This is a genomic window from Spirosoma rhododendri, assembly GCF_012849055.1.
In the GTDB taxonomy this organism is placed as follows: Bacteria; Bacteroidota; Bacteroidia; order Cytophagales; family Spirosomataceae; genus Spirosoma; species Spirosoma rhododendri.
Genome location: NZ_CP051677.1, coordinates 3,497,058 through 3,612,400, shown reverse-complemented (window position 1 = coordinate 3,612,400; position 115,343 = coordinate 3,497,058). Strand labels below are relative to the sequence as shown.

General features: G+C 55.7%; 116 protein-coding genes, 1 other RNA gene and 1 pseudogene (2 of these 118 cut by a window edge). 30 read left to right on the top strand and 88 right to left on the bottom strand.

Features of this window, described 5'->3' with window-relative positions; genetic code table 11:
• Positions 1–173, bottom strand: the 5' end (the start) of a protein-coding gene (locus tag HH216_RS14980) for a KilA-N domain-containing protein (protein ID WP_169551537.1). Its footprint begins 436 nt before the window's first position; only the first 173 of its 609 coding nucleotides appear in the window; its start codon is at positions 171–173; its stop codon lies beyond the left edge, outside the window.
• A gap of 105 nt (positions 174–278) precedes the next feature.
• Between HH216_RS14980 and HH216_RS14975 the strand changes: the two genes are divergently transcribed.
• The 3 genes from HH216_RS14975 (at position 279) to HH216_RS14965 (ending at position 3,141) form a co-directional block, all read left to right on the top strand.
• The gene (locus HH216_RS14975) at positions 279–437 is read left to right on the top strand and encodes a hypothetical protein (protein ID WP_169551536.1); all 159 of its coding nucleotides are present in this window, start codon (positions 279–281) and stop codon (positions 435–437) included.
• 195 nt (positions 438–632) lie between these two features.
• Positions 633–2,726, top strand: a complete 2,094-nt coding sequence (locus HH216_RS14970; protein WP_169551535.1) for a PAS domain-containing sensor histidine kinase — start codon at positions 633–635, stop codon at positions 2,724–2,726.
• Positions 2,727–2,802: 76 nt separating this feature from the next.
• Positions 2,803–3,141, top strand: a complete 339-nt coding sequence (locus HH216_RS14965) for a hypothetical protein (protein WP_169551534.1) — start codon at positions 2,803–2,805, stop codon at positions 3,139–3,141.
• A gap of 50 nt (positions 3,142–3,191) precedes the next feature.
• Here HH216_RS14965 and HH216_RS14960 read toward each other — a convergent pair whose 3' ends face one another.
• The 26 genes from HH216_RS14960 to HH216_RS14835 form a co-directional block, all read right to left on the bottom strand.
• Positions 3,192–3,863, bottom strand: a complete 672-nt coding sequence (locus HH216_RS14960; protein WP_169551533.1) for an acylphosphatase — start codon at positions 3,861–3,863, stop codon at positions 3,192–3,194.
• An 84-nt stretch (positions 3,864–3,947) separates the two neighbouring features.
• Positions 3,948–7,403, bottom strand: a complete 3,456-nt coding sequence (locus tag HH216_RS14955) for a phage tail tape measure protein (protein WP_169551532.1) — start codon at positions 7,401–7,403, stop codon at positions 3,948–3,950.
• 67 nt (positions 7,404–7,470) lie between these two features.
• Positions 7,471–7,956: a hypothetical protein gene (locus HH216_RS14950; RefSeq protein ID WP_169551531.1), complete on the bottom strand. Its 486-nt coding sequence runs from the start codon at positions 7,954–7,956 to the stop codon at positions 7,471–7,473.
• A complete protein-coding gene (locus tag HH216_RS14945) occupies positions 7,953–10,022 on the bottom strand; it encodes a hypothetical protein (RefSeq protein WP_169551530.1) in 2,070 nt (689 codons plus the stop codon). The genes HH216_RS14950 and HH216_RS14945 overlap by 4 nt, the downstream gene beginning before the upstream one ends.
• Entirely contained in the window at positions 10,019–10,513 is a 495-nt protein-coding gene (locus tag HH216_RS14940) for a hypothetical protein (RefSeq protein ID WP_169551529.1), read from the bottom strand. The genes HH216_RS14945 and HH216_RS14940 overlap by 4 nt, the downstream gene beginning before the upstream one ends.
• 78 nt (positions 10,514–10,591) lie before the next feature.
• Entirely contained in the window at positions 10,592–11,782 is a 1,191-nt protein-coding gene (locus tag HH216_RS14935; RefSeq protein WP_169551528.1) for an SGNH/GDSL hydrolase family protein, read from the bottom strand.
• Positions 11,783–11,795: 13 nt separating this feature from the next.
• A complete protein-coding gene (locus HH216_RS14930) occupies positions 11,796–14,108 on the bottom strand; it encodes a right-handed parallel beta-helix repeat-containing protein (protein WP_169551527.1) in 2,313 nt (770 codons plus the stop codon).
• 5 nt (positions 14,109–14,113) lie between these two features.
• Complete coding sequence (locus HH216_RS14925; protein WP_169551526.1) at positions 14,114–14,704, bottom strand: hypothetical protein; 591 nt, start codon at positions 14,702–14,704, stop codon at positions 14,114–14,116.
• A gap of 30 nt (positions 14,705–14,734) precedes the next feature.
• Entirely contained in the window at positions 14,735–15,361 is a 627-nt protein-coding gene (locus HH216_RS14920; RefSeq protein WP_169551525.1) for a hypothetical protein, read from the bottom strand.
• Positions 15,362–15,440: 79 nt separating this feature from the next.
• On the bottom strand, positions 15,441–15,893 hold the full coding sequence (locus HH216_RS14915; protein WP_169551524.1) for a hypothetical protein: 453 nt from the start codon (positions 15,891–15,893) through the stop codon (positions 15,441–15,443).
• Positions 15,890–16,654 (bottom strand): hypothetical protein, encoded by a 765-nt coding sequence (locus HH216_RS14910; protein ID WP_169551523.1) that lies wholly within the window; start codon positions 16,652–16,654, stop codon positions 15,890–15,892. The genes HH216_RS14915 and HH216_RS14910 overlap by 4 nt, the downstream gene beginning before the upstream one ends.
• Before the next feature lie 35 nt (positions 16,655–16,689).
• Positions 16,690–16,995: a hypothetical protein gene (locus tag HH216_RS14905; RefSeq protein ID WP_169551522.1), complete on the bottom strand. Its 306-nt coding sequence runs from the start codon at positions 16,993–16,995 to the stop codon at positions 16,690–16,692.
• Positions 16,996–17,000: 5 nt separating this feature from the next.
• Positions 17,001–18,452, bottom strand: a complete 1,452-nt coding sequence (locus HH216_RS14900) for a hypothetical protein (RefSeq protein WP_169551521.1) — start codon at positions 18,450–18,452, stop codon at positions 17,001–17,003.
• Positions 18,453–18,454: 2 nt separating this feature from the next.
• Positions 18,455–19,657 (bottom strand): hypothetical protein, encoded by a 1,203-nt coding sequence (locus tag HH216_RS14895; protein WP_169548916.1) that lies wholly within the window; start codon positions 19,655–19,657, stop codon positions 18,455–18,457.
• Positions 19,654–21,744 carry a hypothetical protein gene (locus tag HH216_RS14890; RefSeq protein ID WP_169551520.1) on the bottom strand — a complete coding sequence of 697 codons (2,091 nt, stop codon included), beginning with the start codon at positions 21,742–21,744 and terminating at the stop codon, positions 19,654–19,656. The genes HH216_RS14895 and HH216_RS14890 overlap by 4 nt, the downstream gene beginning before the upstream one ends.
• 2 nt (positions 21,745–21,746) lie before the next feature.
• A complete protein-coding gene (locus HH216_RS14885) occupies positions 21,747–22,055 on the bottom strand; it encodes a hypothetical protein (protein ID WP_169551519.1) in 309 nt (102 codons plus the stop codon).
• A 2-nt stretch (positions 22,056–22,057) separates the two neighbouring features.
• On the bottom strand, positions 22,058–23,968 hold the full coding sequence (locus HH216_RS14880) for a hypothetical protein (protein ID WP_169551518.1): 1,911 nt from the start codon (positions 23,966–23,968) through the stop codon (positions 22,058–22,060).
• Between the two features lie 193 nt (positions 23,969–24,161).
• Positions 24,162–24,737, bottom strand: a complete 576-nt coding sequence (locus HH216_RS14875; protein WP_169551517.1) for a hypothetical protein — start codon at positions 24,735–24,737, stop codon at positions 24,162–24,164.
• Positions 24,734–25,609, bottom strand: a complete 876-nt coding sequence (locus HH216_RS14870; RefSeq protein ID WP_169551516.1) for a hypothetical protein — start codon at positions 25,607–25,609, stop codon at positions 24,734–24,736. The genes HH216_RS14875 and HH216_RS14870 overlap by 4 nt, the downstream gene beginning before the upstream one ends.
• Entirely contained in the window at positions 25,609–26,211 is a 603-nt protein-coding gene (locus HH216_RS14865; protein WP_169551515.1) for an N-acetylmuramidase family protein, read from the bottom strand. The genes HH216_RS14870 and HH216_RS14865 overlap by 1 nt, the downstream gene beginning before the upstream one ends.
• Entirely contained in the window at positions 26,211–26,570 is a 360-nt protein-coding gene (locus tag HH216_RS14860) for a hypothetical protein (RefSeq protein ID WP_169551514.1), read from the bottom strand. Before HH216_RS14860 ends, HH216_RS14865 begins: the two co-directional genes overlap by 1 nt.
• Before the next feature lie 12 nt (positions 26,571–26,582).
• On the bottom strand, positions 26,583–27,161 hold the full coding sequence (locus HH216_RS14855) for a hypothetical protein (RefSeq protein ID WP_169551513.1): 579 nt from the start codon (positions 27,159–27,161) through the stop codon (positions 26,583–26,585).
• A complete protein-coding gene (locus HH216_RS14850; RefSeq protein WP_169551512.1) occupies positions 27,133–27,414 on the bottom strand; it encodes a hypothetical protein in 282 nt (93 codons plus the stop codon). The genes HH216_RS14855 and HH216_RS14850 overlap by 29 nt, the downstream gene beginning before the upstream one ends.
• 68 nt (positions 27,415–27,482) lie before the next feature.
• Complete coding sequence (locus HH216_RS14845) at positions 27,483–28,454, bottom strand: DUF6712 family protein (protein ID WP_169551511.1); 972 nt, start codon at positions 28,452–28,454, stop codon at positions 27,483–27,485.
• Positions 28,451–29,911, bottom strand: coding sequence for a hypothetical protein (locus HH216_RS14840; protein WP_169551510.1), 1,461 nt, complete (start codon positions 29,909–29,911; stop codon positions 28,451–28,453). The genes HH216_RS14845 and HH216_RS14840 overlap by 4 nt, the downstream gene beginning before the upstream one ends.
• Complete coding sequence (locus HH216_RS14835; protein WP_169551509.1) at positions 29,908–30,183, bottom strand: hypothetical protein; 276 nt, start codon at positions 30,181–30,183, stop codon at positions 29,908–29,910. Before HH216_RS14835 ends, HH216_RS14840 begins: the two co-directional genes overlap by 4 nt.
• A gap of 130 nt (positions 30,184–30,313) precedes the next feature.
• On the opposite strand from HH216_RS14835, the gene HH216_RS14830 reads away from it, so the two are divergent.
• Positions 30,314–30,529: a hypothetical protein gene (locus HH216_RS14830; protein ID WP_169551508.1), complete on the top strand. Its 216-nt coding sequence runs from the start codon at positions 30,314–30,316 to the stop codon at positions 30,527–30,529.
• Positions 30,530–31,297: 768 nt separating this feature from the next.
• Here HH216_RS14830 and HH216_RS14825 read toward each other — a convergent pair.
• The 32 genes from HH216_RS14825 to HH216_RS14670 all read right to left on the bottom strand — a co-directional run bounded on the left by HH216_RS14825 (position 31,298) and on the right by HH216_RS14670 (position 53,287).
• A complete protein-coding gene (locus tag HH216_RS14825; protein ID WP_169551507.1) occupies positions 31,298–31,852 on the bottom strand; it encodes a hypothetical protein in 555 nt (184 codons plus the stop codon).
• Between the two features lie 2 nt (positions 31,853–31,854).
• Positions 31,855–32,082: a JAB domain-containing protein gene (locus HH216_RS26890; RefSeq protein WP_169551506.1), complete on the bottom strand. Its 228-nt coding sequence runs from the start codon at positions 32,080–32,082 to the stop codon at positions 31,855–31,857.
• Complete coding sequence (locus HH216_RS14815; protein WP_169551505.1) at positions 32,055–32,327, bottom strand: MPN domain-containing protein; 273 nt, start codon at positions 32,325–32,327, stop codon at positions 32,055–32,057. The genes HH216_RS26890 and HH216_RS14815 overlap by 28 nt, the downstream gene beginning before the upstream one ends.
• The gene (locus HH216_RS14810) at positions 32,324–32,557 is read right to left on the bottom strand and encodes a hypothetical protein (RefSeq protein ID WP_169551504.1); all 234 of its coding nucleotides are present in this window, start codon (positions 32,555–32,557) and stop codon (positions 32,324–32,326) included. Before HH216_RS14810 ends, HH216_RS14815 begins: the two co-directional genes overlap by 4 nt.
• Positions 32,554–33,144: a hypothetical protein gene (locus HH216_RS14805; RefSeq protein ID WP_169551503.1), complete on the bottom strand. Its 591-nt coding sequence runs from the start codon at positions 33,142–33,144 to the stop codon at positions 32,554–32,556. The genes HH216_RS14810 and HH216_RS14805 overlap by 4 nt, the downstream gene beginning before the upstream one ends.
• Positions 33,145–33,262: 118 nt before the next feature.
• Complete coding sequence (locus HH216_RS14800) at positions 33,263–34,171, bottom strand: ArdC family protein (protein ID WP_169551502.1); 909 nt, start codon at positions 34,169–34,171, stop codon at positions 33,263–33,265.
• 636 nt (positions 34,172–34,807) lie between these two features.
• Positions 34,808–36,541, bottom strand: coding sequence for a hypothetical protein (locus HH216_RS14795; protein WP_169551501.1), 1,734 nt, complete (start codon positions 36,539–36,541; stop codon positions 34,808–34,810).
• Positions 36,525–37,151, bottom strand: a complete 627-nt coding sequence (locus HH216_RS14790; RefSeq protein WP_169551500.1) for a hypothetical protein — start codon at positions 37,149–37,151, stop codon at positions 36,525–36,527. The genes HH216_RS14795 and HH216_RS14790 overlap by 17 nt, the downstream gene beginning before the upstream one ends.
• Positions 37,152–37,160: 9 nt before the next feature.
• A complete protein-coding gene (locus tag HH216_RS14785; RefSeq protein ID WP_169551499.1) occupies positions 37,161–37,436 on the bottom strand; it encodes a hypothetical protein in 276 nt (91 codons plus the stop codon).
• Positions 37,433–37,915, bottom strand: a complete 483-nt coding sequence (locus HH216_RS14780; protein ID WP_169551498.1) for a phospholipase D-like domain-containing protein — start codon at positions 37,913–37,915, stop codon at positions 37,433–37,435. The genes HH216_RS14785 and HH216_RS14780 overlap by 4 nt, the downstream gene beginning before the upstream one ends.
• 109 nt (positions 37,916–38,024) lie before the next feature.
• The gene (locus HH216_RS14775; protein ID WP_169551497.1) at positions 38,025–38,687 is read right to left on the bottom strand and encodes a hypothetical protein; all 663 of its coding nucleotides are present in this window, start codon (positions 38,685–38,687) and stop codon (positions 38,025–38,027) included.
• A gap of 66 nt (positions 38,688–38,753) precedes the next feature.
• Positions 38,754–38,957, bottom strand: a complete 204-nt coding sequence (locus HH216_RS14770; RefSeq protein WP_169551496.1) for a hypothetical protein — start codon at positions 38,955–38,957, stop codon at positions 38,754–38,756.
• Positions 38,958–38,969: 12 nt separating this feature from the next.
• Positions 38,970–39,431, bottom strand: coding sequence for a hypothetical protein (locus HH216_RS14765; protein WP_169551495.1), 462 nt, complete (start codon positions 39,429–39,431; stop codon positions 38,970–38,972).
• 139 nt (positions 39,432–39,570) lie between these two features.
• Positions 39,571–39,897: a hypothetical protein gene (locus HH216_RS14760; RefSeq protein ID WP_169551494.1), complete on the bottom strand. Its 327-nt coding sequence runs from the start codon at positions 39,895–39,897 to the stop codon at positions 39,571–39,573.
• Between the two features lie 87 nt (positions 39,898–39,984).
• Positions 39,985–41,061, bottom strand: coding sequence for a hypothetical protein (locus HH216_RS14755; RefSeq protein ID WP_169551493.1), 1,077 nt, complete (start codon positions 41,059–41,061; stop codon positions 39,985–39,987).
• Positions 41,062–41,136: 75 nt separating this feature from the next.
• Entirely contained in the window at positions 41,137–42,642 is a 1,506-nt protein-coding gene (locus HH216_RS14750) for a S49 family peptidase (RefSeq protein ID WP_169551492.1), read from the bottom strand.
• A gap of 132 nt (positions 42,643–42,774) precedes the next feature.
• Entirely contained in the window at positions 42,775–43,224 is a 450-nt protein-coding gene (locus HH216_RS14745; RefSeq protein ID WP_169551491.1) for a hypothetical protein, read from the bottom strand.
• A 59-nt stretch (positions 43,225–43,283) separates the two neighbouring features.
• Entirely contained in the window at positions 43,284–43,877 is a 594-nt protein-coding gene (locus HH216_RS14740) for a hypothetical protein (protein ID WP_169551490.1), read from the bottom strand.
• Between the two features lie 768 nt (positions 43,878–44,645).
• Complete coding sequence (locus HH216_RS14735; RefSeq protein WP_169551489.1) at positions 44,646–44,981, bottom strand: hypothetical protein; 336 nt, start codon at positions 44,979–44,981, stop codon at positions 44,646–44,648.
• A 10-nt stretch (positions 44,982–44,991) separates the two neighbouring features.
• Complete coding sequence (locus tag HH216_RS14730; protein ID WP_169551488.1) at positions 44,992–45,312, bottom strand: hypothetical protein; 321 nt, start codon at positions 45,310–45,312, stop codon at positions 44,992–44,994.
• A 13-nt stretch (positions 45,313–45,325) separates the two neighbouring features.
• Complete coding sequence (locus HH216_RS14725; RefSeq protein ID WP_169551487.1) at positions 45,326–45,958, bottom strand: hypothetical protein; 633 nt, start codon at positions 45,956–45,958, stop codon at positions 45,326–45,328.
• A gap of 175 nt (positions 45,959–46,133) precedes the next feature.
• Entirely contained in the window at positions 46,134–46,427 is a 294-nt protein-coding gene (locus HH216_RS14720) for a hypothetical protein (protein ID WP_169551486.1), read from the bottom strand.
• 14 nt (positions 46,428–46,441) lie between these two features.
• On the bottom strand, positions 46,442–49,834 hold the full coding sequence (locus tag HH216_RS14715) for a DNA primase (RefSeq protein ID WP_169551485.1): 3,393 nt from the start codon (positions 49,832–49,834) through the stop codon (positions 46,442–46,444).
• Positions 49,785–50,126 carry a CHC2 zinc finger domain-containing protein gene (locus HH216_RS14710; RefSeq protein ID WP_169551484.1) on the bottom strand — a complete coding sequence of 114 codons (342 nt, stop codon included), beginning with the start codon at positions 50,124–50,126 and terminating at the stop codon, positions 49,785–49,787. The genes HH216_RS14715 and HH216_RS14710 overlap by 50 nt, the downstream gene beginning before the upstream one ends.
• Positions 50,107–50,535: a hypothetical protein gene (locus HH216_RS14705; protein ID WP_169551483.1), complete on the bottom strand. Its 429-nt coding sequence runs from the start codon at positions 50,533–50,535 to the stop codon at positions 50,107–50,109. The genes HH216_RS14710 and HH216_RS14705 overlap by 20 nt, the downstream gene beginning before the upstream one ends.
• A complete protein-coding gene (locus HH216_RS14700; protein WP_169551482.1) occupies positions 50,525–50,965 on the bottom strand; it encodes a hypothetical protein in 441 nt (146 codons plus the stop codon). The genes HH216_RS14705 and HH216_RS14700 overlap by 11 nt, the downstream gene beginning before the upstream one ends.
• A gap of 32 nt (positions 50,966–50,997) precedes the next feature.
• Positions 50,998–51,501 (bottom strand): DUF6011 domain-containing protein, encoded by a 504-nt coding sequence (locus tag HH216_RS14695; protein ID WP_169551481.1) that lies wholly within the window; start codon positions 51,499–51,501, stop codon positions 50,998–51,000.
• Positions 51,498–51,788, bottom strand: coding sequence for a hypothetical protein (locus HH216_RS14690; RefSeq protein WP_169551480.1), 291 nt, complete (start codon positions 51,786–51,788; stop codon positions 51,498–51,500). Before HH216_RS14690 ends, HH216_RS14695 begins: the two co-directional genes overlap by 4 nt.
• 27 nt (positions 51,789–51,815) lie before the next feature.
• Positions 51,816–52,040, bottom strand: coding sequence for a hypothetical protein (locus HH216_RS14685; RefSeq protein ID WP_169551479.1), 225 nt, complete (start codon positions 52,038–52,040; stop codon positions 51,816–51,818).
• 103 nt (positions 52,041–52,143) lie between these two features.
• Positions 52,144–52,389, bottom strand: a complete 246-nt coding sequence (locus HH216_RS14680) for a hypothetical protein (protein WP_169551478.1) — start codon at positions 52,387–52,389, stop codon at positions 52,144–52,146.
• Positions 52,390–52,485: 96 nt separating this feature from the next.
• A complete protein-coding gene (locus tag HH216_RS14675) occupies positions 52,486–52,956 on the bottom strand; it encodes a hypothetical protein (RefSeq protein ID WP_169551477.1) in 471 nt (156 codons plus the stop codon).
• 37 nt (positions 52,957–52,993) lie between these two features.
• Entirely contained in the window at positions 52,994–53,287 is a 294-nt protein-coding gene (locus tag HH216_RS14670; RefSeq protein ID WP_169551476.1) for a hypothetical protein, read from the bottom strand.
• Between the two features lie 113 nt (positions 53,288–53,400).
• Between HH216_RS14670 and HH216_RS14665 the strand changes: the two genes are divergently transcribed.
• Positions 53,401–53,736, top strand: coding sequence for a helix-turn-helix domain-containing protein (locus tag HH216_RS14665; protein WP_169551475.1), 336 nt, complete (start codon positions 53,401–53,403; stop codon positions 53,734–53,736).
• A gap of 321 nt (positions 53,737–54,057) precedes the next feature.
• Positions 54,058–57,201 (top strand): COR domain-containing protein, encoded by a 3,144-nt coding sequence (locus HH216_RS14660; protein WP_169551474.1) that lies wholly within the window; start codon positions 54,058–54,060, stop codon positions 57,199–57,201.
• 146 nt (positions 57,202–57,347) lie between these two features.
• On the opposite strand, the gene HH216_RS14655 is transcribed toward HH216_RS14660, so the two are convergent.
• On the bottom strand, positions 57,348–57,701 hold the full coding sequence (locus HH216_RS14655) for an ATP-grasp domain-containing protein (RefSeq protein WP_169551473.1): 354 nt from the start codon (positions 57,699–57,701) through the stop codon (positions 57,348–57,350).
• Positions 57,702–57,857: 156 nt separating this feature from the next.
• On the opposite strand from HH216_RS14655, the gene HH216_RS14650 reads away from it, so the two are divergent.
• Together HH216_RS14650 and HH216_RS14645 are read left to right on the top strand one after the other, a co-directional pair.
• A complete protein-coding gene (locus HH216_RS14650) occupies positions 57,858–60,659 on the top strand; it encodes a TonB-dependent receptor (protein ID WP_169551472.1) in 2,802 nt (933 codons plus the stop codon).
• 547 nt (positions 60,660–61,206) lie between these two features.
• Complete coding sequence (locus HH216_RS14645; protein WP_169551471.1) at positions 61,207–61,974, top strand: hypothetical protein; 768 nt, start codon at positions 61,207–61,209, stop codon at positions 61,972–61,974.
• Between the two features lie 473 nt (positions 61,975–62,447).
• Here HH216_RS14645 and HH216_RS14640 read toward each other — a convergent pair whose 3' ends face one another.
• Entirely contained in the window at positions 62,448–63,395 is a 948-nt protein-coding gene (locus tag HH216_RS14640; protein WP_169551470.1) for a tetratricopeptide repeat protein, read from the bottom strand.
• Between the two features lie 115 nt (positions 63,396–63,510).
• On the opposite strand from HH216_RS14640, the gene HH216_RS14635 reads away from it, so the two are divergent.
• Complete coding sequence (locus HH216_RS14635) at positions 63,511–63,759, top strand: hypothetical protein (RefSeq protein ID WP_169551469.1); 249 nt, start codon at positions 63,511–63,513, stop codon at positions 63,757–63,759.
• An 843-nt stretch (positions 63,760–64,602) separates the two neighbouring features.
• Positions 64,603–67,716: a choice-of-anchor Q domain-containing protein gene (locus HH216_RS14630; RefSeq protein WP_169551468.1), complete on the top strand. Its 3,114-nt coding sequence runs from the start codon at positions 64,603–64,605 to the stop codon at positions 67,714–67,716.
• 263 nt (positions 67,717–67,979) lie between these two features.
• Here the strand turns inward: HH216_RS14630 and HH216_RS25575 are convergent, their stop codons facing one another.
• A complete protein-coding gene (locus HH216_RS25575; protein WP_217371866.1) occupies positions 67,980–68,405 on the bottom strand; it encodes a zinc-binding dehydrogenase in 426 nt (141 codons plus the stop codon).
• Positions 68,402–69,043, bottom strand: a complete 642-nt coding sequence (locus HH216_RS25570) for a zinc-dependent alcohol dehydrogenase (RefSeq protein WP_217371865.1) — start codon at positions 69,041–69,043, stop codon at positions 68,402–68,404. Before HH216_RS25570 ends, HH216_RS25575 begins: the two co-directional genes overlap by 4 nt.
• A gap of 306 nt (positions 69,044–69,349) precedes the next feature.
• Here HH216_RS25570 and HH216_RS14620 point away from each other — a divergent pair, with 306 nt between their 5' ends.
• From HH216_RS14620 to HH216_RS14610, 3 genes are read left to right on the top strand one after another with little or no spacing between them, the layout of a single operon-like run.
• Positions 69,350–70,207: a DUF421 domain-containing protein gene (locus HH216_RS14620; protein ID WP_169551467.1), complete on the top strand. Its 858-nt coding sequence runs from the start codon at positions 69,350–69,352 to the stop codon at positions 70,205–70,207.
• Entirely contained in the window at positions 70,171–70,503 is a 333-nt protein-coding gene (locus tag HH216_RS14615; RefSeq protein WP_169551466.1) for a DUF421 domain-containing protein, read from the top strand. Before HH216_RS14620 ends, HH216_RS14615 begins: the two co-directional genes overlap by 37 nt.
• The gene (locus HH216_RS14610) at positions 70,504–70,737 is read left to right on the top strand and encodes a hypothetical protein (RefSeq protein ID WP_169551465.1); all 234 of its coding nucleotides are present in this window, start codon (positions 70,504–70,506) and stop codon (positions 70,735–70,737) included.
• Between the two features lie 27 nt (positions 70,738–70,764).
• Here the strand turns inward: HH216_RS14610 and treZ are convergent, their stop codons facing one another.
• Entirely contained in the window at positions 70,765–72,615 is a 1,851-nt protein-coding gene (gene treZ / locus HH216_RS14605; protein WP_169551464.1) for a malto-oligosyltrehalose trehalohydrolase, read from the bottom strand.
• A gap of 405 nt (positions 72,616–73,020) precedes the next feature.
• Here treZ and HH216_RS14600 point away from each other — a divergent pair, with 405 nt between their 5' ends.
• From HH216_RS14600 to HH216_RS14590, 3 genes are all read left to right on the top strand, one after another.
• The gene (locus HH216_RS14600; protein ID WP_169551463.1) at positions 73,021–76,710 is read left to right on the top strand and encodes a PAS domain S-box protein; all 3,690 of its coding nucleotides are present in this window, start codon (positions 73,021–73,023) and stop codon (positions 76,708–76,710) included.
• A gap of 14 nt (positions 76,711–76,724) precedes the next feature.
• Entirely contained in the window at positions 76,725–77,138 is a 414-nt protein-coding gene (locus HH216_RS14595; protein ID WP_169551462.1) for a response regulator, read from the top strand.
• 263 nt (positions 77,139–77,401) lie between these two features.
• Complete coding sequence (locus HH216_RS14590; RefSeq protein ID WP_169551461.1) at positions 77,402–77,845, top strand: response regulator; 444 nt, start codon at positions 77,402–77,404, stop codon at positions 77,843–77,845.
• 55 nt (positions 77,846–77,900) lie between these two features.
• Here HH216_RS14590 and HH216_RS14585 read toward each other — a convergent pair whose 3' ends face one another.
• The 7 genes from HH216_RS14585 to HH216_RS14555 form a co-directional block, all read right to left on the bottom strand.
• Positions 77,901–78,338, bottom strand: coding sequence for a response regulator (locus tag HH216_RS14585; protein WP_169551460.1), 438 nt, complete (start codon positions 78,336–78,338; stop codon positions 77,901–77,903).
• 101 nt (positions 78,339–78,439) lie between these two features.
• On the bottom strand, positions 78,440–79,930 hold the full coding sequence (locus HH216_RS14580) for a glycosyltransferase family protein (protein WP_169551459.1): 1,491 nt from the start codon (positions 79,928–79,930) through the stop codon (positions 78,440–78,442).
• A 145-nt stretch (positions 79,931–80,075) separates the two neighbouring features.
• A complete protein-coding gene (locus HH216_RS14575; protein WP_169551458.1) occupies positions 80,076–81,110 on the bottom strand; it encodes an aldo/keto reductase in 1,035 nt (344 codons plus the stop codon).
• 109 nt (positions 81,111–81,219) lie between these two features.
• Positions 81,220–83,142, bottom strand: a complete 1,923-nt coding sequence (locus HH216_RS14570) for a hypothetical protein (RefSeq protein WP_169551457.1) — start codon at positions 83,140–83,142, stop codon at positions 81,220–81,222.
• Between the two features lie 120 nt (positions 83,143–83,262).
• Positions 83,263–84,243 (bottom strand): alpha/beta hydrolase family protein, encoded by a 981-nt coding sequence (locus HH216_RS14565; protein WP_169551456.1) that lies wholly within the window; start codon positions 84,241–84,243, stop codon positions 83,263–83,265.
• A 67-nt stretch (positions 84,244–84,310) separates the two neighbouring features.
• Complete coding sequence (locus HH216_RS14560; RefSeq protein WP_169551455.1) at positions 84,311–84,976, bottom strand: SdpI family protein; 666 nt, start codon at positions 84,974–84,976, stop codon at positions 84,311–84,313.
• A 12-nt stretch (positions 84,977–84,988) separates the two neighbouring features.
• Positions 84,989–85,291 carry an autorepressor SdpR family transcription factor gene (locus tag HH216_RS14555; RefSeq protein WP_169551454.1) on the bottom strand — a complete coding sequence of 101 codons (303 nt, stop codon included), beginning with the start codon at positions 85,289–85,291 and terminating at the stop codon, positions 84,989–84,991.
• 466 nt (positions 85,292–85,757) lie between these two features.
• Here HH216_RS14555 and HH216_RS14550 point away from each other — a divergent pair, with 466 nt between their 5' ends.
• Positions 85,758–87,026: a ligand-binding sensor domain-containing protein gene (locus tag HH216_RS14550; RefSeq protein WP_169551453.1), complete on the top strand. Its 1,269-nt coding sequence runs from the start codon at positions 85,758–85,760 to the stop codon at positions 87,024–87,026.
• 134 nt (positions 87,027–87,160) lie between these two features.
• Positions 87,161–89,197, top strand: a complete 2,037-nt coding sequence (locus HH216_RS26010; RefSeq protein ID WP_254448438.1) for a sensor histidine kinase — start codon at positions 87,161–87,163, stop codon at positions 89,195–89,197.
• Between the two features lie 393 nt (positions 89,198–89,590).
• Here HH216_RS26010 and HH216_RS14540 read toward each other — a convergent pair whose 3' ends face one another.
• Entirely contained in the window at positions 89,591–90,298 is a 708-nt protein-coding gene (locus HH216_RS14540; RefSeq protein WP_169551452.1) for an adenosylcobinamide-GDP ribazoletransferase, read from the bottom strand.
• 226 nt (positions 90,299–90,524) lie between these two features.
• Between HH216_RS14540 and HH216_RS14535 the strand changes: the two genes are divergently transcribed.
• Positions 90,525–90,992: an FKBP-type peptidyl-prolyl cis-trans isomerase gene (locus tag HH216_RS14535; RefSeq protein WP_169551451.1), complete on the top strand. Its 468-nt coding sequence runs from the start codon at positions 90,525–90,527 to the stop codon at positions 90,990–90,992.
• Between the two features lie 69 nt (positions 90,993–91,061).
• Here HH216_RS14535 and HH216_RS26445 read toward each other — a convergent pair whose 3' ends face one another.
• Entirely contained in the window at positions 91,062–91,187 is a 126-nt protein-coding gene (locus tag HH216_RS26445) for a hypothetical protein (RefSeq protein WP_256366327.1), read from the bottom strand.
• A gap of 88 nt (positions 91,188–91,275) precedes the next feature.
• On the opposite strand from HH216_RS26445, the gene HH216_RS14530 reads away from it, so the two are divergent.
• From HH216_RS14530 to HH216_RS14520, 3 genes are all read left to right on the top strand, one after another.
• Positions 91,276–92,229: an L-threonylcarbamoyladenylate synthase gene (locus tag HH216_RS14530; RefSeq protein ID WP_169551450.1), complete on the top strand. Its 954-nt coding sequence runs from the start codon at positions 91,276–91,278 to the stop codon at positions 92,227–92,229.
• A 57-nt stretch (positions 92,230–92,286) separates the two neighbouring features.
• Positions 92,287–92,466, top strand: coding sequence for a hypothetical protein (locus HH216_RS14525; RefSeq protein ID WP_169551449.1), 180 nt, complete (start codon positions 92,287–92,289; stop codon positions 92,464–92,466).
• 129 nt (positions 92,467–92,595) lie between these two features.
• A complete protein-coding gene (locus tag HH216_RS14520) occupies positions 92,596–94,356 on the top strand; it encodes a sensor histidine kinase (RefSeq protein ID WP_169551448.1) in 1,761 nt (586 codons plus the stop codon).
• Between the two features lie 19 nt (positions 94,357–94,375).
• Here the strand turns inward: HH216_RS14520 and HH216_RS14515 are convergent, their stop codons facing one another.
• Positions 94,376–95,296, bottom strand: a complete 921-nt coding sequence (locus HH216_RS14515; protein ID WP_169551447.1) for a 1-aminocyclopropane-1-carboxylate deaminase/D-cysteine desulfhydrase — start codon at positions 95,294–95,296, stop codon at positions 94,376–94,378.
• Positions 95,297–95,317: 21 nt separating this feature from the next.
• Here HH216_RS14515 and HH216_RS14510 point away from each other — a divergent pair, with 21 nt between their 5' ends.
• The 5 genes from HH216_RS14510 to HH216_RS14490 all read left to right on the top strand — a co-directional run bounded on the left by HH216_RS14510 (position 95,318) and on the right by HH216_RS14490 (position 100,355).
• Entirely contained in the window at positions 95,318–96,364 is a 1,047-nt protein-coding gene (locus tag HH216_RS14510; RefSeq protein WP_408641796.1) for an RluA family pseudouridine synthase, read from the top strand.
• 180 nt (positions 96,365–96,544) lie between these two features.
• Positions 96,545–96,997 carry a GNAT family N-acetyltransferase gene (locus HH216_RS14505; RefSeq protein ID WP_169551446.1) on the top strand — a complete coding sequence of 151 codons (453 nt, stop codon included), beginning with the start codon at positions 96,545–96,547 and terminating at the stop codon, positions 96,995–96,997.
• 136 nt (positions 96,998–97,133) lie between these two features.
• Positions 97,134–97,547, top strand: a complete 414-nt coding sequence (gene parS, locus HH216_RS14500) for a type II RES/Xre toxin-antitoxin system antitoxin (RefSeq protein WP_169551445.1) — start codon at positions 97,134–97,136, stop codon at positions 97,545–97,547.
• Positions 97,547–98,032: an RES family NAD+ phosphorylase gene (locus HH216_RS14495; RefSeq protein ID WP_169551444.1), complete on the top strand. Its 486-nt coding sequence runs from the start codon at positions 97,547–97,549 to the stop codon at positions 98,030–98,032. Before parS ends, HH216_RS14495 begins: the two co-directional genes overlap by 1 nt.
• 58 nt (positions 98,033–98,090) lie before the next feature.
• Complete coding sequence (locus HH216_RS14490) at positions 98,091–100,355, top strand: transglycosylase domain-containing protein (protein ID WP_169551443.1); 2,265 nt, start codon at positions 98,091–98,093, stop codon at positions 100,353–100,355.
• A 44-nt stretch (positions 100,356–100,399) separates the two neighbouring features.
• On the opposite strand, the gene HH216_RS14485 is transcribed toward HH216_RS14490, so the two are convergent.
• The 12 genes and pseudogenes from HH216_RS14485 to rnpB form a co-directional block, all read right to left on the bottom strand.
• The gene (locus tag HH216_RS14485) at positions 100,400–102,295 is read right to left on the bottom strand and encodes a sensor histidine kinase (RefSeq protein WP_169551442.1); all 1,896 of its coding nucleotides are present in this window, start codon (positions 102,293–102,295) and stop codon (positions 100,400–100,402) included.
• 185 nt (positions 102,296–102,480) lie between these two features.
• Positions 102,481–103,157, bottom strand: a pseudogene (gene trmD / locus HH216_RS14480) (tRNA (guanosine(37)-N1)-methyltransferase TrmD).
• Complete coding sequence (gene rimM, locus HH216_RS14475) at positions 103,147–103,743, bottom strand: ribosome maturation factor RimM (protein WP_169551441.1); 597 nt, start codon at positions 103,741–103,743, stop codon at positions 103,147–103,149. The pseudogene trmD and the gene rimM overlap by 11 nt, the downstream one beginning before the upstream one ends.
• Before the next feature lie 72 nt (positions 103,744–103,815).
• Entirely contained in the window at positions 103,816–104,385 is a 570-nt protein-coding gene (locus HH216_RS14470) for a 30S ribosomal protein S16 (protein ID WP_169551440.1), read from the bottom strand.
• A 148-nt stretch (positions 104,386–104,533) separates the two neighbouring features.
• Entirely contained in the window at positions 104,534–104,845 is a 312-nt protein-coding gene (locus HH216_RS14465) for a DUF3817 domain-containing protein (protein ID WP_169551439.1), read from the bottom strand.
• Positions 104,846–104,849: 4 nt separating this feature from the next.
• Positions 104,850–105,311, bottom strand: a complete 462-nt coding sequence (locus HH216_RS14460) for a hypothetical protein (protein WP_169551438.1) — start codon at positions 105,309–105,311, stop codon at positions 104,850–104,852.
• 111 nt (positions 105,312–105,422) lie between these two features.
• A complete protein-coding gene (locus HH216_RS14455) occupies positions 105,423–106,334 on the bottom strand; it encodes a helix-turn-helix domain-containing protein (protein ID WP_169551437.1) in 912 nt (303 codons plus the stop codon).
• Positions 106,335–106,454: 120 nt separating this feature from the next.
• Positions 106,455–107,087, bottom strand: a complete 633-nt coding sequence (locus tag HH216_RS14450; RefSeq protein ID WP_169551436.1) for an NAD(P)H-dependent oxidoreductase — start codon at positions 107,085–107,087, stop codon at positions 106,455–106,457.
• Between the two features lie 42 nt (positions 107,088–107,129).
• Positions 107,130–107,837, bottom strand: a complete 708-nt coding sequence (locus HH216_RS14445; RefSeq protein WP_169553397.1) for a DsbA family oxidoreductase — start codon at positions 107,835–107,837, stop codon at positions 107,130–107,132.
• Between the two features lie 78 nt (positions 107,838–107,915).
• Positions 107,916–108,521, bottom strand: coding sequence for a TetR/AcrR family transcriptional regulator (locus HH216_RS14440; protein ID WP_169551435.1), 606 nt, complete (start codon positions 108,519–108,521; stop codon positions 107,916–107,918).
• Positions 108,522–108,643: 122 nt separating this feature from the next.
• The gene (locus tag HH216_RS14435; RefSeq protein WP_169551434.1) at positions 108,644–109,369 is read right to left on the bottom strand and encodes a hypothetical protein; all 726 of its coding nucleotides are present in this window, start codon (positions 109,367–109,369) and stop codon (positions 108,644–108,646) included.
• Positions 109,370–109,475: 106 nt separating this feature from the next.
• Positions 109,476–109,986: RNase P RNA component class A (rnpB, locus tag HH216_RS14430), an RNA gene on the bottom strand.
• A 177-nt stretch (positions 109,987–110,163) separates the two neighbouring features.
• On the opposite strand from rnpB, the gene HH216_RS14425 reads away from it, so the two are divergent.
• Positions 110,164–111,204 carry a DUF2278 family protein gene (locus tag HH216_RS14425; RefSeq protein WP_169551433.1) on the top strand — a complete coding sequence of 347 codons (1,041 nt, stop codon included), beginning with the start codon at positions 110,164–110,166 and terminating at the stop codon, positions 111,202–111,204.
• A 199-nt stretch (positions 111,205–111,403) separates the two neighbouring features.
• Here the strand turns inward: HH216_RS14425 and HH216_RS14420 are convergent, their stop codons facing one another.
• Together HH216_RS14420 and HH216_RS14415 are read right to left on the bottom strand one after the other, a co-directional pair.
• Complete coding sequence (locus HH216_RS14420) at positions 111,404–112,834, bottom strand: DUF4403 family protein (protein WP_254448437.1); 1,431 nt, start codon at positions 112,832–112,834, stop codon at positions 111,404–111,406.
• Positions 112,806–113,828, bottom strand: a complete 1,023-nt coding sequence (locus tag HH216_RS14415; protein WP_169551432.1) for a Smr/MutS family protein — start codon at positions 113,826–113,828, stop codon at positions 112,806–112,808. The genes HH216_RS14420 and HH216_RS14415 overlap by 29 nt, the downstream gene beginning before the upstream one ends.
• A 221-nt stretch (positions 113,829–114,049) precedes the next feature.
• On the opposite strand from HH216_RS14415, the gene HH216_RS14410 reads away from it, so the two are divergent.
• Positions 114,050–114,472 carry an EamA family transporter gene (locus tag HH216_RS14410; protein ID WP_169551431.1) on the top strand — a complete coding sequence of 141 codons (423 nt, stop codon included), beginning with the start codon at positions 114,050–114,052 and terminating at the stop codon, positions 114,470–114,472.
• Positions 114,473–114,669: 197 nt separating this feature from the next.
• Positions 114,670–115,343, top strand: partial view of an AAA family ATPase gene (locus tag HH216_RS14405; protein WP_332871402.1) — the start only. 1,429 nt of this gene lie beyond the right edge of the window; the window shows 674 of its 2,103 coding nt (coding positions 1–674); it begins with the start codon at positions 114,670–114,672; the stop codon falls past the right edge of the window.

Below are 115,343 nucleotides of genomic sequence, written 5' to 3'. Positions count from 1 at the left end.
TAATTCAGACACTCGTTGATGAATGCTTTAGTCTGATCCAAGCGAAAAAAATCGGCCGTTAGCTTGCCGAAAATTTTTGCCACCTCGGTTGCATTAACCATCAGTTTTGGATCACTAGTGTCGAACTCGACCTCCTGTCCTTCGTAAGAGAACTTGATTATTTGACTATTCATAACTATAGATTGTTGTAATTGTCACAAATCACAACAATCTATAGTTAGCAACAAAATGTTTTATTAACTATTTTTTACTACAACTCATAGTAATAGATTAGCGCCATGAAAAAGCTGACAATTGCAATCACGGATAAGGCTCACGATAAACTGCTGGAATTACAGCTTATCAGAAAGAAGAACAAGGCAGAGAGGACCAGTCTAGCCGATATTGCAGGAGATGAGTTGAGTCGAATACTTGAAGCAACGATAGATAAGAAATAAGAAAGCCTGGTCTAATGGCCGGGCCTTGTGTACCGGCAACACCCTTGACGAAGCTTATCTACTGCTGTGACTTCATTCGCGTCACTCCTAAACAACCAGCCGTGTCTCTACTGCATACTATATACGCGCGGCTGGCAGGTACCCTTTCATCGAATTTGTTCACCTACGTAGTGCCAACTATGCACTCCGATACCTATGACCGACCACCAATCGTCGTTTGATTCCTCCCGCAACTTACACCAGCAGTTAGACATTGATTTTGTCCTTCAAGCAGCCGGACTCGGCGTCTGGGATTTTGATCCAGTCTCAGGTCTGGTCAATTGGGACAAGCGGAGCCAGGCCCTGTACGGAATTGCTGAAACCAATTTCATTCCCTACGAGCAGGCGATTCAGTATATTCATCCCGATGATATGCAGCGCGTTAACGCAGCTGTAGAGCAGTCACTAGATCCTCAGTCAGATGGGATCTATGACCAGACCTATCGCACCATTGGGGTAGATGATGGAGTGGTGCGGTGGGTACGTTTTCAAGGAAGAGCTTATTTCACAGCGGCTGGTGATTTACAGCGCCTTGCGGGTGTGGCTCAGGAAGTGACTCAGCAGGTGGTAGCTCACCGGAAACTGGAGGAGAGCGAAGCCAAGTTGCGGAGCCTGATTGCGGCAGCCCCCGCTGGTATCGGCCTTTTCGTGGGGCGCGATCTGGTGATCGAATACCCCAACCAGACCTTTATTGATATTGTCGGTAAGGGCCCCGGCGTGGAAGGCTTACCCCTGCGGGAAGCCATGCCCGAACTGCTTAGCGAGGGACAGCCCTTCCTGACCATTCTGGACGAGGTGTTCACTACGGGTGTGCCGTTTATATCTCCGGCATCGCTGGTCAAGATTGTGCAGAACGGGGTACTCAACGACAATTATTACAACATTTCCTACACGCCCATTCGGGACGTCACCGGTCAGGTGTACGCCATCCTCGATATTGCCATTGACGTCACCGAGCAGGTTCTGGCCCAGCAGGCCCTGGCGGAGAAAGAAGCGGTCTTAAACAGCGCCGTCGAACTGGCCGAACTAGGCACGTTTAGCGTGGACGTAACCACCCAGGTCATCACCACCTCCCCCCGCGTAGCCAGCTGGTTTGGCTTCGAAAGCCTGGCCGCTGACGCAGAAGCGTTTATCAACGGGGTGGGCCAGGCTGACCGCGGGCTGGTACGCGATAGTCTGGCAAACGCCCTGCGGCCGGGCTTAGACGGGCGCTACGACGTGGTCCATTCAATCGTTCACGCCCGGACTGGACAGCAAGTCATCATTCACGCCCTGGGCCGGGTTTATACCGATGTTGCCGGGAATCCGGTCAGGCTGGAAGGCACCGCTCAGGACATAACCATCCAGCGGGAGCAGCAACTGTTTTTAGAGCAGCAGGTGCAGGAGCGTACCGATGAGCTGGCTGCGGCAAACGAAGAGTTGATTGCCTCAAACGAGGAGTTAGCCGCCATCAATGAAGAACTGGGTGCCTCCAATGAAGAATATGTTTCGATCAACGAAGAACTGGAAGAGTCGAATAGCCTGCTGGTCCGCTCCAACGACAACCTGCAAACCTTCGCCTACGTGGCCAGCCACGACTTGCAGGAACCCCTGCGCAAGATTCAGCAGTTTGGCGATCTGCTCAAAACACGCCTGGGCGACTCGATTGGTGCCGAAGAGTTAGGTTATCTGGAGCGGATGCGGGTGGCGGCTGGCCGGATGTCGACGCTGATTCGGGACCTTTTGAGCTTCTCACGCATTTCCACTCAGCGCAATAGCGATGACACAGTATCCCTCCGGGTACTAATCAACAACGTGCTGGACGTACTGGACATGGCGATTACCAATACGGGTGCCCAGGTGCAAATCGACGAGCTTCCGACGGTACCGGGTGATACCTCCCAGCTGGGCCAATTGTTTCAAAACCTGATTAGTAACGCCCTCAAGTTCCGTCGGCCCGGGGTCGAGCCCCGTATTCAGATCCGCAGTCAGCGAATAAACGCCGTGGAGTTACCACCATCCGTCAGGCCCATCCGGCGAACGGCCTACTACGAACGCATTGAGGTAGTCGATAACGGCATTGGCTTCGAGGAGAAGTACCTGGACCGCATCTTTCAGGTCTTTCAGCGGCTGCACGGCAAGAGCCAGTATGAGGGGACGGGCGTGGGCCTGGCCATCTGCGAGAAAGTGATAACCAATCACGGGGGCGCCATTACGGCCAGTAGTCAGCCGGGGCAAGGAGCCACCTTCAGCGTGTACCTACCTGTTTGACGGCTACGCACACCACCGACGGTCGACGCGTTAAAAAGTACTAAAAAACTTTTTTATCAAATCCGGTAAGCGATGGATGATGCTGACACACTACCATTTTCAACTCTACGACAGTTTCACAGGCACGGCCGCCGACTTGCGGGTACACCAGCTGCACATACAGCCCCGGCTACGCTCGCTGGGTATTAGCCTTGATTCAACCGTAAGCTTTCATGTTGAGATCGATGGGACAATTTTCACCGAAGAGGAGATCGACAGCAAAGACACCAAACTCAACCAGTACCAGTTTCACGTTACCTACACGGGTACGGAAGAATATCCATTGAATGTGATACGGATTCATGAAGCAGTTGACGCGCTGGGCAGGCAGTTCGGCATGCGCTGGAAACAGTACCACGTTTGGACTGCCGAGTGACAAACATCGATAAACGCAAGCAGGCCGGTCAATGCGACCGGCCTGCTCCTTTATTTTTTTTTCTTGCTCATTCTCCGAAGCAATCCTCGGTCATCACGCGGTGTTTCCTGCGGCTCGTAGCTTTTAGCCCGCACTTTCTTACTGAGCAACATTGGTACACCTTTCTGAAAGGCTTGTGCATAATCGGGACCGGGCACCCAATCGAGTGGGCCGGGATCAGACTCGTTGACGACGACTGGTTCTACACGCACAATCTCGATTTCCCCGCGTTCCAGCTCCCGCATGGCTGCCCCGTTTACTTTACCGACCACCCGCAACGACCCTGCTGAAGTATGATATTTACGGACTAACGGCAGATAGATAATCGTACCGCCGGAACCGCCCCGCTTAGGACCGACAAATTTGACAGCAATCGTACCGTTTTCGGGTACATCGTACTTACGGTCAATGGTTGCTTGGGCAAACGTCATAGCCGTGTCCCCTTCACTAATACCGATACCAATCAGCGTATTGATAGCGAGCGGACGAATGGCAGGAGCGTAATAAGGGCGTCCCGCATTGGCGATACTGGCTAATAGTATTGACTGGTCGGACTCGCCAACCGACATAGTACGTGACTTTTGCCCTGTAAAGGGATCTTGCCAATCAACAACGCGGGGCTGATAGAGGGTACAGCTAGTTATAGATAAAGCAATCGTTACTAGTGTGAAAAATTGTTTCATAAACAGTTTTTGGTTGAATCCGAAAAATACGGTTCGATGCGTAAAGAGAGCCGCCCGATTTAGTAAACGGACGGCTCTCTTTGTTTACAACGTGTTCGCCTTCCGTACTTCTTGAATATTCTCGTCAAACTGCTCGGTTAGCCGGTAGTTCTGCTCGATGGGTCGGTTGGCATACTGCTCCATCATAGCCCGGTTAGCCTGCAATTCCCGGATGATCATCAGGCCCATCTCGGCCGTCATTCCCCCGCCCGCGTTACCTGCGCTTGTACTCCCCCCGCTGGCTCCCGAGAGCATGGCCGAAAAACTGGTATAGTTACCCGACTTCTGCACGCCGTCCAGCATCCGAGCGAAGTTGCCGATTACCGGATCAGACAGCGCCTTGTTATTGATGACGAACTCAGTACCGGCTTCGCCAGCAATGAAGCTACGCCGGCCCAGATTGAACAGTGTCGGATCACGCACAAAGCCCGACGGACTACCGTACATCGTCTGCATATCGGTGTAGCCCCCGTCTTTTTTGGCGGCAATCTCCTGAATACCCTGGGCGGCTACGGCGGCAATACCGATCCCCATGCGAATCCGGGATGCGGTGGCGGCTGCCGTCTTCAGACTCAGCCCCCCGTCCGGCATCAGTGACCAGGTCGGGTTGGCATAGATCTGGGCCACTTCGCGCTGGTTGTCGACGATCAGCTGCGCGATCGCGTAGGCTTTCTGGGCAACGATGGCGGCTTTGTAGGCCAGCGTACCTTTTCCCAGAAACGTTTTCAGCACATCCAGCCCCTGGGTCATGGCGGCCCGTTTAGCGTCCTGCAAAGCCCATTCGGCCTGCTTCATCTGCTCGGCGTAGCCGTGCTCGGTGTCGGCCCGCAGCTTGACCTGCTCGTTCCAGTTCTCGGTCAGCTGACGCTGGGTGTCGGCCGAGTGCTGGGCGAACGTTTCCTCGAGTAGCAGCTTCTGGGTCAGGTACTGCTGATCGGCCTGCAACTTCTGCATGTGCACCTCGGCGTCACCGATGGCGCTGGGCGACATCGCCTGTGTACGCTCGATACCGCTGATAGCGTCGCTGTGGCGCTGGTCGGCAACGTCCATCGTGTTACCGAAGGCTTCGCGGTTCGATTTGTCGAGTTTCTTCTGCATCTCGGCCGCTTCCTTTTCCTGCCGGGCTTTGTCGATCGCAGCCATTTCGACCCGCGACAAGCGTTCGATCTCCTGAATCTTCGCCTGGTTACCCTTCGCTAACTCATACATCTTCGTGTACTTGGCAGCGAAGGCCATGACCGATTTTTCGTAATCGGTTTCTTCCGATTTCAGGGCATCGCGCCGGGCATCCGACAGCATCCGCTCCAGATCGTCAGCATCCTGTTTTGCGTCCGATACGGCCTTGTCTTTCTTCTGTTTTTTCTCCGTATCATCTTCGATTGTGCGCAGGCCAGTGGCACCGGCTGGTTTGTTGTACGATCCCATCTTGAGAAAGATGTCGTCGACCTTTTTGATGTCACCCTGCAACTGCTCGATACCACCGGCAAACTGCTGACGAACTGCCTTCATGTTGTCGGCCGCCTGCTTGACCAGTGCATTACCGATCATCGCGCCATTGCCCCCGTTCTTGATTGTAGCCCACAGATATTGCCACAGTGTCGGCTCGGCCGAAAGCATCTCCATGTGCCGTTCGCGGGCCTTCAGCTGCGTCAGCTGACTTTCCAGTTCCAGCCGCTTCATGGCCAGATTCTTAACCATTTCGGCCCGCTCTTCCTGACTGAGTTTCGGATACTCCGCCAGCAGTTCGTTGTACTTCGCTACGACCTTGTTGGTCTGTTCGTGGAACTTAGCCAGGTCGCGGGTCAGGTTGATTTTTTCCCGCTCGATGCGCAGGGCGGCTTCGGTATTATCCGACAACGTTTTGATTGCGTAGGCTGCGGCTGCCAGACCTGCAATGACAACCCCAAGTGGGTTGGCCAGCATAACGGCGTTGAATGCAGCCCAGGCCGTGCGGGCCAACGTAACAGCGGCCGTCTGAAGCGTGATCTGACCGGTCAGTAAACCCGTCACCGTAGCGTAAGCGGTACTAGCCGACGATTGCAATACCAGCCAACGGAAGCCTAATTCGTAGGCCACTTTCCGGTAGCCCTGGTGCAAGGTGTCGAGGGCCGTGGCGGCAACGGCGGCCAGTGTTGCCCCGTTGTAAGCTACGGCCGCTGTCGCCAATGCATACAGGGCTACGCTGTTTTCGCCAAACCAGCGTTTCGCCGTCGATAGTGACTTCGTGAATTCGAGGGTATTGTGAACAGCTTCTGCCAGAAAGTTTTGCAACCCCTCACTGGTAAACAGGCCATTAAACCACTCGGTCAGGTTCTTCAGCTCCTTCGCCAGATCGTAGTTTTTCTTCTCAAATTCTTTCGCCAGACTGGTATTCTCGGCGAAAGCCGACGCCATGATCTCCTGCTTCTTGGTTACGAAATCCGTCTGGTTGGCCAGCAACGACATCACCTTGATCGACTCGTCAGACTCCAGCTTCAGTTCCTTCATGCGCTGCACGACCTGCGTCTGCGAAAGTCCCTGAAACGACAGGGCCAACGCCTTCAGGAATTGATCCGGATTCGTATTGATGAGGGCTTCGACTTCTTCCTTCGTTTTTCCCAGATGCTGAGCAAACAGATCTGATTTGGTCGCGCCGGTCATCAGGATTTTACCGAGTCCGCTGGCGGCAATCTCGGCCGTCATTCCCAGTTCCTGAAGGGCGGCACCGTAACCGGCCGTTTGTGCCAGGCTCGGTGCCAGATTGCCCAGCTGACCCATGCGCTGCACGAACTCCGCGACCACTGGGGCGGTCGCTGATCCGGCGGCTCCCAGTTCGTTCAACCCCGAACCAATGCGGCTGAGGGCTTCGCCGGTATCCATCGCCTGCGTTTCCTTATACAGCTTGGCAATACCGCCTAACTCCTTGGCTACCTGCTCGACACCACCCGAAAATTCATCGCCTAACGCGACCACGGCCATATCGGCGTTTTTCACGAACGAAACCAGCTGATCGTTGGCAACCCCTAACTGACCGGCCGCCACGGCGATGTCGCGCAGATCCTGGTTGGTCGTGCGGGTGTCGATGTCCTTCAACTCCTTATTGAGTCGCTTCACCCCTTCACTGCTCAGACCAGTTGCCTTTTCGATGTCGGCGAAGGAATCCTTCAGCTTCATCGTCCGGTCGATTGTCTGCGGAATCAGATTGACCAGCGATTGCAGCATGAACGTGATCACGTTGCCACCGACGACACCAGTGGCCACGGTCGCCATTTCTTTCTTGAAGCGGCCCCAGGCAGTGCTGGTGTCATTGATGCGGGCGGTCATCTCCCGCTGGGCCGCAATCATTTTATTGATTTCCCGGACTTTGGCAGCGTATAAAGCGGGGTCGTCCGCTTCATGCATTTTGTTCAGCTCCGAGCGCATCTTGGTGATGCTCAGGCTCACTTCTTTCAGGCTGGTTTTTGCCTGTTGGCCATTAATGACGAGGTCAATAATGGCGCGTTCATTCTGGGTTCTAGCCACCGTACTGCTTGGTTTAAGCGTTGCGGTGAGGCCCTGTAACTAGTGCTGTGGTGGTGCGTGCCGTCGATTACACGCTGATGCTGACACTACCGGTCAGCGCATTTTCAATAGTGGTGATTGGGATGCTCACGTAGTGATCCACGAGCAGTTCGCGCAATCGGTGGGTTTCGTAGCCCTTTCGCTTGGCATACCAGCGGGCGGGCCTGCGGTTGCGAGGTTCGCCGTTCTTCCTGACCTTCTGGTACTGGCTCGTCGCGTAGTCGGTCCCTTTTCCTACGCCCATGTCAACAAACCGACCGTACAGCAGGAAACTTAGAAAGGCAGAATTGACGTCGTTTCCGCTCATATTCATGCCTGTGCTCCAATCTGATTTAAGTCTGTAACTACGGCGCAGGGGGCGCTTCCGACTCGACCGTTTACGATTGTAAACGAACTTCTCCAGATCCTCTCCGAATCGTTCACGTGCAAACTGTAGCCATTTACTGACGACAGTTTTGAGGTTAATCTTCTGGTTGATGTCCAGATACCGGTAGGCAGTGGCTAACTCACTCATAGTATACCGTACCCCTCCCCCGGATCAAGCTGAACCACTAGTTGAAACTCCTCCCACACGTTCTCACCCGTCAGAAACAGGTAGGTTTTTAGCGCCGGCTCGATCACCATCTGCGAGCCGACGATGTCGTAGGTCGTAACGGTTTCCAGGTAGTTGACCGTGCGGACCTGCCCGGCCTCCAGCTGCGTGATGTTTTTCTTGACTGGCCAACTCTTCAGGAAGCGCAGTTTGACCGGTAGCTTGCCGACAATGGCCGCCCTGGTCTTATTCCGATCGGCCCACACCTTGACGGTCAATTTGGTCTGATCGTAGAAATTGGCGTTGATCACGGATGAGGTTGGCCCGGCTAGCTGCTTCTGGGTTTCGTTGACCAGCTCCAGATAAACGAATGCCTCGTCGACGTCGGCCGCCTGATCGATACCCGAAGGAATCGTCTGGCATTCCAGCCGCGCCGTGAGTTTCCCCTCCGGGCCGGGGGCTTCCGCCTGTAGCTTCGTGATCAGATACGCCCGCCGGATTCTATCGTTCAGACTCAAACTGTAACTGCGGTGCAGCTGCATGGTCGACAGGACTGGTGCCGGTAGCAGCATCTTCTGGGTAATCCGCTGCGTCTGATCCCGGAAATAGTAATACTGCCGGAGACCCTTAAGCCAGATGCCATTCCGGCCAGCCAGCTCACAGACTTCCGTCGACGCGAAGGGATAGTAGGCCCCGGTGCTGTCCTGCTGCATTCCTTCGTAGCTCAGCAGGCGCAGGCCCACGTTATTACGACGCTTCCCGGTTTGATCGAGGTACCGATCCGATGCGCTGTAGGCCGGGTCGAGCAGGTTGCCCGCCTGCCGGACGGTGGGTACCTGCCACTTTCCGTTGCTGACCGTCGAATCGGTATAGATCGACTGGCAGGTGCCCACTTTCATACTGATCGGCTGTCCCCCCTTGCCTATAATGATTGGGTCGGGCTGAATGGTCTGGCCCCTGGCATCTTTGTATAGCTCGTCGGCGGGGTCGAAGTACTCCGTTACGGCAAAACCACGGCCGTCCGGCTCGGCCGTATCGTACGAACCAGCCTGGTAGGAAGTCAGGTTGCCGGCTGGCCCCTGGGCCACGGCGCCGACGAACTGGGCAATGGTGCAGATCCGCGTATTGGCATTGAAGGTGAAGCACAAACCAAATCGCTGTTTGATGGCCTTCAGAAATTCCGACACGTCCATCTCGGGCAGGCACTGGCCGGGAATAAAGCGTCGTCCGCCGAAGGCTTCATCGAGCGTTTTGTTTTCGATGATCGGAAGCGCCGTCAGGTTCAGAATGCACAATCGTTGAATGGCTTCCTGGGCGAGCCAATCCGATTCGATCCGGTAGCCAGCGAGTAGCATCAGCTGCTCCAGTACCCACCAAAGATATAGCTGAGGACAAATCGGGTACCCACGTACTACCCCGTCGCCGAACTGGTAGTCGGCCACGAAATTACCTACCCCATTACTGCCGGTCTTGGTGAACCAGTTAACATACGGCTGGGGATCAGGAATGGCTCCTGGTACCTTCATTCGCCAGTCGTCCTCGAAGAATGTTTCGTTACGAATGGGGAACACCGCGAACGCGCACGTGCCGGGCGGTGCCGCAGCAACCTGAGTCAGCCGCTCGTTGAGCGGTAGCACGGTGGCGATACCGTTTACTGCCCCAACGACACCATCACCAATGCGGATCGGCGTGGCCAGGGCTTCCTGCAAACTCAGCTTACGAAGTTTATCATATACTTCGGCGCTGTCGATCTTCAGATAGGCGTTCAATTTCCCATTTTGGAGTTTGTAGGCCAGCTGGCACCGACGGTACAGGATACCACCAAACGACACCGTTACCGGCATGATCAGGCGCGGGGATGCCGAATCGGGCCGGTAGCCGTGGGCAACGAACCGCTGATTATTCTCCGTCAGAGGCGCGTCGATGGGGTAAGAAAATTCGCCGGGCAACTCGTCGTCGACGAGCCAGGCGGCAACCTGTTCAGTGACCAGGTTCTGGTTTGAAAAAAGCTCCAGCCTAAGCCCCTGATCGTTGGTGATACCGATCATAGGATGTATAGAATCAGGTGAACGGTCAAAACTCCGATCGCAAAAGCCAACGCGGGTTTCCAGTACTGCTTCAGAAAGGCGCGAATCAGCACCTGTGAGGGGTCTGGTGGTGGAATAATGGGCATACCAGCGGCCCGCTCTACGTGGCCGGGGTCAATGAGATTGAGCAACCAGGCTAAGCCGGTACCGAATCGGGTAAGCGTCCCCAGGTGCTTGTTCATACCAAGCACTAGGCTGATTGTCTCCACACTATTTCCGAACAGGTAATTACCCGTATCGCGGGTCATTGTCAGTTCCAGCAGATCACTGCAAACGACGTTACCCATCCGGTCGATACTGAGCGCAAGGCTTCGGGCGGCCTGCGCGATGTATGCAGAAAAGGAAACCCGTTTCCAGCGAATCAGTGAGCGGATCAGCGTGGTCAGAATGCCAGCAGGAAAAAATAGGAGCGCCAGCACAAGGGCGATAAACAACAAGAGAAAGGATTCCATCAGTCGTCAGAAATAAAAACCGCCCGAAGCTGGTCGATCCAGTTCGGGCGGTTCGTGACGGGCGTGATGACGGGCGTTTTAACGGGCCGAAAAAATGGTATTGCCGCCGGTCACGTTGTAGCCATCGAGCCAGGTCTTCAGTAAGCCCCAAGCAGTCAGTTCGGCCGCGTCGACCGGATGAACACCATCGGCCAGATAGTTACTGGCCGTCGTCGCCGTCCAGGCGGTCGTCAGGGAGTTGACATAGAAAACCTGCGAGTTATACTTGGCGTGGCCTTCGAGCGCCGATTTAATCGCACTGCGCTTATTACTCGCGGTGGTTTCGGCGGTACTGTTGAGTTTGGGCAGGATACCACACACGACAACCCGCACTTTGTTGGTCGGCGTGGTGTAGGTCGTAAGGGCTTTGTTGACCAGGTACAAAATATTGTCGCTGGTACTCATCGCGTCCGGATCGTTGGTGCCGAGCGGAATAAATACCACCGCCGGGGGGTCAGCCAGCGTTCGGCCCGCGTACCAGAAATTGCGGTGATCGAGCGTGGTCGAGCCGGACACACTGCGGTTTCTGAGCCGGTAGTTATAGCCCTTGTCGGTAAAATAATCCCGCAACAGGTAGGCGAAATTATTCGACCAGGTGGTAGGGCCCACCGCATTCCAGATGCTATCGCCCCAGATGTCGACACACTTACTGGCTCCAATGTTCATGTCCCAGATCAGGTTACCGTACCAGCCCGTTTCGTAGCCAATGGTCAGCGACTGGGTCGATCCGATGGTTGGTAAGGTTGCGGTATTACTAACCGGGATGGCGGCTTCGGTCAGCACGGCGGCCGTCGGCGACTGGGTGGGGAGCAGGTACTGACTAACCGGGCGGGTCAGTCGTTCGTTGGCGTTGGCGCTGAAAAACGGCTGCGTATTGGTGTAGGTCGCAAACGTCGATGAGTTACCGAACGGGGTGTAGTAGTACCCTTTGATTTTGGTGTCGAACCGGTAATCCATCGTGTGCAGCACCACGATGCCGGCCGGCGCGAAGTAGCTGGGCAGGTTGCCGGAGGTAAACGTATAGCTGACCTCACTGGTCGACGTGGCCGACACCGTACCGGTGACGACGATTTTCCCCCGGCTACCGAGGTAATATTCCTGCCCTTCCGATTGGGCCAGGTCTTTAATCGATGTGTACACCCGACCTGGCCGGGCCTGATCGACGGGGAACTGAGCAAATGCGCTGAGGGTGGCCAGACTCAGCAGGGCTATAATTAGTGCTTTTTTCATGGACGTTATGCGGTTAATTGTCTTCGATGGCGGCAAACCGAACGCGTTTGCCCGATGGTAGCAGCGTGTACACACTCAGTGCGCCGGGATTATTTTTCTCGTCGGCAAGGACGTAGACGGTAGTCGACACGGTGACCGTGCCCAGGTTAATCATATCCTGGTAAGTTGCGACTTGTATCTGGTCATTCCCCAGGGTGTTAGGTCGTTTCTCCGCGTAGGTGTTAAGCGTATTGGTTGCCGACTGGAACCCCGCCCCGGTGTCGTTGCTTGTTCCGCTGGCCTGTTCAATGTGAACGTTATACGAATTCGTCGGCCGCGTGAGCGTGTTCAGACGCACGTAACTGTCGTTTGATCCGGCGTCAAAGAATATAACTGACGACGTGTAAATGCCGTTACCGTGATAGTACGTCGTCGCTGTATTATCGACGATCTTGTTTCGGCTCGAACGGGCAAAATACAAGGCGTTCCAGTCGTTGTAAACGTCGATAGTATTGTTCGCGAAAACGTTTTCATTCCCAATAAACTCGTTACGCTGCTGACTTTTGAAGATGTTTCGCGTGTATATCGAATTGCTGACGTAGTACGCTAGGATCGCCCGTTGTTTTACGTTTATCCGGTTCCGGTTTACGATTATATTCTGATTTGCGCCTGCCGGTATTGCGTTTTCAGCTTTATAGCCGTTAGAAATGCTAATGCCTACTGACGAGTTGTCAATATCGATGACCGTGTTATCCTCGACGAGAATATTCGCCCCCAAAACGATTTCGATAGAATACCGTTCGGCGTCAATAACTGTATTCCCTTTGATCCGGCTTTTACGGATCAAACCCGACAACGAAATACCGAAACCGTCGTCGCTACCCGTACCCGGTTTGTAAATTTTGTTATCCTCAATTACAAATTCTTCGCAGTATTGAATCGGCCCCGGCCCGTCTGCTGAGTGATTAAGTAATTCGATCGCCATGCGCGAAATACCCGTACCGCTGCCAACCGAACCGCCGAATGTATTCCGGCGAATGTAGAAACGTTTGTGCGACGTAATGAACTGGTCCTGCGCCCCGCCTGACGCATTCGACGCAATCGAATTATTGTTCGTGCCTGCGTTCAGAAAGGTATTGTCTTCAATAAAAATCCCGTCTTCCGGCCCTTGTTCGTTGATTCGGATTTGCGCACCGTTGGTTCCGGTTGTATTTGTGTTCACAAAGGCGATACCGCGAAAGCCGACGTTTTTGTTATTGCCATTTACCAAAATCTGATCGGGCGAATTCGATCGACTGAGCCCGCCCTTACCGTAGCAGTCCAAATACAGTTCAGTCTTGTTATTTATGACAATCGTTTGCGTCTGCGTTATGACGCCGGTCCAACTGACGACGGTCGGAACGGTAGCCGCTGCGATCGCATTCAATAGGGCCGTTTCACTCGCTGCGATCGTAACAGATATCGGCGCGGCCGTACCCGCTGCTGTCGTCTGCGTCGAGCCGTCAGCGAATCGGACGCCCCCGCCTGCGCCCAACGACAAAATACCCGCCTGCGACAGCGACGCCCGTAACGCGCTCGCTGCGTCGTAAAACTCGAACAGGTTCTGACCGCTCGACAAGCCATTGACTCGCAGCGCTGGTCCAGCGCCCCCGGCCTGATTCTGTACGATAATGCCGTGGTAAGCCTTTACCGTCATGCCCGCGCCTGATGTTACATCGAGTCCCCCGGTGGGGTCGCCCATACGAAGCCGGACGGTTTGACCGGAAGACAAGCCATCGAAGCCGAACCAGCGGCCGTCTACGGTAGGTAGTTTCAGGTTACCATCAACCCAAACGTCTGAGCCGATGTCGAACCCGGCGCGGGCCGTGTTGGTGTTCCGGTTGACAGAAATACCTTCGTTGTGCAGAAACAGCGACCGGCTACTGTTACCGTTGCTGAAGAAATACAGGTTGCCGTCCGGCTTCACGTCGAGATTCCCGCCCGCGCCAATGCCCGCAGCTGAAAGCCGTGGATTACCGCCGAACTCGACCCCACCACCCGGAAGCGGCAGGATGCTGTTTCTAGCGGTTTCAGCGGCAGTAGCTCCCTGGAGAAAGATTTTACCGGCCGTTAGCGTGCCACTCACGACATTACTACTGGTCGTCAGTAGCGGCTGCTTACGTACCAAGTTGGCCGTATTGGAGTCAATCAACACTTTCAGGTAGCGGCCGGCTCCTGGCCCAAGCAGAAAGCCGTCACGCGTTTCGTTCAGGCTATCCGTCGACCGGGCCACACCCCACTGCGCCTTCGTCGCTAATTGCCCATAGCTACTCACGCTCACTACGAGCGTGAGTAGCAGTGTCAGCATCCGGATCAATTCGACTCGTCGATAAAGGTGACTTTATACAGAGTCGTCGTCGAGCCGTCGCTGGAGACCGATTTCCAGTACAGCGTATTGATCGAGTTACTGCCATCCCTCTTCTTGTAGCGTTCATCGCTTCGCACCGTGATCAGGTAGGCTTTCCCGTTGGGCACTGTGTAGCTGGAAAGGGCAGAATAGCTGGCCACCGCGTCACTGTAAACCGATGTGGCCTGATTGGCCTTCAGATCGAACGCCTGCTGCTGAGCCGTTGAAACTGGCTTGTTAGCGTCGGAGGTATTACTGACGTTACCCAGGCCGACATCAGTGGCAGAAATATTGATGTTGCCCGCCGTTGGCGTTTTGTTATTGACCGTCTGCACGGCCGACCCCTGGGCAGCAACAACTTCGTCTTTGAAAGCGAAGCCCCGGAAGTTGCCCGTAGATCCTTTTTGACCCATACGCGTGTCATCGGCTCCCAACTGGAGTCGATTGGCCTGGGTCGTAGCGGCCGTGTCTCGCTTGGCTACCTGCGTCTGCGCCTGGACGGAAAGAGAAACGGTTGCCAGCAGTAGGCCGGCGAGTAAACCACGAAATGGTTTCATTGAGATGGATGGTTAATTGTTACGGATTGATTATTGGGTAAGCTTCTGAATGATGATAGTCGTGAGCTGGCCATTGACGGTTTCGCCGGGCGGGGCAATGAGTCGAATCCGGTTCTCGTCGATGATCTCGATCCGGATTAGCGGATCTAGTTGCCCGGTATCGTCGCGGAAGAACTGGGCACTGACCAAGCGGCTGCTTGAGCCGTGGCGGATTTCCTGTCCGCTGACGGCGTTGCTGAGCCGCCAAAACTTTACCGTACCCTCGCCGACACCACTGGGGGCGTCGATGGAAGCCGTCGTTGGCGAACGGACCTGGGTAACGATCAGCCGGCCGCTGGCCCGGATCTGGCCACCGACACGAATTTCGATCCACCCACCAGATGCCGGCAGATTGAGCGTGTTTTGCAGCCGAACGACCAGGCTGGTTCCCGGCCGGGCGGAGCGAATCAGGATGGGCTGCTGATCAGCTGGCAGCATACGCCCGAACCGATCCCAGTAGGCCGTTGCGCTCACACTCCTGGAGGAGTCTGCCAGCAACAGGAGCAGGGTTTTTTCGCTGATCTGGCCCCGGAACACGGTCATGTCGAAGGGCTGAATGGTTTGCGCTGAGCAGCTGAGCGAGAGCAGCAGGCCCGCCCACAAAATGAGGTGCTTCATAGAGTTAGAGATAAAAAACCGCCCGAAGCTGGTAGGTCCAGATCGGGCGGTTCGTGACGGGCGTGATGACGCGTGAGCACTAGATTTCCTTGCGGGCGTCGGACTTACGGATTTCCATGCCTAGTACGGCATACATCAGTTCGGCCAGCGTAGTCTGATCGTTGATCGTTAGCCCCAGCGCCTTGAGGTCACCCAGGTCAATGGCCTGAAAATAATCGCGCTGGGCAACGGCCATCGCGGTCGACTCGTCGACGATCTGACCGGTCGCCGGCAGTACAAACGAGCCGCCCGTCTGACGATTGGTAATGCGATCGACAAACTGTTCGGCGGCAACCTGTTTCTGGTAGGGCGACAGGCTCACGTCTTCCGCAATGGCGGCTAGCTTCGGCCCACCATCCGGGGTCAGGTAACTGATCCGGGCGCGGATGGTCATGTTCAGGTCGGACTGGATAATAAAGGCTTCCAGTGAAGCCTGGCGCGGCAGTCCCGTGATTGGGTCGTCGCTGATAGGAATAACAAGCTGATTTTTCATACGATAACCTGGTAGTAGAAGGACAATGTTGAATTGGCGGGCAGTATCGACCCATCGCTCGCCGTAAGTATCAGGGCGCTCGATGACTCGGCATAGAGAACCAGCTTTCCGAGATGGTTTCCAGACGATGTACTACAGCCCGAAATCATGACGGCCGTGGGTGTGCGTGCTACTTTGTTGGCAAAGCTGATGCGGGCCATTTGCGTCGCGCCCGGATTGCTGCCCGTGGTAATGATGAACATACCGGCCTGATCAGTGGCTCCGCTACCCATGCTGACTGTCCCCCCTGTGCCGAGTCCGGTACCGAGTAGGCTGGCGGTGGGCGTCCCGCCGATAGCCACCAAACCAAACGTTTTGATGCGACCAGCCACGTGCAATAACTCTTCCGGATTGTCGGTACCGATAGCGACGCCATTCCGACGCACGGCCATCAGCAGTTTGTCTTTAGTGGCCGTCAGCTGCTGCCAGAAGCTGAAGCCATCCCCAGCCAAGTTGATGTTGATCATCCCAAAGTCCGAGGCACCAATAATCTTGTTGCCCAGAAAGCGCATCAGACCCAGACCGGGCTGATTGTCCGAAAAAAGGGCGCTCCCGTCGCCATTAGGCGCGTTGAAGAACGTGGGGGAGTAGCTCTTGATGTAGTCGACGATCCAGTTCAGCACCTTTCGCAAGGCGGCTGCTTTGATGCGGGTCGAGCCGGCCGCGTTGCGATCGGGGAGTTCGGAAGTAATTAAGTTACGGGTATCCTGTTCGGTAGCCACGGTGTTGACTCGTTAAAGAATGATGGAATAAAGGTTCAGGACTGGTCAGGTAGCTCGTCGACGTCGAAGTAGGTCTTCTCGAAGTACTCACGTTCCGACTCGGTTCGGCGGTAGCTACCGTCCGACCAGCGATACCACATGCAGTAATTGCCTTCGGCGATGGGCGTGCCGTCTTCGGTCGTTTCAGGATTGTCGGCCGTGACCTGCTCGGCATACCAGTAGCGGTCGGCCAGCAAGCGGGTGTTCTCTTCGTATAGCGCGTTAGGCCACGTTTCAGGGTTTCCAGGATCTTCGACCCGCTTGATTTTTTCGTGTTCGCGTTTGAGCGCAAATAGTGGCATGGCGATTAGGTTAGCGTGATTTCGTATTGCTTATAGACCTCACCCGGATAGGTGATCGTGGCCACGTTATTCGAGCCGCCCAGGTCGATCTCGATCGTACCGCCCCGGCCTGCGCCGTAGATGGTAACCACGCGCTTCCCACCAGCTGTATTGACGCCATCGGTCGCCATGTTTACGTCGGGCTCCTTGTTGTAGCAGCTGCTCGGGTAATAGGTGTGATCGAGTGTTTTCCAGGTCGATGTGCCGGCAGGACGCCACTTCACAGGGCCGGGCCAAGCGTTAACGAAATCGGTACTCAGACACCGCATTTTCGCAGCGAGTGCACCTAAATCGTTAGGGCCATAATAGACGTTGGGGAATGCGTAGTCGACGCCACTCTGCGGAGGAGCGGGTTTGAATCGACCATTGTCGATGAGCGTTCGCCCGTTTGTCGAACCTGACAGGCTATATCGACCGGTGTTGTCAGGACGGGCGATCTTGTTGCGGTCAATCCCAAACACGTAGGGGTTATCCCACCCAAGTACGTGCCGGATCGTCTGCATGGCCATAGCGGCCGTGGCAAACTGCAACTGCGGGTTCTGAATGTTAAAGTCGGCTGTATTTGCTACCAGACCATTCCCTAAATCGATCTGGTATTGTTCAGTGAACGGGTCGATCCCGGCAGCACAGCGCCACCAGCCGAAGCCGCCCTGGTCGCGTGGGTCGAGGTTAACGCCCTTCAGGAACTGCCCCATCATGAGCAGCCCTAGCCGGGATTTCCAGTACTGGTCCCAGCCGTTGTTGAGAACCATGTACAAATTCACCTGCGGCAGGGCACCGGTTAGGTGCATATCCATCGACACGTATTTTGCAAACCCCCATTCGTAGCTAGTGAGGAACTGCTTTAGCTTGTTGAAGTCGCTACACGCATCACTCACGGCCGCCAGGTTCGACTTGGTAGGCCAGAACGTGGTAGGACCTGCGTACGACGCGCCGAGGTTGATGAACTGGGCGTATTTTTCCTTTAGCTTAGAGAGCCCTTCCAGCACCCACTTACACTGCTGAGGAGCGTAGTCGGTTTGGAAACGCCAGTCACTGCCAGACTCCTGAGCCTCGCCACTAACGATACCAAATGGCCCTTTATTGGCCCACAGGAACTCGGCAACTGCGTAACATTCGTCCTTTGTAAACTGGTTAAACGGCTTGCCCGGATTGATGTCTTGGATGTTGGCATCCTTCATAAACATCGTACGCATGTACGCCATCCCGGCCGGCGTGATGACGCCCCCATTCAGCATATAGTGAATGTTCTTGTCGATGTAGCCGTGGAAGTCGCAGGCGTTGGTCGGTGCCTGCGAATAGGTTTCCCCGTTGCGGAAATTGAGGTTCATCGAGCCATCTGTCACCAGGGGCACCTCTTCGTATTCTTTTCCGGGCTGACGGGGCAGGGTTCGGTCTTTAATTAGTGGTACTCCCATGTCTAGCTGGTGTAAATAAATTGGACGCAGTGCGCCGTCTGATCATTGATTTTGCTGTCGTCAGCGGGCGACGACATCTGCATACACGAGATGGCGTACAGGTAGCCAGCTGGTACCCGCAGTGCCCGTAGCTGAGCCAGGGTGATCCAAGAGCCTTCGCCAATACCCCGGTAGAATTTCTCGGTGATACCTGTTGCGCTATCGTCGAATTTGAGCCACCATGAACCGTCAGCTTCCTGATAAGCGGTTACTACGATCTGCATCAAATCCGGCCGGCGCGAGGGGCTGATGTGGTCAATCTTGCCCTTGATAGTCGGGCTGGGCACCCCACCCGAGCCACCACCCGAGCCACCACCCGAGCCACCACCCGAGCCACCACCCGTCGACGATCCGGCTTTCAGTACCTGAAACGGCCCGGTATCGGTCGTGCTGAAGCTGAACTGTTCCTGACCGCCTGCATCGTCGCGAACCGTTAGTCCAAACCGGGCATTGGGTACATTGGTAAACAGGGAGCCATAGGCAAGCGTACCGGTAAACAGCCCGTCACGGCCGTAAGGACCGTCGGCAGTCGTCATCACTTTGGTCTGGCTGTAGGTGGAGGTGCCATCCACGCAGGCCAGCGTCAGGGTGAGCGTTCCCGACCCACTGACGTAAAATGACAGCGACCCTCCGCTGTTGCGGGCGACGTAGAGCGCCGTCAGTTTGGACGAGGCCGTTTTCAGGGCCTGCGCCGGCGTCGAGTCGTTCAGCGTCAGCACGTAGCCGTCAATGCCGCCAGCGTCGTCTTTGGCCAGCAGCTGGTACTGGGCGTCGGCCGTATTACCAAACAGCGAACCGTACACCAGCGAGCCGGTAAACAGCCCGTCGCGGCTGTAGGGGCCGTCAGCCGTAGTCATCACCTTGGTCTGGTTGTAGCCTCCGCCCCCCAGCGCCGTCAGCACCAGCGTTATAGTGCCGGACCCACTGGCGTAAAACGACAGCGCACCGTCGGGGTTGCGGGCCACGTAGAGCGCGGTGATCTTGCTGGCCGATCGGACGCACAGCGAGCGGTACTGTCCAGCTGGTAAGGTATTCACCTTAGCCAGTTGAGCCGGGGTGGGCTTTTCGGGAAACAGGCCCGCTTTATCTCCACAAGTGTTGGTGTCATCGACACCGAAATAGCCGATCGTTTTGGCGGCCTGATTTTGAATGACTGCCTGGATCATGGGGCGGGATAGAGTTGGGTGAGGCCAACCGCGACGTCGTAGTTGGGCGTGATGAACGTGTATTCCTTGTAGCCGGTCTCGCTCCGGTTACCGCGCACCCGGTAGCGAATAGCTTCGCCGGGGTTATCGATACCACTACCCCGGCCTACGTAGCTGTAGCCGGCCTGCTTAGCCGCCTGGAGCAGCGATACCCAGCGGGGCACCACGTCGGCTTGGTTCAGGTAGTTGTCGATCGTCGACATCGAGGAGTTATCGTCCAGCGTCTGGTTGCCGTTGCTGAAGCCGGTTGTCGGCACCGTTGAGGTATCGGCCATACCGTTCGCTGGCTGGGTGCCGTTTTTGGCGAACACCAGCAGATCCCCCGAGTACTGGTCATTTACCCCGGTGTAGCCGTAGGCAATGGCACTCAGCGAGCTGTTAGGGGGCTGGGGGGCACCGGTAGGCGTGCTGTAATCAGAGCGTTTAACAGCGGCAATCTTGCCGGCCACCACCTGAATGGCCAGTTTCTGGCCGTTGCTGGAGTCGCCGTTGAGCACATAATAGATTCGGTCGGACACGCGGGCGCAAGAGTCAACACCTGGTGACCAGTACAGGTACACGTCGGTACCCACATTGTAGTTGGCCATTTCGGCGGCAAAGGTTGAGCCGTCGAGCTTCAGTGGGCTGCTATCATCGAAATGCTTGCCGAGCGTATTGTTGGCATCGTCGAGCGTATCGAAGGTGCGGGCATTGCCGCCCCCGGCTGGCACGGCATTCCACACCAGAAGTGGCTTGTAATCCTGACCCGATGGGCGGTGACAGCTCGTGTCGACCAGTTCGATCGTCATTTCGGCCGAACCGCCTTCGGGAAATTCAGCGACCAGTGTTTTGCGAACTGTCTTGTCGATACTGCTCAGGTTGAGAATGACTTCCGCCGAATTGGCGGTGGGCGTCAGCACCAGCGAGGGCACATCGTTTTCTTTGAGCCGGAAATTGCTGACGGCGGTACGTCGGCGCTCGGCCTTATCGGGATAACTGAGCCGCTCGGTCACCCAGAACAGCTTATCTCCTCCCTGCTCAGGGATGGAGAATGGCCCATCGATGCGGTACTGAATCACACGTACCGGCGCGGGCGTCGGTTCACTGGGCGCCGTACCGCAGGGGCCACTGATGGTCGACCCGGCGTATTCAGCCTCGACAGCGTTATCGCGGCCAAAGACGCGGGTCTTATGCGAAGAGCCATCCCGCAGGCTGGCCGGCTTTATCCACTCAAAGCCGTACAGGCTGTTTACGTCGCCTGAAAAGGTCTTGGCTACGTCATCGCGCAGTTTGCTGGCCGTGACGGTGGCGACCAGCTTATCATTCACAAAAATGTCGACCGACTGGGCCACTTTCGGATTGGATGTGTCAATGATCCAGCCCGCTACCTTATCGCAGTTGTTGACCTCTACACGCAGTACCAGTGTCGGCTTACTGGGCACAGTGGGCGTCGGGGTGGGCGTTGGGGTGGGCGTGGGCGTGGGCGTCGTAGTCCCGGATGGGGGCACGATTGGCTCCAGCAGGTCAGCTACCAGGTAGCTGGCGACTTCAATGGCGGGCTGCGAGCCGCAACCCGCGCTACTCAACCGGCTGCACAACGCCAATATTGTCGCGGGTTTAGCCTGGCTGATGAGTAGCATCAGCAGATCATCGAGACCCAGTACTTCGAGCCGTTCCAGCGAGATGGTACCGCCGTCATTATCGGCCAGCAGGGCGGGATTGATGACAGCCACGGCCAGCGCCTGACTCGCGCGCCAGAATTTAGGCTGGGTGTAACCGCCCGTGCAGATATACCGGCTGATTATGTTATTGGTACCAGCCAGCAGATTCAGGGTGGTGGGCTGCCGATCGCCGTCGTCGCGCACGCCATCGGGCAGCTCATCGAGCAGATCATTGAAAGCGCCCGGTACCGTGCGCAGCAGGTAGTTGGCAAGTTCCTCGCTCACCAGCTGGTGCGTTACCTTATGGCAGGGCATGGGCCAGTAGCGGACCTGGTTTGTGGTCAGATCGGGTACCGCCAGCCAATTGTCGGGGCTGTATACGTAGGGGTCAGGCAGCGTTGCAGGCATGGCTAATCAAAGTCGTCGGAGAAATCATAGGAGAATTCGGGCAGGCCGGGTTTGAGCAACGTGCCCCGGCCATAGCGCTGATTGTTGGGCACCCCCCGCTGCCCTTCGTTGCTGAGGTCACCAAAAACGATGGTACCTACTGCTAGCCGGCCCAGTACCAGATTACGGACCTGCACCGGGTAGCTCTGGCCAGGCTTGAAAGCCGAGCCATCGACTCTAGTCGTAAAAAGGGGCTGCTTTTGCCAGGTCTGGCCGTCGAGACTGTATTCCCAGTCCGGGCCGATCGGCTGTTGAATGCGAATGCCGGGCATGGTCAGGGTTCGATTTGGTCAGTCCAGGATTTTAAGGCTACCCGGAGCGGGACCAGGTCCAGAATCTGTTGCTGGGTTTCTTTCTGGGTCAGCACGTCGGACAGGCCGTAGCCGTCCCGGTTATTGGGCCGGTTGGCGATGTCCTTAATGAAGTCGATCGCCTGGTCGAAGGGCCGAAACAGCAGCCGGCCGGTCGGCTCGTCGAGCAGATTACGAGCCGCCAGCTGGTCGACCTTGGCACTGGCCACGGAAAACGACAGAACCTTGTCGACCGTCAGGGTACGCACCACGTCGGGCACGGTCTTGTCGACGCTGGGTACTACCGTGACAGGCTGAATCGAAATGGTACCGCCACTGGCCGCTGAGAAGTTCTGCGGGGGGTAGGCATCCCCCTGAGCCGCTTCTTCTTCCACGCTGACGGTGTAGAAATCGTCGCGGTAGAGGTATTGGTACTGAAAAGCATGAGCAAACAGGGTATCGCCATCTTTACCCTGTTTGATCGATTTACTGATTACGCCGATCGGCAGCGCCTGAGCGTAGCGAAGGTGAAACTTCAGGGGCGAGCGGTAGAAGTCGGTCCAGCCGCGCAGTTCAGCCGCCCGGCGAAAACCGGTGGTCACTTCGGTCTGCTGCTGCACCTGCAAGTCATACTGCACGAACTGCCCGCCCGACACGTCGTAACCGGCCGGCAGATACCGGTCGGCACTCTCCGAGAACAGGCTCAGCTCACGCGAACCCTTGCCATAGGTGGCCAGTGTTTCGAGCGCACCCAGCGAATTGATGTAGGCGAAGTAGCGCGTATACGGCTCATGCTGCACATTCAGCGTAAACCGGTAGATGGGCGAAATATCCGTTGGTGCGACCAGCTGCACCAGGTATTCCACCAGCGTTTTGCCGGCCGGCACTTTGTCCAACAACTTCAGCTGCGTGACTCCCACGGCGAAGCACCACTTGCCCCCGATCGGGAAAATCACCGGATCGTAGGGCGTGACGGCCGTCAGTTCCGTCTTATCACTGAAGATGAGCGTAACCGACAGCGAAACGGCAGCAGCCGCTACGCCGGTCGAATTAACAAAGGTTAAATACTGGGGCTCGTCGACACGCACGTACCGATGGGCCGAGCCGAGCCGAAGCGCCCGGTACTGAAGAATACCACCGCTGTTGGTCTGAGTGACCGGCAACAGATCGAAGCCTGCGCCGGCGCGGTGGACGTAGTCAGCCCCGCCCCGGTAGATCCGGCGTGTCGTGTCGGTTGCGAGCGCCCCAACCTGACGGGGGTTTCCGTACGCTTCGGCGTATTTGATGAGGTAGTTACGGGCCGATTTGGCGCAATAGGTCGTCGTGGGAAAATTCCAGACGGGCAGATCGTCCTCCAGCCGGGCGTGCAGCAGATCACCCACGTCCCAGATCCCCTGTCCTTTATCGTCGATGTCGATAAACGTCGGGAAGATCAGCTCGTAGGGGGCATTCTCGCCGATTCCCTGCATGTGCAGTTCGGCGTACACGCTGTATTGGCTTCGTACTACGGGGTCGGCCCCTTTGGTAGCCACCGTCAGCTGATAGGGCAGCGTTGAGCCGCCGACCAGGGCAAACGAACCTCCGAACGGGGTGATGTTGTAGGCAGCCCCGGCTTTCTTCGCAGTGAATTGAATGGTACGAAGCGGGCCGATGTCGACGCCCCGCGTAACCACGAAGTCCTGCTGAAAGGGAAAATTCCTGGAAAACCAGTCGGCCAGCGCGTTGACGTAGTCGACGCTGTTGCCCCCAGCGGCAAACTCGTTGGGGGCAGCGGGTGCCGTTTTGGCGACGACGGCGCGGGTGATTCCATTCCAGCGAAAATTCAGGATGGTACCGTCGGCGATAGCCCCGGTGATAGCCAGCGTACAGACCGCCTTTTGTCCACTGCTGGCCACACGCCCGGCCCCTGAAAAACGAACGTAGTACGTCCGCCCTGAGAGAGTGCGTGTGGATCGGGACTGGAAACAATAGAAACGGCCATAGCGCGAAATTCTGCGCGCGCTATGGCTCAGGCCGTGACAGGCGTGATGACAGCCCATGTACAGCGTATCGACACGTACCGGTAACGTGTCGATTCTGGATGGCCATTTAATCCTGACTAAGCACCGGAGCCGGTTGTGGTGCCGGCACTGGCTCAGGTTCAGGAGCTGGCTTCGGCCTCAGATCGTCCCACTCATTATTGACAACCGCGACATTCTGGGCTACAGTCCACTCGAAGGGATAGCCCCAACCGGCGTAATTCTGCATGTCGGCCATTGGTTCGCCCTGGTACTGTGTCGACACGGTGACAGCCCTACCCTGCCGGCATAGTACGCTACCCGGTGTCCGGGAATCGTTGAACATCCGGTTCAGAAATTGACGGGCAATCTGCCGGGCTTCTTCTCTGGCCCGGCGAACATCCTTGGTATCTCCCGTATTGCACTTAACCAGTACGTTCAGGCCGCCTGAAATTCGCAGGCGCGGATTGTCCTGGGTGCGGTCGATATCGTCGTAGTACTGGTCGATCAGCAGTGCCGGTACCCGTAGATTCCGCATGGCGTTTGTCAGTTCGCTCATGTTGTTATCGTGAATCACGTAGAAACGCGGCCGGTCTGGCGTGTGGCCGATGGCCAAATTTTTTGTGGCCAGATCAGTGAAGTAGTCGATGTAGTCCTGCTCGGTCATCTGTTTTTCATGTTGTCGTATTGCTCCTGCATTTCCTCGCCCTGCTGGATCTGCGCGTTCAGCACCTTCAACGCCAGATACAGGTTCAGTTTCTCGATTTCCTGCACGCGGGTCGCGTCGAGCTTCACCATGTTGATGGCCACGTCGAGCCAACTATTCTGTTTCTGGGTCGTCGAGGTATCGGCCTCGTCGGGCGCTTTGAAAACGAGGGGGAAGAACGATTTCAGTCGTACGAGCGTGCAGCCGTAGGCGAAAACAATACGCTCCAGCAGGGCGGGATCAAGCTGGGCGAAGGCCTCGGCGCGGGCCTCGACCTGGTGCCGATCGAGCGGCTGTCGCGGGTCGGCACCATCGGTACCGGCAGGCCGATAGAGGATAGCGGCAAGTTTCGCCCAATCGCGTTTCTGGAATGCGACGTCGGCAAACATGAACTCGGCAAACGTGCAGTTAGCCAGGGCCGCAGCCGGGCCATGATAAACCGTGCGGTTGACCAGTCGACGTAGCCAGATCCGGGTCGTTCCGAAGTAAAAGTCGAACCGACGAAACCGTTGGGGGAACGTACCGGTATCATCTTCCTGACCAATCCAGGTCAGTGTGTCGAGCATGGCCTGCCCCATTCGCCGGGTCAGCTCCCGATCGTCAGGCTCCATCCCCTTCCGGCGCAGGTAGTTGTCGTCGAACAACCAGCGCTGGGTACGGAATGACATACCGTACAGTTGCTTCAGCACAGCAAACAGGCATTCCGGCTTTTCCAGCACCATCGACCGGACGCGCATCATCGATACCGATTGCGGGTCGGTCAGTTCAGCCCAACAGGAAGGGCCGGTATACAGTCGCATCCGGCCCTTTTTCCAGAGATTGAAGGTATTCATCAGATGAGTTTGTAGCGGTTCGGCGTCAGCGGATTAGGCAGGTAGTAGCCGTAGGCGTTGAGCATTTTGATATCGTAGCGATTGGCCCGGTAGTTGGCTCCATTGTATCGGTAGGCGAAATCGGCAAAGCGCAGATCCTGCAACTCGTCGGCAAGTCCCTGTCCACGAATGAACAGTACGAATGCATCGAGCTGAACTGATTCGCTCTGGTTGAATGCCTGCACCATTTCGTAGGCCGACTTGTAACCCAGCAGCGCATAATGAAACCCCATGATCTGAAACATGCCGTAGCTGGCACACTCAAACGCCACGTCGCCCGCCAGCTGACGCGCCAGCTCCAGCCTGCGCAGATCGGACAGCGTCCCTTTGTTGTAAGGGCAATCTTCCATGTACCGGTGCGACAACGTCGGGTGCGATTTATCAAACCGTCCGTCTGTTTTCTGCCGAAAAATGTGGCCTTCAAAGCGAGTGACCAGAATCTTACCTTTTAGAAAACCTCCGCCGTCGGATTCGACTTCGGCCACCGCCCGGATAGCGGCTATCGAGCAGCCCAACGACTGGGCTGCTCGACCGAAGTCAGCGGGTTGAAGAACGGGTTTCATCAGGCTTGCGCTTTAGGTTCGGAAACTGTACGACTACGGCCGGGGAGCGACCGAACTTTGGTGCCGGTTTTGATCTCGTCCAGTTCGCGCATGACCTGCGCCTGGTTGTCGTCGATCGTTTCCGATAGTTTGCCGATCGCAGTAGCCAGCGTCACGTGACTGGTGGCCACGTTATTGTTGCTGACAATCATCTTCTCCTGCATCTCCAGCAGCTTATCGTTGGTGTGGGCCTGCGCGGCCGTCAGGGCCTCGTCTTTCTTCTGGACGTATTTCCAGACAACAGCCAGGCAGATAAACAGCACGGCCGCAATGGGTGAGAGCTTGAGTAGCTCGGGGATAATGGATGCGTAGTTTTCCATATGGTAGGTTAGTTAAAGCAGTAGTGCAGCCAGCGCGCCGGCCCCGAAAAAGGCCGCAGACCATCGCCACTTTCGTTTCTTTAGCGTACTGACGTATTCGCTGAGGGCATCGGCAATTTTATCGGGCTGATCGACTCGCAGCTTATTGCGTACCGAGCGGGGCAACAATGCCAGTACACCGTCGATCGCACCTTCAGCTACCCGCAGGGAGTTTTGAGCCGAAGCCAGTTCACTTTGAATCAGATTCATGCGGGCAGTCAGGCCCATTGCCGTGCCGGCATCGTATTTGCCCAGCCGGAATTGATCGTCGAGGGCTTTACGGGTCGCGGCCACTTCGGCCTGTAGCGAGTCGATCCGATGCTGAGCACTGACCCGCAGCCGATCGGCGGCTCTCAGTTTCGCTTTCACCGCACCATAGGTCGCCGTATCTATTGCAACCCCGACAGGATACGGGAATGGTTGCTGTTTGACCATTGCGACGGGTTGGCCCGATGCATCAAAGCCAGCGAGCAAAAAGCTTATCAGCACAGCTGCCCCAAGCAGCAATAGTTTCCAGCCTGCTTTAGCGCAGGTCGACTCGTATCGAGTCATACGTTTTGGTATCACGGTCGTAGTTGGTTACGGTTGAATTAGATGCTTTGGTCGCCCGCTCGGCAGCTGATCGGCTGGCGTCGGCTTGATTTTGCAGGCGAATTCGGGCCGTGTCGACGGTCGGTACCGATGTAGCTGCGGGCGCGGTAGGTTTGGTTTTGGGCTTGCACGACGCCAGCAGATACAAACTTGTCCAGGCGACAAACACAGATAGGCCGTAGGCTATCCAGCGGCATTTCGTAGGACGAGACACCAGTCTATAGCTGGTCAGAATTGCGCTAAGGATACCAATGATGTGACAGCTTATTGTCAAGATCATGATTACAGAAAGGAAATTGCGCCGGTCGAATAGGGGCCGTAGCTGGTGGATGAATCGTCGTCAGGAGTGGGTAGTGTCTCCAGTGGCGAAATCGCAGCCTCGAAGCTGTTCCAGGCGATGTCGATCTGCCGTTGCAGGTTGTTGATAACGAAGTTCAGCTGGGCCTGAGAGGGCGGCTGGTAGTAATCCGCGTTCCCGTACTGGGAACCGTAGTTGACTTTTACATTGATGCCTTCCAGTTCGATGCTCAGCGTCGGCAGGGCGTCGAGCACGGCCTGATAAGCAATCCCCCGGCGCATCAGTCGATTCAGCTTGGCACGCATTGAATCCGACACCGATCCAGCAGACAGCTTATCGATCCGGGCCTGCGCATCTGCGCCTTGGTCTTCTTCGACGTTACGGATGCTGAATCGTAGCGCCCAGAACGTCAGCCACCGATCCTGAATGGGATAGTAGCGGCTGAACTCCGCCGGCGTTTTGAAAATGGCGTTCTGCTGCTCCTCGTAGTAGGGGGCATTTTTCCAGTCCGGAAACAGATCGGGCTGGCTGGCCAGCAGGCTCAGCAACCGATCGAGCGACTCCCAGCCCGCATCGAGCAGGGTGCGTTTGAGGTTGTTGGTCTGATACTCAAACGCAGCTTTGCGACCCTGCGCTGCCGTCACCGTAATACCATCGTTGTCGATCTGCATTTCGGCAAACGGCAGGTAGGCCGCAAAGCCGATACGACCGACTGCCCCCCTGGCCAGAAATAAGGCACTCTCCAGCTGTCGGCTCTCGGAAGCGGTCAGATCCGGGTGATCGTTGGTGCTGGCGTAGTCGCGCAGCTGCTCCAGCACGTCGAGGCCGATAAAGCGGCCCAGCACCGTCATTTCGGTGTCATCCAGTACGGGCATTAGTCCGTCCGTATCAAAATTGACATTGACCGGGACGTACTGCCGCAGCTGGTCGGTTTCTCCGGTGAATAACTGGCTCATGCGTCAGGTTTGGATTTATCGCCACCGGCCGGCAACGACTTAGGTTCGTCTTTCTTCTGGTCGCCCTTTTTGGCACTGGGGTTCTGATCGGGATAGATAAACTTCAACTGGGGAAGGGCCAATTTCCAGCCATTGAAATCGGCCATGAAGTCAATCGGTTCGATGAGCATATCCCGGAACGGGGACAGCATTTGCAGGGCAATCAGATACGCCTGGAGCTTGTCGGAACCACCACTACGCGCACCCATCTTGTCGCCACCGGCGAAGCCAACCAGCGTGGGATCGACGTTCAGCGCGTAGAAGATGTTGGCCGCTGCTTCGAGGTTGTCGGCCAGGTGCTGCCCTTCCCGACTGGGGTCTTGAATCGGCGTGATCGTGACGTAGTCAGCGACCTTCGTCGGGTCGTTGGTTGCGGCTTTGACCTGGGTAATCAGGGCCTGACCCGTGTTTTCCACGTTGGTCAGCATCTTGGTTACTTTTTCCAGCCAGCCCTCAATCAGCTTCTGCCGCTCACCCGGCTTGGTTTTGGCTTTGTTCCAGTCGTCGCCGAACGCCAGTGGCCAGTACGCTTCATCGACCTTGATGTGATACTTGATCGACATCTGGTTCTTGAGCATGTACTTCTTGAACTGGGGCACGGCCAGGTGCACGTCGAGCCAGCCCGATTCGACCAGACTGTAGTGGTGCGGCAGCGCGTAATACCGCTGGCCCGGCGTCGGAAACCGGATCGGGTAGACGACGTTGTACTCTTTCTGCTCACGCAGCCAGTCGACGGCATCGTACCGAAAGGGGTCGATGGCCGTGATTTTCTTGGCGGTTTCATCCGTCGCGCGGGGCCAGTCGGCACTCAAATAGATATGCGGCAGGTTGCCGGCCTTATCCATCTGACACCAGCGAACTTCCTCGGCATTCAGCGGGTGCGGCTGCACGATCTTCTTGCGGTCCTTCGAGATGAGCATCTCCGGGAAGCCATTGAAGTACATGGTGGCATCGGACGCCATTTCGCGCATGTACTGTTTATGGTACCGACTGCTGAGGTAAGTGTAAATCTCAGTGGCTACCGCGTTATTCCGGGGTAGTGGTCGATACAGGGGATCACCGTCGTCGTCGACGTGCTCTAGTACCGGAATGATGCCCCGACCCTGCACCATGGCGGCAATTTTACCCAATGTGGTCGGAATGATGGGATCTTTTGAATACAGCGACGCGATGCGCTGAGGAAAATCGTTACCGACTCCCCAGGGCATGATATCACTACCGGCCGACCAGACAAATGCCTGACTCGGCTGAACGGCTGAGGGGTTCGCGCCAGGCGTGGAACCCGTCGACGGTAGTATCGCGGGGCTACCACTACGCTTGCCCATCGGCTTCTCGTGTTCGATGGCAAAACTCAGCCCCAGACGGGGCACCACAACAGCGTCGGCGGTCGAGCCGGTGAAGTATTCAACTTGGCTCATGCAACAGGCTGATTATTGAAACGAAGGATCAGATCCAGATGCACGCGCACGATGTCGGTGGTACCGAGGGGTTGCAGATCGACGATCCGGTTATCGGTGCGCTTTTTGGTGAGCAGTACAGCCCGCTTCAACGTGCGGACCTCGCCACCCTTGTTGCGGGTGCGGTCGGCCGTCACGTATTGAATGGTAAACGGGCGGGGCCTGCCCGGGCTGGCGTGCCCCGACTCACTTTTACGCATCAGGCGTACTACATCTGTCAACTTCAGCATCATAGGCCGAAGTTGACAGCGTCAGGTAGGGCGGGGCGTGACAGGCGTGATGACGAGGTCGAAAAAAGGACGGCAAACCGTCGTAAATTCGCGGTGGTTTTCGTAGATTTGTGTATCCTAACAAGGCAGCACAATGGCGAAAAACTCACCAACAACGGATGAAGCCTTCAGGCTTATACTGGATAGTGACTACTACTGGTCACTGACGGGACTAGATAAGTCGGTTCGTCGTAACTACCGGCATCTGATTAATTCAGGCCGGGGCGTGACGATTGATAAAAAAGAAGAGATGCTTAAAAAAGCACAGTTCAGTGTCGAGCATGAAAAGACCTGGAATCTGCCCGAATAGATTTTGTTTTTAACTGGCTTCTTCAGCCCGGATGCTTTGCGTTCGGGCTGATTTGTTTTCAGTGAAATTAGTGTCCCAAGACTGACGAAAACCAAATTGATTGCGGAATCGTAGCGGTAATCTAGCTACTCTATAGAAGACGCATCAACAATCTTTCCCGCATGCGATAAGCCCGTTCGATCTGAGTCATGTAACGTGCTTTAATCAATGTAAAATATGTCTGTATAGATGCATCTACTCCCCTGTACGTAAAGCAAAGTTGTTCGTTTTGAGTCAGTTGAGTGAGCAGCAGTTCCAACCTGACGATATGTTGTTCGTAAAAAATTACTTCCTGCCAAAGCTTTCCCTCCTGAGTAGTGAATGGGGTATTGGGTTGACTGATGGGATGGTTATGTGAACTGTGTGGATGCATACTCATATTGGTAACACGACACATGCTAAACGGTCTAAGTAAGTCATTAGTCGTCAATATATTGATTAAAATTTAATATGTCGGGCGTTTAGCCTAGTCGCGTAGAACCTGCTGTTGCCGGTTGATCTAAATTGCTTTAAGCACGGGTTTTTAGCCAGTTAACGAGTAAGCTGATCTATCTCCAGCTGAGCGAACGGCAGAGAGTTGGCTGGACGCCGGCAGGGTGAGTGACAGGCCGGTGTGAGCCTGCGAAACACCAGGGCTGTCGTGAACCCCGCCACAGCAAAGGCGCGAGGAACGCCAAAAGCCCACTAACTCACTAGGGAATTAGCAGGAATCAGGCGTAACGGGTACGGTTACAGGTAGGCGGGTATCGTTCGACCGCCGTATAGTTCGGCAATGGGTGACGCGTTTTCGTTCAGGTAGATGCGCCAGATAACGCCCTGCCGTAGTAAACTCTGCACTTGGGTAGAAAACTTATACCAGTAATCCAGTCGTAATTCCTCGCTACTGTCGCGCTGTTTGTAGATCACGGCCCGGGGTAAAACTTCGCCCGGTGGGTCGTCGGTCTGGTTTGGGGCGGCTAATGGCGGGGCGGTCGGCTCTGGTTTGGGGGGCGTCGGATCAAGATAAACCGTCCGTAAAACCGGGTGCATACTAAGTTGAATCAATCCGTCGACGTAGATGGCAACGATTTCTTTCGTGCTGTAGTCGTGCTGTTTGCTGACGGTCTGTTTTGTGCATCGCCGGTACGATCTGTGGGCCTGCTCGACGGCCCCGCTGAGCCGTTGGTAAATGCTCGTCGGGTCGCTGGTCAGTACGCTGTGGTAGGCCCCGAAATGGTCTAGTATAGCCTGCTGTAATCGGTTGGCGGGGCGGTTCTGGCTACTGATACGAATAAAATAAGTCATGGCTATAAAATACCGCTGTCGGCAAATGAGGTGTAACAATCAGCATCAGGCACTAAAATCAGGTGGTCCAACACCGGACAGTCCAGTAACTGGCCGATCTGCTTAAACTTGACGGTCAGGTCTTTGTCCGCTTTGCTCGGCTCAAGGTTGCCCGACGGGTGGTTATGAGCTAGTACAATGCTACTGGCGTGACAGCCCAAGGCTACCTGAAAAATGACTTTTGCATCCACGTAGGTAGCGGCCGTGCCCCCACCGATACCCGGAAAATGCCGATGGCTTCGTTTTGTTTGTTAAGGCACATTAGGTAAAATTCCTCGATCCAGTTAATCTGCTCGCTCCAGTACTGGCGAAAGATACCGTACGCGTCGCGGCTGGCCCGAACGTGCGCTAACTTGGGGTTACTGTTGGTTTTGTAGCTGACGCTGATTTCACCCACGGAATAAATAGTGGTGGCGTCCTGGGGGCGTAGACTCATAACGGTAGGGGTTCGATTAAATCAAATTGGGTATCCTCGTAAACAGTCGAATCGGGATGCAGTAGACTGGATGGGTACCAGAAAACCCGGTAGCCTATGCGGGGCGGCTGGCGGCTGGTGACGCGAAAAATACCGGCTATATACTGGTCGGTGATGACCTTCGCCGGGGGACGAGTGCGCCGAAATTCCCGGCGCAACTCGTCCACGATCAGCGTGTCAAATTCACTCACGAACGCGAAACCGCTAACAGTTCGCTTTCTTTCTCTTCCACCTTCTGCTCGAACAAGCCTTTCAGGTGCTCCACGATCAGGGCGGCTAGGCCGTGGTTTTTGCACTGGAATTCGCGGTTGTTATCGTCAAAGATCACTAACCGGCCATAGCGGTAGTCCTCGTCCTTACTAACGGCGAAACTGAACTGGTTTAACTCGTTCTGCTTGGCTTTCAGGCTTTGCAGTTGGTTGTTTATCAGTTGTAGTTTGCCCGACTTGGCAATCTGAAACTCGATTTCTTCGCCACGGCTCCGAACGGGGGCGGCTGGCTTCTGCGGCTCTGGCTGGGCTGGGGCTTTGGCTGGCTCCGGGGCGGTGGCGGTAGCTTCGGGTTTGGCTGGCTCTGGCTGGGCCTGAACGGGGTAGGGTTTCGGCTCGACCACATCGGCGGCTTTCGCGGCAGTGTCGGCGTGGGCCTGTTTCAGTAGATCACTCAGGGCAACGGGTTCGGCGGGGGTAACGGTGAACTTACCGGTACTGCCTTTGGCGTTCTGGTTGTCGGTGGTGGTGTTGGTGTTCGCGGGGGTAACTTGTGGGGTGGTTTTCATTGGATTTGACTGGTTTTTGATGGATTGATGTATTGAAAACTGGGTAATGCTGAGGATTGGGCGTAGTTGTCCTGTCGGGCGAAAAACGACCGGTAGGGACTCCGATAAATTGAGTTGACTAATAAGTACCTGCGCGGTCGATCAGGTACGTAAATGCGGCCTGTGCGTCGCTGGCGGCATCCCAGATAAAGCGGCTGTTCTTTTTGAGCACGCCCAGCCAGTTGGCAATGTAGGCGGCTTGGTTCTGTAGGGTGTCGGGCGTATCAATACCGAACGTATTGCACAGAAACGTACTGCCGAGTTCGGCGGTCAGTTCTTCCAGTGAGTAATTGGTGTCGCCAAATTTCAGGGCTTCGGTCAACGTCTTTCGATTCAACCGGTCGGCGTGTCCCGTCCAGTGGGTCAGCTCGTGGAACAAAACACCGTAGTACAATTCCGAACTGCGGAACACGTCCAGCGGGGGCATCTGCACGTAATCATCCTTTTTGTGAAAAAAGGCTTCGTCAACGTTGGCGTGGCGCAACTGGTTGCCCAAATTCAGGGCGGTAACGAAGTCCGCACAGACCGCTATCTCGTGGTTATCGGTTTCGCTCCGGCGTATGGCTGACTTAACGGGGCACCCTTCCACCGAATCCATATTAAACACCGGAAACAGGCGAATAAACGGGTACTTTCTGACGGTCGAATCACCGGCTTTGATGCGGGGTAAAGCAACGTCGGGGGTTAGCCGTGCGCCGTTTTTGTCCTTGTAAATACAGTCGTGAAAATAAACCTGTGTCGATTTGCTTCCCTTCTTGACGCGCCCACCGGCTTCGTTAATCTGCTTGATGGTCGCGAAGTAGGGCGTTTTATAGTCCTCCATCAGCATCAGTAGCGAATTGATACCGCGGTAGCGGTGGCCGGTGAAGTGATTTTGTGCGGGTTCGCAGAAGCCCCACGGCTGATGCCACGGTACGATACCCTGTTCCAATTGGGCAATAATTTTCCCGGTGACCTCTGCGAAGTGGTCGCGTTTTGTACCTTCCATAAAAGTTGCTTTTTTGTGTTTTTAACTGGTTATCTGCTTGATTTCCATGTATTAAAGGTACGCAAACCGTCGTAAATTTGCAACGGCATTGTAAGTATTTTTGCAATTTAAAAACAGTCTAAACTACTGTTTTTCAGACACTTGACCGGTTTCCGCTGGTGAACGCTCCGCGTCCGGGGTTTACCCCCCCCATGCCACGCACAGACCAAAAAAGCAATTGCCGAGGGGGGGGTGGGGGCGATAATTTTGGCGGGGTCGGAGGGGTCGAGAACCCGCATTCTGGGCGCGTCTGGGTGCGTCTGCGGGGCCGTCGAGAGGCTACTGCGTTGACTACTGGCACGACTCGTTAGCCTGTCTGCGGGCACGTGTGCGCGTCTGGCCGCGCTGGGGCTGGGCCACGCTGGGCACCGGCAGGTGCCCTACACACACAGCATCCGATTTGGTTTGCATCAACAACACACCGGCCGTTTACCGCTGGGTACCAGCGAGTGCCCTACACATACACCCATTCAATTAACGTGTATGTATATACGTCACCAAATGCCCTACACGAACACTGTCCGAATTTATAGGACAAAAACGAAGCGGCCCGGTCAGATCTGACCGGGCCGCTACTGCCCTACCCTACTGGGCTGCTTAATTCATGAATATGGATTTGAAGGCAACAGGATCTTCGAAGCGATGTACCATGTGTGCCCCTACTAGCAGGGTGTCGATTGCATCGCTGAAGTGGGTGGTTGTCCGTTGGTCCAGCTCACTGTTCTTCTCATCATTCTTGTTCTTGCGAAAGCCGGTCGTGCCCTGGGCAATCTGGGTAGACTGCATCGAGATGCGTACATACTCGCAGTTGTGCCGATTCATGGCAATCTTGAACAGCCGATCACCACCACCCCGCAGGCACATACCCCACAGTTCATACCGCCATTCAGGATCGAGCGTAGCTCCAATAAAATGACGGTGTACGATCCAGCCTGCTTCCATCAGGTAGTCGATGAATACCTCGGCTGGGGATGCGTTACTTACGGCCGATGTACCGATCGCCGTATGGTCATAGAAGTAATTGACCTCTTTGCAGGGATGGTAACGGTAGTATTCGCAGAATGCCCTAGCCAGATCGACAACCCGCTCAGGGTGCAATACGTACAGTTCCTTCAGAATGCGATAGGTGCGGCCGTGGGGCTGCCCTACCAGCAGTGCGTTGATCGATGCACCGTTGTCAATACCAATATCGAGCGGCCGGTATTTGTCGACGTCGGCATCTTTGCGCGAATCATTGAACAGCCCCTTACCGAAATCCTCAATATTGAAGCTGTTGATGTAGGCGTGATCTTCCTTGTCGTAGAAGTGGTGTTCGTCCAGATCCGGATAGAACGCGTTTTCGGTCAGGAACGGCCGCTGATTCAGAATAGCCGTGTTGAAGATGAACGCGGGCAGCTTCTCGCGCAGCCGTCGGATGTTGTCCGCTCCGAAGCCGTGAATGTTGTCAAGCGTCGATGCTTCCGAGAAAAACACGCATTTAGCCCGGATGCTATCCCACTCGGCCTGCTTTTTCTGAATGGCCTTCATGATCGACACCCGCTTGCTGGGGTGAGCGATCAGCTGACCATACAACTCATAGATCTTTACCCGGATGCTCAGCAGCAGTTCGACCCGCTGCCGATCCATCCGCTTCTCCTCCTCGAGTATCCACATCGCGGCCTTCGATGTGGGCATATCGGTGCAGAAAAGCAGGCTGTGAAACTCCGGAATGCCCCCGAAATAGCGTTCGTCGCCCCGGTTGGTCATCAACAGTTCGTTGTCGAGCTTCGCTTTATCCAGGAACTTCGCTTCGTCACCGACGATCCAATGCACCGTTTTACCGTTGGCCGAACCCGGCCGATCCTGCGACACCATCGACGCCACCGCGCCGTTTTTAAAGAAAATACAGTGATCCGAAACGACAGGGCCAACAATCGGCGTCGGAATGTTCAGGTGCTTGGGTGGTCGCTCCCGAATCCAGAAGTCACGGCCGCGCTGCCAGCCCATCTGTTCCCAGCCTTTGATCACGGGGGGCAGCGTCCGCTCCAGCAATTGCAGGTAGGTCGAACCAGCGAAACAACCGTGCGCCCTGGGCATCACGTCGACGTTTCGAAACGAACGCGGGGCAATAAGCCCTTCCGATTTACCGGTACCCCGACCCCAGACTGCATATTCTTCATTGGCCCCAACCGACATAGAGCGGATCTGGGGTTTATTGAAGTGTTTGGACTCAATTTTTACGTCATCGCTCAACTTACGCGGGTCGAGGGGAACCTGCGCCAGTTTTACGGCTGTATCGAGATCATCGCTCAGCAATGACCCCATCTGGTAACGATCAGGCAGCTGAGACATCCTCGAAGTCGTCAAAAAGGGCTTGTTGTTTTTTACGATCGCTGGCCTGCATCTGGGCAATAAGTGCCTCCAGCTTATCATCCGGGATCTGCTTCCCTCCCAGTTGTTCCGGGTTGAAGTTGATGAAGTTGATAATCGTGCGGTTGTCGACGGGCGTCTGCGGCTTATCAGCACCAATGAGCTTGATATAATGCCCGAACATGGCTCCCAGCGATTTGAAATCACCTTTCTTTTCCGCCCGCTCCATCGCCCGTTTCATATTGGTAATGAGCATAACCCGCTCCCAGTCGAGAACAGGCTGCTCCAGCTGCGCGTAGAACCGGCGCGTGTCGGCAATGGCGTAGCGTAGCACCCGATCCGACAGCGTCGGCCACTTCTCTTTGAGCCGCTTTACCAGCATGGTATCCGATTTAAACCGGATTTTGGGCAGCGTCAGGATGGAATAGATGTACTGCCACCGCTCGTACTGCTCCTGGAGTGATTTGCTCAGCTGTCGCCGGGCCGGGTCGTCCATATCCCGGTCATCGTTGTACCACCGAACGATGGCGTCGAACTTATCGTCGTGGCGGCTCGGTACGTCGGGGTCAAGAAATCCTACGTCAGTGTTCATGTCGGTGGGTTAATCGAGTGATTCCGATTCATCGAGCAGGCGAAGGGCCATCGTCTGCGCGGGCGACGAACCCTGCTTGGCCAGCGTCAGGATTGATTTCCGTAGCTCCAGTTTCGATTTGAGTTTGCCGCGCTGATAGGCTTTGTAGGCCGGGTGCGTGTCGTCTTCCAGTGCGATTTCCAGATCGTCGGTGGATATCGACAGTACAATAGCGCATTCGTCGGGAGTGAAAAAGTAGCTGGCCAGACTCTCCAGTTCGGTCAGCTGTTCAGCCGTTAGTTTCATCGTAAGAGTTTGAGGGTTTCGCCAAAAGGCTTGGCTTTCTCCATTTCGCGGTCGATCCAGTCGCGGTGAAAAGCCGCAACCGGGCGGCTCTCGGTGACCACACCGGCTTCGATCCGGGGGTTATTCGTGTAGTTTGCTGAGCCGACCATCGACACAGCCCAGGCGTCGTTCTCGATCACCGTCACTTTCGCGTGACAGGCGGTAATCCGAGTCTTTTCGGCATGAGAAGAGACAAACGCATAGGCGCTCGCATTGCGAGTAATTACCCGTGAGTCGATGAGTAGCCGCAGATCCTGAATGATACCCTCCTGAATGCCCTGCACGAGCACGCGGCAGGCATCCTCGGTCATTGACCAGGTGGCAATCCAGATCCGGGCCGGGCCGGTCTGGCGCAGGATGTGCAACAGGAGGTCGTGCGTGCTCCACAGGCCGGCACTGGCGTAGTGGTAGGTGTTTCCCCGCTCGAGCGGTGGGAACACTGCGTCGACAGCATCCGAAACTCGACCAAGGAGCGTATTCGAATGTTGCTCAACACTGCTGCACACGGCAGCTTTGTCGTGTTGGGGTTTGGCATAGTCGTGGGCCTCGCTAGTCGAGAATAGTGACATTATCGTATGGGTTATTAGTCAGCGTTGCCAGCTGCTGCTTAAGCTGCTCGGCCTCACTGGTGAATGCCCGTAGTTTCTGCTCGTATTTGGGTCGTTTCGGGTCGTCAGCGGTCAGCTGCGCGAGCCGCCGGGTTTCTTTGCTGATGTAGGTCCGAACCGACAAAAGCCGCTTCATCAGCGCGGCTTCCGTGATGGCCGGGTCGACGGCCGGCGCGTCTGGCATGTAGCCATGCTGGCGGAAGAATTCCTTACGGCCGTAGATGGTACCGAGATCATCCCGGATGGTCAGCACCCGGTACGCCAGGCGTTTGAGGTCTTCGCCTTTGGTGATGCCCTGATCGGCCATGTACCGCATTCGCTCCTTCAGCGCAGTACGCTCATCCATCAGGATCTTACCCCGCTCCAGATCACCGGTCAGCGACTCGGGGTAGCTTTCGACCAGGGCGGTTTCTGCCGCACTCAGCTGATCGTGATGAGTCTGTAGGGCGTCGGTGAGTTTCTTCCGGTTATAGTCGTCGGCACCGCCCTTCAGCATCGACAGCATGAACCCGTCGCCGTGGATCTGCTGATACAGCAATACCCCGACGTCGTAGACGCGGTTGTCAAGCCAGGCGGCCAGTTGTTCGAGTAGCGTAGGTTGCATGAGTGCGTTAGGGTTGAAAGAAAGAAGCCCGCCAATCGGCAGGCTTCTTATCGGCGTTCCACAGTACTAGTCGTTGGCAGGGTTGCTCACGTCTAATGGTTTTTGCAGATAGGGCACCTGGTCGGGAAACTGACGCAGGTATGCCTCATCGTCGGCCGATAGGTTCGCCAGGTCGTAATCACGCCCGGCGAACCTGATCAGCATCGAGTCGGTCGCTAGCAGACCGACAATGCCTTTGGTGGAAGCCGCCTTAGTTGTTTCTTTCGGCATGGCTGAGGTTGGTTAAACCGCTGGCGTGAGCGGGATGGCTGCGCTGTAAATCAGCATATCCGGCATCCAGCACGTAACCTCGAACTCCGCTCCTTTACCACGGCCTGACATCTTTTCCGATTTAAAGCTGGGGGCGATGTAGGCCGGAAATTTGGCCGACCCGATCTGGATAATTGTCCCGTCAGACAGCGGCACCTCCAGAACGAACTTGTCGTTTTTAACCCGGTTCTTGAAGGCGAATAGCTCTTTCTTCGAACCCGGATAGAAAAATTTGAAGGTCACTTTGAAGCTACGGCCGTCAATTTCGCCGTTCATTCCGCCCTCCAGTTCTGAGGTATCGGGCGTACAGTAGACCTGAGTGAAGTTCTTTCCGGTGTTGCACACGTGAGGAGTTGTAATCACGTAGGCATCAGCTGGCGTAGCCGGGTTGGCTGGTGGCGTGCCGAACGTTTTAATATTTGAGTGCGAGATCAAATAGAAAAACAGCTCGGTACCCCCATATTGTTCTCGGTACCATCGGGGCCGAGAAGGTTTGTGTAGTCCATTGTTGGGGTCGTTACGGAGTGAAGCGGTTAAACCGGTCTGTCGACCGGTCTAACCTGAATGGATTGAACTACTCAGCTTTTTGCAGGAACGATACGCCGTCCTTCACCAGCTGCTCAGCGAGTTTCGACTTCTGGTTGAGCACGTCGATGGTGACGATTTCACCCAGGTAGTTGAAGGAAGGAACGACCAGATCATACGTCGCTTTGCCGACAGTGACCTTGCCATACGTCTTTTCCTCGTCAGCAGCAGGCTTCTCAGCCAATTGCTTCTTGAGATCCTGCACCACTTCACCGGCCTCGAGTACTTGACGGGCGCTGGCTTCTTTGGCTTCGTTAGCCGCTTTCAGTTGTAATTTGAGGGCTTCTATTTCCTCCTGTTCCTTAGTGAGTTCCACAGTAGTAAGTCTGTTTGAATGATTGGATGCCCACCTATCGCGGGCATCCAATCGTCAGGGTTGAAGAATAGTCTGGGTTAAGTCGAATTACGCCTGGTCGTTTACGAACAGCGTATCCATATCGGCGAACTGGCAGGCCAGAATCATCTGGAACTTGGCCAGGAAGCCGTGGATGTGGGGGATCATGTTACCAACCGTCGTCAGGTCAGGCAGCTGGTCGGTGCCCATGAACATGTTTTTCTTCGGCTGGGTCATGATGATCCGGCCCGAATTGCCCATCCACGAGGCCGCCTGCACGTTCCACTTACCGTCTGAGCCGAAAATCAGCATACCGGGTTTGCCGGGCACTTCATACGCCGAGGTACCATTAGTGAACTTGTTGAGCAGGCTGCTCTGGTAGTTCTGGTAGGTGTTGTACGACACAAACGCGGTACCGCCCAACGCCTGCTTTTTCGACGGCATGGCTTTGTACATACCCGATACCTTGTCGAAAGCATTGGTATCGGTGATAATGCCCGTAGCAATACGGTTAGCAGCGGGAAGGCTGTTGTATTCCTGCGCGATGATGGTACCGAATCCGATACCCAGGCATTTGTTGTTGATGTCCAGAAACGATGCAGGAACGCTCGTAGGCGTCTGGCCAGCAGTCGTCGCCGTTACGACCTGGTAGTAGTTCTCCTCGAAGAACACTTTGCTTCCGACGGTGTAGTTCACCGTAGCATCGAATGGCGCAACCGTTTTGGGGTCAATCGACAGGTAGATGTTGTCGTTGATCTCTTCCGCGATTTTGAGAATTTGTGCCAGCCAGAAGTACTGACCGAAGCCCTGTGGGTAATCTTTGGCGTTGGCAGCCAGACCACGAGCCAGGTACGTATCACGGAATTCTTCCGGAATGATATCCAGAATCTTCATCGCCGTACGTGGGTCGATGCGACGCGCGCTGAACGTACCCGACTGACCTTTCGGCGTTTTTACAGCCGAACTGTACGGCCGCAGCCCCTCGCTGGCAACGTATTTTGGTAGGATGGTTGATGTCTTCAGGTTCGTCAGCACCGAGACATCCTTGGTGATGTCGAGCGCCTGCATGACGGCCAGAATAATCGTTTCTGCGTATTCGCCAGCGTAGCCGGCAATCGCTTGCAGATCGGTTTGGGTCTTTGCCACAATTGTGAGATTAAGGAAGTTACGGAGTAAGAATTGCGATCATCGACCGCCTAAGGCGGTCGATGATCGATCAGGTTATTTGCCCTTCAGGGAGGCCATCGAGCGCAGTTTGGCGTCGGTTTCCGAGATGACTTCTTCGTCATCGCCGGCCGCTACCTGTGGCTCTTCGGTTTTCTGCGAGGTCGTACCCAGCACGCCAGGCTGCGAGCCGTATTCGTTGACCTTTGATTGCAGCTGGTCACGCTCCTGGGTCAGCTTCGACACCTGCTCCTGAGCGGTCGTCAGCGCTGTAGCACTAGTTGTCATCTCGTCCAAATAGCCTTGTGAGATGACGCGAATACCTTTGATGTTCTGAGCATCCAGGTTAGCATTGATTGCGTTGAGCTGATCATCGGTAATGGCCGAAGACTCGACGCCAGCAAGGGCCGTAATGAGTTTGTGTTTGTCGCCAAACATGGTTGTGTCGGTTTGATTAGTTGGGGAAACAGAAGAATCCTGGCTGGCCAGAACAGGCTCAGTGACAGGCGTGGAAGCGTCAGCTTCAGGGTCGTTGTCGTTGTCGTGTTCGTCGTCCAGATCGTTGCCGTCGCCGGTCGGTTCGGCAGGCGTAGGTTCCACGGCCGTCGCGCGGGGTTGCTTTGCCAGCTCCGCCACGCGGGCTACGGCCACGTCGAGGTCGCCGAAGCCGTCAATAAGCCCTAACTCGATCGCTTTGGATGCGTAGAACAGACCGCCTTTGAACACGTCGGCACCGCCCTTCGTGACGGGCTTCAGCTTGGCACCACGGCCGGTTTCGACGGCGACACGGAATAAGTCGGCAGCCTGGTTCAGATCTTCCGTCAGGGCCGCTGTATCGCCTTCCAGTGCGTCGCGGAACGGTTTGTTTTTCTCGGCTGAGCGGTCAGAATAGACCGTGTGAACCTCGATACCGGCCAGCGCCAGCGCCTTCCGGTTGTCCCGAAAGCTGACGAATACGCCAATAGAGCCGATCATATCGGTCTGCTGGGTCGCCAGAATCTCGTCGGAGCCGCAGGCCAGCCAGTACGCTGCCGACGCCATGAGTCCCTCGCATACTACCGAAACAACCGGCTTTTGTGGATCTCGAATGGCGTCGTACAGCGTCGGGGTACCAAACAGCTGGCCACCTGGCGAATCGACCAGGTTGACAATACCGATGATTTTGGGGTGTGCGTAGGCACGACGAATCAGTTTAGCGTAGTCCTCCGTGCCTAGTGTGCAGCACGTGGTTTCCTTCATAATCGGCCCGCGAATATCAAGGACGAATACGCTGTTTTCGGGGAGGTCAGGGTTGTCTAGCGCATAGCGGTTGCGGGGGTTAGTGGCGGTAACGGCCGGGCCGCCGGGCGGTGTGTCGACCTCGTCCGACGCCAGTACGTAGCCGATCGAGCTGATCGGATCGACGCCCCCGGCCTCATCAATGGCGTTTTGTTGCAGCAGCTTCAAATCCAGCTTACCAGCCAGGTAGCTATCAAGTAGCGTTTGGTGCTGTTCGGCCCAGATGGGTTCGATGGCCCACTTGTGGCGTAGCAGGGCGGAAAGGATTTGAAATTGGCTAATCATGGCCCGAAACTGCCCCTATTGCGAGGGGCCGGGCGTGACAGGCGTGATGACGCGAATGAAGATTCCACAAAAAACCCCCGCCGGTAAAACCAGCGGGGGTTCAGAAACCACCGTTATGAAAGCAAGGCATACTCAAAGAATGGCCGGGGCCTCAGAGAGACTGCCCCGGAAGGTGAGGGCGTAGCCGCGCAAATCTGCGACAGCCTTGCCGGTGACGAACTGATAGGTCAGTTCGAGCGGCTGTTCATAACTACCGACCTGCCGCAGCTGGCCATTGTTATCCTCACATTGAATGATGAATCGGTGACGCACCATCTCGGCCAGTTGAGCACGCCGTTCAGGACTGTCGCCGGGTAAGAAGGCGGAAACGGTCACATCCCAAACCGGGCCGTTATCGCTGTTCGATTGTCGTTCTTCGTAGCCTCGCGTCGATTCGGTACCGTAGGCGGTATAGAACCGGAACCCATCGCGAAAATTTGGGGTACCGGTGGCCAGGGTTGGAGTTACTCCAGCAACTGGCACAAACCGGATTCGATATAGCCCCCCAATGTTGTTGACCGGGTCGTAATTCAGATCAGTCATGGGGCAAATGTGCCGGCATCACTGGGGGGCAGACGTGACAGGCGTGATGACAGACTAAATCAGGCAGCCATTGGGTAAGCTGTGAAATGGTTGATAAGGGCGACTCCGGTATTGAAGCTCCGAAATGCATCGGGCTGGGTCGAGCCGTGGCGGTAAACGATCTGCTTCAGATTAGCCTCGGAGATATCATCTTCGGAAAAATCGTAGCAGTCAGCAAATTGACGGATGCGCTCCATCAGGGGCAGGTGTTGCTTTTCCTCGCAGAAACAGATCAGCTCGTTCCGAATCAGGTAGTCGACCCAGCTGCTGAATGCCTCCAGTTCGGCGTAGTTGAGCAGATACTGCTGGCGGCTTTTGTGAAACTCGTGGATTGCCAGACCGATTACGTCGGTCATGTCGTCCGGGGCCATAATCCGACCGGCTCCGTCGGTGTGCAGGTAACTATTATCAGGCTTGGGCCTGCGCCATCCGGTGTTCAGCTGCACCTTTTCAGACTGTGCCAGTGCCCACATCCACAGACTGGCCCCCTGCGCGTCCGAACTGACGAGCATCGGGCGTCGACGCCCCCGCTCATCAATTAAATGGGTGTGAATAAACTTACGGATTCGCGGGCGCACCGGAATCTCAAACAACACTGGTTCGCAGAAGTACATGAGTTACGAAGAGTACGGAGAATACGTCGAAAATTAGTTAAAATAAAATTAAATACACGCGTATTAGTACCTGAGTAGTTACAATATATTTTGTAAAAGTCCGTCTGGTTTACTCCTTCCGGTAATCCCTTTAAAATTCAACACATATCATATGGTTGTATGCGACTGCTTGGAGGCTTATCTGCGATAAAAAAATCAGTTTTTCCCCTGAATAGCGTGTTTCCCTGAAAAATCTCCCCCTGATTTCCCTGATTGTCCCTGACACCCCTGAACGTCCCTGAAAAAACACCCCCTTTATATATGCTATTACTATTCATTATCAATTACTTATATCTATCAGGGAAATCAGGGGTAATCAGGGGGAGAATTACAGCTATTTAGCTTTTCTGTTTTTTTTCTGATTTACTGTTACCTGTAGGCTTTAAAACGGTGGTTTGGGCGGTGTCGCCCCCGCCGATCGGGGCAGTGAGCATGGCAACGTCGCGCAGGCAATCGGCACGGATTTCGGGGACACTCGCGGTAATTCAGGGAAACGACACTCCAAACCGGCCGGGAAAGGCACCTACCAGCCATTTATAAGTGAAACTGGTGGGTCGGACTTCACTTATAAGTAAAATCGCCAGCACAGACCGAAATCGTAGAAAAACACAAAAGCCACCCTATTGGATGGCTTCTGCTGGTCGGTGGGGTTCTCATTTTGACACCAGGTGGTTCAATCCCCACGTCCCGGTCTGCATTAAGGTGGTGGCCCTCGCTTCAGAAAGAGTCTCATTGGTCGAATAGTTTTAGTTGTTGGGGACCCGCGTGATTCATACCGTACACCTTCTTGCTCAGGATATCATCCATGTCGTATCTGGCATGGCAGCGCGGGCATAAAGCAATCAGATCTTCGTCATCACTGCTGTCTGTGTTATGATAGCGATGGGCCGCGTTCAGGAATACAATGACGATGCGGGTTGCCGGGTAGGCACACTTCAGATCTGGCCCCTTCGGATATACCGTTCCGTGTTTTACCCCACACTGCTCGCAAATGCCATTGGCCACCTCGAATCGATACCGGTTGCTGATCCTGCGCCAGCCACGGGGGTACCTGCTGCGGTCCATCGCCATCGTGCTACCGGGGTGAGTGAACGTTAGTCGTCGACACCTGCATAACGAACTGCTGCTCCATCAAACTGATCGCCTGCCGCATCAATGCGGCCGTATCCGCGCCCCGCTGGTGACCAGTTGCGTGAATCACGCCTATCAGTGCGGCCGTGAATCCGAACAGGAGCATATCAACGCCTTTTTCGGTAAAATGACCGTTTCGATCTTTCCAGTCGTCCGGAGCGTCGGAATGTTTGTACATCACGTCGACGTGCTCAAGGTTTACCTGGTCATTGGCGACACTACACGACACAGCTGCGCCAATACGGAAATGAAAGTCTCTGTTCATGAAATCTGTTATATTATTCGGTTAGTGTGATCGTAGCGAGAACCATCACGGGAACCACTGTCGTGGCAATTGCCAGGACCGTACAACCCTCATCCATCCACTGGACCTCGATACCAGTCAGGTTGTAGCTATCCGCCGTCATGAAGTTCATTTCCCGGTTCAGCCGATCTTTGAACTCCTCGAGCGTGACGGGGGGCTTAAGCATAGTACCACTGGCCCAGTGGCCAGCCACCGTCAGCAACTCCCCTACCGACTCCGTAACGACGGCGGTCTGTGGGCGAACGGTAAAAACCGGCCCTATAATGGGTGATAATGCCGGCAGCGTAACCGACAGCTGAGCCGGTACCGGAATCCGATCGAAGTCGATCTCCAGCGAATTGAGGTAGCCAACGACTTTGGCGATATTGACCGATACCGGGCTGCTGATATCGTCGTGTTCCCGGAAGGCCGACATACCCCCACCCTGGTACAAAATCATCGTAAATGTGCTGTCACTGATGATCCGGTACGAAGCCAGTCCGCCCTGATAGCTATTCGTCAGCGCATCAAGTGGTGGTGTAAAGCCGAAACCAAGTGAAAATAGGCTCTGGCCTTCTTCCCGAGTTAGATTCGCCAGGGTACGAACGTCACTGATCGGTTGATTCATAGTTGTAAACTATATGGGTTAGTTGCTGAATTGACGAAGTCGGCGGTAGGCGCTCCAGAAGGGATAGAGAATCAGACCGGTTACGTGGCCGAGTCGCTGCGTTGCCGACGGGCGTCGAGGGCAGTACCAACAGGTTTCCTTGTACATCGTAGAATGAATTGATTTGGTGAATTGATTAGCCCATTTTAACCTGGCGCACCGTGGGCGGTAGGTAAGGCACCAGCGATCCTTCAGCCAGACTCAGCTCCATCTCTTCGAGCGTTACTTCCCGGCGGGTCAGCGTTTTGCTTTCGAGTAGATAGAATCCGGCGATTTGCCATTCGACGTATTCGCGATAGCCGTCGTTGATTCGCTTGGGCATCTGAATGATGCTTGACACGATGTAGCCTCGCTTCTCGTCCGACTCTTTGGCGGCTTCCCCTGGCGTCAGCAGCACATCACAGTAGCATAGTTGTTGGGCGGTTATCATAGCTATTGGCGTTTTTAGAATGGCATATTCTTCTCTTCGTCGCTGGGCTTGTACCCGGTTGCGTAGCGTACCGACATATCGACCTGTGATGCGCTCAGCACGTCGAGCGTACGGTGGTGGAATGTTTCGGCACCTTTTTTCCAGCTTTTTTCCTGCATCAGACCGGTCACTTTCCAGACGGTACCGGTTCGCAGTTTCTCTTCCGATACCACTTCGGGGGCGGCAAAGCACTTGACATTGAACTGCTCAGTGCGGGGTGTACCTCCCTGGCTGATTGTCTGCGTAACCTGGAGGACGAACTCGATCTGCTGACCAGTACCGACGTTCAGCACTTTGATGTCACGGTTCAGGGTGCCTTCCACCGTCACTTCCTGCCGGGTATCCTCGTCCGACTGTTTGAATCGCTCCAGGCTCATGCCGGTGCGGTCGCTGAGCAGGTCGTAATTCAGTACAATGGCACTGGTGTTCGTCCATTCGCCACCCGATTGCGAGAAGTAAGTTTTCTCGTTGGTACCGAGGTAATACTTCTGCTGGCGGACGTAGGTGCTCAGTGTCTGCTCGCTCTGTGGCTTGTCGTTACTCTGCCGGCGCATGGCCTCGGCATAGGGCTTGTGTACCATTTTCATGCGCAGGTACAGCACGCGCGTCGGCTTGTCGAAGCTGATCGTTTCGGCTTTGCGGTTCTCGCCGGTGAGTTTGGCCGAAGTGCTGGTTTCGATCTTGAAATCCCACCCGTCGACGATATCGCCCCGGTCGAGCAGATACTCCAGCATTCCCCAGAAACCGGTCAGCACGTCGCTGTCGTGGATCTGACTACCCATATCGCGTAGCAGCTCACAGCAGTAGTTCCAGAACTCGTCGCGGGTCATCGGAAAGGACACCGACTTACTGACCGTTTCGTAGATACTCAGCAGGCAGATGATGTTTTCGAGCGGCCGGTTCTCAAACGGAATACCCTGACGCTCCAGCCGCTCGGCCAGTTCCGACCGCACGGCCCGGATGGATTCGCCAAAACGGCTCTCCATCGTTTCCCGTAGGGGCAGCAGTTCGCTGAGCAACCCGTTCAGCCCCGCCTGCTCCCACTGCCGCAGCTGGCCGTAGTCATTTTTTTCGGCCGGGGTAAACGGCGTATCCTTCCGGCTCTTGAACTCGAAAATCAGACTACGGCTCAGCACGGCTCCGTCGTCACCGGTGGCCAGGTACTGCCCGACGATAATTGGGGCACAGTTTACGGACTGCTCTTCGGTCTGGTACTTGTTGTCCCGGCTCTGGCGGCTCCGGCCCTCGTTATCCCAGGCGGCTTTAAACGCTGTGGCCACGAATGGCGCCACGCGGGTAGAATCAAATTCATTGAACACGAACGGGCAGTTGCGAAACCGGGCCAGTGCGGTCCAGAAGGCCGCCAGTGTCGGTTCGGCCCCTAAGTTCATGGGCTTCATCAGATCCCCGTTGGAATCTTTACCCGAAAAAAATACGTACAGCAACGATTCTGCGTAGGTCGACTTACCAGAGTCTTTCGGCCCGTAGCAGTAGATCAGAGGGATTTTTGCCAGCTTCTTGACGATGTCTTTGAACAGCGTAGCAATGACAAACGTAACCCCAACCATTGCCCGATCGCCGTACACCCGGCGCATTTGCTTCCCCCACTGGTTGAACGTCACCGTCGACGGCCGGAACGTCAGGTATCGATCGTGTTTGTAGCCGTCCTCTTCCTGCCGGTAGTTGGCGCTGATGGGCGACATGGCCGGGCTGAAAAAGTGCTTTTCGTTGACGACGACGACACCGTGCTCGTTGTAATTCTCCAGATGCCCATTGAATACGGCATTGCTGAATGCGAAGAATCCTTCGGGTTGCCATCCCAGCGTATTGACCGGGTAAACCTCCGGGGTATTCGCCAGGATCTTGTTCATGATCCGCTTCAGGTGCTTCTTATCGAAATCTTCGTCGATGGTGAAGTAGCCCAAATTGCTTAGCTCCTGTTCGAACTGCGTGACACCGGTCAGTACTTTGGCGTCGAACTCGGCGTAAACCTTCCGGTATCCATTGTCCAGCTGCACCAGTCGCCGAACGGCTCCCTGCTGCTTGATGAGAAACAGCGGTTTGGCAATGAAATTGGTCAGCGGATTGGTACTGATGCCTTTGACTCCGGAGAAATAGTACCCTGTCTTATGAGGTTGCTGCGCGTCGCACCGTTCCGCGAACTGCCATTGAAAAAACTCCTTCCGGTCAACCCACTCCGGGAAGTCGTCATCGTCGTCATCATCCTTGCCTGCCTTTTTATCGCCCTTCTTTTTAGCTGTAGCCAGCAGCTTGCTGATAACACTCTTTTTCCAGGCTAACTCTTTGGCGATGCGGGTAACGTAGGCGTCCGCTACCGAATCATCGAGTCGACTCAGCATCGTGATGATCTGCCGCTGACCGATGATAACGTCATCCATGTCTTCCTGATCGAGCAGCGAAGCTGCCAGTTCCATCAGACCGTCTTTGCTGTCCCGCTTCAACTGGGCTTTCAGGTCGAGTTTGCCGCGTAGTTTGATGCACCACGCTGGCCCGTCGGCGGGTTCGTCACTGAGCAGCAGCGATTGTACCCATGAATCAGCGTCGACCTTTACCGGCCCCTCTCCTTCGGCCTGCTCCGGCTGCGGCAGGTAGAAGATCTTCACGCGCAACCCTGCCTTGAGCAGTACTTCCGTATCGCGGGCCTGCGCCTTCTGGCCCGTCCCGTTCGTATCGATGTCGTATACCAGCGTCACCGACTCACACAGGCTGGCCAGCTTGGCAATCTGCTTTTCAGTCAGGGCCGAGCCCTGTTTGCCGATGGCATTGGTGATGCCGGCACGATGCAGGGCTATCACGTCGGTTTGCCCCTCGGTTAGCACGGCCATTTTCGACCGTTCAATTTCCTTACGGGCTTTATTGAGTCCGAACAGAATTTCTTCTTTCCGGAAAATGACGGTTTCGGGGGTGTTGATGTATTTGGGCAGCTTCTCGCCAGACGGCGTCGTCTGCTGGCCGATCGAGCGGGCCGTGAATCCCAGCATGTGGTTCTTCTCGTCCCGAATCGGAATCATCAGCCGGTTCCGGAAAAAGTCGTACCGGCTGCCGTCCTTGCTCCGGCACACGCCCAGATCAACCGCCAGATCAAACGCATCGAGCTTGATTACGCTGTCGGCTACGAACTGCCACTGGTCGGGGGCGAACCCGATCTGCCAGTAGTCGATCTGCTCACGGCCGTAGCCACGGCCGGCCAGATACTGGCTTACGGGATGCAGCCCATCGGGCAGAATTTCTTCGGTCAGGTAACGATGGTATTTGTCAGCAATACGGTCGTTAAGGCTGTATAAATCGGTGAATGTCTCATAGTTGGATTCCGTCGAATCGGCTTTTGGGTCGGTTATCAGTGTCATACTCGACAAGTTCGTTGAGTCTACCGGCGAGGTAGGTAGCAGCTTCTGGTAGGGAAAGCTTACGGTAGGAGATGATGAAATCGAGGGCGTCGCCTGACTTGCCACAGCCGAAGCATTTATAGGTCTGGCGTACCGGGCTGACGGTGAACGACGGTGATTTTTCGTCGTGGAACGGGCAGCACGCTTTGTAGGTGCTACCCGTTTTTTTTAGGTCGATGAACTCCCCAATGATCTGCACGACGTCAGCCTGTTCGCGCAGTTTTTGGAGAAAGTCAGCGTTGATCAGGGGCATCGGGCACCTCCTTTCGTTTCAGTCGACGGGCAAACTGGATGTCGATGTTCCACGCCGATGATTCGGGAAACTCTTCATTCTCGTGGTAGTAGATTCTGATCGTACAGGTGAAACCATCGTCGACGTCGAGCGTTGCTCGAGTTTCCTTGCCGTTACAGAGCGAAATGATTTGAGCCATCAGGTCCTTAATGTATTCGCTGAGTTCGCGGCTCTGGGCGTACATCTCCTTAGTGACTCCTGTGATCGGCCAATTAATGAACCGACGGCAGCTGACAATCTCAATCATCAACTCGCTCAACTCATCCGATATGGCCGGGGCGTCGTTGGGGTCTTCCTCGATCCACTCGCGCCATTCGGCGGGTGTTTCCAACACGTTCAGCAGGCTTATGTCGGGTCGATTATTCTTCATTTTCGCCCTCCTCCCCGTCTTCATTACTGAAGGTGATACCGTTTTCTTCCAACAATGACAGCAGATGGTCGAAGCCTTTCAGGTCAAACGTTTGGGCTCCGTTCTCCTCGGTTTCTATGAACAGCCGCCACTCGCTCTGATTACGTAGATTCTGCTCGACGCGAATGCCATCCATGAGCAGACGGCCATCTTCATCTTCCAAAAACCAGTAACCAGGTTCGTCATCCATGAAGCCGTATTCCTCAAGCAGTTCGTCGGTTACAGGCCGTTCGGCTGGTGTTTTCAGCAACTCCGTCAGGAAGGCGATTTCATCCCGATACGCTTCCGATCTTGCCGCATCGCCCTCAACGTGTTCGGCATAATCCATTGTGCCTTCGTAGTCGAAACCCACTTCCAGCCGGCGCTCTAGTTCGGCTTTTCGATCGGTCATTTTTTTGATTAACTCCTTCATTTATAGTGCATTTACAGCCTTATCGGCTTGACTTTTCGTAAGGCAGCTTTGCTATACAGCTCGATTTTGGCCCGTTTCCTATCGGTTTGATTGAGCGATACGAAATCGACACCGCTGACAATAGCCCCCTTTCCATTCTGGCGGAACGTACCGAGCGATTCACAGATCTGTACGTTACAGGAGACGGCATCCCATACCCCCCGCGAATCGCGATACATCACCAGTTTGTAGTTGACCTCTTCGCGTAACTCGTGGCAGATGTCGGTCAATACGGCATCCATATCGTTGGTTACCGACTTTGGCCCGTTATTATCCTCGATCCAGATGACGGCTCCCTCCAGTCCCCAGCTGTAGTCGGCCCGGTTGGCAAACAGATTTCCGGTTCTGTACGCCAGTTCAGTGCGTTTCTGCTTCCCGGCGCACTCCGGGCCGCTTCCCTTCTCGATGCTGACCGGGTCGGTCAGTGGCTTGCCGCACACAGAGCAGCAGGGGCCTGACTGTCCTGTGGCCTTCATTCGGGGTCAGTCAGTTGAACGAGCCACGAAACGACGGCTTTATTCTTCTCAGCCTTTGCTTGCAGATGGATGTCGATCAGGCCAAAATTCTTTGCGTTGTATACGTCGAAAAGGTCGATTTCTTCGCCGGTAATCGTCAGCTTTCGCATTGCCAATTCGGGCCGGTCCGTTAAGGTAGTTTTCTCAACTACGACTGATTCAACCTGCTTATTCCGGTACCGGAAGAACTCGGCCAGGAAGTTGGCTACGCGCTCATCGTCTGCGCCTTCGTTGTAAGTGATGTTCATGTTACTCAGCGTTTATCGTAGAATGAATTAGATGTACTCGTCGTAGGGGTGCGGGATATAGCCCAGTTGAATCGCGGTAGCTATCCACAGCTTATCCGGCTGTTGCAACCCTATGAGTCGAATGATGAATTGCACCGCGTCAGCTGAAAGTCTGTAGCTGTGACGGTTGCGGTCGTCTGAGATGATTACGTGCGTCGCCAGGCGCATGGACACGCGGTAGTCGGACTCGGATAATCGGGTAATCCAGGCCATAATGCGGTTTGACGGTGGTTATGGGATAGCTTTGTGACAGGTACTCTGTACCGTAGAATGGATGGTAGTCAGCCCGGCCGCTTTGCAGCCGGGCTGCTTTGTTTCAGTCATTACAGCCGTACCTGCGGGTGAGCAGCTCCTGTATCGCGCTGGCCTGTCGTTTCATGCTGTGGCGAATCGATTCACTCATCAGCCAATCCTCCTTGGTTAGCGTGTCGGCATCAATGCCGTCGAAAAAATGCGTCACGGCATACTCCAGTTGAATTTGGGCGGAAAGCAGTGCCAGATCGTTCTGACGACTGTTTACGGGGCCGTCTAGCAGGTCCAAGAGTTGACGTTGGTTTTCCATATGGGTGGCGTTTGTCTGGTATCAGCTGGTAAATGGCCCCTACCATCATCAGCAGGACGAATACCCACAGCAGATCGGCGACCACATCCGGATCGATCAGTTTGATTGGGTCTGGTGGCATGTGGGCGTAATCGTTATAGCCGATTCAACGAGTTGAATAGCGGCCGTCAAATCATCGAACAGGAACGACTTCGGCAGATCCTGGAACGGACTCACCTTGTTGTGCATCAGAGCCGATAGCTCAGCACGGAAGAAGCGAGCTAATAGTTGATGCTTTTCCGTGGACATCACCACCGCATGGGGATCGACCGGCATCAGCGACTCAATGCACAGCAACGACTCCACGGTGTATTCGCGGGGTTTATGCACAGACGGATTCAACTGCTCGGTTGTTCGGCGTAAGGCGATGAGCCGACGTAGACTAATCAGTACGCTCCGATGACAGTGGAACGTCACGAGCACGTGCGGCTGACTGCCGTAGATGCTATAGGGCGCTTGCGTCGGATAGGCCATCAGGCGCTTCGCTTGCGGACGACGTCCGGTTAGGAGGGCAAACAGGTTTCTCATGTAAGTAGAATGAATATGGTAGTGCACTGGTAATGCGTCAGGAATCCCGTCGCAACTGCTGGCGACGAATGCGGGATTGGTTGGCAGGGCGGAGCTGATCCATCAGCTGTACGGCTTTGGCGGTGATTTTGAGTCCGCCTTTTCCCCGTTTGATATTGTTGAGCCGGTCCCACCCGGTGATGCCATCAAACTGCGCATCTTCTCTGGCCAGCAGTTCAGCTACCTCGCGCAGACTCTTGAATCGGGGCAGCGCTTCCTTAAACCGTTCACGCCAGTGCTCAACCGTTAGCTGGTCTGTATCGACCGCCGGTGCTACAGCTTGATTTTTCATGCGTTTTTCTATTACTTTTACCTTGTACGGTATACTTTGTAATACCTACGATGTAAAAGTAATATAAAACATACTACTGAGATGAATTTCAGTAATTAAATTTTATTACCGCCATGAGTTCATTTCCCGAACGGCTGGCTATCGCGCGAAATAAACTGGGGCTTACGCAGGCCCAGTTAGCCGAACAAATCGGCGTAAAGAGCGGTAAACAGGTGATTTACAAGTGGGAGAAAGGGCAGCAGGAACCCAACCTGTCGCAACTGGTACGACTCGCTCAAGAGTTAAATACGAGCGTGAGCTGGTTAGTCAGTGATTCGTATGATCCGAATCTCGACCCGACTTCAGATAAGCCAGTGGCTCCTCCAGGCTACGTCGTCCTGCCAGCCGACGAGGTGATTCATATGCAGCGGGAGTTACTCAGGTATCAACAGGAAGGACGTCGCGAATAAGGTTGATCCGCTACCGTGCTGGTCACGAGGAGGTCACGAGCGACAAGTTACCAGTGCGCTTGAAATGGCAGGTTTGCGCCGAAGCAGTGGCAAGGCTGAAAATTAACAACACACCTATTTTAACCCTACAGCTACTTATTTGGGGAGCCCGGAGGCAGTTCGAATCTCTCCGTCTCCACAAAAAACCTAAAAACCCCGAAATTGGCTCAGTTTCGGGGTTTTTTTTAGGTATCATACTAGGAGGTTTTTATAAAAGGTAAGGTATAGTTAGCTTCTGATGAAAATAGGTTCATTTTAACCCCACTGACAAGATTACTCAAAATGAAAACGAAAAATTTTAAGCTAGAGATTGAAGCTAAATATGGATTAAAATTCGTGGAAACAATTACACGCGTTGATGTAGCCCAAATTAGCGAGGATACATACCAATTAAATGAGAAAGGCGATATCATAGGTCTTACTGTTAGAGGAAGAAATGCAAACTCAACTGAAAATCTGAGTGCTAGTAACTTATATGAAATATTAGAATTGTTACCATTTTTACAGAGACTAAGACTAAATAATTTTATATCAGTTGACCTAAACAAGATTGCAAAGTTAAGAGAGTTAACTCATCTTAATATAAGTTATAATAACGTAACTCATCTAGAACCAATATCAACAATGATTTCATTGAGAGAGCTTCATTTCTCAAATAATTTGGTGGTTGATATTGAACCGATTTGTAAACTTAAAAATTTGAGAGTTATTCATGGCCTTGAAAACAAAATAGAAAATATAAATTTCCTTAGAGAACTAAAACTATTAGAAGAAATAAATTTTTCGAACAATAGAATAGAAAATCTGGAAATTTTCAGTTACCCTAATAGGATACATTTTGCATGGTTCTATAATAACAACATAGTTTATATACACAATGCAACGAATACTCTTCATTTAAAGCAATTTGGTCTTGGCAGAAATAATATTGAAGAAATAGATTTCTTAACATCTTTTCTAGGTGTTGAAGAATTACAATTGATAGATAATCATATAACAGACATCAATCCAATAGGCTTACTACGTAATTTGATTGAGCTAAGAATTGATAACAATAAAATTTATGACATAAGTCCTCTTGAAAACAATGAGAAATTAACTTCTTTAGAAATAGAAAAAAATTTAATAAAAGATGTATCAGCTCTTGGTCAACTTCATTCACTCACGTATATAAACTTAAGAGCAAATAAAATTACTAACGTAGAACCTTTGAAAGAACTAAGTAATCTAGAAGGGCTAGATTTATCCTACAACGACATCAAATTATTTCCGTTTTGGATAACTGAATCTGCCATGACAATGAAGTGGGAGGGCGATTACGCCTCGCGTAAAGGAATAAACTTGTACAAAAATCCCATTGCCGATGTACCAATTGAGATATTAAAAAAAGGGACATTGTCTGTATCTAGGTACTTGCAAAAAATACTTTTAGACGGACAAGATTTTATGTACGAAACTAAATTAATTCTAGTAGGTGAAGGAAGTGGTGGTAAAACTTCTCTTCAGAAGAGATTGATAAATGATAAGGCTTCATTACCGAAAACAGATACACGTACTAGAGGAATAAAAATTAGCGATTGGGTTTTTAAAAAAGCTTCTAAAAGAAAGCACATTGCTCACATATGGGATTTCGGCGGACAGGACGTTTATTACCCCGTCCATCGATTTTTTATAACAGAAAATTCAGTTTTCGTTCTGTTAGCTTCAACTAGACAAACGCATCATAACTTTGATTATTGGATACCTACCATTTATCAGTTTGGAGGAAGTAGCCCAGTTATAATAGGGCAGACTTGTCACGATGGAAACAGAGTTTCTTGGAGCGACTTGGGTTTGTACATGTCTAATTCTAATTTTAATATAGTAAAGACTCAAGAGCTACCATATTATGAAATAAACTTACCTAACCAAAATGACGGTTTAGAAAAAATAAAGTCTGTTATAAAAGATCAACTAATTAATTTGCCGCATTATGGAAAAGGGATTCCTAGGTCTTGGGTTCAAGTAAGAAATTTACTTGGAACTATTTCCATGAAGCATCCATGTATTAGTTTCGAGTATTTTCAAGAAATGTGTAAAACAATTAATGAGCAAATTTTTAATAATTACACTGATGTATCCGATTGTTGTCAGTTCCTTCACGACGTTGGAGTTGTGTTATGGTACTCTAAAAATGAGGAATTAAAAAACTGGGTAATATTACAGCCTGAGTGGGCAATGAACGCCGTTTATAAAATTATTGATGATGAAAAAGTACAAGTGCGAAGAGGTAATATAATAGCTGATGATTTTTCTAGATTATGGCAAGATGAATCATATATTAGTAAACATAGTATATTAAAAAAAATGCTAGAAATTTTTAAGATAGCATTTCCAAAGAAACACAGGAACGAAGATTATATAATTCCCGCACGTCTTGTTTCTATACCTAGTGAGAATATATGGAAAAACAAAGCATCTACACTTACATTAACCTATAGGTATGAATTTATGCCAAGAGGATTGGTTAATCAGGTAAGTGCTGAACTAAGTAGATATATTACCAATGAGAAAGAGGTTTGGAATAATGCAGTCAATTTATATTTAGATAATGGTCGAGCTGAATGTCAAGTTATCGAGAACTTTTATGATAGAAAGATAACTATAAAAGTAAGCGGCGTAGACTCCAGAGCTTTAATTACTTTAGTAATGAACTCATTGCAAAATATCAATGATGGATATAAAGGAGTTAAAACAACGGTCTCTGTTCCCTGCTTGTGTAACTACTGCAAAGGGAGTGAAAATGCTAGTACATTTCCGTATCATAAACTTCTTGAATGGTCATTAAGTAAAGATTTTGTCGTGTGCAATGAAAGCAACGACAAAGTTATCATTAATGAATTATTGTATAACGTAGGATTACCTTCTAACACAACAAACAAGCAAAACACAATGAAACGAACAATTACACTCTTTCTTGCATCTTCGTCCGAATTAAGGGCTGACAGAGAAAATTTTGAAATATTTATTAATAGAGAAAACAAAAGATTGAATAATGAAAACGTATTTATTAGACTAGAATTATGGGAAGACTTTATTGATGCACTTTCTGCATCTAGTCTTCAAGATGAATATAATAAAGCTATTGAAGATAGCGATATATTTGTAAGTCTTTTTTTTACAAAGGTAGGTAAGTTTACGGAAGAAGAATTTGCCAAGGCATACGAAAAATTTAGAAAGGCAGGCAGACCCTTGATTTATACTTACTTTAAAAATGCACCAGTTAACTCAAACGATATTAAAGAAGAAGACATTATTAGCAAATTCAGGTTTGAAGAGAAACTACGCCTTTTAGGACATTACCCTTCTGTTTATACTGACATAGAAAATTTAAAATCACAGTTCAGGTCGCAGCTAGATAAAATAATGCCTAAACTTATATCTTAAAAATGGATAAGCCAGACTATCCCGTATGGACTGGTCTGGCTTACATGATTACATACCCATTTTTCTTTTCAAGTAAGAAAGAAGTCCATTATCATTATAGCTTAAAAGTCCAACCTTTTCTTTTGCCAAAAGCATATTGTATGTAGTTAGTGAGGCTTCTTCTTCACCCTCTTGGTTTTTTCCTTGTCTCTTTCATTATTTGGTAAAGGTACGGGAGTCACTATTTCTTCGTTCTTTTTCGCTCGTGTTTCGATGTGCTTAACTAAATCAGCGAAATAATTCTGACCTGTTACATCGACAATACCTGTTCCCGGGTTGCCATTCACTTCAGTAACGTATGTTTTGCGCATTTTCTCACGAATAAGATCTACACCGGCAAACTCTAATCCGACCGCTTTTGCGGCCTTTATACACATTTCAATTTCGGCATCACTCAGATTGAGGGAACGTCCGTTATCCCCTTTGGATGAGTTGGAATATCTGCTTGGGCATACTGTCATACAACGCTTTCAACGGCGGAAAGGCCAGTTCCTCACTAATTGATTCAGGGGCTGGCCGGAGTAGGGTTGCAGCCGGTTCTAGGCGAACGTGCTGCGGGTAAGTCTGTGCCAATGCGGGATGCCCGGCAGGCGCGCGTTGTATACTCCCTACGTCCTATGACTGACTCCTACCGACTGTACCGGCTCCTGACCGGCGTATTCATCGGGCTATTTACCCTGTCTGCGGCATGGGGGCAATCCGTTCGCGGCCACATTACGGATGCCACGACCGGGGCCGATCTGCCCGGCGTCGCGATTCTGGTGCAGGGAACCACAACCGGGGCCATCACCGACGCCAGCGGGCAATACGTTCTGACGACCGAACCCGGCAGCTATACCCTGCAAATCAGCTTTGTCGGGTACACGACCCAGCGGCAGCCGGTGCAGGTAACGGCGGGCAGTGCCACAACGCTGGATGTCCGGCTGATCGAAAGTCTGGCCAGCCTCAACGAAGTGGTCGTGATTGGCTCCCGATCCACGCAGGCCCGCTCCAGCACGCAGACGGTGGCCCCGGTCGACGTTATTCAGTCGCGGGATCTGCTCGCTACGGGCCGCATCGACATCACCCAGCAGCTCAACTTCGTGGCCCCGTCGTTCAACTCGTCCCGGCAAACGGTGTCCGACGGCACCGACCACGTCGACCCGGCGACGCTGCGCGGGCTTGGCCCTGATCAGGTGCTGGTGCTGCTCAACGGCAAACGGCAACACAATCAGGCACTTATCAACCTCAACGGCACCATCGGCCGGGGGTCGGTGGGTACCGATCTGAACGCCATTCCCAGCACGGCCATCGAGCGGGTGGAGGTGCTGCGCGACGGGGCTTCGTCGCAGTACGGCTCCGACGCCATCGCGGGGGTGATCAACCTGCGGCTGAAAGAGCAGCCCGGCACCACGGTAAACGCGCAGCTGGGGCAACAGTACAAAGGCGACGGGCAGATCGCGCAGATTGGTATCAACCACGGCTTTAAGCTGGGCCAGAAAGGGGTGCTGAGCCTGACCGGTGAGCTGCGGCATCGGGGCGCTACCAACCGGGCTGGCGACTATACCGGGCCGGTTTACGTAAACTGGAACGTGGGCCAGCAAACCGGCGAAACCGCTGCCAGCTACGTAGCGCGACGGCAGCAGCTCTACCAGCAGGATCAGGCCCTGATTCAACAAAACAATTTCGACCGGCGCAACAACCTACAAGTCGGGCAGGCGCGGGTCGAGAACGCCGGTTTCTTCCTGAACGCCCGTATGCCCATTACGGGTACCAACGCCAGTGTCTACGCAACGGGTGGGCTGAACTACCGGCGCGGGCTGGCGGGGGGCTTTTACCGCTACCCCTACCAGACCACGCAGGTTATTTCGGCGCTGTACCCAAACGGGTTTCTGCCCAATATCCAGTCGACCATCAACGATCAGTCGCTGCTGGTGGGTGTCAACGGGGAGAACAACGGCTGGCGGTGGGATATCAGCAATGTGTACGGGGGCAACTCGTTCCGCTTCGACGTAATCAACTCCAACAACGCGTCGCTGGCGTATCTGGGTGCCACCAACAACCCGACCAGTTTCTACGCCGGAACGCTTAGTTTCTACCAGAACACGGCCGATGCCAGCGCGGCCAAAGACTTCGGTAAACAGCTGGGGCTGACGTCGTTCAACGTGGCGGGGGGCCTCACCTACCGCAACGATCAGTACCGGATCAAACCCGGTGAAGCCGCGTCGTACCTGAATTTCAGCCCGCAGACGGGGCAGACCGGGGGCGCGCAGGTGTTTCCGGGGTATCAGCCCGCCAACGCCGTCAACGCCACCCGCCACGTCTACGGGGCCTACGTCGATCTGGAGTCGGACATAACGCAGCGGCTGCTGGTCGATGTGGCGGGCCGGTACGAATACTACACCGATTTCGGGGGGAATCTGGCGGGAAAACTGGCCGCCCGGTACCGCTTCAGCGAAGCGTTTTCGCTGCGCGGGTCGGTGAGCAACGGCTTCCGGGCACCGAGTCTGCACCAGCGGTATTTCAGCGCGATCAGCACGGTCTTCGTCTCGACGGGAACGGGGCTTGAACCGCGTCAGACGGGTACGTTCCGCAACGACAGCCCCATTGCGCAGGCATTTGGTGTGCCCTCGCTGGGGGCCGAGCGGTCGACGAATTTCAGCATCGGCATCACCTCCCGGCCGCTGTCGAACGTCAGCCTGACGGTGGATGCGTACCAGATCAATATTCAGAACCGGATTATCTACAGCAACCAGTTTTCGCGCGGCACGACCGGTGCGGGCCTGATCGTGGCGACGATTCTGAACAATGCGGGGCAAACCGACGTCAACAGTGCCCAGTTCTTCACCAACGCCGTAAACACCCAGACCCGTGGCCTCGACGTGGTGATTGCCACCAACCCCCGCCTGTCGACGGGTACGCTCGACATCACGCTGGCGGCTAACGTCAACCAGACCAAACTGGTGGGCGACATTCAGCGGCCCGCCAACATTCCGGCCGATGCCACGTTCGGTAATTTTCTGTTCAACCGGCAGGACAGTGCCCGGCTGACCCTCGCCCAGCCCCGCAGCAAAATTCAGCTTACGTTCAACTACCGCCTGCGCAAGTTCGGCGCGGTGCTGCGCCTGTCGCGCTTCGGAACGGTGGCGTCCTACGACCCGGCCAACCCCGCCCTCGACGAAACCCAGTCGCCCAGAATCGTTACCGACCTGAGCGGTTCGTACCGGGTGCTGAAAAACGTGACGATCACCATCGGGGCCAACAACCTGCTCGACGTTTACCCCGACCCGCTGCGCGTAACGAACTACCCCACGCCGGAGCGTTACGGGTCGGCCGCCCTCGACAACTCGTCGTTTGGCCGGTTCGTGTATGGCCGGGCCGCTACGCAGTTTGGCTTCAACGGCGGCTATTACTTCGCCAACCTGTCAGCCGCTTTCTGAGGGGAGATGTTTTGTGCGTATGGTTATGGGGGCCTGTTCAGTGCTAGTCTGTTTACCCCCCAACCCCGACCCGTCGGACCGCCCTGAGAGGTTGTTTGGGGAATGAGTTTTTGTCATCCCGACGCCAGGAGGGATCCGCTCCGGCGGCCCGGTTCGGTATTGACGAATCAAACCGCCTATTACCGAAGATCCCTCCTGCGTCGGGATGACAAAAAAGGCACTTTTGACCCGGATTGTGCTTCCCCAAACAACCTCTGAAGGGGGAGCATTCCGCGAATGAATTTCTCCCCCTTCAGGGCGGTCCGACGGGTCGGGGCTGGGGGTAAACACTTTTTGTCATCCCGACGACAGGAGGGATCCGCTCCGGCGGCCCGGTTCCGTAAAAGCAAATAAAACCGCCTATTACCGAACCGGGCCGCCGGAGCGGATCCCTCCTGGCGTCGGGATGACAAAAAAAGATTCCCTAAACCTACCTTTCAGGGGGCCAGGATGTAAACCGCTAGCCCTTAATAACCCCGCTTTCCCTTCCTCAAACCAACAAACCTTCATGAAACGTCATAACCTACTACTGCTGGGGTTGCTTATGGCTGCCTGCTCAACCGAGAACAGCCAAACATCAGATGTACCGGCCGCACCCGGCTGGGGCGACGACTACGTGGCCCGGCGCGTATCCGGTGTGTATCTGCTTAGCACGGATTACCACTACCAGTATGTCTGCAATTACCTGCCCGAAGCGTTCGTAAAGAACCTGTTCAAGCTGGGCAACGACGTCGAACTGGAAAAACACAGCCGCCTGAACAGTTGCGAACTGCGGTGGGGCTCCAACGCGATCGGCTTCTACCTGGAGAGCGAAAAACCGTTCGAGTCGGTCTACCAGTCAGAGTACTACTTCAACAAACGATTTGAGCCCCAGGCCAACCCCATTGCCGACCAGGGCACCAAGCCCCGACCAACCATTTACGGTCCGGCTCCGCAGGGCACGGCGACCGGCCCCATCAGTTCGACAGCCGCTTCACCCGCGCAGGATTCGGCCCGTGGCTTCGACCCGTCGGGGCCGATCGAGGGTATCACCGAACCCAAACCCGCCCTTGTCGCACCGGCCCGTAACACAGCTACGGGCCGGGCCGTTACCGGCGTCGGCGACAAGGCGATCTGGGAGCCGGGCAAAAAAGCGCTCCACGTTCTGTACAACAACCACGTATTCAGCGTAGTGGCCCGTATGTCCGGCGACACGACCCGGCTGAAACAGGGGTCGATTGGTCTGGCCAGGCGGGTAATCGACATGATAAGCGACGACCGGGACCCCAGAGACTAAGCCTTCTCTGGCCTATTCGCTTACCTTTTACTGAGCGAAATGCACCCCGTGCTGTACGTTGGCACATGCTCAGTGAGGGGTAGCAAAGGAGTTTATGCATTTGCCTTCGATCCCGAAACGAGTGTCGTTTAGCTAACGCAGACCATCCGTAACGGGCAAAGCCGCTCCTTCCTGGCCATTCACCCGACCGGCCGATATCAGTACGTGGTTAGCGAAGACGATGAGCCACAGTAATGTCGCCAACTGGGAAAATTTAACGCGGTACGACTACTTGCCACACGTTGGCTCTCACAGGATAAAACCCCGAGGAGGCAAGCAATAACAAACAGCCCGGCAGACTAGCAGTCCGCCGGGCTGTTTGTTGTGTTGATAAGCGCTGTTAGTCTATTTTGAGCACCTTGACGGTCTGTCGCTGACTGGGTGTGCTCACCTGCAAGAGCAGCAGTCCCGCCTAATTACGTTCGCTACGCGGCTCAACCCTGACTCAACTCCCGCAGATCCAGGGTATCGCCCAGTTCGTAGCACTCGATGGAACGGGCATAGTTGCCCAGCCGGTAATAGGCCGCTCCCATACTGTAGTGCGCTTCTACGTAACGCGGGTTCAGCTGAATGGCCTGCTGATAGCATTCGATAGCCCGGCCGTTGTTACCCAGACTATTGTACGCAAGGCCCATGTTGTGATAGGCTTCGACGTACTGGCCGTTCAGATCAATGGCCTGCTGATAACACTCTACGGCTTTGGTAAAATTGGTTAACCGATGGTACGCAAGACCCATGTGATAGTGAGCGGCTGGTTCATGGGCGTTCAGCTCAATGACCTGCTGGCAGTACTTGACCGCCTTCGCGTAGTTGCCAAGCTCAGCGTACAGCAAGCCCACCTGGTAATAGACTTTGGCGTTGCTGGGATTTATGTCGATGGATCGCAGGCAGGCGTCAACCGCTTGTTGGTAACTGGTCATTTTCGCGTAGCACAAACCCATGCTAAAGTGCGCCCTGGCGTAAACGGGCTGAATCGTGATCGCCTGCTGGTAGTGATCGATGGCGGACTCATATTGCCCCAGAGCCGTGTACGCCAGACCCAGGTTGTAGTAGGCTTTGGCGTGGCGGGCATTCAGCGAGATGGCAGATTGAAAAGCACTGATCGCCTTCGTATAGTTATTCATCTCCGCGTATGAGAGCCCCATGTTGTAAAACGCCACAGCATCGTAAGGATTTGACGCGATGGCCTGCTGGAACGATTCGATCGCTTTAGCGTGATTGTGTATTTCCGCAAACGCTACGCCCGCGTTACAAAAGGCGGACGCAAATTGGGGGTCGACACTGATCGCCTGCTTATACTGGTCGATGGCAAGCTGGTACTCCCGTTTGTTGAAGTGACAGTTACCCTGACCAAAATAGTATTCTGCTTTACTTATAGACATAGGTATAAGCGCAAGTTATGTTATGCTGTACCTAGCAAAAACCACACTAGTTTTATTCGCCCAATTAGGCGGGTCTACGCTGGCACTTACACAAACTTCGATCGGGTTCGACCTCATGTCTCACCAACGAAAGGGAACGATGGGGTATATTGATTTGGCCGGGCAGCTAGTCGAAGAGGGCATCGACCTGTTGAAGATGAATGCCCTCTTGCTGGAAAAAGTGGAGGAATTGACGCTGTACATGATCCGAATGGAGAACGCAAATCAGGTAGTCAAACAACAGCTACAGGTGAAAACCAAACAGCAACTGGCTAGAATTGATCAACTGGAAAAGCGTATGGAACAGCTGCTTACCAGAAAATGACTACCGTGCGCAGACGTTGACCTATCCTTCAGTAAGACACTGTACTACTTCGTTTTTCGAGGCTGTTGGCTGCGTTCAGCGTGTGGCCCAAACCGATGCTACTGATTTCGACAGCGACGTTCAGAACGGGCGCGATCAGATCGTGTTATCCGCAGCCACTGCGGCAATCTGACTGTCTATTCCAACAGTAACTACGCTACGGTTACGGTTCCTTTGGTATTCCCCATACACATGTGCCTGACCCGTTCTGTCAGGCACATGTGTATGGGGAATACCGTCATGTCCAACGCTGCTTTTATCAGCGATCCATACGGTATGATCGCACAATTTTCGCCTGTCTGCAAGCCATCAAGCAGCCATAGATTGTGTACCCAAATCGATATAGCCCTGGCCTGACGGTGTTATTGCCTCGCCGGACAAATCGTCTTCGCCCTTTTCGCACGAACCATACCGTTACGCCTTACTACATACAACCAACAACTGATTATCAATACATTAAAATCAGCAAACATCGTATACCAGCTTATCTACTTTGTTGACCTATTACCAATAAAAAGGGCCTTACGCATTTGTACTTCCCTACTTTTAGTGGCGCACGGTCTTATGCGACCTTGCTTCTATCCTGCCACTGTATGCGTCTCTCCTCGATTACCCCACCCTGGCCATCTTCTGGCCATTTCTCTGCTGCGTTGCCGGTAAAGACACGTTACCAGGCCAGCCAAATCAATACATATTAGCGCTAACGGCACGGCACCGTTCCGTGCCTGATAGGCGATTTTCATGCGTTTTCTTCTTTACTGCCTTCCTTCGATTAATCCGTTTATCTTCTCAATCTGCACACGTATGAAAAACAAGTTTACCCCGTTTTACACCAAAACCGCTGCTTACCTGCTGGGTACGGCTTTGTGGCTGCTGAGCGCCATGAGTCTATGGGCTCAAACGGTGTATGTCACCCCAACCGGGGCCGGACAGCAGACCGGTGCCGACTGGCCCAACGCCTTGCCCGGAAGCCAGCTTCAGGCCACCCTGGCTGCGGCAACCGAAGGTACCGAGTTTCGACTGGCGGGCGGTATCTACAAACCCAGTCAGACGGGCGATCGTGGCGTTTCCTTTTACATTCCTTCGGCAGTGAAGGTACTGGGCGGCTATCTGGGCAGCGGAGCTAATCCGGACCAACGCATCGACTTTGCCAACACCAACCAGCCCAGCAGCACCATTCTCTCGGGCGACATCGACAATGACAACATAGTGGATGCCGAGAATACCAACAACGTGGTCCTGTTTGCCAACGTCAACGATCAGACACGTCTGGACGGAGTCGTCATCACCGGCGGCTATGCCAGCGGCAACGTAGCCTTTCCCGGTCTGTTTGCAACCAGTACAGGCGGTGCCGGCATTTACAACTACGCATACATGAAGGCCAGCAGCCCGACAATTGCCAACTGTACACTAACAGACAACTATACAACTGGTAACGGCGGGGCGCTCTTCGTTGACGTGCGATTTTCTCAATCGCCTATTCAGCTTATAAACACTGACTTTCTCAATAACCGGGCAGCTCAGGGCGGTGCCATCTACTACAATGCTACTTTTGGGCAGGTTGTCCAGACCTACCTGACCTACTGCCGTTTTGTAAACAACACGGCTCAATCAGGCGGGGCTGTTTACCTATATGCCGAAGGAGATCAGCAGCGGTATCGCGCCGAATCGAAAGTCCAGTATATAAACTGTGTTTTTCAGCAGAACACGGCTACCAGTCAGGGGGGCGCGCTGTACACAATAGCCAAGGGAACGCCTTCATTTAGTGCCACAAGTGAGCTGATTAACTGTACCTTGAGTGGGAATGTGGCTTCACAGGGCGGGGCTATCTTCAGCGGGGCCTCACCCTATAATGTTAATTATATAACCGTATCGAGTATTGTTTCCCTGAAGAATTGCATTCTATGGAATAATGGTGGAGCTAATGCAATCGTCAATCAGCCTTACACCAAGATTCCCGGCTCAACCAGTGATGGTCTGGCAATCGCCCGATCCGACTATGGACTTCTGGAGACTGGCGTAACACAGATTACTGACGCTCAAAACACCAATAACCGATTTAGTACGGTATCGCCCTTCAGCAATGCACAGAGCCTGGAGTTATCCGCTTGCTCGCCAGCCATCAACGCCGGGCTAACTTCGCTTTATACAGATGCCCAGGGGCCGTCGACCGACATCGCGAATAAACCCCGGTTAGTAGGAAGCACCATTGACATCGGGGCCTACGAGTTTCAGGGAACACCTGCCGCAGCCCTCGCCATCACTCAGCAACCCGCCAGTCAGTCCAGTGTTGTGGTCGGCGCTACCGTCGAGACGACCGTGGGTCTTAACACCCCCGCCGACAGCTACGCCTGGTACAAAGATGGCAGCCTGGTTTCGGGGCAGACCTCCGCTACGCTCCGGCTCACCAATGTGCAGATCGCTCAGGCTGGTTCCTATTTACTGGTAGCGACCAGCGCCTGCAACAGCGTTACGTCCACCGCCTTTAGTTTGTCTGTTACCCAGCCCCTGCCCCCTGCCCAGCGGCTGGCGCAGCTCTGGCTCATCAACGCTGACAACAACCAGCCTATCCAGCTTCTCACCCCGGGTTTGACCATCGACCTGTCTAAACTACCCAGCCGTCGCATCAATATCCAGGCCCGCACCGAACCCAGTACCGTAGGTTCAGTGGTCTTTCAGCTCAGTGGCCAGCAGACTCGCCAGCAAGTGGAAACCCTGATTCCCTACGCCCTCTTCGGTGACGATAACAAAGGCAACTACCTCCCCTGGACTCCGGCCGCCGGAAATTACCGACTAACGGCAACTCCTTACTCGAGCGGTGGGGGTACCGGTACGGCGGGCACCCCACTAACAGTGACCTTTACGGTCATCGACCCAGTGAACCCCCAGCGGCTGGCTCAGCTGCTACTCATCAATGCCGATACCGACCAGCCTATTCAACAACTCACGAACGGCCAGCAACTGGATCTCTCCAAATTACCAACTAAACATCTGGCTATCCAGGCCCTGACCGACCCCGTAACGGTGGGTTCGGTGGTGTTTGCCCTGAGCGGTCAGCAGAGCCACCAGCAAACCGAAACGCTTGCCCCTTACGCCCTCTTCGGCGACGACCAGGGGGGCCACTACTACAGTTGGACGCCCCCCCTGGGCAGCTACACCCTTACCGCCACGCCGTATTCAGGGATGGGCGGCACCGGCAGCGTGGGCACGGCACTGAGCGTTTCTTTTACCGTCATAGAGTCGGCTACCCCTGCTCCCCAGCGGCTGGCTCAATTCCTGCTCATCAATGCCGATACCGACCAGCCTATTCAACAACTGACAAACGGCCAGCAACTCGACCTTGCTAAACTACCAACCAGGCGTCTGGCTATTCAGGCCCTGACCGATCCCGTAATAGTGGGTTCGGTGGTGTTTGCCCTGAGCGGTCAGCAAGGCCGCCAGCAAACCGAATCGATTGCGCCCTACGCCCTCTTCGGCGACGACCAGGGAAATTTTCTGGGCTGGACACCATCGCTGGGTTCCTATGTACTGACAGCCACGCCGTATTCGAGCGTGGGAGGAACGGGTGTAGTAGGGATGCCCCTGACAGTGTCGTTTACAGTTATTAATTCGGCTGCGGCCCGCCTGGCAGCTGGTGGAGCAGAATCCATTGTAACAGACGGCTGGCTGGTGCGTGTGCTTGGCAATCCTGTCGTCGGTAGTGAGGTGCTCGTGGAGGTAAGCGGGGCACAGGATCAGCCTGTACAGTATACGCTGACAACAACGGCGGGAACGATCCTGGACAGTCGACAGGTATTCCCGACTCATCCGGTGGATCGCCAAACATTGCATACGGGCACCACGGCAGCAGGCGTCCTGCTGTTACAGGTCAGTACACCTACCCGGCGGCAAGTAGTGAAAGTGCTCAAAAGCTATTAATACAGTCGTTTTTTAATGAAGCCAACGATACTCCTCCGGTTATGAGGTATCGTTGGCTTCATTAACCAGCGGCAACTATGGGGTCAGCTTACCGGCAGTCGCACTACTTTTTGGTAGTGACAGCACTGATCAGGGTTGACAATCCCCCAAGAACAGTTGCCTCTCAAAACGCACTTGCAGCCAAGCGGTCGTCATCCCGAACCGGCCCCGTCTACGCGCGGGGCCAGCATTCGGGATGACGACCGTTTTCTATGAACAACCACTCAAACCAGCAGAGCGACGAAGACGGCCCGCGTGTGTTCCTTGTCCTGCGCCGTTTCAAACGCTTTGTTGATTTCGTCCAGCGGAAACCGGTGGGTAATCAGCTTCTGGGCGTTCAGTTTACCGTTCGCCAGCAGATCCAGGCACATCTGCATCTCGGAATTGATCCCCCAAAACGAATAGCTGGCGCTCGGGATGAGCTGAATTTCGCCCAGCTGAATCTTGGCCCAGTCCAGCTCGATACCCTTCTGATCGGTTTCGAAACCACCCACGATCACGACTTTACCGCCGATGCGGGCAAACGAGGTGGCCTGGGGTAAGGTAACGGGCATCGACGGACCACCCGCACATTCGAAGGCGATATCGACTCCACGCCCCCCGGTAAACTCCATGACTTTCGCGTAGCCGTCCTCCGTTTTGGTGTTCACCACCGCATCAGCCCCAGCGACAGCGCCAGTTCCAGAGCGGAATCGATCACGTCGGTTACAATCACGTCGGCCCCGCTGATCTTGGCCAGTTGCAGCTGCCCGAGGCCAATGGGCCCCGCGCCGATCACCGCTACCTTGTCGTTGAGCCGGATGCCGCTCAGCTGAATGGCGTGGAGACCCACCGAGAAGGTGTCCAGCAGGGTAGCTTCCTCAAAGCTGACGTGATCGGGGAGCACGTGAAATTTCTCGGCTGGCCCGATGACGTATTTGGCAAAAGCTCTCGACACCGTTTCCATACGTACGGGATACAGGTTGGGGCACAGGTTGTACTGCTGAACCCGACACCAGTCGCAGGTACCGTCGCCCAGCACGGTCTCGATAACGACCCGGTCGCCGGGCTTAACGCTGGTTACCTCCGGCCCGACCTCGACAACTTCACCCGCCATTTCGTGCCCCATGATATGATGCTCGAATTCGGGTTCTGCCTTTTTCCAGTGGCGCAGATCGGTGCCGCAGATACCGGCTACCCGGATTCGGGCCAGCACCCAGTCGGGATGGGGTATTTTGGGGGTTTCTACTTCCGTTACGTCAAACTCGCCGGTGGCTGTTTTCAGAGCCGCTTTCATCGTTGCATCCATCGTTACTATCTTGTTTTTTAGAGTGGTTCAGGTACTGGGCAACTAGGCAAAGCCGGGCGGGTCAGCCGATTTCAGCCCGGTGGCAGGCATGCGCTCACGGCCCGGCCTTGCCTGTTTCAATCCGCTGAGCCGCTCGTTTCTCCCCTGAATCGACGGACTAGTAAGGCAACAGGTTGGCTTCGTCGGTGGGGCGGTGTGGTAAGACGCCGGCGCTGCCCTTTACCTCATTCTGGCACTTCATTCTGAGCAGAGTTCAGGGGCGGGCCGTTAGTCAGGAAGTGCACACCTAACGCGTACGCCCCGTCTATGCAGCAGGAAAAAATCTTTCTTTACGACTGGAAACGCATCCTGTTCGGCACTACCCCGCCGGAGTTCATTCTGGAAGTATTCGGGCGCACGCTGATTATTTACCTGATACTGCTGGTTGCCATACGCATATTCGGCAAACGTTTGTCTGGCCAGCTGACCATCACCGAAATGTCTATCATGCTGACGATGGGGGCCATTCTGGCACCGGCTATGCAACTGGCCGACCGGGGGCTACTGGCCGGTGTCGTTGCCCTGCTCTGCGCCCTGGCTTTTCAGCGTGGCATCAATTACTGGGGCCTGAAAAATTCAAAGGCCGAAGCCTTGATTCAGGGCAAGGAAGTCGCTCTGATAGAAGACGGCATCATGAATCTGAAGAACCTACGATCGAGCCGCGTTTCGAGGCCCCAGCTGCTGAGCGCCTTACGTTCTGAAAACATCTACACGACCGGCAGCATCTACCGTGTTTACCTCGAAGCCTGCGGGACGTTCAGCATCTACACCCACCAGACAAACAAATCCGGCTTATCGACACTGATGGACAGCGATGCTGAAATTCACTCGATTCAGGAACTCGACCCCCACAGCGTCGCCTGTCAGCGCTGCGGAAATACGGTTCAAAGTCACCCCAAACCCGGTAACTGCCCGATTTGTGACGCCAACCAGTGGTCGAGGCTTACCGCTAACCAAATCGTATGCAACAGGATCAGGACGTTCATATCACCGACTGGCTTCGGATATTGCTGGGGGGCACATCAGCCGATTTTCTGCTGGAAATTATCTTCCGGGCGTTCATCGTGTATCTGGTTCTGCTGGTATCGATGCGACTCATGGGCAAGCGGATGGCCAGTCAGCTGAGCCGCAATGAAATGGCTGCGCTGGTATCGCTGGCGGCAGCGGTGGGCATACCCCTCCTCGACGCCCACCGGGGCATTATAGCCCCGATCGTCGTGGCTACGGTCATCGTAGGTATTCAGCGGCTCGTCGCCTGGCTGGTGCAGGACAACCCCCGGATCGAAGCCATCACGCAGGATACGCCGAGCATTCTGGTTGAGAATGGCGTGATCCAGCTGTCGGGCATCCGCGAAACGCTGGTCACCCGCGAGCGGCTATTCGCCCAGTTGCGCTCGAACAGCCTCGAACATCTGGGGTAGGTGAAGCGGCTGATTATCGAGCCAAACGGCAGTTTCACCGTCATCGAAGCACCGGAAGCGCAGCCGGGGTTGTCCATAATTCCCACTTGGGACACCGCCTTTGAACCGCAGCAGAGCAAGCCGTCCGAGCAGCTGGTATGTTATCGATGCGGCACCATAAAACCCGATGCCACCGGACCGAACGACCCCTGCCCTACCTGCGATGCGCAGCACTGGGTGCAGGCGCTGGCATGAGCAAAGCGATAACGACCTCTCGACGGGTCAGTCGTGACCGAGGGATAAAACGAGCAGCGATTCGGGTTGTAAAACCAGTGTATTTGTGTCGGTCAGCGAATCAGCCGACCCGCCCGTACCCAGCCACTGAGAATCGGCGGAGTCGAGCAGTTTTTGCCAGCGTTTGCCAGCGTCGGGGATTGAAACAGACTGAGCCGTACCGGAAAAATTCATCAGGCAAAGCACCTGCTGCTTCTCGTGCCAGCGGTGCACCAGCAAGGTTTGCTGCTCCTCGTTCACCGCAACAGCCACGGTTGTGCGATCGAGATGGCGCAATGCCGGGTGCTGTTTGCGCAGGGCTATCAGTCGCTGATAATACCGAAACATCGTTTGGTGGGGCTCCTGCTCCAGCAGCGGCCACTGGAGCTGCGAACGCAGAAACGTATCTTCATCGAGCGGGTCCGGCACCGGCCCATCGTCCTGAAAATCAACAAACTCCTCCTGCCGCCCCTGCCGCACAGCATCGACGAGGGCGGGTTCCGAATGACTCACGAAATACAGGAACGGAGCCGTTTCGCTCCACTCTTCGCCCATAAAGAGCAGGGGCACATACGGGCTTGTCAGCACGGACCCGGCCATTACTTTCTGCATGGCGAAGCTATACAGCTGGCTGGAGCGCTCACCCAATTTGCGGTTCCCGACCTGATCGTGGTTTTGCGAGAAAACGATAAACTGCTGCCCCGGATTGGTTTCTGCCCTGCGGCCAAAGCGTTTCTTCCGGACGGTCGAAAACTGCCCATCGTACACGTACGCATCCCGGTACGATTTGGCAAGGTGACTTATGCCGTCGAAATCAGCGTAGTACCCCTGTTGCTTTTCACCGGCCGCCACCCGCAGCGCGTGGTGAAACTCGTCTATCCACTGAGCATCCATCCCGTAGCCGTGTTCAGCGCGGGGATCAATAAACCGGGGATCGTTGAGATCGCACTCGACCAGCAGGTAATGCCGCCGACCCGTTTTTTCCATCAGCTGATCGACCTGCTCGCGTAGTTCGGCCAGAATATGCACCGGGCCCAGGTCTTTGATGGCGTGAACGGCATCGAGCCGCAACGCATCGATGTGGAAGTCCCGCAGCCACATCAGGGCGTTCTGGAGAATGAACTGCCGCACCCCATCGCACCAGCTGTCGTCAACGTTGACCGCCCCGCCCCAGGGCGTAGAATAGTTATCCGTCAGGAAGGGGCCGAACTCCTGTACGTAATTGCCTTCGAGCCCCAGATGGTTGTATACCACGTCGAGCACAACGGCGATACCTTTCCGGTGACAGGCATCTACCAGCTGCTGTAGGGCAGCGGGCCCGCCGTATGCGTTCTGGGCGGCAAATGGAAATACGCCATCATAGCCCCAGTTTCGCCCGTCCGGAAACTGGCCAACGGGCATAATCTCGATCGCGTTGATGCCCAGCTCGTTCAGGTAATCCAGCCGCTCTTCAATTGCAGCAAATGTCCCCTCCGGCGTGAATGCCCCCGTATGCAGTTCGTAGATCAGATAATCGGCCAGGGCCGGGTTGCGCCAGTCCTGATCCTGCCAGCGGAACAGGTTCGTATCCAGCGTTTCCGACGGGCCGTACACGCCCTGCGGCTGCGACAGCGAGGTGGGGTCGGGCCACTCATCCCGGCCATTGACTACAAAGGTGTAGCGGTCGCCGGGCTGAATCTGATCGGTTGTCAGGCACCAGTACCCCAGCTCTTCCCGCCTGAGCGGCAATGCGTTCGGCTGCCCGTAGACCTTGATCGATACCTGTTTGAGCAATGGGGCCCATAACACTACCTGTGCTTCGTTTGGCCGGGGAAATGTTACCCCCAGGGTGCGCGTATCGACTGAAAACGGCGTATGCATGATGTGCGAAAAAAAGTGGGTGCGTTCGTGCCGGCCCCGACCAGTCGATCAATCTTTTTGATGGCTGTGGATCGGCAAATGCGGTCATTTCCTAACTTATTCCGTTTGTTCTGTTCCTGCTCCGGCGAATTAGAAGTGAGATAATGGCCTTCCCGGTACCGGTCGGGTCGGCCCGACGTATAGGCAATCCCGTCAGCGTGGGCGGTATCAATTCGCCGGCGTTTCGCGGCCGGGATCACCGGGTCCGTGCGCGGCAGATGCTGTCCGTAGTCATGACCAATCACCGGAGCGGGCCGAGTCCTCAATGGTGCCCGAAATGAAAAACTTATAAGCGACCTACCGGCTTAGGTAAAGTTAAACGATCTTTATTACGCAGTCTAGTAAACCTAACGAGCAGGTATAGCAATGACTTTCTCTCCAACCCACTCATCTGATCCGTTGCCAGAGCAGGACGATTACAAATATCTGGTCGAGCTGGTTGCCCGGGCGGTTTGGGAAACAGACCCCCAGGGAACCGTTGTCAGAGACGCCCCCGCCTGGCGGACACATACCGGCCAAACCCTCACCGAGTGGCAGCGCGAAGGCTGGACCGGAGCCGTTCACCCCGACGATCGCGACTACGCGCTTCGCCACTGGCACGAAGCGATGCGCAGCCTTCAGCCGATGAATATCACGGTTCGTCTGGGTTGTCCGGCTGGTGGCTGGCGCTGGGCTAACGTCCGGGCGACCGCCGTTCCCAACCCCGACGGGTCGGTGAAAAAGTGGCTGGGCCTGTCGGTTGACGTTGACGTTGCCGCGCCCGAATCGGCCCAGGCCCCGTTGCCGCACCGCGAGCAATTGTTGCACACGCTGGTGCAGCACCTGCCGGGCGGGGCCGCGTTTGTGGTCGATCAGCAGCTTCGCTACCAGCTGGCCGAAGGTCAGGCGCTGGAGCTGGCGGGGGCGCAACCCACCGATTTTGTTGGAAAGACCATTTTCGAGGCTCTTACCTCCGATACAGCGGCCCACCACGAGCCTAAACTCCGGCAGGCGCTGGCGGGTGATCCCTTCACGGATGAACACCAGGTACAGGATCGGTATTTTCAGTCGACCGGTGTTCCGCTGCGCGATGCAGACGGCAACATCGACGCGGTGCTGGTGATGTCGTACGACATCACCGAACGACACAACGTGGAAGAGGCACTCCGCAGCAATGCAGAGCGGAACGCGTTCCGGCTGAAACTCAGCGACGCCATGCGGTCGCTCACCGACCCCGTAGCAATTCAGCGCATCACGATGGAGCACCTCGCTGCGTATTTTGGGGTGAACACAGCGATTTACTTTGAGTTCGATCCGTCCGGCGAGCAGGGCGCTCCCGGTCAGGGCTACCGAAGTACGCGCAGCTCCGCATCGCCCCCAATCCGACTCGCCGACTTCGGCCCCGCCCTCGTCGACGAACTGACGGCCGGGCGGCTCTTCTCGTATCAGGACGCGCAGACCGACCCCCGGCTGGCGTCGCACCGGGCTATGTTCAGCACCCTGAACCTCCGGTCGGGCCTGGCGATTCCCCTGATTAAGGCTGGCCATCTGGCTGCGGCACTTACGGTGAGCCACACCGAACCGAGGCTATGGACACAGGCGGAGATCCAGCTGGCGGAGGATGTTGCCGAACGCACCTGGGCAGCCGTAGAACGGGCCAGAGCGCAGGAAACCGTGCGACAGAACGACCAGCGTTACCGCATCCAGAAAGACGCCTTTCAATCGGCCATCAACGGGGAGTCGCTGGCCAGCTCCCTGAATACACTGACCCGGATGGTCGATCAGCAGCTCGGCAGCGATGTACGAACCGCCTTTTACATGGTCTACCCCGACGGAACCAGCCTGCACGCGATTGATGGAGCGGGCAGTATGCCCCGGACTTATACAGCGAAGATGGACGGATTTCCGGTTGGCGAAGACTCGCTTTGCTCCGGATACGCCATTGCTACCGGTCGTCCTTCACTGACGCGGGATGTATTCGACGATCCAAGGTGGTGCGCGCACCTGCCGCTGGCACTGACCCATAATATCCGCGCCTGCTATTCCTACCCAATTCTGACGCGCGCCGGGAAAGCAATCGGCAGTTTCGCCATTTACTTCACAGACGCGCACGATGCCACAGCGACAGACGTTGCTGTGGCCGATGCCGTAACGCAGGCGGCTGCGATTATCCTCTCCCGCCATACCGAAGTGCGCGAACGGACGCGTGCCGAAAAAGCGCTACGCCAGAGCGAAGAACGCTTCAGCACCCTGTTGCAGAACCTGACCGATTACGCCATCTTCCAGCTGGACCCCGCCGGTTTTATTACCGACTGGACCCAGGGAGCCGCGCAGGTCACGGGTTACACCGCCGACGAAGTCATTGGTCAGCACCTATCGATACTGTTTACGCCCGATGGCCTTGCCGCCGGTGAGGTGGAAACCGAACTGACGCAGGCCAGCGAAACAGGTCGTTTTGAAGGCGAACAGGTACTGATTCGTCGAAACGGTACGCGCATCATCATCGAGCAGATAATCACCGCGATCCATGACGAACGGGGGAACCTGACGGGCTATGCCAAGATAAGCCGCGATATCACGGAGCGGAAAGCCGATCAGCAGCGGCTGCAACGGGAGCAGGAACGGGCCCGGATTGCCATAGAAGCCGCCGGTTTGGGCACCTGGGAGTGGAACCTGCAATCCGATCAGCTGTACTGGAACGACCACCATTTCGAGCTTTTCGGCATGGAAACCCAGGCCGAACCGTTGAGTTCGGAGGCATTCATGGCGCATATTCACCCCGACGACCTCAACCGGGTGCGGGGAAAGCTGGAGCAGGCTATTCGGAAAGATATTGTCTACGATACCGAGTTCAGGGCCATCCGCGACGATAACGGCCAGACGGTCTGGATGAGCGGCTACGGCCGTACCGACGCGCAGGCGGGGCACCGGGCCAGCCGCATGAAGGGCGTGATGTTCGACATTACCGAGCGCAAACGGGCGGCCGAAGCCCTGCTCAACTCGCAGCAGCACCTGCAAATTATCCTCGATAGTATCGCCGACCACGCCCTTATCACCAGCGATCCCGCGAACATCATCACCCGGTGGAATGCCGGAGCCCAGCAGCTGTTTGGCTACGCGGCCGAGGAAGCCATCGGGCAGTCGGCCGCACTGATCTTTACACCGGAAGACCGGGCCAAAGGCGAGCCAGCCCGGGAAATACAGACAGCCCGGCGCGAAGGGCGGGCACCCGACGAGCGCTACCACGTCCGCAAAGACAGCACCCAGCTCTACGTGTCCGGTGTCGTGTCGCCACTTCACGATATGGCCGGTCAGCTGCTGGGCTACGTAAAGGTGGCCCGCGACCTGAGCGAACGTAAGCACATGGAACAGGCCCTGCTGGCGGCCGATCAGCGCAAAAACGAGTTTCTGTCCATGCTGGCCCACGAACTGCGCAACCCGCTGGCCCCCATCCTCAACGGCCTCCAGTATCTGGCACTGACGAGTAGCGACACGTCGACACTGGACCCACTACTGGCCATGATGAACCGGCAGATGAGCCACCTGGTACGGCTGGTCGACGATTTGCTGGACGTGAGCCGCATCAGCCGGGGCCGGATCGAGCTGCGACGGGAGCCCATCGACCTCACCCAGATCGTCAGTCAGGCCGCCGACTCCATGCGGCCCGTGTACGCAGCGGCCCACCGGCAGCTGCACGTCGAACTGCCGGACCGGACCATCGAAATGGATGGCGACGCCACCCGCCTGAGTCAGGTAGTTACCAATCTGCTGACCAACGGGGTTCGCTACACCCAGGAAGGGGGGCAGGTCTGGCTTTCGCTGCACGTAACGGACAGGGAAGCCGTTCTGGAAGTTCGCGACAACGGAATTGGTCTGGCCCCCGATCAGCTCGACGCTATCTTCGAACTTTTCGTACGGATGGACACGTCGCTGGCCCGCTCGACGGGTGGGCTGGGTATTGGCCTTACGCTGGTGCAGCAGCTCGTACAGATGCACGGCGGGCGGATAGAAGCACACAGCTCCGGTATAAACCACGGCAGTTCGTTCGTCGTCTACCTGCCAGTCGGCCACCCCTAAACCAACCATAGACAATGACTCAACCAGTTGAAACAACCAACAATCAATCAATTTTAGTGGTCGATGATAACGTCGATGCAGCCCTGACCCTGTCGATGCTGCTGCGGCTGAAGAAATACACGGTCCAGACCGCCTACAGCGGCCAGCAGGCCCTACAGATGGCCGAAGCGCAACGGCCCCAGGTGGTTCTGCTCGACATCAGCATGCCCGGTCTGGATGGGTATGATACCTGCCGATTGCTTCGCCAGCAGCCAGCCGGCGATGAGCTGCTTATCATTGCCCTGACAGGCTACGGACAGGAAGAAGACCGCCAGCGTACCCGAACGGCCGGTTTCAACGGCCATCTGGTTAAACCCGTAGAGCTGGACGTATTACTGAAAACAATGACGACTTTGCAGCAGGACTGGCAGAAACAGCAACGGGAGTAAACCCGGTCGGGTCCAAAACGAGTGGTAGCCTTGTTACCACACCCGGCGGTCAGGCGGCCTCGGCGCTGAACAAGATTGCCGTTGCGCTGGTTTTGTTAGCGGTTGCGGGGCCGATCCAGAACGGATGAATAAGCTGAGTAACTAACACAGGCGAAGGCATACCAGTCGACATGTTAGCGAACGGTCTGTTTATCCCGCAACCAGTATAGTCAGCGACCGGGTCTTTTTACGTATGTTTACCCGTCCTTTTCCGTAACATCCACATGAAAGCTTCTTCGCTATTAATCCTGATTGTTGACGACGAGCCACCGGTTATCGATGTGCTCCGGCGTGTTGGGAAAAAACATTTCCCGGAAGCTGCGTTTATCAGCACCAATTCGCCACAGGAAACCCTGACTTATCTGGAAGATGCCACGCAGGCCAAGCCTGATCTGATTCTGCTCGATATCGACCTGCACAGCACCATCAACGGGCTTGAACTGCTGCCGCAGATTCGGGAACGCACCCGGATGCTGACGCCCGTAATCATGTTTTCCACCTCCGACACCCAGCCCAACATCACCCAGGCATACACGCATGGGGCGTCGGCCTACACCCGCAAACCCTACGATCTGGATGGGTGGAACGATTACGTAAAACTACTGCGCGACTATTGGTTTCGGATGTCGCTGTTACCCGGTCGGCCGAAAACTTCCCACCCCGACTGAGTCAACGCAGGTCAGCAAAAGCAGTCACCGTTACATTAGGTCTTGATCTTCCCTACTAGTCAACATCTTCGCGTGTCGGAACGCGGGCCGTCTGGTACCAGTACTGCCGCAGCATGGTGGCATAGGCTTTCCACCCTGCCAGATCGTCGGGTTTACGGGTAAAAGCAACCGCTCCAGAGACTATCGCTTTGCGAATGGCGTCCTGCTCCTGCGAAACAGTCAGCATAACGATGGGCACTAACCCTCTGAACCGCGCGTGCAGCTCAGGCAGCAGGTCCAGGCCATTCGGATATTGGTGCAGATCGATATCAAGCAATACCAGTTGGGGCAGGTTGTTCGGGTGCTGATCGAGATAGTCCATCGTTTCCCCGGCCGACCGTACATTAATGAACACAGCCTCCGGAAACGAATCTTTTGCCACATGGGTAAGTACGTCGCTTATGGGGGGTTCGTCATCAATAACCAGAATTACAAAGGGGTATTCCTGTTCCATCTCAGGTCGGTTTTATTGTACGGCTGTACTGTTAACCAGATTTCGTTAGATTGGTCTAAAAAAAATGTCTGATTAGCCTGCCGCCGACTACCACTATTGGCTTATTCTTTCCGATAAAGCACCCATATTTCGTTGATCGTATTGGCCTTATTCGCGTCCAGCCGCGTATTTACCTGCCACAAGGGCGTCGACGAATACAGCTGCGGTTTATACCCCAGGCTATCCAAAAGTCCCATACGTCCTTTCGCGTCGTTGTAGGTTGTTGCCAGCCAGGCGTGGTTCAAATACCGGACGGAGTCGATCGTTTGCACCGGTACCAGCGTCAGGTTCGGTACGCTTTTCCGGTAAAACGTCAGCGGCAGGTGGCTTTCCGTTTCAAACGGCGTGCGATGGAGGCAGTAAATCGTCGCGGTTTCGCCCGAAAAGCGGTTGTTCAGCTTCCGCCCAAACTCGATCAGCTGGTAGTACGGATTCAGGATCAGAAACAGCACCAGGATCAGCACGTTTAGCGCGACGCTGACATAAATAACACCCCGTATCGTCAGGCGAATACCGGCGCTCGCGCGTTGGTAGTAGGCACTGAACGCAGGCAACCCCCACCCCGCGATAATGGGCATCGCATTGATCACCGGAAACAGAAACCGCTCTTCTTTGTGGCCAACCAGGCAGTGACCCAGCACGAAAAAAGCCACAACCCAGAGCAGCGGCTGCCGCAGGTGCGCCGGGCTGCTTTTCAGGCTGTAGTAAAACAGAACCAGGCTGACCGGGGGCGCACCGACCACCAGTGCCAGCATGACGATATACCAGTAAAACGGAGCCGTACCAAACTCAGCGGCTTTGCCTTCGAGGATGTTGACCCGGAAGTAATCGTACGGCGTGTAGACGAGCTGGTGGTAAAACTGGTAGTCGAGCGCCGTGTTGATCAGTACGCCGAGGACGAACCCAGCCGCCATCGGCAGTAGTCGGCTGTATCCTTTTTCGATCATCAGCAGCCACAGCCCAAAACCGACCAGGCCGAAGGCCATCTGAAAGCGCAGGTAAAACGCCAGACTGAACAGCAACCCCACCAGAAACACCGCCCCGACCCGCTCACGCCGACGTTCATAGATCAGAATAGCGCCGAAAAACACGACCGACGACGCCAGTTCGGAACTGAACAGCGTGCGGACGTAGGGCAGCGACCACGAGAAATTGAGCAGTAACAGCACCCAGAACAGCGCCTTCCGGTCGGAGCGAAAATAGTGCAGGGCCAGCCGGTTGAACACCAGCAGCACCCCCATGCCAAACAGCACCCGCAGGATGGTCAGCTGCGTGTAGGCGTCGGTGATGCCGACAGTGCGGCACAGCACGACGAAGCCCGAAAAGATATAGACCTGTACTGTGGGCCGGATGTGGCTTTTCAGTTCCCAGACACTACCCGCCCCGGAGGGTTCGCCTAGCTGCCACGACGAAAATTCGATGAGTTGAAAATGCTGATCGGGGTGCAGGAACCCGACCTGCGTCAGGCAAAACACCAGCTGCACAACGAAGGCGATCAACAGGAGCCGATTGGTCCGCGCATCGTCGGTGCGTAGTGATAGGCTATGTTCCATAACTGGGGCGAGGGCCCGGTGGTAAATACGCAGACGGGTCCGGCTCGGTTGAGCCGGACCCGCGCAAAGGTAGTACCAGAATACATTCTTCCGCCGTTACCGATTCGTTTAGTACCGGTGCGTACCGGCGGCAGCCGCGCTAGTGTCACATCCGCCGTGTCGGTGCATCGGCGTCGATCAGCTGCTGTTCTTTCAGGGCCTGCCAGAAGCCGTCGGGAATAGATACCTTGAGTGATTCGACGTTTTCCGTTACCTGCTCGGGCGTGCGCGCGCCGGGAATCACCGACACGGCCACATCGGGGAACAGGGCGAATTGCAGGGAAGCCGTCCGCAGATCGACGTCAAACTGTTTGGCGATGGCCTGTAGCTTGTCGCGCTTGTCAAGGTTCTTCTGCTCAATCGGCTTTTTCTGATCGTAGTTGTAGCGGTCGCTGCCCGACAGGAAACCCGCATTCAGGTTCGAGCCCATGACCAGGGCGATATTGCGTTCCCGGACTTTCGGAAATACGTTTTTCAGCGCGTTCTCGTGGTCGATCAGCGAGTATTGCGACGCCAGCAGAAACACATCGGGGTCGGCCACGTCGATGGCTTTCAGAATGGGTTCGGGGCAGTTGACACCCAGCCCCCAGCCTTTGATGATGCCTTCATCGCGCATTTTAGTCAGTTCGGGAAACGCCCCTTTCTCGGCGATGGCAAACTGCTCCAGCCAATCCGTTGGCAGCAGCTTGTTGTCGGGCGAGAGATCATGCACAAACACGACGTCGATGCTGTCGATGCCCAGCCGTTGCAAACTGTCTTCGATCGACCGGCGGACACCATCGGCCGTGTAGTCGAAAATAACGTCGTTGGGCGAATGTGCGTGGGGGTAGTATTCCGCGCCTTTGCTGTGTTTGCTGGCCCGGAGCAGCTTGCCCACTTTTGAGGAAATGTAATAGTCGTCGCGGTTCTGGTTGTGCAGAAACTGCCCGTATCGTCGTTCGGCAAGGCCCAGCCCGTACCAGGGCGATACGTCGTAGTAGCGCACTCCGGCGTTCCAGGCGGCTTCGAGGGTTTTGTGGGCGGCCTCGTCGGAGACGTATTCAAATTCGTTACCGATCGCGACCCCACCCAGGCCAATGTCGGGCAGGTTTTGCTGCGCCCAGGTGTGTTGCGTCGGGGTTGTTTGGCTATTCGTTGTCATACAATCGAGCTTTGTTGTTTACTCGATTGTACTAACTCCATCCCCGCCCCGCTGTTTGGATAATGGAATCGTACGGTCTCGTGCGAACCAGCAGGATGCCCGCTCTCGGCTACTTACTGGCCAGATTACGCTGAAAGCCCTTCAGCACAACTCGCTGACCAGAACCAGCCTTGTCTGATTGGGCTCGGGTCAGGTTAGTACTGCGTATGGTATAGATCGCGACAACGATGTCGGCATTGTACATCATGGTATCGGCGTCCCGTTCGTGAATGTCGATGTGATCGATTTCGCCCACCGCCATGTCGTTCATAGCCAGCGGCCCCTGTTGGTACACGTCATCGACATAGTATTTGATATCGGGTTTGATATATTTCATGATTCGATACTCCAGATAGCGGGGCATAATACCGCTCAACATACCGCCCACCCCATTACTCAGCACATTCGTACGACTGACTACCGTGCCGGGCTTCGTCGAAAAAACCGCCTGCTGGATACCTGATGTTTTGTTTGCCTTCACAGTTACCGCTTGCAGAGTCGTACCGGCTCGCATAGCCTTTCGTTGCCGCGTCGTCAGCAGGGTGTCGTAGCGGGCCACGAGCGTCTGCGCGTTTGGCAGGATACGCCAGTCGATGGGTCGGGGCTGGGCGACGATAGACGGCACCGTGCTGGAATCGAGCCGGATACGGGTGTCAATGTTGCCGATTTTAGCCGTCAGCTGCCCGTTATACGTGCCGTAAAGAGGCATATCCTGAAACGCAAACCGCCCGCTGGCGTCGCTCTGCGCCACAAACAACTCCCGCTGACTGAGCGAATCGTCGCCCACGGGCGTTGCCACCAGCGATACCATCACCGGTGCCCCGACAGGCTTATCGTTCCACTTCGCCAGCTGCCCCGACAGGCTGATGCCCCGCTCCGCCGGAAATGTGTAGGTGCGCTCGGCGGTCAGTTCATCCCAGCCAAACAGCGTGTTCCGGCGCAACACCAGCGCGTCGCTCAGTTGCTGGGGCGACAGCGACGGCAGTGGCTGATCGAGTTCGAGGTCGACGGGTTCGGTCGTGTCGTCGCTGCCCGCCGGGTACGGTTTGTAAATCAGCCGCTCCCCGACCCGCTTTTTCTGCTTGTCGACCAGCACCAGACTAATCAGGCCCGGCGGCAGACTCGACCGGGCGATGTTGAACACCGACACGGGCGTTTGGCGGGGTACGCTGGCGTAGGACAGAATCCGCCCCCGGCTCTGCACGATAAACGTCAGCGTATCGGGCGTGGGCGACAGGCTATTTTCGACGGTGACGCGGATACGGTCGGGGTAGGTCAGGTCGTTGCAGCGGAGCACGCTTCCGGTGGGCTGTATAGGCGGCAGGGCCACCCGCTTACCGCCCAGCACGGCCCAATACGCTGTTTGCGGCTGTGGGCTAAGGTCTGCCGATGCCAGTCCTTTATCGTCTGTCGTTAGCTTCGTGAGCGTATCGCCGGTGCTGGCCAGGATACACCCTCCCGCCGGAACGCCCACGCCAAACGTATCGCGGGCGCAGATAACCAGTCGGTTGCGCAGGCCCGCCACCAACGCCCCACCTTCCGGCCGAATCACGACACTACTGACCGATGGGGCCGTGACTGGCCCAGCCAGCCGTTGCTGATCGGTGGGCGACACAACCAGCAGGCTTTGCCGGCCGAAGGCGTCGGGCGAAAAATTACGCATCCAGTTGGTGTAGGCCCGTAACTGGCAATGGTAGCTGGGCAGCGAGTCGGGCGGGGTCAGCGTAAAGTGAGCCAGACCGTTGCGAGGCCGGACGATTACACGCCGAAGCACCGCCCCCTGATCAGCGTTGATACAATCGACATACAACGCCACGTCGGTTGAGTCGGGCTGACCGGTAAGGGCATTGATAATCCGCGCCTGCCCCACAATCGGCTCGCCAGCCAGATACACGTCGTCGTGATCAACTGACAGTTGCACCAACGTACGCGGCACAATCGTCTGCGCCAGCGCAACGGAACCGCTCATTAACCAGACCAACACCGCTTTCATGGTACTTTATCGACTGTTTTTATGACAATAACAGTAAACCCTCAAAAGATGCCATTAAGTAGTCATGAAATTTATTAATGGGTTACATCGATGCACGGCCAACGACCCGAACGTACTGGTTCAATTCCCCCGAACAAACTGCGCGATAGCTGTAGCAAGACCGGGTGTTAGCGGCAGACTGGGATCGTGGTACGTTTTAAAATTGTCGGGCGTCGATTCGCCAGCCGCGTCTTTCAGCATATGCGTCATATTGGGGTACAGCAGCAGCCGGGCGTCGGGCCGGGCGGCTTTGAGTGCGTCGGCCTCGGTCACGCCCGATTGCAGGTCGCGCTTTCCGTTTATCAGCAGCACCGGCCCACGAAACTTCATAATCTCAATCGCCGGGTCATACTTCATCCACGACATCAGGTACGGCTGAACCGAGGGCGCAAAGAACGAGGCCACCAACATGGGCGGCTCCTTGACGGTCTGCCCCGCCCGCAGCGAGTCGAGGTCGCGGTAAGCCCGGTCGCGCTGACTATCGGGTAACTTCGCCAGTTGCAGTTTCAGCACATCGGCGATGTTATGCCCCGACCCCGCCAGCGATACAAAGGCGTCGGCGTTAGTTTGGGTAGCCGCCAGCATACCCACCAGTGAGCCTTCGCTATGCCCCGCCACCACCACCCGCGAAAACCGCTTGTCGGCCTGCAACTGCCGAATAAGGCCCACAGCATCGCTGACGTAGTAATCAAACCGATGTTGGTCCTGTTTTATCTTCATCACGGCAACCATCGCGTTAGTCCCCGAATACCGCTTGTCGTACCGGGCCACGGCCACGCCCTGCCGCGACAGGCTATCAGCTAGCATACGAAACGGACTACCCTGCACGGTTTTACCGCCAACGGGCACCGGCGAGTTACTGTCTCGGTCGGTGGGGCCGGACCCCGCAATGAGCAGCACCACCGGCACGGGACCTGTGGCATTGGCGGGTAGCGTCAGCGTTCCGTCGAGGGTCAGGCTGACACCGGCGGGCTGAGTGATGACATAGTGAATCGGTTCGCTGGTCTGGGCCAGCACGGTGCCGGTCAGGCCGAGTAGCAAAAGGAGGAGCAGGCGGGACATATAGGGGTGCGGTTTACAGTTTTTGGCTCACGGTTTTGCGCTGGTGGCGGCCAGACTCACTGGCCAGTTACGATAGTGATTGGTGCGCTTTTTCCTGCCGGAAGTAAACGTAAGAATACACAACGGGAATCAGTGATACGACCAGGAGCGCAGCTACGACCGCCCCGACCGTGTACGGAGCAGGAACAAGCAGGGCCAGCAGGGCACCAAGCAACCCACCCACCACCATCAGCCGACCGCCCAGCCGGTGCGTACGTGTCCAGACCCGGTCGTTTGCCAGCGTCCAGGGCGTTCGGATACCGATTACCCAGTTGGGTCTGAGGGTCGTCATGTAATTGCCGAGTACAGCCACCGCCACACAAGTCAGGGCCAGCAGACCGCCCACCCCCGGCCGCGAACCGCCGGTAGGAGTCGCCCTGTAAAACAGTCCCGTCAACGTGGCCGCCAGCAGCAGACTGACAACGAACCGAATTCGTAGAAATAAGGCTGATTGCGTCCGGCCCTTCGGGTCGATGCGCGGTAAGAAACGCAGTAGCAGGTACGTAAGCCCCGTCGCGACGGTCAGAATCAGCAATGCGTTTTCTTTCGGCATCCAGCCGTCTGGCTTACCCGACAGGCCGTAGTGCGATACTATCGTCGCAGGCAGTTGATTCCAGATCAGGGCAACGTAGCCGAGTGCCAACAGGCAGGGAGCCAGAATCATCCACTCGGCGGAGGTAGTTTTCGTGTTCATGGTGCAACAGAGTTATTGGTTTACAGAACGGTTTGATTCGTTTTCGGACGCGACGGGGGTGGGTTGCTGGAAGCTGAGCAGCCAGCCCAGCAGTTCATCGAGCACGGTGGTGTTGAGCGAATACGTGATAAACTGCCCCTGCTTCACCGACTCCACCAACCCGGCCTGCCGCAACAAATCGAGGTGGTGCGAAATACTGGGCTTCGACATAGCGAACTGCTCAGCGATTTCACCGGCGTTTAGATCACCCGTCCGCAGCAGATCGAGAATCTGCCGCCGGGTTGGGTCGTTGAGAGCTTTGAAAAGCAGGTTCATGGGGTACTATAGCTAATTTACTGCACAGAAGGCAGCGACTTTGTCAGCAACTGGTTAGACAAACGTCTAATTAAACAATTAGACAATCTTCTAATTATTGACGAACGGTCGACAAGCTACATAACCGGACAAGGTAGTTTCCCGGCCAGTACTGTTCTCATTCGACAGCTAATCGAATCCGAATGTCGGTGTCCGCACCGCGCCACGGAGACAGACGCCTTACCGGAAAGTAGACACGGCTGACGCACAGGTAACTGCGAGCCACAGTCACAGTGGTTCATCGACGGGTTACATTAGAAAAACACCAATGGCGTGCGTATTTTAGCGTCGGCCAGCAGACCGGATTGCTGGTATTGACTGACTTGACTTTATACGGCTTCCTGTTAAACTTGAGGACTGAATAAGCCGAATGGCCCTCATCACCTGCTACCAACAGGCTACCTACCGTTGCTTCCTGCCTTTCTCAATGATTCCACACCACCGATTAATTACCATTACGCTGTGCATGCTTGTCGCTGTGTTTGCCCACGGGCAGCATTCACTGCGACAGAATTCACTGCGACAGCCTCCGCCGGGGCAATCCCCGTTAGGGCAATCTCCGCTTCGGTTCGAGCACCTCAGCACAGCGCAGGGGCTATCCAGCAACACAATTTTCAGCATCTACCAGGACCGGGACGGGTTCATGTGGTTCGGCACCGGCGACGGCCTGAATCGGTACGACGGCTACACGTTCACCGTCTACAAACCCGACCCCGCCGACCCGAACAACCACATGGCGCACAACAACATCTGGGACATGCTGGAATCGCGGTCGGGCGAAATCTGGTTTGTCACGCCCGGCGGTGGGCTGCACCGGCTCGATAAGCGCACGGGCCGGGTGAATTTCTTTCGGGTGGAGCGGGCCGGGTCGGGTCAGGTTGCGGCTTACGACATCTGCTACACCCTGATCGAAGACAGGCAGGGCTATCTCTGGATTGGTTCGGAAGGTGGGCTGGCCCGCTTCAATCCCCGCACCAAACAATACCGGCTCTACAGCGTACCGGTTGCGCGCGGTGCCGACGGGCGGGTATGGTCGATTCAGGAAGATCGGTTTGGTACGTTGTGGGTAGGCACCGCCACCGGCCTGTTTACCATGAACCGACAAACGGGGAAGTTCAGCCCGTTTTATTTTGGCCCCGACCCCGCCAAACCACAGCCCCGGATCGAGTCGATGTACCTCGCGGCCGACAATAGCCTGTGGCTGGCGGCTTTTAACGACGGGCTTTACCAGCTGCGGCCCGGAAAAAAGCCATCGCCCGGCCGCGACGAGGCCCTGACCACCTACGCACCAACCGGCAGGAAGTACCTGCCCAACCGGGAAATAATGCCCAAAGGGCTGGGCGAAAACGAACACCACGACCTGATGGTGGGTACCCTGTCGGGGCTGGTACAGCTCGACCCGGCTTCCGGCAAAACCATTACCTACCGGCCCAACCCGTCGATTCCCGGTTCGCTGAGCCACGAGGTTGTCTGGGCGCTGCTGGCCGACCGGCGGGGGTCGTTCTGGATCGGGAGCGCCAACGGCATCGACCATTATTCCACGCTGACGCCCCGGTTTGAATTTTATCAGCCCATTCCAGACCATAATGCTACGCCCAGAGTTGAAAACAATATCACGATGCTATCGGCCGACCGGCGGGGGCGCTCTGGTTCAACAACGCCACCAATGACTACATCGGGAAGGTATCCCGCCTGACTCTGGCTGACCAGACACCTTACGACACCACGCAGCCACCCGCGCCGGACAAGGGGGAATCCCAGAAATTCGTCGTCTATTCACCCACCGATCTGATTTCGGCCCTCCACTGCGACCGCAACGGCCGGACCTGGATGGCCGTCCCGACGGGCCTGCGCACGCTGGACGCAATGGGTCAGCTTCGGCACTATCCGGTCGGTTTTACGATCACCAGCATCGACGACGACGGACAGGGGAAGCTGTGGATAGCCGGTCAGGGGAAGCTGGCCCATTTCGACCCGGCCAACGGCCAGTATACGCTTTTCCAGATCGACAGGAGTAACCCCTTCGGAAAAGGGGGCGGGCAGGTCAGCGACGTGCTGGTGACCCGCTCGGGGGATGTCTGGGTAACGGCCGGGGGCGTAGGGGCCTGTAAACTAGACCCCCGGTCGGGCCGGTTTACGAGCTACCACCCTCCACACTCCGGCGACAAGAAAATTTTCTACAGCCGCGACGTAGTAGCCCTCTGCGAAACCAACGACGGTGCGATCTGGATGGCGACCAATATCGGCGGCATCTTCCGTGTCGATCCCAAAACGGCGGACGTATCGACGTTTACTGTTCACAACGGTCTGCCCGACAACCACATCGTTGCCCTGACTACCGATCAGATGGGTATGCTCTGGCTGGCGACCAACGACAAATTATGTCGGCTGGACCCGCTGACGCGCCAGCTCCGGGTGTTCGACGAACACGACGGGCTGCTAGGGCAAAGCTTTACGGGGGCCTGCACCTCCGCGCCGACCGGCGAACTGGCCTTTGGCTGCACAAACGGGCTGGTGGTGTTTCGCCCATCCGACATGGCAAGCAATACCTTCGTGCCCCCCGTCTACATCACGCGGGTACGGGTGCAGGACTCGACCCGTTTGTTTCCAACGCAGCCCCTGACGCTGAGCTACCGCGATAACGTAATCTCGTTCGACTTTGTGGGCCTGAACTACATTGCCCCGGAGAAAAACCAGTATACCTACCAGCTCGAAGGCGTCAACAGCGGGTGGGTCAATTGCGGCACGCAGCGGTCGGCAACCTATTCATTTCTGGCACCGGGCACCTACGTTTTTCGGGTGAAAGCGTCGAACAACGACGGGCTGTACAACCAGCAGGGTGCTTCGATTCAACTGACCGTATTGCCGCCCTGGTGGCGCGCCCCGTGGGCCTACATCCTCTATGCGATACTGGCCGCGCTGGTCGTTTGGGCACTGGTGCGGTACCGGTCGCGGCAGCTTCGGAAAGCCAATCAATTGCTGGAACGTAACGTAGCCCTGCGGACGGAAGAAGTAATCCGGCAAAAACTGGAGATCGAAACGCAGCGTAACAACCTCGCCGATACCCTCACCGAACTCCGGGACACGCAGCATCAGCTCATTCAGCGCGAAAAACTCGCCAGCCTCGGCGAACTGACAGCGGGTATCGCCCACGAAATTCAGAACCCGCTCAACTTCGTCAATAACTTCTCCGACCTGTCGGTCGATGTGGTGACGGAACTGGAGGATGAGCAGAAACGACAGCAGCGCGATGCAGACTTGGAAAACGAATTACTCGACACGTTAAAGCAAAACCTGCAAAAGATCAGCCACCACGGCAACCGGGCGTCAAGTATCGTGCAGGGTATGCTCGAACACAGCCGAATGGGTAGTGGCGAGCGATACCCCGTCGATCTGAACGCACTGGTCGATGAATACATTCGCCTGGCCTACTATGGGCAGCGGGTTAGAAATCCGCTGTTTACCTGCGCGCTGGTACAGAAACTCCAGCCCGATTTGGGTAAGGTCGACCTGGTGGGGCAGGACATTAGCCGGGTGCTCCTCAACCTGTTCAACAACGCGTTTTACGCCGTCAATCAGCGCCTAAAGCAAGCCAATGATGATTTCAAACCAACCGTGACCGTGCAGACCCGTATCGTCGACAAAGCGGTAGAGATTCAGGTGAGCGACAATGGTACAGGCATTTCCGATACTATGCAGCAAAAGATTTTTCAGCCGTTTTTCACGACTAAGCCAAGCGGAGAAGGCACCGGGCTGGGCCTGTCGCTGAGTTACGACATCATCAAAGCACACGGGGGTAGCCTGACGGTAGAAAGCCGGGAAGGCGAAGGCTGTACATTCATCATCCGGCTACCCAACGGCGGCTAACTCATTCACCGGGGGCTGTTACGTGCTGGATAGAAATACCCCCCGCCCCGACCCGTCGGCCCGGCCTGAAGGGGGAGAAGTTCATTCGCGGAATACTCCCCCTTCAGAGCTTGTTTGGGGAAGCGTTGGTTAGGTCAAAATAGCCTTTTTTGTCATCCTGAGCCTGCGAAGGATCTTCGGTAGCAGGCGGTTTATTTGCTTTTACCGAATATCCCTCCTGCGTCGGGATGACAAAAACTCCTTCACCAAACAAGCTCTGAAGGGGGAGTATTCCGCGAATGAACTTCTCCCCCTTCAGGCCGGGCCGACGCTTCGGGGCGGGCAGGGAAGCCGACCCATAGGAACTTTAGCTGTCGCCCACTGGCAATTAACGCGATGAACACGGCGAGCCGGTCAGACCGACACCCATAGCAGCGAAACGAACGACAGGTATAGCAGCACTTCGCTTAGTTGCTGCACGGTCCCCAGTCCGGCCCCTGTGTACCCGCCTTCATGTCTGAACCGACGGATAAGCCCGGCGCGTAGCAGTAGCAGCGGCACCAGAAACAGGGCGTAAATCCACAGGGTCGTCAGGTACACCAGTGCCAGCATCGGCAGCAGTCCGGCCAGCGTTGCCAGCACCCGCACCGACGGAGCCTGAGCACGCTCTGCCGATGAATCAGGGTCGTTGGCAGAGCGGGGCAGCGACCAGCTTACCGACCAGACCGCCCAATGACTCAGGCTGTGCGCCATGCCGTACTTGAGCGCCACCGTCAGGCCAAACGCTTCGTTGGCAAACAGGGCCTGTATCACGAAAAATCGGGTCAGCAACAGCAGCAGTAGCCACGTTGTTCCGCTGTTTGCTGATGCTGCGTTTCGGTCGTGCGGCCGTCCGCCGATGTACGACGCAAAGTCGCTCTCGGGCCGGGCTAGGGTTAAGCCGGCGACGGGGGCCATACTCAGCAAAACGGGCAGCGCGGAGGGCGGAAACAGGACCGTGCCGAGCCAGTACCCTCCCAGCCCGACCAGCCCCGTCAGCCAGCCCGCCAGCGGCAGCAGGGGTGATAGCGGGGATTTGGCCGGATGAGCGTAGGCCGTGCGAAGTGTAGAAACGGGAAACATGGCGAAAAGAATCGTGGAGCAGCCGTGAGCGACTGCAAACGTAAGGTGCAGCCGGTTCAGAACCGATGCTGCCCCGAAATCTTTGCCGCTGACGCCCCCGTCCGGGGCAGCAACCGGCTACACCAACCCCGTTGTCAGAACGTCGCTACATAAATCGGCCCGTGGAAAGACTTTTCCGGCGTAGGTTTGTTCTATAATCATACACAAACGGCCTGGCCGATTTATTATGCAGATTTCAAAACACAAAGTAGCCGCTATCCACTATACACTGACCGACGATGCGGGCAACGTGCTCGACTCCAGTGTTGGCAGCGAACCCCTATACTATCTTCACGGCGAAGGCAACCTGATTCCGGGCATGGAAGAAGGACTGGAAAACCACGTGAAAGGCGATAAATTCAAGATCGACGTAACTCCCGAAAAAGGGTATGGCCGGCGCAATCCCGCGTTGGTAGAAGAAGTGCCCAAGCGCGCATTCGGCGATCAGCGCGTGGCAGTAGGGATGCAGTTTGAAACAAACGAGGGCGAACTCATCACGATCACCAACGTCGGCACCGACACCGTCACCGTCGATGCCAACCACCCGCTGGCCGACCAGAGTCTGCATTTCGACGTCGAAATCCTAGACGTCCGCGACGCCACCCCCGACGAACTGGATCACGGCCACGTCCACGGCCCGGGCGGGGTACATTAATTTTAAAGAGCGAAAGAGTGAAAGAGCGAATTTGCCGGATGGTTTTTCGCTCTTTCATTCTTTCACTCTTTATTTAGACAGTATCCCCTTGGCGATCAGGTAGGGAATAATCAGCCAGAGTAAGCCTTTGATCAGGAAAAACAGGAAGCCCAGCCAGCCGACTCGTTTGAGCCATTGTTTAATGCGGTCGTTCATGGATGGTTGGTCTTTCGAGCAAAGATAGGCGGGAAAGGAACGTGCTGCCACTCACCGATTCTATCGGTCTTGCTATCTTTGCCAGCGTATGAAAACGCAGATCGGGCAGGATGTAGTGCAGGTTGGTCAACTTTTAGCCGCCGGACAGGTAGTTGGGATACCGACCGAAACCGTTTACGGGCTGGCCGGTAATGCGCTCGATCCGGATGCGGTACTAACCATCTTCCGGGTCAAGAATCGCCCCGCTTTCGATCCACTCATTCTGCACACAAACAGTATCGACCGGCTGCACGACTACGTAACCGAGATACCCCCGCCCGCCCGCCAACTCGCCGAAGCGTTCTGGCCCGGCCCACTGACCCTATTACTTCCCAAACACGAGCGCGTCCCCGATCTGGTTACGTCGGGCTTGCCGATGGTGGCCGTGCGCGTACCCAACCACCCGCTGACGCTGGCGCTGCTGGCGTCGCTCGACTTTCCGCTGGCCGCTCCCAGTGCCAATCCGTTTGGGTACATCAGCCCGACGACCGCGCAGCACGTTGCCGATCAGCTGGGCGAGCAGGTGCCTTATATTCTCGACGGTGGCCCGGCTACTGTGGGCCTTGAATCGACCATTGTCGGTTTCGAGCAGGGCAAACCCGTTGTGTACCGGCTGGGTGGTATGGCCCTCGATCAGATCGAAGCCGTCGTCGGGCCGGTCGACGTGCGAAGCCATTCGACGTCTAATCCTAAAGCGCCCGGTATGCTCAGCAGTCACTACGCTCCGCGCGTACCACTGACCCTGCTACCCATGGGCAGCAATCCCGAGCCGTCGCTCCGGGCAGGGGCGCTGGCCTTCCGGCAACCGTTTAGTGGCATCCCGGCAGCCCAGCAGCGAATTCTTTCCGAAACGGGTAATCTGGCGGAAGCGGCCCGCAATTTGTTCGCTCATTTGCGCCAGCTCGACGCCCTTGACCTCGATCTGATTTACGCCGAAACGGTACCGTCGCAAGGGCTGGGAACCGCCATCAATGACCGGCTGCGACGGGCGGCCGTTCGGTAATCGGGCGATCACAACCAGCCGCCCACCCTATCCACGCGTGCTTTTTTTCGACAACCTATGAACGACCCTTTCCCTACTGATACCTATTCATTTCTGGCTTATGGCGGACACATGGGCACCCTGATTCAGGAGAAAGACTGGTCGGCTACGCTTGGCCGGCCTGAGCAGTGGGCGCCGAGCCTCAAAATAACCCTGAGCACCCTGCTTGCCTCCCGTTTTCCGATCGTGCTCTTCTGAGGTACTGATCTGATTCAGTTCTACAACGAGGCTGCCAGTGTAAATTTATCGCTGGGCGACAGGCACCCGTCGGGACTGGGGCAACGGGCAGTCGATAGCTGGCAGGAACTCTGGCCAACCGTCGGGCCGATGATCGATCAGGCACTGGCGGGGCAGACGGTAGAGGGCGCAGACGTGCTGATTCCGGTTAGGCGCGCCGATCAGTGGGTGGATGCCTACTGGACGTTCAACTACAGCCCCGTACGCGATGAGCTGGGGCAGGTAGGGGGGGTGCTGGTAACGTTCATCGAAACGACCAACGCCATTGTTGCCGCTCGTAAACTCGGGGAACAGGAAGAGCAGCTACGCTTTGCCATCGATGCGGCCGAACTCGGCACCTGGGATCTTAACCCGCTCACGAACCGGTTTATGGGCAATGCCCGGATGAAAGCGTGGTTTGGCCTGCCCGACGACGCCAACATTCCGCTGTCGACAGCCCTCAATTCGATTATTGACGAAGACAGACAGCGTGTTACGGAAGCGATCTGGCACACCCTTAACCCGTCATCGGGCGGGCAGTACGACAGCACCTATACGCTCGTCAACCCAACAACACAGGAACGGCGCATCGTGCGGGCACGAGGACAGGCTTACTTTCGGAACGACAACGTTGCGGCTCGCTTTAGCGGTACACTACAAGATATTACGGCCGAAGTGATGGCGCAACAGCAGCTGGAAAAACTGAACGAAGACCTGCACAACAGCATCCGGCAGTTTACATTCGTCACGGACTTCATACCGCAAATGGTCTGGTCGACACAGCCTGACGGACGACACGACTTCTTCAACCAGCGCTGGCACGACTTCACGGGCCTGACCCTCGACCAGTCGCTCAACGAAGAGTGGATGCAGGCCCTGCACCCCGACGATGCATCGCGCACGGCACAGGTCTGGCAGCATAGCCTCCAGACAGGCGCTCCATACGAGATCGAGTACCGCATGAAACGCCACGACGGGCAGTATCGCTGGCTGCTGGGCCGGGCGCTGCCGCTGCGCGATGAAACCACCAATGTAGTGTTGCGCTGGTTTGGTACCTGCACCGACATCCACGACCAGAAAACTCTGTCGGCCAGTCTGGAACAGCAGGTCGAAGAGCGGACCAGCGCCCTGCAAACGGCCAACCTCGACCTGCAACGGTCCAATGAGAATCTTACCCGCTTCGCGTACGTCGCCAGCCACGATTTGCAGGAGCCGCTGCGCAAGATTCAGTCGTTCGGCGATATGCTGAGAAACACATACGGGCGTGAGTTGGGCGAGGGCCTTTCGTATCTGGAGCGCATGCAGAGCGCGGCCGGGCGTATGTCGGTCCTGATTAAAGATTTACTGTCGTTTTCCCGGATTAGTACCCAGCGGGATTCGTTTGAACCGGTACCGCTACAGCGCGTCATGCAGGATGTGCAGTCGGATCTGGAATTGGTTATTCAGGAAACCAGCGCCCGGCTGGACATCGGGCCGCTCCCAACGGTACTGGGCGACGAAGGGCAACTGGATCAGCTGTTTATGAATCTGATTTCCAACGCGCTCAAATTTCGTCAGGCCGGTCAGCCCCCCCACATCACCATCCGTTCAGAACAGGTTCAGGCGGCCTCGATACCCGAACTGTCGAACCCCGTGCGCCCATGCCGAGACTACCACCGACTGACAGTTGCCGACAACGGAATTGGGTTCGACGAAAAATACGCCGACCAGATTTTTCAGGTGTTTCAACGGCTGCACGGCCGCAATCAGTACAGCGGTACCGGCATCGGCCTGGCTATCGTGCAGAAAGTTGTAGAGAATCACGGCGGCCTTATCACCGTTGCGAGCCAGCCCGGTCACGGCACCACGTTCACCGTCTATCTACCGGAGTGAGTGTAGCCTGTGTAGCCCCCTACTCATCCAGCGCCGGGCTGCGACCCTGCAAGCCGCCGGTGTGAACAGCCACGACCGTGGCCCCCTCCGGGAAGAAACCGCGCCGGGCGAGGTCGTAGATACCGTACAGCATCTTACCGGTGTAGACCTGCTCAAACCGGACTCCCGTACGCTGTTCAACCGTTCGGATGAACGCCAGCAGGTCGGGCGTCGTGCGGGCGTAGCCGCCAAATGTGTAGTCGGTTATAAGCTGCCAATGGTCGTGCGGCTGGGGCAGCGCGGGAATGCTCGTCTGCGCGCCGACGGCCGAAAACCCCAGCACCTGCGTAGCCAGCCGTTCGCTGGCCACTGCCCCAACCAGCCCGGCCACGGTACCGCCCGTCCCGACGGAGCAGCAGACAAAATCGGGCTCACTACCCAGTTGCGTCAGTAGTTCGTCCATAAGTTCAGCCGTTCCCTGAATGGCTAATTCGTTGGTACCACCCTCCGGCAGCACATAGGCCGGGCCAACAGCAGCCAGCAACGAAGCGAGGTAAGCCGGGTCAGTTTTTCGGTCGTAATCGGCCCGGCTGACGAAGTGCAGGGCCATACCCATCTGTTCACAACGGGCCAGCGTCGGGTTGCGGGGCCGGGTGGCCAGCTCATCGCCCCGAACGATACCGATCGTCCGAAAACCGAACGTCTGACCCGCTGCGGCTACTGCGAAGAGATGGTTGGAGTACGCCCCACCGAAGGTCAGCAGCGTCGATAAACCTTGCTGGCGGGCATCGATCAGGTTGTACTTGAGCTTGCGCCATTTGTTGCCCGACACCAGCGGATGCAGCTGGTCGTCGCGCTTGAGCAGCAGCCGGATCGGGACGGGTTCGGGAAACGGATCGGGCAGCAGCGTCAGGGGTGATAGCCCCGCCAAATCACGCAGTTGTCGTTCGAGTTCGTCCATAAAGGCTTATTTTTGCCCGAAATAACAGACAAATTGACTGCGGTGGCCGAACTGGACGACGATTTACCCGAAGACGACGAATTATACGAACACCACCGCATCGTGGTCGACAAAGGCCAGAGCCTGCTGCGCGTCGACCGGTTTCTGATGGACCGGCTCCCCCACGCGTCACGCACCAAGATTCAGGCGGGTATCGACGTTGAATCGGTGCGGGTCAACGACCGGCCCATCAAAGCCAGTTACCGGATCAAACCGCTCGACGTCATTACCATTTCGCTGCCCCACCCGCCCCGCGAAACCGACATCCTGCCCGAAAATATCCCGCTCGACATTGTTTTTGAGGACGACGAACTGCTGGTGCTGAATAAACCCGCCGGGATGGTGGTTCACCCTGCCCACGGCAACTGGGACGGTACGCTGGTCAACGCGCTGGTGTATCATTTTCAGAACCTGCCCACCACCCGCAACGGGGCTACCCGGCCGGGGCTGGTGCACCGAATCGACAAAGACACGTCGGGCCTGATGGTGATTGCCAAGACAGAGTACGCCATGACCCACCTGGCCCGGCAGTTTTTCGAGCACAGTATCGAACGAACCTACAACGCCCTCGTCTGGGGCCTCCCCGAACCCACCGACGGTACCATTACGGGGTACATCGGGCGGAGCGCGAAAGACCGCAAGGTGCAGACCATCTACGACGACGAAAGCAAAGGCAAGTGGGCCGTTACGCACTATAAAACGCTGGAGCAGCTACGGTATGTGGCCCTGATGCAATGCAACCTCGAAACGGGCCGGACCCACCAGATCCGGGCGCACCTGAAACACATCGGCCACCCCCTCTTCAACGACGCCATGTACGGGGGCGACCGGGTGCTGCGCGGCCAACCCGTAGGCAGCTTCAAAGCCTTCGTCGAGAACGCGTTCAAGCTGCTGCCCCGGCAGGCCCTGCACGCCAAATCGCTCGGCTTCATCCACCCCCGCACCCGGCAGTGGCTTCAGTTCGACTCGGCCCTACCCACCGACTTTCAGGCCGCCCTCGACAAGTGGCGGGGATTGGCTACTTTATAAAGTTGTAGAGTTGGATAGTCGTAGAGTTGTAAAGTTGCTGCCGCCAGCACTGACCGCGTCAGCCCATCCGGCCGGTAACAACTTTACAACCCTACAACTATCCAAGTCTACAACTTTACAACTATTCAACTCCATAACTTTACAGCTCTATAACTTTACAACCAGTCAACTTTCCTCCTCATGATCTCTATCCGTGCCGGCGTCCTTGAAGATGTTCCCGATGCCTTTGCCCTTGTTACCGAACTGGCCGTTTACGAACGTTCTGCCGATGAGGTTTCCAACACCGTCGAGCAGATGGCGCTCGATGGCTTCGGCCCAAACCCCCTCTACGGGATGCTGGTAGCCGAAGAGACAGCGACCAAAAAGATCGTCGGGATGGCGCTGTACTATTTCCGCTATTCGACCTGGAAAGGCAAGCGGCTGTACCTCGAAGACATCATCGTGACGGAAGAGTTCCGGGGCTACGGCATTGGCAAACTGCTGCTCGACGCAACCGTTGAAACCGCGCATACCACCCAGTGTACGGGTATGATGTGGCAGGTACTCGACTGGAATCAGCCCGCCATTGGCTTCTATCAGCAGTTTGGTACCCGCTTCGACAACGGCTGGACAAACTGCCATCTCGATTTCTGATCATGCACTGACCCCGCTATCGATCTGTTTTCACACACGGACCGATAGCGGGATGTCGGCAATAAGTTGACTCGACAGACACGATAACGATCAAAAGCGCGTTACAACAGTATCAAATGAGTTTAACCAGGTTACTATGACAGCTCCCGCTAGTTTACAGTCAGCCGGTGGTAATGCGCTTACGCCTTTGCAATTGATCGATCGGTCGCGCGAGGGGTTGGTCGGTACGGAAGCGGGTCAGGTTGCCAGTCTGCTGGACGTTTCAGACAAGGAAATGGCCCGGCTGCTCAATCAGTCGGTCGCTACGTTTCACCGGCAGGCCAGGCTGGGACGACTCGACCCATCGACGTCTGAACGGCTGCTGCTGCTTAGTCAACTGGCCGTCTACGGTGCGTCGGTGTTTCAGGATCGGGGCAAGTTCAATCGCTGGCTCCGGCGTCCGCTGCGGCTGTTGGAAAACCGGTCGCCACTGGATCTGCTCGATAGTTCGACCGGTGTCCGGCTCGTTGAAGACCTGCTGGGTCGTATTGATTACGGTGTACTTAGCTGATGGCGATTACAGTCTATCGCATTCAGACTGACAGTCACCACGACACGATTTTAGATGGGATCGGCGCGCAGCTACACGGTGGCCGGTGGAACCTCCGGGGTCGCCCGATGATCTACACGGCGACAACCCCTGAACTTTGCTTTCTGGAATATATGGTTCATCTGGACGGCACCCCCCTGGCCGATCTGCCTCCGCTTATTCTGTGCGAAATCAGCCTTCCAGCCCAGTCTGTTCAGTATTTGTCGGCCGATCAGTTACCGACAGGATGGAACGATCCGTACCTGACGCCAGTGGGTCTGCCGGGCTTCCTGGATGGTCAGTTCCGGCAGCGGCAGTGTCTCGGCATTGCCATACCGTCGGCCGTGATACCCCTGTCGCCCTCGCGCAACGTCCTGATCGACCCATTGCATCCGCAACGAAATCAATGTACGCTACTGTCCATCCAGCCCTACCCCATCGACCCGCGTCTGCCAACCGGCAACTGACCAACGAACGGGTATCACCCGCCTTTATTCTTTATCTTTGCGTATCTCTAGTTAAAGCATGACGGATCGTCAACGTACAGCCCTCCGTATTGTGGGTGGCATTCTTCTGAGTATTCTGCTGATTGCGGGCGTGGGTGTGGGCATTGCCTTCTCAAAACGTGAAAGCCTGCTTCAGACCGCCCTCGCCAAAATTACCCGCAAAGCCGAGCGCGACTATAACCTCGACCTAACGATCGGTTCTGCCCGCTTCACCGGCCTGACGTCGGTTGCCTTCACCAACATTGCCGTGGTACCCCAGGACCGCGACAGCCTTGCCCGCATCGGGCGCGTGGAAGTATCGGTGCGGCTGTGGCCACTGCTGCTGGGCAAAATCGGCCTGTCGACGATGGCGCTGGAGAATGCCAGGATTCAGGTTATCAAGCGCGATTCACTGACGAACGTCGACTTTCTGCTGCATCCCCGTAAGGATTCAACGGCAACTGATACGCCGAAGTCGACACGTAAAACCGACCTGGCTGACGTTACCGAAAACCTGATCGACAATGTACTGTCGAAAATCCCCGACGATCTGGACGTAAAGAATCTGGATGTGGTGGGGATCAACAACGAGGATACACTCCGGCTCTTCACCCAGACGGCTACCATCCACGACGAGCAGGTACAGTCGACTATTCTGCTGAATAGAAACGAAGCCGTCTGGCACCTCACCGGCACTGCCGACCCCGCCGACCGCGAGTACGACCTGGCCCTGTTTGCCAATCAGCCCGACGGCCGCGCCAAACCACTTGAACTGGCCTACATCCAGAAACGCTACAACCTGATGCTCCAGGCCGACACCCTGCGGGCGCAACTGAGGGACGTCGACCGGTCGCGGGGTGAGTTTCGGCTGGAAGGAGCCGGATCGGTGCGAAATCTGCGCGTCAATCACCCGGCCATTGCCCGCACCGACGTGCTGGTGCCCCAGGCATCGATGGACGCCAGGCTGTTCGTTGGCAAAGACTATGTCGGTATCGACAGCACCTCCACACTGCGGCTGGGCGAAGTCAGTGCGCGCCCGTTTGTGAAGTACACCCTCCCCGACCGGACCGTACCTGAGGGGCAGCCGGGTTCGGGCAAGCAGTACGACGTTCAGCTCCATACCGACCCGATGAACGCGCAGGCCCTGTTCAATTCGTTTCCGCAGGGGTTGTTCGAGTCGCTCGAAGGTATGCAGGTAGCGGGTAAGCTGAAGTACGATCTGTCGTTTCAGTTCGACACGGCCCTCCCCGATTCGGTTAAATTCGACTCCGGCCTGACGCCCGATAACTTCAAAATTCTGAAGATGGGCCGTACCGATTTCGGCGCGATCAACAAACCGTTCAACTACACACCGTACGAGAAAGGCAAGCCCGTCCGTACGATTTACGTTGGCCCGACCAACCCCGACTACACCCCCCTCAACGAGATCGCCCCCGATCTGCGCAACGCCCTGCTCACGTCGGAAGATTATACGTTTTTCACGCACAAGGGCTTCAACGAGAGGGCGTTTCGGGTATCGATAGCCACCAACTTCAAGGAGAAATCGTTTAAGCGCGGGGCCAGCACAGTTTCGATGCAGCTGGTGAAGAACGTGTTTCTGAACCGCAACAAGACCCTCTCGCGCAAGGTCGAGGAAATCCTGATCGTGTGGCTGATCGAAAATCAGCACATCGTGCCGAAAGAGCGGATGTACGAAGTGTACCTCAACATCATCGAGTGGGGCCGCAACATCTACGGTATCGGTGAAGCCGCTCGCTACTATTTCGCCAAACGCCCCTCGGAGCTGTCGCTGGGCGAAAGCATTTTCCTGGCCTTCGTCGTGCCGCGCCCCAAAGCAGCCCTGAACTGGTTCGTACCAGGGGGTGGTTTGCAGGTGCGTAACGTGCGGGGCTACTTCCGCATCATCGGCAGAATCATGGCGAAACGTGGCCTGACGGCCCCCGACTCCGGCGCCTATGGCTTCTACGACGTACGGCTGCGCGAAGGCTTACGCCGGGAGCTTCCCCCCGTCGATACGCTCATGCAATCGGACAGCCTGATGGTCGACCCGATCGAATCGGATATCGATGCGGATGGCGACGGTACGGGGATCGGTAATTTCTTCCGTCGACTGTTTAAAGGACGTGCTGAGCGCGGCACCGATGAGCAGCAACCCGCCGTTCAGTCAGACGCACCGGCATCGGTAGACCCCGCGGTACCCACCGCTGACACGGTGAAGACCCGCAAACAGCTTCGGCAGGAACGACGCGAACGCAAACGACGCGAACGCGAAGCCGAGCAACCCAACGACAACGGTACGCAGTAGAAACGACAACGGGCGATTATCAGTGATAGTCGCCCGTTGTCGTTTTACCCCGGCAGGTACACCGTGAAGGTAGACCCGGCATCGGGGCGGCTCTCGGCGATTATTACCCCGCCGTGCTGCTCGGCCACTTTTCTGACGATCGCCAGGCCGATACCGGTGCCGCTATACAGATTGCGGCTGTGCAGGCGTTGAAACACCTGAAAAATCCGGTCGTTATATTTTTCGTCGAACCCAATACCATTATCGGCAACCCGGATTGCCCAGAATGAACATCCGCTTGGTCGACTCTCCCGTAGCGACGGGGGCAGCCGATCGTCCGCGACCCGTTCACTACTGATCTGCACGACGGGGGGTACGCCTTCCCGGTGAAATTTCACCGCGTTGCTCAACAGATTCTGAAACAGCTGGTGCAACTGCACCGGATCGCCCACCACCTGCGGTAGCTGATCCAGCTGAATCGTGGCACCGGCCATCCCCACGGTAAACTCCATGTCATTGAGCAACTCCGTCAGTACCGTATGCAGATCAACAGGCCGGAACGAGTCCGGCTGGCTACCGATACGGGCATAGCTAAGCAAATCCCGGATCAAACTGGACATGCGTTCGGCCGATGATTGGATACGGACGAGGATATCGAGCCCCCTGTCATCGAGCTGCTCCGTGTACTGACCACTCAGAATTGAGCTGAACGACGTAATCTTTCGCAGCGGCTCCTGCAAGTCGTGACTGGCAATGTAGGCAAATGCCTGTAGGCTCTCGTTGGAGCGTTTCAACTCGGCATTGATCTGCTCAAGCTGCCGCTGGTACTGCCGGTCGCTGGTGATATCGACCGAAGAGAGTACGACCCCATCTCCAGCGCGGGCAATGTTGATCGAGTATAGTTTATCGGCAACACCGAACTCAAATCTGGCGGGCTCCCCCGTGTTCACAACCTGCACGTACCGCTCAAATTCAGGCGTTCCAGCCGCTTCGGGCCGATGCTCCAGAAACGACCGGCTCATGTGCTGTTTGAGGGTGTCGCCCCAAATCTCCTGTGCCCGTTTGTTGGCCAGTGCCGTTTTGAAATCGGCGATTTTCCCATTCTGACCGCGAATTACACTGTGCAGGGAGATCGCCGTCTGCGAATTATTCAGGATTGTCCGCAGTAGATCAGCCTGCTCCTCAATGGCGGCCTCCGCTTCTTTTACCGGCGTAATATCGAGCGTCGTCTGAACGTATCCGTCGCCGTGTTTAACCACGCGCACGTAAAACCATTTGTCTGTCTGCCCGTGTTTGTAGTGCGTTTCAACCGCCAGGGGCTCCCCCGTTTCAACTACGGTTTTAAACTGACTGAATACGCCGGATTCTTTATCACCGGGAAATGTAGCCAGCATACGCTTTCCAGACAGCTCTTCGGCCTCGGGCAGGTTACTGAGCCGATTGCTTTCCCGATTGGCCAGCCGGTACTCGAAATCAATGAGTTGGCCGGTCGTTTCGTCACGAATGCTGGTGGCAACAACGATAGCTACGGGGGAGCTATCGAGCGCTTCACGCATCATCCGTCGCTGCTCCTCCTGCTCTTTAGCCAGCGCGTCGGCCCGTTGCCGCGCCAGCACGGTGTCGGTTACGTCGAGAATGACCGTACCCAGATAAGCCGGTTTCTGATCGACTGCGGGCACCTGCGTAACCACCAGTCGAATGTAACGCTGTACACACTGCCCCGCCCACATAACAGAAACCGCTACCTCAGACGAGTCAGTGTCCGTACCGAGCAACCGACTGTAGAGACCGGCCTGCTCGGGCGTCAGCAGCTCGCTTAGTAGTTGTCCGTCGTTCACAGCATCGGGTACGTTCCAGAACCGACGCCACGCATCGTTGACGATCTGCACCCGGTTTGAGCCGGCGTACAGTACCGCCATGGGCACAGGCGTGTGGTGAAACAAAGCGGACAACGGCTCCATACGTAATAAAAACGGCGCAAGGGTATTTAGTCAAAGCTAATCAACACCTGCCAATTTTCGTTATCCTCTTTGAGCAAACGTGATTATACCACCCAGCGGCTTCGCCCGCGCCCATAACGACAGAGCCCGGTCGGGTCAGACAGCGTTGTCTGACCCGACCGGGCTCTGTGATTTTCGCGACCAGCCTACGAGTCGAGCAAATCAGGCCGACGGATGCGCGTTCGTTCGAGCGCCTGTTCGTGCCGCCACTCATCAATCTTCGCTTCGTGGCCCGACAGCAGGATGTCGGGTATGCGATGGCCTTCAAATTCCGCCGGGCGCGTGTACACCGGCGGTGCAAGCAGATTATCCTGAAACGAGTCGGTCAGGGCCGATGTTTCGTCGTTTAGTACGCCGGGCAGCAACCGGATAATCGCGTCGGACAGGACGCAGGCAGCTAGTTCGCCCCCGACAGTACGTAATCGCCGATGCTGATTTCTTTGGTCACGAACAACTCCCGCGCCCGCTCGTCAATGCCCTTGTAGTGGCCGCAGAGAATAATCAGGTTCTGCCGCAGCGACAGGGCGTTGGTCGTCTGCTGATTGAGCCGCTCACCGTCGGGCGTCATGTAAATCACCTCGTCATAGGGCCGCTCCGCCTGCAACGCGCGGATACAGCGGGCGATCGGCTCGATCTGCATGACCATACCGGCCCCACCACCAAACGCGTAATCGTCGACGCGCCGGTGCTTATCGAGGGTATAGTCGCGCAGGTCATGCACAACGACTTCCACGTAGCCGCCCGTTTGCGCCCGTTGCAAAATCGAATGGGCGAAGAAGCTGTCGAGCAGCCGGGGCAGGCAGGTGATAATATCAATGCGCATTGGAGTCGTCGCTATTGTCCGCGTCGCCGTCGAATTCAGCTTTGTCGGCCGCGTTGTCTTCCATATAAATCGCCAGCAAACCGTCGGGCAGATCCACGTTCAGCTTCTGCTCTGCCCGGTTCACCGTCTTGACGATGTCGCTGTTGATCGGAATCAGCACTTCTTTGCCCTGATAATCCATCGCAATCAGGTCCTGGGCGTTCATGGCGTATACGCCACGCACTGTGCCGAGCGGCCCTTCGTGGGCATCAACGATCTGATAGCCCACAATTTCGTGGAAGTAAAAGCGCGTTTCGTCGGTAATGGGTTCGAGGTTATCGAGGGGCAGAAATGCGCCACAGTTGATGAGCCGTTCGGCCTGCTCGATGGTATCAACGTCTTCAAAGGCGATGATTGCCCGACTACCTTTCACGATGGCAATCGACTCGATAAAATACGGAATCAGTTCGTTTTTGACCTCCAGCAGCACCGAATCCAGATCGGCGTACTCGGAAGCATCATCGACATCCAGAAACAGGACCAGTTCACCATTGACGCCGTGGGTCTTGGTAATGTGGCCTACCTGATAGCAATCGTCTTTAGTCATGGCTATGGCTGGGAATGAAAAGAGCCTGTCCGGTCGCGAACAGGCTCTTTGGTAACGCTGGGCGCGGAAAAATTATTCAGCGCTGGTGGTTTCTTCGGTCGAAGCAGCCGCGTCGGTTTCAGCAGCAGGTGCTTCTTCACCGGCAGCTTCCGCTACAGGTGCTTCCTCAGCTACTGGCTCTTCAACCTTGTTTTTCTTGGCGATGGCTTCAGCGCGGGCGGCATTCACCTTCTGCTCAGCTTCCAGACGAGCGGCACGAGCCTGCTCTTTGGTCTGGGTCTTTGCATCAGCGGCACCGGCTTTCCGATTCTCCTTGTCGTCTTTCCAGTTCGAGAATTTCTCGTCGGCCTGCTCCTGGGTGATAGCGCCTTTGTTTACGCCCACCTGGAGGTGTTTCTTGTACATGATACCCTCGTGCGACAATACCGAACGAGCCGTGTCGGTAGGCTGTGCGCCAACCATGAGCCAATGTACGGCCCGGTCCGATTTCAGTACGACCGTCGATGGGTCGGTGTTGGGGTTGTACGAACCAATTTTCTCGATAAACCGGCCATCGCGGGGAGCTACTGATTCAGCTACCACGATGTCGTAAATCGCCATTTTTTTGCGTCCACGACGCGATAAACGAATTTTAACAGCCATTTGTGCTTGTTGGTTTTGATCGGGGGACGAACCCCCTGCGTAAAACGTGGCCGCAAAGGTAGGGAAAAAGTTTCAGGTTTGTGGTCTAACGTCTAAAGTTTTCAGCGAGAACCTTAAACCTTAGACTACAAACCTGAAACTACAAGTCTTAAACTTCCTTCTGCCGGCTCAGGATCGTTTTGTCGACGTAGAACGTGCCGAAGGGGATGATCGACGCGAGCAGCACCTTCCAGGTTGTGCGCAGGAATTGCCAGTTTTCCTCGATGCTGACATTGATCGTGTACAGCACAAACAGGATGAACAGCACGCCGTGAATCGGGCCGATTACCTTGACCAGCGTGGGGTCGCTGCCCATGTACTTGACCGGCATGGCAATGAACACCAGCGCAATGAGCGATAGTCCTTCGAGCAGCGCGAGGAGTCGCAGCCGCCCCAGATTGGTTTTGAGATGAGTAAGCATACGGTTAGAAAAGACGAAGATACGGCCGTTGCGCCAACGGTGAAAACGGCCAGGGAATCGCAACAAGCAGCATTAGCAAAGCCAGCGAAAACCAGATGGTCATGGTTCGGAATTTAGCCGCGTCGGTAGTCTGTCGCTTGGCCGCCGATGAACCAATTGTGATCAACACCACCACGACGGTCATCAGCAGCGGGTGTATCCAGCCAAAAAAGCGGAGCGGAAACGCCGGTTCAGCCGCCCCGCCGTAGCGAAACGCAGCGATGAGCGGACTGATGTAGTAGAGCGTGTAGCCGATCAATAGTTGCAGGTGGGCAAACGTGGCGGTATTGTGCCGAACGGTGTTGTCGGTGCGGGTAAACGGCCGCTGCCCCGACCAGCCCCGAATACCCCGAAACAGGGCGTACAGTAACGTTAGCAGCACCAGCCAGCGCAGTACCGAATGCGCCATCAATAAAAGCGAATACATGATCAGGTAAAATTGGGCAGGATCGGCTGAGCGTCCCCGACATCAATCAATGGATGTATAACCACCGGCAAAGATCAGGCGGCCAAGCCAGTTTTGGCAGGACGTATCCTGCTACGAACCAGACGAATCAATCATTCGCCGAAATTCGATGGGAGTAACTCCCTCGTATCGTCGGAACAGGCGGCTAAAATACGAGGGGTCGCTGAAACCGAGCTGATCGGCAACGGTGCTTACCGGGTCGGCCGTTTGCGATAACAGCACTTTGGCCTCCAGCACCAGCGCTTCGTCGATCCAGCGGGTTGGCGACTTACCGGTCGTTTCTTTCACCACTTTGTTCAGGTGGTTAGGCGTGATGTTCAGCTGCGATGCGTAGTCGGTAACCCGGTGCTGCGTTCGGACATAGGCCGTGAGCAGTGTCTTGAACGCGTGCGACAGGCGATAGGCCGCCGTCTGCATCGTCACCGAAACAGGCTGGTACGTCTCCGCCACCTCGCAGAGCCAGGTCGTCAGGTACGATTGAATAAGCGGCCGGGACCGGATACCCTGCGCCTGATAGATCGTCAGCAGCCGCTGGGTCAGCAGAAGCAGCGCGTCGAACGTATCGGCGGGGGGCCTCACCAGCAGATTCCCCCAGGGCGTCAGAAATTCAAACTCCATTGTGGGCACATCGGCCGCATGACGACCAAGCAGCAGATTCGGGTGAATATGCAGCAGATAACCCTCGTTTACGTCGTCGCTGCCGAACGAAAAGACCTGTCCGGCCGGTACAAACAGCAGTTCGCCCGCCGTAGCCGTGTACGTATCGAAGCCAATCGTCATCGTAGCCGCCCCGCCCGTAATGAGCAGGCAACTGTGCGCGAGCGAACGCGATGGCGGTACGCGCCGGTTCACCTGCCGGTACATCGTCTCCAGCGGGACGATAAAAAACTGACCGGGTTCGGGGCGTAGCTGGGCGTCCAGATCGGTCGACGGCGTCATGAACCGGGACAGAAACGCCAGCGTGTCGTAGGTTTTTATGGCCATTGGTTGACTGTCGTATGCGTTCAGAAAGGCCAAAATCCGGCGATCTGTTCCCAATGGTGTTCACGAAAAAAGCGCCGATCCGTTGGGACCGACGCTTCTGGCTGGTGTGCGATAGATGCGTTACGCCAGTTCGATAAACAGATCTTCTTTCGACCGGCGCACTTTGGGCGCTTTGGCCAGGTAATCTTTCTCTTCGTCGCGGTAGCCCAGCACCAGAATCGATGTGCTGTGCAGCCCTTTGGCGGGCAAGTCGAGCAGTTGGTCGAGGGCGTCGGCGTTGAAACCTTCCATCGGCGTAGCATCGACCCCTTCCGCAGCGGCCGCAATCAGGCCCGTACCCAGCGCGATGTACGACTGGCGGGCGGCCCATTCGGCACGCGCTTCGGGCGTCCGGCCCAGCAATGCTCCTTTGATCGAATCGGCAAACGGCGTCAGCGAGGCCACGTCGGTATTACGCGTATCGGCGATCAGTTGCATATACTGGTCGACATCGTCCGCTTCGACAGCGGTCCAACTGGCGAAGATCAGCACGTGCGACCCCTCAACGATCTGCGGCTGTGGGCAGGCCTGCTCGTGGATTTTACCGCGCAGCTCGTGGCTTTCCACCACAATTACTTTGTACGGCTGAATACCAACCGACGACGCCGACAGGCGAATCGCTTCCAGAATGGTATCGACTTTCTCGGCGGGAACGGTCTGCCCGTTCATTTTTTTGGCAGCATACCGCCAGTTCAGTGCATCAATGAGTTCCATGGTGTTAAAAACAATTCAGGTTGTATAGAAAATGATTGGCAATTAATTGCAGGTACCGTCGACGTCGCAGGCCGGTGCATCGCCCGACAGATCGGTAAGGGTAGGCTGGCTTTTCGACCACTCTGAATAAGCGGTATTCAGCGCGCCCAGAAAGGTCTCGGGTTGCTGCGCGCCCGACACGGCGTACCGTTGGTTGAGCACGAAAAACGGGACGCCCCGCACGCCTACCTGCCGCGACTCGTAAATGTCCTGCCCCACGGCATCGGCAAACTGATCGCTGTTCAGCACCTGCGTAACCGCATCGGCCGACAAGCCAATTTCGGTACCGAGTTCGAGCAGGGTCGCGTGGTCAGCGGTGTTGCGGCCTTCGGTGAAATACGCCAGGAACAGGCGCTCCTCCATCGCATCGCCCAGGTTCTGCGTTTTGGCCAGTTGAATGACCCGGTGCGCGTCGAACGAGTTAGCGACAACGGCCCGGTCCATGTGGTAATCCAGACCCACTTCGCGGGCCATGTCGGTTACGCGGTCGTTCATGGCTTTGGCCTGCTCCACGCTCCAGCCTTTCACCTCCGCCAGATACGTATTGATCGACTTGTTGGGTTCGGTTTTCTGGTCGGGGTTCAGTTGAAAACTTTTCCAGACGACCCGCACCTGATCGCGCTGCGGAAACTCGGCCAGCGCCTGCTCAAATTTCCGCTTGCCGATGTAGCAGAACGGGCACATAACGTCGCTCCAGATTTCGACATCCATCGTCGGGGCGGTTAATGGTGTTGTTGACATACGTACAGTCGTATAAAAAATAACAGTGTTAGGTACAAGGCAAAAAAATTAGTAGATCAGCGACTTTACGAAGCCCGAAACAGCGTCGTGCAAAATCAGTTTTCCGTGTTTATCAGCCGCCGACAGGTGCGGGTCAATCATCTGAATCGACACCAGCCCGTGCAGGATAGACCAGTACGTTTTGAATTTCAGGTACACATCCGCGTCGGCATTGGGGCCATCCGCAATCAATTCTTTGATGGTGTAGGTAATGACATCGCCGAACTGCCGCATTTCAACGATGTGATTAGCCGCGTCGCAGGTCGGAATACCCAGCCCGAACATAAGCTGGTAGTATTCCCGGTTGTCGAACGCGAATTGCCAGTACGTCTGCGCAATACCTTCCAGTCGTTCGGCCGGTTCTTTATCGCAGAGTGCGCTCTGCTTGATCTGTTCGATCAGGCGGGCGAACCCCTGCCGGGTGAATTCCAGCAGAATCGCGTCCTTGCTTTCGAAGTGACTGTAAACCACTGGCACACTGTATTCAATGGCGTCAGCAATTTTCCGAATCGACAGCGACGGCCAGCCTTCGGCCAGCACCTGATCCCAGGCGGCCGTCAGAATGCTGTTTCTGACTTCTTCTTTCTGTCGTTGTCGTCGTTCTACCAGTCCCATCTTTTCAGACGTTCGTTTTTATAACAGTGTTAACTTTTATAACTACGCTCTAGTTCCTTTCGTGTCAAAAAAAATGGTCGATGACTTAGCCACTTGCTTACAATCGTGGGCAATTTACTTTGTTACAGGGTAATCTGATAGCCCAGACTCAGGCCAACCATGGATCCGTTACCGTAATCGGTCAGCGTACCCCGTCCGTTCTGCTGCTGATACGTGTAGCTATATGTTGCCTCCTCCAGCGGCCGGGCAAAACCGGCAAAGTTGGGAAAAACGTAAGTCGCCCGCGCCCGAATAAACAGACGGGGACTCAGCGATTTTTCCAGTTCAAACTGCGTTACCGGCAGCAGCACAACCGGCCGATCGTAGGTCGAGTATTCATCGAAATGATCACTATACACGACAGTCCCGTTGACAGATACAGTACCCATTCCATACTGAATTTTGTCGTTTCGGTAGTGGCCTACGCCAACCCCGGCCAACGCGTACAGAGCAAGCTTATGCTTCTTGGTAACCAACAGCCGCCGTCGATACAGTAGCGTAAACAGGGCTATATTCGATGGCCCGGTTTGACCACTGAAGAAGTTTTTGAAGCGTAGATCGATCCGATAGGGATAAGCCATCACGCCCGCTTCAACGCCATTCCGCCCCGATTCATACGATACCGACAAACCGTAAGTAAACCGCAGGTTGTTGGGGTCGATCTTCAACGGGCCCGGCACATCGACCTGCGACTGAATTATTTCCCAGCGCTGGTACCCATCGGCACTAATTGTCAGCCGCTGCCCGTTGCTGACGCGACTACCAAACAGGCAGACAAACAAGATACACCAGTTTACAGGCCGTTTCATCAGCGTAGATTCGTTTTTGGTAGCCCATTGGCAGGACCGGCGCAAACAACAAAAAATCGCTGTTTAATGACGACAGTTCGTCATTAAACAGCGATTTAAAAAACCAATACGATACGGGCCTATAAGCCGGGTTCTGTCGACCAGCCGTGAAGCCAGCCGTCTTATCATTTATCTGGGATGCCGGTCACCCGGACACCTCGTTCGACCTACCCGCGTCGGTTTTCACCCGGCCGAAACCGGGCTGCTGGCGACGAGCAGCCGCGCGTCCGACGCTTATTTGGTCTTTCAGCCCCTAAGGGTTACCGTGCCCCGTCGGTCGCCCGCCGGGCGGTGGGCTCTTACCCCACCGGTTCGCCCTTACCAGGCTTAAAGAGTGAAAGAGCGAAAGAGTAAAAGAGCGAATTACTGGCCAGGAACCATCATCAGGTGCGGCAGCAATTCGCTCTTTCACTCTTTCATTCTTTCGCTCTTTAAAATCTGGCGGTATATTTTCTGTTGCCCTGTCTGTCAGTACACCGTCGCCAGTGGACTGCCTTCCCGTTAGGAAGTAGGGTGCTCTGCGCTGCCCGGACTTTCCTCACCCACCCGAAGGTCGGCGCGATAAGACGACCCGCATCGTATTGGCCCCGCAAAGGTACGCCTTTGGCAGGTTTACCGGTTGTCGTTTCGGGTTTAATGTTTAGCTGGCTCTCAGACCGTTTGCTCAGGACCGCCAACCGTTACTAATTTCTTAACGGACCAATCCGAAAAATCACCGTAATCTTCGGTTGATTTTCACCTAAGACTCCCGCCCGATGGCACTCGATAATTATCACCTGTTTGCTGGCCGCTACGACCGTGGCCTGATGGCTCCCGACGCCAATCACTTTGAAATAAAACTCAACACTGCTGGCGATTTCTTCCGGGTGGCCGTCAACGTTCGGTCGCAGGACGGGTCGACGCTCCTGACGTACGTGAATGACGATTACCAGCACGAACTCTGCGCCCGCCTGCTGGCCGCATTTCCTGCCGACGGTGTCTACAACATAAACGATCCAGCAAAACGACAGCAGTTCGGTCTGGACTTCCTCCGGCGCAACATGATCGGCGATTTCAGCCGGATGGCACTGCTGCCCAATAACGCGCCCGGCCTCGACAACGATCTGGAAGAAAAGCTGACGCAGGCCCTCGACAAGTCGAAAGCCGACCCCAACGCCCGGATTTTCGTGTTTGGCGAACGGTGGCCCGGCACGACCAACAAAGACAAGTATTTCCCTGAAATTAAGGATCAGGGTATCCACGACATTCACATGAATCAGGGCAACCCGCCGGGCAAGTTTGAGAAAGACAACGGCGTTTTTCAGGACGGCGGCATCCTGATTCACTACCCGGCTCTGAACCGCTGGACGGCTATTCTGCTGGCGTTCCAGACCCAGTTCAACACGCTCAACCCGCCCACGCTGCACACCGACGACAAGACCGGCAAACGTATTTCAGGCACGGAGCCCGGCGGCAGTACACCCGTCGACGGGAACGTCGTCATCGCTGCGGCTCTGGTTAACCCAAGAGGCAACGAAGCGGGTAACGAGAAGGTGATTCTGCTCAACACGACGGATTCACCCGTCTCGCTAACTGGCTGGAAACTGGTCGACCGGCAGCAGCAGGCGTTCGTTATCGGCAACGTCACCGCTCCGGCGGCCGGAACGGTTGAGGTGCGGATTCCAGCCAGCAGTTCGTTCCAGCTATCGAATAATGGCGGCACGATCACGCTTCTGGATAGTACCGGTCTGAAAACCAGTGGCGTTCGCTACACCAAGCAGCAGGCCAGCCTGGAAGGACGGCTGGTACGGTTTTAGAATGTGGGTTTAAGGTTTGTAGTTTAAGGTTTAAGGTTGGCTGACGCGTAATCGTCATCCGGCACAATGCGATGTCTCCGGCAGCATCCTGCTGTCGAGCCGCGTCAGCGGCTAATTAGGTAGCTGCAACTTAGCCTGCGGCTCGACAGCAGGATGCTGCCGGAGCCAACCTTGAACCTTAAACTACAAACCTTAAACTCTATTGCAACCCATCCACCTTCACGTCAATCCGGCCGGTGGCGTTGACGACGGCGAGCATGCCGGTGGGCGTCAGGTAGACCTGATCGGGCTGAATATGGTCGATGGTACCGTTGATCGTGACGCCCTTCGCCAGCGCATTATTGCGGAGCCGGGCCTGTAGCTGCTGCTGAACATCCGTAATCTGTGAGCCTACCGGAATCGTCAGCTGCTGCTGAAGCGTTTTGGCGAACGTCCCCTGCAAGAGCCAGCTTGCCGACCGTTGCAGGATGTTGCGCGTATCAAGATCATAGGCCAGATTTTGCAGCGAAATCGTTTGCGTCTGCGGGTCGTAGTACGGTCGACCACGCAGGTAGATGTCGCCTTTGATCGTGCCCGACAGCCCGGCTTTAATAATCAGGTTTTCGTTTTGTCCGTAGAGGTCGATACTGGTTAGCGTGATGCTGTAGCCACCCGTCAAGGGGAAGGTTTTGCCGACGAAGTTTTCCGCTGCCAGCCGGGCCGCTTCGGGGTAGCTGACTTCGCTGAGCAGCCCAATCCGGAAGTCATCTTTCACCTGCTTCACCACCGTCAGGTCGGGTAGCGACACCGCCGGGCGCACGTCGGGGCGGTTGCCGGTAGTGGTCAGCGTAAAGCCTTCGATGCCGATGGTCGAGCGAATCACGTTGTTGTCGAAGCGCAGGGGCGTTATCAGCACCCGCTTCGGCACGACCTGCAAATACGTCCGGTAAGCCTCTGAAATCAGGTACGGCTCGCGCAACAGGTTCCAGGCCCGCAGCACCGGCGTTTTCAAATCAACGTTTTTGCGCACCTGCTGATCGATCGACTGCGTGATCGTGCCCAGATTCTTGTCGATCATCCCGCTGACAAGGTTGGTAATCGGAATATTCAGCCCAATTACGCTGATCGTGGGTCGGCGCACCCAGGCGTAACCGTCGGGTTGTGTCTGGGTGTGTACCGACCAGTCGGGGTCGAGGTCGAACTTGCTTCTGAAGCGCAGGTCGAGTTCAAATTCGGTTTCCTTGTACTGCGTGAACCCCAGCACCGACACGCCCGCCCGGACCCAGATACGCAGCGGCACGGTGAAGTGAAACAGGCTGTCCTGCGCCGATACGAGGATGGTGCCACGCTTCCATACCTTCGTCAGAAACTTATCGCCGTTGTTGTCATCAGGGCTGTTGTCTTCATAAATCAGCCCGTTGACCTGCGCGTTTATCTGACGCTGCACGTCGTTGAGCGAGATCGATACGGGAACATGAACGGTGGATAGATGACGCTCGCTGCGAATGTCCATTTCGGTGAATTTGTACGCTTCTTTGGGGGCTTTGGGGTCCAGTTGACTGGCCGACTGACAGCCTGCCAGCCAACCCATCAGCAACAGACTGAGCAGACCAGCCCGGTACTTATTTAAGGCTGACCTTCGTGGCGCCATAACCAAATTTCTGTTTCTGAGCATCTTCAAAAAACCGGACATGCGGGTGCTGCCCCAACCGTTTGTGCAGTTCCGTCCGCAACGCCCCGCTCCCGACGCCGTGAATAAACGTGATCTCGCTCATACCGCTGGCAACGGCGTTTTCAAGCGCTTTTTCAAACGTCTCCAGCTGGAGTTTCAGCAAATCGGCAGGGCCGCGATTACCAGTCCCCTTTGGCAACAGGGCTTCCGTATGCAGATCGACAACCGACGACGGCCGGTCGACGGACAGGGTATCGGGATCGTTTTTCGGTTTGAGCATTTCGGCCTTTAGCTCGTCGGGCCGGATGGTGTTCGGGCGGGGCCGGTTGCTCGACGGGGCCGACGGTTGCGTCGGTTCGGTGCCTTCAGCGTCGAGCTGCGTAACGAAACCGGGCTGATTTAGAACCGGCACAGTGGTTTTGTTCTTGAAAAACGTAGTCGCCCGTGCTTTGACCCGTTTCACCAGCGGAGCACGCAACGTCGACTTACCCGCGCGGAACCACAGTCCCTGCACGACGAATGTCGGCCAGGTTTCGAAGGTCGCGTGGGTGTAGAGGTCGTTCATTTTCTGCTGCGCCCGCGCTTTGAGCATCCCGGCAAAGACTCCGCGAAACTGCACCCCACCCGTCGGCGCGGCCGATTCCTCACCCAGCGAGTAGGGAAAATCCCAGTCGGTGTTATTGACCAGATACAGCGAATATTCCCGGTCGTTGACGGCCACAAACGCCAGATAAATGCCCTGATTCGCCAGGATCGACGGGGCGGCAGGGGCCGTGGGTTTCTGTGGCTCGAAGGTGCTGGGGCGGAGTAATTTTTCCGCTTCCATCGGCGACACCGCCACCAGTTCGGAACGCATTACCGGAATGCGAAAGCCGTCTTCAATCTCAATTTCGATCATGTTGCCCGGCAAAAACCGCGACACGATGCCCTCACCTTTCGCCCGTAACAGCCGGACTTTATCCCCAATATTCATGTCAGTCAATGGTTTTCGGTAGTCGGTTTACGGTACTCATCCCGGCCGACAAGCAAGCCAAAAAAATTGAATACCGTAACCTGTAAACCCAAAACTATACCGAACGTTCCGGCTTTTTATCCACGACGGATGTATACCCCAATCAACACCAGTCGTTTTATAGATGTACTGGCTGGTGTACCGTCGCTCTTTCATTCTTTCGCCCTTTCGGTCTTTAACACATGTGGATTGTTTTTGCCCTGCTGGCGGCTTTGGCCTCGGCAATCGTTGTGACGCTGACCAAAGCCGGGGTCAAAAACGTCGATTCTAATTTGGCGTTTGCCGTGCAGGCGATCATGATTCTACTCGTGTCGTGGGGCGTCATTATCGGGCAGGGCAAACTCCCTGACCTAGCCAGCATCGACCGGCGCAGCTGGATTTTCCTGCTGATTGCGGGCGTCGTTACGTGTGGGTCGTCGCTGCTGTCGTTTCGGGCGTTGAAGCTGGGCAACGCATCGCAGGTATCGCCCCTGACGAATCTGACGCTGGTTTTTTCGGTCATTCTGGCGGCTGTCTTTTTGAAAGAAAAAATCAACTGGCAGGTTGCGCTCGGTGCGGCCATCATGGTCGTTGGTGCCGTCATCATCGCCCTTTCGCGGGAATGATTTTGTTGGACAGGATTACAGCCGGGCCGCCGTCGCGGATTGACAGGATTTGATTTCAGATACACCAACAATAAATTCTGCTAATCCGCGATGGCGGCCCAGCTGTAATCCTGTCTAACGAAAAAATCCTGTCCAATAGATCGGAACCGGCGGGGTGGCCGAAACCGTTAATCATATCCACCGACAAGCCTGCCCCCGTGAACGAGAAACTCGACCTTGCCCATAGTTTCGTGATGCACACCAGCCGCAATGTCTTTCTGACGGGAAAGGCCGGCACGGGTAAAACAACGTTTCTGCGTCAGATTCGGCAGTCGGTTGGTAAGCGGATGGTTGTTGTGGCCCCAACGGGCGTAGCAGCCATCAACGCCGGTGGTGTTACGATTCACTCGCTGTTTCAGCTGCCGTTCGGGCCGTTGGTACCCGGCAGCGCGGCCCGCGAGAACAACATCAACCGCGAAAAAATCAAGATTTTCCGCACGCTCGATCTGCTGGTAATCGACGAGATCAGTATGGTGCGGGCCGACGTGCTCGACGGCATCGATGAGGTGCTGCGCCGGTATCGACACCGGTCGGAGCCGTTTGGCGGGGTACAGTTGCTGCTCATCGGCGACATGCAGCAGTTACCACCCGTCATCCGCGACGAAGACTGGCAGTTGCTCAGTCCCTATTACGACACCGGCTATTTTTTCGGAAGCCGTGCCCTGCAACAGACGCCCTACGTGTCGATCGAGCTGACGCACATCTACCGGCAGTCGGATCAGCGCTTTATCGACCTGCTGAATGGCATCCGGGAAAAGACCATAACGCGTGATCAACTGACTGATCTAAACCAGCATTACGTTCCCGACTTTGCACCCGACGATCGCGACGG

Coding starts and splice junctions, on each gene's coding strand:
- HH216_RS14975 (WP_169551536.1), top strand. CDS start 279: ATGAAAAAGCTGACAATTGCAATCACGGATAAGGCTCACGATAAACTG.
- HH216_RS14970 (WP_169551535.1), top strand. CDS start 633: ATGACCGACCACCAATCGTCGTTTGATTCCTCCCGCAACTTACACCAG.
- HH216_RS14965 (WP_169551534.1), top strand. CDS start 2,803: ATGATGCTGACACACTACCATTTTCAACTCTACGACAGTTTCACAGGC.
- HH216_RS14960 (WP_169551533.1), bottom strand. CDS start 3,863: ATGAAACAATTTTTCACACTAGTAACGATTGCTTTATCTATAACTAGC.
- HH216_RS14950 (WP_169551531.1), bottom strand. CDS start 7,956: ATGAGTGAGTTAGCCACTGCCTACCGGTATCTGGACATCAACCAGAAG.
- HH216_RS14945 (WP_169551530.1), bottom strand. CDS start 10,022: ATGATCGGTATCACCAACGATCAGGGGCTTAGGCTGGAGCTTTTTTCA.
- HH216_RS14940 (WP_169551529.1), bottom strand. CDS start 10,513: ATGGAATCCTTTCTCTTGTTGTTTATCGCCCTTGTGCTGGCGCTCCTA.
- HH216_RS14935 (WP_169551528.1), bottom strand. CDS start 11,782: ATGAAAAAAGCACTAATTATAGCCCTGCTGAGTCTGGCCACCCTCAGC.
- HH216_RS14930 (WP_169551527.1), bottom strand. CDS start 14,108: ATGCTGACACTGCTACTCACGCTCGTAGTGAGCGTGAGTAGCTATGGG.
- HH216_RS14925 (WP_169551526.1), bottom strand. CDS start 14,704: ATGAAACCATTTCGTGGTTTACTCGCCGGCCTACTGCTGGCAACCGTT.
- HH216_RS14920 (WP_169551525.1), bottom strand. CDS start 15,361: ATGAAGCACCTCATTTTGTGGGCGGGCCTGCTGCTCTCGCTCAGCTGC.
- HH216_RS14915 (WP_169551524.1), bottom strand. CDS start 15,893: ATGAAAAATCAGCTTGTTATTCCTATCAGCGACGACCCAATCACGGGA.
- HH216_RS14905 (WP_169551522.1), bottom strand. CDS start 16,995: ATGCCACTATTTGCGCTCAAACGCGAACACGAAAAAATCAAGCGGGTC.
- HH216_RS14900 (WP_169551521.1), bottom strand. CDS start 18,452: ATGGGAGTACCACTAATTAAAGACCGAACCCTGCCCCGTCAGCCCGGA.
- HH216_RS14895 (WP_169548916.1), bottom strand. CDS start 19,657: ATGATCCAGGCAGTCATTCAAAATCAGGCCGCCAAAACGATCGGCTAT.
- HH216_RS14890 (WP_169551520.1), bottom strand. CDS start 21,744: ATGCCTGCAACGCTGCCTGACCCCTACGTATACAGCCCCGACAATTGG.
- HH216_RS14885 (WP_169551519.1), bottom strand. CDS start 22,055: ATGCCCGGCATTCGCATTCAACAGCCGATCGGCCCGGACTGGGAATAC.
- HH216_RS14875 (WP_169551517.1), bottom strand. CDS start 24,737: ATGACCGAGCAGGACTACATCGACTACTTCACTGATCTGGCCACAAAA.
- HH216_RS14870 (WP_169551516.1), bottom strand. CDS start 25,609: ATGAATACCTTCAATCTCTGGAAAAAGGGCCGGATGCGACTGTATACC.
- HH216_RS14865 (WP_169551515.1), bottom strand. CDS start 26,211: ATGAAACCCGTTCTTCAACCCGCTGACTTCGGTCGAGCAGCCCAGTCG.
- HH216_RS14860 (WP_169551514.1), bottom strand. CDS start 26,570: ATGGAAAACTACGCATCCATTATCCCCGAGCTACTCAAGCTCTCACCC.
- HH216_RS14855 (WP_169551513.1), bottom strand. CDS start 27,161: ATGACTCGATACGAGTCGACCTGCGCTAAAGCAGGCTGGAAACTATTG.
- HH216_RS14845 (WP_169551511.1), bottom strand. CDS start 28,454: ATGAGCCAGTTATTCACCGGAGAAACCGACCAGCTGCGGCAGTACGTC.
- HH216_RS14840 (WP_169551510.1), bottom strand. CDS start 29,911: ATGAGCCAAGTTGAATACTTCACCGGCTCGACCGCCGACGCTGTTGTG.
- HH216_RS14835 (WP_169551509.1), bottom strand. CDS start 30,183: ATGATGCTGAAGTTGACAGATGTAGTACGCCTGATGCGTAAAAGTGAG.
- HH216_RS14830 (WP_169551508.1), top strand. CDS start 30,314: ATGGCGAAAAACTCACCAACAACGGATGAAGCCTTCAGGCTTATACTG.
- HH216_RS14825 (WP_169551507.1), bottom strand. CDS start 31,852: ATGACTTATTTTATTCGTATCAGTAGCCAGAACCGCCCCGCCAACCGA.
- HH216_RS14815 (WP_169551505.1), bottom strand. CDS start 32,327: ATGAGTCTACGCCCCCAGGACGCCACCACTATTTATTCCGTGGGTGAA.
- HH216_RS14805 (WP_169551503.1), bottom strand. CDS start 33,144: ATGAAAACCACCCCACAAGTTACCCCCGCGAACACCAACACCACCACC.
- HH216_RS14800 (WP_169551502.1), bottom strand. CDS start 34,171: ATGGAAGGTACAAAACGCGACCACTTCGCAGAGGTCACCGGGAAAATT.
- HH216_RS14795 (WP_169551501.1), bottom strand. CDS start 36,541: ATGTCTCAGCTGCCTGATCGTTACCAGATGGGGTCATTGCTGAGCGAT.
- HH216_RS14790 (WP_169551500.1), bottom strand. CDS start 37,151: ATGAACACTGACGTAGGATTTCTTGACCCCGACGTACCGAGCCGCCAC.
- HH216_RS14785 (WP_169551499.1), bottom strand. CDS start 37,436: ATGAAACTAACGGCTGAACAGCTGACCGAACTGGAGAGTCTGGCCAGC.
- HH216_RS14775 (WP_169551497.1), bottom strand. CDS start 38,687: ATGCAACCTACGCTACTCGAACAACTGGCCGCCTGGCTTGACAACCGC.
- HH216_RS14770 (WP_169551496.1), bottom strand. CDS start 38,957: ATGCCGAAAGAAACAACTAAGGCGGCTTCCACCAAAGGCATTGTCGGT.
- HH216_RS14750 (WP_169551492.1), bottom strand. CDS start 42,642: ATGATTAGCCAATTTCAAATCCTTTCCGCCCTGCTACGCCACAAGTGG.
- HH216_RS14745 (WP_169551491.1), bottom strand. CDS start 43,224: ATGACTGATCTGAATTACGACCCGGTCAACAACATTGGGGGGCTATAT.
- HH216_RS14740 (WP_169551490.1), bottom strand. CDS start 43,877: ATGTACTTCTGCGAACCAGTGTTGTTTGAGATTCCGGTGCGCCCGCGA.
- HH216_RS14735 (WP_169551489.1), bottom strand. CDS start 44,981: ATGGACCGCAGCAGGTACCCCCGTGGCTGGCGCAGGATCAGCAACCGG.
- HH216_RS14730 (WP_169551488.1), bottom strand. CDS start 45,312: ATGAACAGAGACTTTCATTTCCGTATTGGCGCAGCTGTGTCGTGTAGT.
- HH216_RS14725 (WP_169551487.1), bottom strand. CDS start 45,958: ATGAATCAACCGATCAGTGACGTTCGTACCCTGGCGAATCTAACTCGG.
- HH216_RS14720 (WP_169551486.1), bottom strand. CDS start 46,427: ATGATAACCGCCCAACAACTATGCTACTGTGATGTGCTGCTGACGCCA.
- HH216_RS14715 (WP_169551485.1), bottom strand. CDS start 49,834: ATGACACTGATAACCGACCCAAAAGCCGATTCGACGGAATCCAACTAT.
- HH216_RS14710 (WP_169551484.1), bottom strand. CDS start 50,126: ATGCCCCTGATCAACGCTGACTTTCTCCAAAAACTGCGCGAACAGGCT.
- HH216_RS14705 (WP_169551483.1), bottom strand. CDS start 50,535: ATGAAGAATAATCGACCCGACATAAGCCTGCTGAACGTGTTGGAAACA.
- HH216_RS14700 (WP_169551482.1), bottom strand. CDS start 50,965: ATGACCGATCGAAAAGCCGAACTAGAGCGCCGGCTGGAAGTGGGTTTC.
- HH216_RS14695 (WP_169551481.1), bottom strand. CDS start 51,501: ATGAAGGCCACAGGACAGTCAGGCCCCTGCTGCTCTGTGTGCGGCAAG.
- HH216_RS14690 (WP_169551480.1), bottom strand. CDS start 51,788: ATGAACATCACTTACAACGAAGGCGCAGACGATGAGCGCGTAGCCAAC.
- HH216_RS14685 (WP_169551479.1), bottom strand. CDS start 52,040: ATGGCCTGGATTACCCGATTATCCGAGTCCGACTACCGCGTGTCCATG.
- HH216_RS14680 (WP_169551478.1), bottom strand. CDS start 52,389: ATGGAAAACCAACGTCAACTCTTGGACCTGCTAGACGGCCCCGTAAAC.
- HH216_RS14675 (WP_169551477.1), bottom strand. CDS start 52,956: ATGAGAAACCTGTTTGCCCTCCTAACCGGACGTCGTCCGCAAGCGAAG.
- HH216_RS14670 (WP_169551476.1), bottom strand. CDS start 53,287: ATGAAAAATCAAGCTGTAGCACCGGCGGTCGATACAGACCAGCTAACG.
- HH216_RS14665 (WP_169551475.1), top strand. CDS start 53,401: ATGAGTTCATTTCCCGAACGGCTGGCTATCGCGCGAAATAAACTGGGG.
- HH216_RS14660 (WP_169551474.1), top strand. CDS start 54,058: ATGAAAACGAAAAATTTTAAGCTAGAGATTGAAGCTAAATATGGATTA.
- HH216_RS14655 (WP_169551473.1), bottom strand. CDS start 57,701: ATGACAGTATGCCCAAGCAGATATTCCAACTCATCCAAAGGGGATAAC.
- HH216_RS14650 (WP_169551472.1), top strand. CDS start 57,858: ATGACTGACTCCTACCGACTGTACCGGCTCCTGACCGGCGTATTCATC.
- HH216_RS14645 (WP_169551471.1), top strand. CDS start 61,207: ATGAAACGTCATAACCTACTACTGCTGGGGTTGCTTATGGCTGCCTGC.
- HH216_RS14640 (WP_169551470.1), bottom strand. CDS start 63,395: ATGTCTATAAGTAAAGCAGAATACTATTTTGGTCAGGGTAACTGTCAC.
- HH216_RS14635 (WP_169551469.1), top strand. CDS start 63,511: ATGTCTCACCAACGAAAGGGAACGATGGGGTATATTGATTTGGCCGGG.
- HH216_RS14630 (WP_169551468.1), top strand. CDS start 64,603: ATGAAAAACAAGTTTACCCCGTTTTACACCAAAACCGCTGCTTACCTG.
- HH216_RS25570 (WP_217371865.1), bottom strand. CDS start 69,043: ATGGATGCAACGATGAAAGCGGCTCTGAAAACAGCCACCGGCGAGTTT.
- HH216_RS14620 (WP_169551467.1), top strand. CDS start 69,350: ATGCAGCAGGAAAAAATCTTTCTTTACGACTGGAAACGCATCCTGTTC.
- HH216_RS14615 (WP_169551466.1), top strand. CDS start 70,171: ATGCGACTCATGGGCAAGCGGATGGCCAGTCAGCTGAGCCGCAATGAA.
- treZ (WP_169551464.1), bottom strand. CDS start 72,615: ATGCATACGCCGTTTTCAGTCGATACGCGCACCCTGGGGGTAACATTT.
- HH216_RS14600 (WP_169551463.1), top strand. CDS start 73,021: ATGACTTTCTCTCCAACCCACTCATCTGATCCGTTGCCAGAGCAGGAC.
- HH216_RS14595 (WP_169551462.1), top strand. CDS start 76,725: ATGACTCAACCAGTTGAAACAACCAACAATCAATCAATTTTAGTGGTC.
- HH216_RS14590 (WP_169551461.1), top strand. CDS start 77,402: ATGAAAGCTTCTTCGCTATTAATCCTGATTGTTGACGACGAGCCACCG.
- HH216_RS14585 (WP_169551460.1), bottom strand. CDS start 78,338: ATGGAACAGGAATACCCCTTTGTAATTCTGGTTATTGATGACGAACCC.
- HH216_RS14580 (WP_169551459.1), bottom strand. CDS start 79,930: ATGGAACATAGCCTATCACTACGCACCGACGATGCGCGGACCAATCGG.
- HH216_RS14575 (WP_169551458.1), bottom strand. CDS start 81,110: ATGACAACGAATAGCCAAACAACCCCGACGCAACACACCTGGGCGCAG.
- HH216_RS14570 (WP_169551457.1), bottom strand. CDS start 83,142: ATGAAAGCGGTGTTGGTCTGGTTAATGAGCGGTTCCGTTGCGCTGGCG.
- HH216_RS14565 (WP_169551456.1), bottom strand. CDS start 84,243: ATGTCCCGCCTGCTCCTCCTTTTGCTACTCGGCCTGACCGGCACCGTG.
- HH216_RS14560 (WP_169551455.1), bottom strand. CDS start 84,976: ATGAACACGAAAACTACCTCCGCCGAGTGGATGATTCTGGCTCCCTGC.
- HH216_RS14555 (WP_169551454.1), bottom strand. CDS start 85,291: ATGAACCTGCTTTTCAAAGCTCTCAACGACCCAACCCGGCGGCAGATT.
- HH216_RS14550 (WP_169551453.1), top strand. CDS start 85,758: ATGATTCCACACCACCGATTAATTACCATTACGCTGTGCATGCTTGTC.
- HH216_RS26010 (WP_254448438.1), top strand. CDS start 87,161: ATGGCCGTCCCGACGGGCCTGCGCACGCTGGACGCAATGGGTCAGCTT.
- HH216_RS14540 (WP_169551452.1), bottom strand. CDS start 90,298: ATGTTTCCCGTTTCTACACTTCGCACGGCCTACGCTCATCCGGCCAAA.
- HH216_RS14535 (WP_169551451.1), top strand. CDS start 90,525: ATGCAGATTTCAAAACACAAAGTAGCCGCTATCCACTATACACTGACC.
- HH216_RS26445 (WP_256366327.1), bottom strand. CDS start 91,187: ATGAACGACCGCATTAAACAATGGCTCAAACGAGTCGGCTGGCTGGGC.
- HH216_RS14530 (WP_169551450.1), top strand. CDS start 91,276: ATGAAAACGCAGATCGGGCAGGATGTAGTGCAGGTTGGTCAACTTTTA.
- HH216_RS14525 (WP_169551449.1), top strand. CDS start 92,287: ATGAACGACCCTTTCCCTACTGATACCTATTCATTTCTGGCTTATGGC.
- HH216_RS14520 (WP_169551448.1), top strand. CDS start 92,596: ATGATCGATCAGGCACTGGCGGGGCAGACGGTAGAGGGCGCAGACGTG.
- HH216_RS14515 (WP_169551447.1), bottom strand. CDS start 95,296: ATGGACGAACTCGAACGACAACTGCGTGATTTGGCGGGGCTATCACCC.
- HH216_RS14505 (WP_169551446.1), top strand. CDS start 96,545: ATGATCTCTATCCGTGCCGGCGTCCTTGAAGATGTTCCCGATGCCTTT.
- parS (WP_169551445.1), top strand. CDS start 97,134: ATGACAGCTCCCGCTAGTTTACAGTCAGCCGGTGGTAATGCGCTTACG.
- HH216_RS14495 (WP_169551444.1), top strand. CDS start 97,547: ATGGCGATTACAGTCTATCGCATTCAGACTGACAGTCACCACGACACG.
- HH216_RS14490 (WP_169551443.1), top strand. CDS start 98,091: ATGACGGATCGTCAACGTACAGCCCTCCGTATTGTGGGTGGCATTCTT.
- HH216_RS14485 (WP_169551442.1), bottom strand. CDS start 102,295: ATGGAGCCGTTGTCCGCTTTGTTTCACCACACGCCTGTGCCCATGGCG.
- rimM (WP_169551441.1), bottom strand. CDS start 103,743: ATGACTAAAGACGATTGCTATCAGGTAGGCCACATTACCAAGACCCAC.
- HH216_RS14470 (WP_169551440.1), bottom strand. CDS start 104,385: ATGGCTGTTAAAATTCGTTTATCGCGTCGTGGACGCAAAAAAATGGCG.
- HH216_RS14465 (WP_169551439.1), bottom strand. CDS start 104,845: ATGCTTACTCATCTCAAAACCAATCTGGGGCGGCTGCGACTCCTCGCG.
- HH216_RS14460 (WP_169551438.1), bottom strand. CDS start 105,311: ATGTATTCGCTTTTATTGATGGCGCATTCGGTACTGCGCTGGCTGGTG.
- HH216_RS14455 (WP_169551437.1), bottom strand. CDS start 106,334: ATGGCCATAAAAACCTACGACACGCTGGCGTTTCTGTCCCGGTTCATG.
- HH216_RS14450 (WP_169551436.1), bottom strand. CDS start 107,087: ATGGAACTCATTGATGCACTGAACTGGCGGTATGCTGCCAAAAAAATG.
- HH216_RS14445 (WP_169553397.1), bottom strand. CDS start 107,837: ATGGATGTCGAAATCTGGAGCGACGTTATGTGCCCGTTCTGCTACATC.
- HH216_RS14440 (WP_169551435.1), bottom strand. CDS start 108,521: ATGGGACTGGTAGAACGACGACAACGACAGAAAGAAGAAGTCAGAAAC.
- HH216_RS14435 (WP_169551434.1), bottom strand. CDS start 109,369: ATGAAACGGCCTGTAAACTGGTGTATCTTGTTTGTCTGCCTGTTTGGT.
- HH216_RS14425 (WP_169551433.1), top strand. CDS start 110,164: ATGGCACTCGATAATTATCACCTGTTTGCTGGCCGCTACGACCGTGGC.
- HH216_RS14420 (WP_254448437.1), bottom strand. CDS start 112,834: ATGGCGCCACGAAGGTCAGCCTTAAATAAGTACCGGGCTGGTCTGCTC.
- HH216_RS14415 (WP_169551432.1), bottom strand. CDS start 113,828: ATGAATATTGGGGATAAAGTCCGGCTGTTACGGGCGAAAGGTGAGGGC.
- HH216_RS14410 (WP_169551431.1), top strand. CDS start 114,050: ATGTGGATTGTTTTTGCCCTGCTGGCGGCTTTGGCCTCGGCAATCGTT.